The organism is Bacillus sp. BS3(2021), from assembly GCF_021043345.1.
Classification (GTDB): Bacteria; Bacillota; Bacilli; order Bacillales; family Bacillaceae; genus Bacillus; species Bacillus paralicheniformis.
Map to the genome: position 1 here is coordinate 172,361 of NZ_JAJNDM010000002.1, position 115,343 is coordinate 287,703.

Below are 115,343 nucleotides of genomic sequence, written 5' to 3' on the forward strand. Positions count from 1 at the left end.
CGCGCAAAACCCTTGCCGCAATATAACAATAATAAACAATGTAGATAAAAGACAGGCCCCAGCCAACCGGTTTTCCAAAAATACTCATCAGCGTTTCATAGGGAGAGGCGTCGGGATTCACCTGGTAGAAAAAGTGGTGCATCATAAACAAAGCCAGCCCTCCGACTGTTCCGAACAAGATCGCGATCCAGGCGTCCTGTTCGGCAGATTGTCCTGGAAAAATCAGCAGAGAGCTGCTGAGTTCAAACAGAACAATCAGCACGAACAACTGTGCAGCACTGATTTTTGCTTTCTCCATTTAAAGCCCTCCTCTCTCTTTCATTCAAGAACGCCCTTCGTGATGATTCAAAATGTTCGGGTTGTTCCTTAAACCTGTTCTCCGTACATATGCGTTAACCGTAATGTCGACATCTGTATGAGGAAAATACCGATTGCTCCATTCGCCCTCCATCTTTTTCCACACTTTTGGGTGGTTGCGATACACAACGTCACCGAATTGCAGAACATCCGTCTTGTTTCGCTTAACAACGTCAATGGTATTCTGCAATTCATTTTTCAGCTCCTTTGCCACCTTCCTTTCGATGTCGCTCAGCACTTTTGGATCATCCAGGTGAATCGGCACAGTGGTTTCGCCGATGTCCCCTTCCATGTCTACTTCAACCGAAATCGCCGGTTTGCCGTTTTTAAGATGTGATCTGATTTTTGTTTTTTGGCGGATGACATCAAATGTGACGGCGTCTTTTTCGTGATTCAATGTAGTTGTCAAATACGTTCTGCTGATTTTATTGCGCAGCCATAAAACGCCCCGCGCGGTTTTGCCTTCAAGCCAGTTGACGAGCTTGCCCTCTTTAATGACTGCCAGCCCGTCCGCTTCGACTATTGCCTCAGGAGATGTAGACTGCACGTTTTCCATCTTTTCACCCTTCTCCTTGTTTCCGGATACTTTAAAAGAAGTAATAATCGGGTGCTTTGCCTTCGATGTCAAGCACTTGATGACATCCTGCACGCTCGTCTTTATATGTTCTCCCAAATGCTCTTCAGTAAATTGCAGTGTTTTGTTTACTTTATTTGACGGGATCTTATCGATCGGCGTCAGCGTCCGGATGAATGTTTTCGCTTTTTGGCCGCGGGAAATAATAATCGTCGCCGTTGAACGAAAATCGGTGTCCCGGTCAAGAACATCAAGAATTTTAATCAAGCCTTCTTCCTTGGCGAGTTTTTCATCAACAACCACGAGGTTCGTGTGGGAGTAATAAATTTCCCTCGACATTTTCGCCGACGCGTGCCTGCTCATTTCCGTCAGATTATTGCCCGTCACAGAATAGCTTGAAACCGGCGGCCTGTCTCCTCCCTGTCCGCCTTGAAGGCCTCCTGTCACATTGATCGGATTGACGATCTGATAGCTTAATTCGTAATCTGTATTTTTACCTTTATCAATACCGATGGCGGTGATCAGCAGCAAATCTGTCAGCTCTCTTTTATCCCAGCATCCTTGAAGAAGAACAATGGCGGCCAGCAGGAGCACAATCTTAAGGCTTCGTTTCATTTGGATCACCATCTTCTTGTTTTGTCTTCATATCGCCTGATTCCGGCGGATTGGGTTTCTGGTATTCTCCTTGACGCACCTTATTGTCATTGCCGATCAGTTCAGGCCGCTTCTCATGTGTCCACCAAGGCAAACGAACGATGGAGTCGCCCCAGTTTTTCAGAATAAACGGCGCAAAAGGAGTCATATATGGAACACCGAACGAACGGAGGCTGCATAAATGGACAAACATGATGATCAGTCCAAGAATAATGCCGTAAAAACCCGTCGTCGCCGCGGCTAATATGAAGAAAAACCGAACCAGCCGGGCGGATATCGCCATGGCGAAGGAAGGTGTGGCAAAACTTGAAATCGCTGTGATCGCTACGACGATGACCATCGCCGGCGACACAATCCCCGCCTGAACAGCCGCCTGTCCAATGACGATGGCTCCCACAATCGAAACGGCAGAACCTATCGCTTTCGGAAGCCGGATGCCTGCCTCTCGCAAAATTTCAAACGAAATTTCCATGATCAGCGCTTCCACCACAGCCGGGAACGGCACGATTTCACGCTGCGCGGCAATTACGATCAAAAGCTCTGTCGGGATCATTTCCTGGTGAAACGTCGTCGCACCAACGTAGACGGCAGGTGCAATAAGCGAAATAAAAAAGATCAACACGCGTAAAAAGCGGATGAACGTCGCAATGTCAAAGCGTGAATAGTAATCCTCAACAGATTGAAAAAATTGAATAAAAACGGCAGGGACAAGCAGGACAAACGGTGTACCGTCAACAAAGATGGCGATTCTTCCTTCAAGCAGATTCCCTGCGACCATGTCCGGCCTTTCGGTATGATATATCGTTGGAAAGGTCGTAAACACAGCGTCTTCAATAAACTGTTCAATATACCCCGATTCAAGGATGCTGTCGATCTCAATGCCAGCCATCCTTTTTTTGACTTCTTTCACCGTTTTCGGGTCGCACACCCCGTTGATATACATGATCGCCACATCGGTTTTTGTGACGCTTCCCATCGTCATTTTTTCAACCCAAAGATTCGGGTTTTTAATGATTCGGCGCACCAAAGAAATATTCGTGTCGAGAGATTCGATAAATCCCTCACGTGAACCGCGGAATGCCTGCTGATTTTCAGGCTCCTTGATCGAACGCTTTTCCCCGCCTTTCGTGGTCGTAATAACCGCTGTTTCCGTTCCCTCGGCCAAAATGATCGTATCCCCTGCCATCAACGATTCAAGCATCTTGTCCAATCGCTTTTCTTTTTCGACACCGCCCAGCGCAACGGCATCACCTGCAATCGTCTCAAGAACATCCCGTCCGTACTCCTTTTTCGCTAATTCTTCAGAGCTCATGATCGATTCCAGCAAAAAGTCATGGATGGCTTTCTCATCTGTAATGCCGCCGACATAAACGACGGCCAATTCGATTTTCTCGTCAGCGCCCGTTTTTAATTTGCGGATGACGACATCTGCGCTGTTTCCGGTTATTTCTTTAATCACGCTCAGGTTTTCGGCAAGCAAGGGACGCACAAACCCGGATACATTTACGGTTTCCGGGTTTTTATCTCCGCTCATAAGAGATTCTTGTTTGTTATCCTTTTGATGACGACCTTTAAAAAAGAATGGCATGGCTGTCAGAATCCCCTTTTCGTTTTTCATATTTTTCCTTGCAAAAGCACATTTATACTATTCCCGGGGGAATAGTGCTTTATGAAAAGAGAAAAAATAACGGGGAACGGAGAGTGGTGAAAAGTTGAAACTGATCGGAATCGGGCTTTTATTATTTGTTTCCTTAGAGACTTTTGCTGTCATGCTTGATGTATTTCAAGGCATGACCTTGCAAAGAGCCGTAATAAACTCCCTGACGTTTGCCATCTTAGAGGTAGGCGAGTGGATCATGATCCTTTTATTTTTGTTTATCATTTTTCTCGAAGCCTCGGCGAACTTCCGCAAGAAGAAAAAAAGGACATAAAAGGCTCCCTATCAAAAGGGAGCTTAAACTTCAATATTTCCATGAACGGTATCTGTCTCGTGAGAATGGATCATACCTTTTACAACCGTATTGCCGATGATCAGCGTTTGCCTGGACGTATTGGTTTGAATTGCCGTCACTCTTGCAGCGGTATTGCTGCGGAGCGTGTTGTCGAGGATCGCCGAGTTCGACGATTGGTCGAGATAAATGAGGATAGCCGGCAAGGACTGCCTGCCGAGCGTGATCGTATTGCCAATAATCTCGTGTGTTCCGCGGGTGAGATACAGCGTGACAATCAGCGGTGAATCTTCGATGTCGTTTCCGATAATTTTTGTATGCTCATTTGTCGAGCAGTATATTGGAAAGTTTCTGAAGCGGGTGAAGGTGTTTTTCCGAATGACTGCAGAAGCCGTATTTGTGACGGATACGGCATATGACTCCGGCACCGTTTGAAAGCCGGCCGGCGAAATAAAGTTTCCTTCTATCACAGCATTTCCTTGCGATATCCAGATGCCTCTGGAGAATTGCTTGATGACGTTATCCTTTATTTGGACGTCATTGCCTGTACTCCTGACCGCAAGTACGACATTTGCGATCTGATTGCCGGAAAACGTTACATTGTCTGATTGCGTGATGCTGAGAGCGGTGCCGGACCTTTGCTCAGGCACGTCGTTTTCGATATTATTCCCTTCAATGAAGATTTGCGACGCTTGATAAGCAAGAATTCCGGCATTTACAAAATCACGGATTTGATTTCCCGTGGCAAAAACGCTTTTTCCGCGGATATCGATGCCTGTCGTAAAACCCGAAATCAAATTCCCCTTTATAACGGCATCGCTTCTTGCTTCCAAAGCCCCTACACCGAGGCCGTTAATTCCGATGCTCTGTCCGGTGGATTCGGGGTTTTTCTTGATGATATTGTTTGCAATCGTCGTACTCGTCCCGTATCCGTATGAAATGGTACCGTCTGCGATATTGCCTTCGATGATGACAGAAGTGCCGTTGAAATTGGAAATGGCATTGTTGACATTGCCCTTTAACACGTTGTTTCGGATGATGACATTAACGGGTTCTTCATAGACGATGTTTCCTTCACTGTAGCCTTCTATATCAATCCCAAAACGGGGAGCCGTGCCGTTGCCTGTCCCCGCATCTGCAATTTTGCATCCTTCAACAAGAACATTGTCGCACCCTGTGATCGACAAATTATTTCTTCTGGAGCGCCTGATTTCACAATTGGTTACCTTAATACGCTTTGACGGCTTATAGCCGTCTCCTCCGTTGCTGATAATGATTCCGTCTCCTGTAAAATCGGCTATTCTCACATGTTCAATAACGACATTTGACGCCCCTTCGATACAAATTCCGAATCCCCATTCATGGGTCGGTCTCGGCGCCGGTGTATATGTGTGTTCATCCCTTTCCCCAATGATGCTGCCTCCGGATATTTTCACATTGGATGTTCCGCCTATATAAAAAGCAACGTATCCCCATGAGCTGTTCGGTTTTACCTTGATGACGGTCTCCGCGTCCATCAAAATTTCAATATTGCCCGGAACATTGATGCCGGCTCCGCGAAACGGAGCACGCGGGTCGCTGTTTTTCGTCCCGTCAATCAGGTACGTGCCGTTCGGTATCCATACCGTGTTGTATCCCATCGACTTTGTCCATACCAAACATTCGTTGATCGCATTTGTGGAGTCTGTTTTGCCGTCGCCGACAGCACCGAACTTTGTCGCGTCAACCACTGTCATTCTCATTTCCTCAGGTTGCTGCTGCACGCTGTTTTCAGCCTCCTTTTGTAAAACGGTTTCCGATATATATATGCCAATCTAGTAAAATCCGCTTGTACATAAGATAGGTAAAATTTTATTAAAAAATCTTTTCATCTAATTTTTTTTCCAAAAGTTTTTACTATCCGCTTGTAAAGCGCTTCACAACTTGTTGCATTAGCGATCAAAAATTCAAATCGATTGAAGGTGTATTGACACGAACATTATATAAGAATATGATTTTTATAATAGACATAGAAAGAGAAGGAGTATTGCGAATGTCAAACCATCAAAAAGAAACTTTTCAAAACATTCCGCAAAAGGGGTTTTTTGGACATCCCCGCGGACTCTTCACTTTATTCTTCACTGAATTTTGGGAGCGTTTTTCATACTACGGTATGAGAGCCATCCTTATCTACTATTTGTATACAGAGGTGTCAAAAGGCGGCCTCGGGTTTGATCAAACCACAGCAAACTCGATTATGGCCGTATACGGTTCCCTCGTCTATATGTCCGGCATCATCGGAGGCTGGATAGCGGACAGGCTCCTCGGAACTGCAAACACCGTGTTTTACGGCGGCGTGCTCATTATGTTCGGACACATTCTTTTGTCATTCCCGGGAAGCGTCCCCGCGTTTTTCATCAGCATGTTCTTGATCATCATTGGGACAGGCCTTTTAAAACCAAACGTATCAAGCGTTGTCGGCGAGTTATACAGCCCTGAAGACACCCGCCGCGATTCAGGTTTCAGCATCTTTTATATGGGGATCAACCTTGGCGGATTTCTCGCGCCGATTATCGTCGGCACAGTCGGCCAGACATACAACTACCATCTCGGCTTCAGCCTTGCTGCCATCGGCATGCTGTTTGGGCTGCTGACCTATTTGGCGACACGGAAGAAAAACCTCGGACCGGCCGGAAGAACGGTACCGAATCCGCTGACACCCGCTGAAAGAAAAATGGTATTCGGACGGATTGGAATCGGTGTTTTGGTGATCGCTGCCATCTTTGGCTATTCCGTCTTTATGGGCTGGATGACAATTGAGCTGTTTACGATGATTGTCAGCTGTCTCGGTATTTTGATCCCGCTGATTTATTTCATCGTTATGTTTAAAAGCTCCAAAACGACGAGTGATGAACGTTCCCGTCTCACAGCTTACATTCCGCTGTTTGTCGCATCGATGATGTTTTGGGCGATTCAGGAACAAGGCGCCAATATTTTAGCCACCTATGCAGATAAACGCACTCATTTAGAATTTTTAGGTGTCCAATTGCACTCATCTTGGTTCCAGTCGCTGAATCCGTTGTTCATCGTTGTGCTTGCACCGGTTTTCGCATGGATTTGGATGAGGCTCGGCAACCGTCAGCCCTCAACGCCGACGAAATTTTCACTCGGCTTGATTTTAGCCGGACTTTCATTTGTCGTCATGATTTTCCCTGCTTATATCAACGGCACTGAATCGCTTGCCAATCCAATGTGGCTTGTGCTCAGCTTCCTGATCGTCGTTCTAGGGGAATTGTGCTTGTCTCCAGTCGGGCTATCCGCAACGTCAAAGCTGGCTCCTGCGGCATTCTCAGCGCAGACGATGAGCCTGTGGTTCCTGTCAAACGCTTCTGCACAGGCTATCAATGCACAGATCGTCAGATTTTACAGCGCTGATACAGAGATCGCCTACTTCGGAGTCATCGGCGGCGTATCCATCCTGCTCGGCATCATTTTGATGTTGCTGTCACCGAAAATTCAGAAATTTATGAAGGGTGTCAATTAAAAAGCAACAGGCGATACTCCTTTTCTGAAGGATTTGCTTCTTGTCCGGTGAATAACTGAATAACCAATCGGTGCAGGATGGGAGGATAAAATTTGGAGATCAAAAAGACGGCAAAGCCCGGGTTTGCCGGTGTTGGTTTTTCACAAACCGTTTCATTCGAAGAATCCCGGGTGAAAAAGCTCCACGGCGTCATTCAGCAGCTGAAAGACCGGCGCGGAGAAATAGTCGGTGTTCAAGAAGACAGCGGCATGTGGGCCATATCGGATCATCACGGCGAAGGGGAATTCACTTTTTATATATTAATGGAGACGGAGAACCTCCCTGAAACCCTTCCGGAAGGAATGATCAGCTATCAGGCGCCCGCTCTAACATATGCTCAGACAAGGCATCCGCAGCATGAGCGGCCTGAAGTGACTTATCAAAAAGTATATCAATGGATCAAAGATCAAGGTCTTCGTTTAAATTGTGACGCTTTTACACAATTGGAATTTTACCCGATGGATGGGGATTTAAACGAACTTGCGTTTGAGATATACATTCCGATTCATTGAGAGATAGCGATGTTAAAGGCAGCCCCCGGAAAAAATTCCGGGGGTTTTCTTTGGGTTTCGTACTCTAGAGTATCGGCGGTCTTTTTTAGCCATCACTTTTAACAAAAGTTTACATACCCTCAAATGATAATTTTCATTGGTTTGCTAGGATAAATGTTATGAAAAGGAGGTTAATATATGAACTTTTACAAAACGCTCGCTTTATCAACACTCGCAGCATCCTTATGGTCTCCCTCATGGAGCAGTCTCCCCCATAACGAAGCTGCGGCTCACAAAGAATTCACGGTGACTGCCGATGCAGAGACAGAGCCGGTGGATACCCCTGACGACGCGGCAGATGACCCGGCGATTTGGGTTCATCCGAAGCAGCCTGAAAAAAGCAGGCTCATCACCACAAACAAAAAGTCGGGCTTAATCGTCTATGATTTGAAGGGAAAACAGCTTGCAGCCTATCCGTTTGGCAAATTAAACAATGCCGACCTGCGCTACAATTTTCCGCTCGATGGCAAAAAAATTGATATTGCCGGGGCCTCAAACCGGTCAGACGGCAAAAACACGGTTGAAATTTACGCCTTTGACGGCGAAAAAAGCAAGCTGAAGAACATCGTCAATCCTCAAAAACCTATTCAAACCGATATCCAGGAGGTATATGGCTTCAGCCTGTATCACAGCCAGAAAACCGGCAAGTTCTACGCCTTGGTGACCGGAAAGAATGGAGAATTCGAGCAATATGAACTGTTTGACAACGGAAAAGGACAAGTCGAAGGCAAAAAGGTCCGCTCATTCAAAATGAGCTCTCAAACAGAAGGGCTTGCGGCAGATGATGAATACGGCAAAATGTACATCGCCGAAGAAGACGTTGCGATTTGGTCTTTCAGCGCCGAGCCGGACGGAGGAGATAAAGGAAAAATCGTCGATCGTGCCGACGGACCGCATCTAACCGCTGATATTGAAGGGCTGACGATTTACTACGGAGAAGACGGAGAAGGGTATTTGATCGCGTCCAGTCAGGGCGATAACCGCTATGCCATCTATGACCGGCGCGGAAAAAACGACTACGTCACCGCTTTTTCAATTGAGGACGGCAAAGAAACCGACGGGACAAGCGATACCGATGGAATCGACGTCATCGGCTTCGGCCTCGGCAAAACATATCCATACGGCATCTTTGTCGCCCAAGACGGCGAAAATACGGAAAATGGACAACCGGCCAATCAGAACTTCAAAATTGTCTCCTGGGAAAAAATCGCCGACGCGCTGGACGACAAACCTGATATTGATGATCAGGTCGATCCTCGAAAACTGAAAAACCGAGCCAAATAAGGACGGATCCGCGGGTATTTTCCGCGGATTTTTCACATCCCTTCATGTTAAGATAACAATTAATGGAGGGATGGTATTGCGTCTAAATCTTTATGCTGTAGTGTTTATCATGTTGGCTGTTTTATCAAATGTCGTGCTTCTCTGCGTTTTCGATCAAGGTGTGTTGGCGTATACTTCAGCTGTCATCTTCCTGCTCGCTGCTGCATTTTGCACGAAGCGTCGGCCTGAAGAATGAGGATTCCTAGGCTTTGCGGCTTCTCCGCAAAATGCTCGTTCCGTATGGAACCAGTTTGAGAGCGCCTTTTTTCCGGGTTCCTTTTAAGACGTCCGTATATGTTTCTTCCGGAAGCGAGACCGTGCGGTTTTCCGCTGTAAAATTCATCACGAAAATATAATCGTGGCGGCCGTCTGTGCGGAGCTGGGCGGTGACGCCTTTCGGAAGCTCTGTATCGAGCACTTTGGCAATCCCGCACTCTTCAATGAGCCTCGATATAAACGCCTCTTGGAACGCCGCCTCATTCCTTGAAGCGATATAGTAGGCCTTCCCGTCTCCGAACAAATTGACCGTCAGCGCGGGCCGGCCCGCGTAAAAATCTTCCCCGTACAGAGCGAGCGCTTCGGCTCCTTCTAAATGAATCAGGTCGCAAAGCTCGCTGGTTTCATAGCTCCCGCTTAACCCGAGCCGGTTATCTGCATCCATCACAATCGTATTTTTCTGTCCGTCATGAAGCGCATCGATCTCCTCAGACCAAATGCCGAGCGTTTTTCTTAAGCCTCCAGGAAACCCTCCCAAGAACACAAGATCATTCTCATTGACAATGCCCGACCAATAAGTGGCGACAAATGTACCCCCGTTTTGAACGAACTGTTCAATCCTTTCGGCGGTGCCTTCTTTCAGCATGTAGAGCATCGGGGCGACCAAAAGCTTATAGCGGGAGAAATCGGCCTCCATATGAATCACATCAACCGGTACACCTTCACGCCAAAACGGTTCATAAAACGATTTGGCTGTCCGTTCATAATGCATGCCGATATTGCGCGGACCTTGGGCGTCTTCCAAAGCCCAGCGATTCTCCCAGTCAAATATAATCGCGGCCTCGGGTTCGACTGTCGTTCCTGCGACATCCTCAAGTTTTTCGAGCTTTTCCCCAAGTTTTTTTACTTCCTGGAAAACGCGCGTATGCTCTGATCCCGCATGATCAACGACTGCCCCGTGAAACTTTTCGCTTGAGCCGCGGCTTTTCCGCCATTGAAAATACTGAACAGTGTCCGATCCGTGAGCGACTGCCTGTAATGATGACAATTCGTGCATACCGGGGCGCTTCAGCTTGCTGACGTCCTGCCAGTTCGTCATGCTCGGCGTACTTTCCATCAGCATGAACGGCCGGCCGCCTTTAAGAGACCGATTGATATCATGAACAAAAGCAATATCGGCTCCAAGCCGGCTGTCTTCCTGCCGGCTGTTGTGCCATGCCGGATAAGAATCCCACGAGATGACATCAAGCAAGTCGGCGAACTTCCAATAATTCAATCCGGCGTATGTTCCCATAAAATTCGTCGTCACGGGCAGGTCGGGGTTAAAAGAACGGACATGGGCAATTTCATGCCGGCAAAAATCAACCGTCTGATCCGTGACAAAACGCTTCCAGTCCAAATTCAAACCGTGAACAGCATCCTCGCCGTGCGGAGCCGGCGACTCGATCTCGTCCCAATCTGTATAGGTGTGGCTCCAAAACGATGTCCACCATGCATGGTTAAGGCGGTCCAGCGTTTTATATTTCGCGAGCAGCCACTCTCTGAACTTATCTTGGCAAAGTTCACAATGACACTCTCCGCCGTATTCATTGGAGATATGCCAGCCGATGACAGCCGGGTGATGCGCATAGCGCTCCGCAAGCCTTCCGTTTATAATCGCCGTTTTCCTGCGGTAGACAGGCGACGTATAGCAATGATTGTGCCGCTTTCCGTGAAGGTTTCTGATCCGGTTGCGCTCCGTTCTCAGCACCTCGGGATACTTTTTGGACATCCAAGCCGGTCTGGCACCGCTCGGTGTAGCCAAGAACGCATAAATTCCGTTTTCCTTGAAAGTATCAAGAACCTGATCGAGCCAATCAAATGTAAACCTTCCTTCTTCAGGCTCGAGCGAAACCCATGAGAAAATGCCGACAGACATCACATTGCAGCGGGACAGCTTCATCAGGCGGATATCTTCTTTTAAAACGTCCGGATATTTAAGCCATTGATCAGGGTTGTAATCGGCTCCATGCAATAGTCGGGGAACTTTCCGGCTGATCGGGGGATACGGTTTGACCATCGTAAAGTTTCATCCTCTCTTCCTCGTTTTCATATGACGCGGAGACAGACATTAAACGCTTACAAAAACAGGTTGTTAGATTATATACTCTGTTTTCTTCCCTCTTTCCTGCCTGGTGGATGAATTTTCCTGTACGATTGAATTTATCTTTCTTTATTTGTAAAATATAATCTATCATTAACATTTTTAACTTTATTTCCATACACTTGACTAAATCAACTATTTTATTATAATTGATTAAAGCAACGATTTATAGAAAGAGAGGTTTTGAGATGACAGAAATCAATCATTCTATCACATTAAAATTCAGAAAGTTCAATCGATTCTACACGAATGTGCTCGGTTTTCTGAATGAACATATTTATGACAGCCCTTTTTCATTGACGGAAACCCGGATATTATTCGAAATTCACAATACGGCCGATTGTACAGCCAAGCTGATTCAAGATACGCTCGGCCTGGACCGGGGCTATGTCAGCCGGATCCTGAAGCGGTTCGAAAAGGAAAATATGGTCTATAAAAAGAGAAGCGAGGAGGACAGCCGCAACCACTATATCTATTTAACAAGCTTCGGCGAATCCATTTATAAGAAGCTGGAGGCAAAAGCCAATCAGCAAATCGAATACATGCTGAAGCATATCGACGGCCCCCATCAGGAAAAGCTGACGGAGGCGATGAATACAATTGAATCCATATTGTCAGAACACCTGCCGCCCGAAAAATCGGACGTTTCCATAAGAGATTACTATATATCGGACGATATCAAACTAATGATCGAAAAACAACGTGCGTTTTATGCGGAGACACACGGCTGGGACGATTCATTTTTGGATTACCTTCACGAAACATTTGATGCCGATATCGAAAACATCTGGATCGCAGAGAGCGCCGGAAGGTTTGCGGGATGCGTCGGGCTCGTCAAACATCCCGGCAAAACCGTACAGCTCAGATGGTTTCTGGTCGATGCCGCTTTTCGGCATCAGGGAGTCGGCACGCGCCTTTTGAAGCATCTCATCGATTATTGTAAAGACAATCAATTTGAACGGATTTTTCTATGGACGGTAAGTACGATGGCTGAAGCGCGGCCTTTGTATGAAAAATTCGGATTCAGACTGACGGAAGTGAAAGACGAGACTTTATTATGGGGACAGCGGCTCCGGGAAGAACGCTGGGATGCCGAGTTAGGCTGACGAAATGGAGGATCTATGAAACGGAAAATACACTACGCCTGGATTATCGTTTTTGTGACGTTTTTGACGCTTTTGGCCGTTCAAGGAGTGCGCCTTTCTTTCGGGGCCTTTATTCAGCCTTGGGAAGAGGAATTTTCAATGGACAGGGGCACGATTTCGCTTATTTCCATGCTGAGCTTCATTGTCTACGGTGTATCCCAGCCGGTAATCGGCAGGCTTGTCGACCGGTTCGGGCCGCGGATCATTTTATCTCTCAGCACGCTTCTGGTCGGCTTGAGCATCTTTTTTACATATCTCGTGACTTCTCCGTGGCAACTGTTTATTTTGTACGGAATCATCGTTTCTCTCGGCGTCGGCGGTGCGTCGAATGTCGCATCGACCGTGATCGTGACCAACTGGTTCACTGAGAAGCGGGGGCTTGCATTCGGCATTATGGAAGCGGGATTCGGCGCGGGGCAGATGCTGCTTGTCCCTGGATCGCTCATGTTGATCCACTGGTTTAACTGGAAAGTGACCGTTATCGTTCTCGGATTGTTTTTAGCTGTTATCGTATTTCCGATCGTCATCTTGTTATTGCGGAATCATCCTTCGGAAAAGAATGTACAGCCGATCGGCGGCACTCAGGGCGGCGAGACAAAAGAAGAGCCGGACGCCCAGCCTAAAAAGATTCCATACAAAGCCGTTTTTCTCAAAAGGACGTTTTGGTTCCTCGTCTTGCCGTTTTTCATTTGCGGATTTACAACGACGGGGTTAATGGATACCCACCTTATCCCTTTTTCGCATGACCACGGGTTTTCAACCGAAGTAACAAGCGCCGCTGTCAGCCTGCTGGCCGGGTTTAACATCATCGGTATTTTGATTTCCGGCGTCGTCGCTGACCGCTGGAGCAGCCGAAAAATTTTGTGCTTTTTATATGCCGTAAGGGCGCTGTCACTTATCATTCTGTTGTCGAGCCACAACTCGGTCCTCCTGCTTTGCTTCGCGGTTTTGTTCGGTTTGGTCGACTTTGCGACCGTCGCCCCGACGCAAATGCTCGCAACCCAGTATTTCAGGCAGTACTCCGTCGGGTTCATTCTCGGCTGGCTGTTCCTCAGCCACCAGATCGGTTCGGCGCTCGGCGCTTATTTACCCGGCGTCTGGTACAGCCAAACAGGCAACTATAACCTGTCTTTCTACCTTTCAATCGTTATTTTGGCGGCAGCAAGCATTTTGAACATCCTTCTGCCGGAACCTAAAAAAATAAACCCCACACTGAATCAGGAAGGACGTTCAGTCCAGCAATAATGAAAAAACCTGTTTTTGATGTTCAAAAACAGGTTTTTCTTTATCAATTAAGAAGTTTTATTCTTATTGTAAATATCAAATGCAACGGCAATCAGAAGGACGAGGCCTTTAATTGCTTGCTGCCAGTCAATGCCCAGACCGAGCAGCGACATACCGTTGTTCATGACCCCCATGACAAGGCCGCCGATGATGGCCCCGCCGATCGTGCCGATTCCGCCGTAAGCTGAAGCACCGCCGATGAAGCAGGCCGCAATGGCGTCAAGTTCAAACAGGTTTCCTGCTTTCGGAGTGGCCGCGTTTAAACGGGCGGCAAAAATCAATCCGGAAAGAGCAGCTAAGACGCCCATATTGACGAAAACCATAAAGGTAAGCCGTTTTGTTTTGATTCCTGAAAGCTCGGCTGCTTTTTCATTGCCGCCGATTGCGTAGATTCTCCGCCCGATGACGGTTTTTTTCATAACGAATGTATACCCGGCGATTAAGATGAACAATGTGATCAAAATGAGAGGTATGCCTTCGTACGTCGCGAGAATGTAGGTAAAAAGGTTGATAATGGCGATGATAAAAAACACCTTAACTGCAAACAGACCTTTTCCCTGCAAGTCAAATTGGAATTTCTTCTGCATGTTTCTCTGCTGAAGCTGATACACGAGATAAAGAATCGACACTCCCGCTCCGGCGACAATCGTCGTCATATGGAGCGCGCCTCCGTTCAGCCAGTCCGGGATAAAGCCGGACGCCATTTTTTGAAAGGACACGGGAAATGGAGCGATCGATTTCCCCTCAAGCACGATCATCGTGAGTCCTCTGAACAATAGCATTCCCGCCAGCGTCACGATGAAGGCCGGAATCTTGACATAAGCGATCCAAAATCCCTGCCAGGCGCCGATTGCCGCTCCCAGAAGCAACGACAGAACGACCGCCGCAAACAGCGGCATATCGTTTTCGATGATCATCATCGCGGAGACGGCGCCGACAAAAGCGGCGACTGAACCGACTGATAAATCAATGTGTCCCGTAATGATGACGAGCATCATCCCGATGGCTAAAATGAGAATGTAGCTGTTTTGCAAAATCAGGTTCGTAATGTTCAGCGGCCTCAGCAAAATTCCGTCTGTCAGTATTTGAAACAGCAGCATAATAAACACGAGCGCAATGACCATACTGTATTTCCGGATGTTCTGCTTATACATGTCGCGAAACAGCTGAAAGTAACCGGGCTGAGCGCGGTCTTTATCCGTTTGCACCGGTGTCTGCATACGCCTCTCCCCCTCTCTTCATGCGGATGGTCATATATTTCATCAGCTTCTCCTGATCAGCTTCTTCTTTGGAAAATTCAGCAGTGATTTCCCCTTCACACATCGTATAGATTCTGTCGCACATCCCCAGCAGCTCGGGAAGCTCCGAAGAAATCATAATAACCGCTTTACCTGCTTCGGCAAGCTGATTGATGACGCCATAGATTTCGTATTTGGCGCCGACATCGATGCCGCGCGTCGGTTCATCCAAAATTAAAATGTCAGGCTCCGCAAAAATCCACTTGCTCAGCATGACCTTCTGCTGGTTGCCTCCGCTTAAATTTCCGGTCCGCTGGCCGATGTCGGGCGTCTTGATGTTCAATTTCCTGCGAAAATCCTCCGCTTCATGTTTTTCGCGGCGCTCGTCCATCACCAATCGGCTCGACACCTTCTCCAGTTTGGACAGCGTAATGTTTTCTTTAATGCTGTCATCCAGAATCAGACCGTTTCCTTTCCGGTCCTCCGTCACATAGACGATGCCGTTTTTAATGGCTTCTTCAGGGTGGCGGATGTAAAGCTCCCGCCCGTCTTTTTCGATTGTGCCGGAGATGTTTTTTCCGTATGATCTTCCAAAGATGCTCATCGCCAGCTCCGTCCTTCCGGAGCCCATCAAGCCGGCAATTCCTGCGATCTCGCCTATTTTGACGGAAAGGGCCGCCGTGTTTACCACTTTGCGGTCCTGTTGAAGAGGATGATGAACTGTCCAATCCTTCACTTCAAAGATGACGTCCCCGATCTTGGCGCTTCTGGCAGGATAGCGGTTTTGCAGCTCTCTGCCGACCATGCCTCTGATGATCCGGTTTTCGGTCAATTGCCCGCTTTGCACATCAAGCGTTTCGATCGTCTGTCCGTCTCGGAGCACGGTAATCGAATCTGCGACGTTCGTAACCTCATTTAATTTATGGGAAATCATAATTGAAGAGATCCCCTGTTTTTTCAGTTCGAGTAAGAGCCGCAGCAGATTCTCGCTGTCCGCTTCATTTAAAGCCGCAGTCGGTTCATCCAAAATCAAGAGCTGCACCTTTTTTGCCAGCGCTTTGGCGATTTCAACAAGCTGCTGCTTTCCGACGCCGATTTGGGAAACAAGCATATCCGGAGATTCATGAAGCCCGACTTTTTTCATTAACTCGAGCGTTTCCAGCTTCGTTTTTCGCCAATTGATGACGCCGCGGCTCGCCTGTTCATTGCCCAAAAAAAGGTTTTCCGCAATGGAAAGCTGGGGGACGAGCGCCAGCTCCTGGTGGATGATGACGATCCCCGCTTCCTCGCTTTGCTTAATATTTTTGAATTGGCATACTTCCCCTTTATACAAAATGTCGCCCGTATACGTACCGTACGGATATACACCGCTCAGCACCTTCATCAAAGTCGACTTGCCCGCTCCGTTTTCACCACAGAGGGCATGGATTTCGCCCGCTTTAACGCGGAGGTGGACATTGTCGAGCGCTTTGACGCCGGGAAACTCCTTCGTGATGCCTCTCATCTCCAAAATGCAATCGGACATCGGATCACTTCCCTAATTCCGATTCTTTATAGTAACCGCCGTCAACGAGCACTTTTTTATAGTTCTCTTTATCGACGACGACCGGCTCAAGCAAATAGGACGGAACGACCTTCTCTCCGTTGTCATACGTCTTTGTGTCATTGACTTCCGCTTTTTCGCCTTTTAAGACGGATGTCGCCATCTCAACGGCTTTTTTCGCCAGCTCTCTCGTATCTTTGAAAATGGTTGAGGTCTGCTCCCCTTTAATGATCGAGTTCACGGAAGCAAGCTCCGCATCCTGTCCCGTAATAACCGGCAGCGGCTTCTTGTCCGATCCGTAGCCCGCACCTTTTAAAGAGGAAATGATTCCGATGCTGATCCCGTCATACGGTGAAAGCACCGCATCAAGCTTCGCTTTTGTATAATGCGCGCTCAGCAAATTGTCCATCCGGGATTGCGCGGTTGCGCCGTCCCACCTGAGCGTCGCACCTTGCTCAAATGAAGTCTGGCCGCTCAATACCTTTAATTTGCCCGAATCGATATAAGGCTTCAAAACAGACATGGCGCCGTCAAAAAAGAAATGCGCGTTGTTGTCGTCCGGCGATCCTGCGAACAATTCGATGTTGAACGGCCCTTTTTTGTCTTTTAAGCCAAGCTTTTCTTCAATATATTTCCCTTGGAGTTCTCCGACTTTATGATTGTCAAATGTCGCATAATAGTCGACATGTTTGCTGTTCATAAGCAGCCGGTCATAGGAAATGACTTTAATATCCTGCTTATTTGCTTTTTCAAGGACGTCGGTCAGCGCTTCCCCGTCAATCGAAGCAATGACGAGGACATTGACGCCTTTTGTAATCATATTTTCGATTTGTGAGACTTGGTTTTCAACGACATCTTCCGCATACTGCAGATCCGTTTTATACCCGAGTTTTTCAAACTCTTTCACCATATATTTCCCGTCATACACCCAGCGTTCCGATGACTTTGTCGGCATTGAGATTCCGACGTAGCCTTTGTCTCCACCTCCGCTCGCCTGATTCCCCGAACAGGCGGAAACAATAAGACAGAAAAGCATTGCAGTGATCAACAGCCAGCATTTTTTCATGCTTGGTATCCCCCTTTTGATTTCTCCCATCATGAATCATGCCAACTGTACCATGTCTTTCGAAGGTCCGTCTTTTGAATTAATTAACTATTTTTATAAAAATCAGACTTTTTTAAAGCGCTTACATTACAATTTTCTCCCTGTTCGTTCAATTCCCGACATGCGTCGGTACTGATTGGGGGATACTCCCATCGTTTTTTTAAATACAGTGCTGAAATAGTGCTGTGTATCATACCCCGTTTGTTCGGCAATATCGTGAATCGAAAGAGGGGTTGTCTCTAACAGGTGAACCGCTTGGTCTATGCGCATCTCGGTCAAAAGCTGAACAAATGTCATGCCGAGCTCCTTCTTCATGATCCTGCTCAAATAGACGGGCGAGACTTGAAGCGCATCCGCCGTCTGTTTTAAAGAAAACTCCCTTTCAGTGAAATGCTTTTGCATATATTCTTTGGCCCTCGTGACAACCGGCGAGATATTAAATGCTTTCGAGACTTGCTGTCTGCAATACTGATAGCATTGCGCAGCTGAGCGGCCGTTTTCAGCAAGCTTCGCGAAGCAGACGGCGGCGCTTGCCTGCATTTCAGCTTCGATCATCTCTGCAAGCGCCTGCTGTTCAGCTTCTGTAACAGAGCGCCACAGGCAGGCGGCAATCAGGCGGTCTCCATCGAAAAAAACGGCTTTATCCGGCTCATCGATAAAGAAGCGTTCTACTTTTTCTTTCAGACTGTCAGCTTCAGACGGCTTGTTCCATACATGCCCGGCCGCGATGACACCGAGCGTCTCAGGATAGCGGGCCGGCAGACGCAGGCATTCGAGCTGCCGGTAAACGTCTTCTTCCACTGCCCGGCCTTCGATCCAACTTCTGAAAACATGCTCTTTCAGAAGGCCCAGGTTTTGTTGAATATGCTGCTCGGCAAGCTTTTGCTCGCTGAGCTTCTTTTTTTCAGCTGCCAGCGACAAGCTGATCTTTTCGAGCACTTGTTCCAGATGAGCGGGATCGACCGGCTTTAACAAATAATCATCGACATTCAGCCGGATTGCTTCTTGCGCGTATGCAAACTGATCGTAGCCCGTCACGATGACAAAGCGGCACTGCGGCAGGGCGCCGCGGAGCTTTTTCATCAGCGTGATTCCGTTGACGATCGGCATATTCAAGTCGACAATCAATAAGTCGATGCCGTGTTTGAGAGCGAGCTCAAATGCCTCCTCGCCATTCTCCGCTTCAGCCGACACCGACATTTGATAGCGCTCCCAAGAGACGGCATCCCGTATTCCTTCCCGAATCCACGGTTCATCATCGGCAATCAGTACGCGCCAACATTCACTCAAGGCTTGTTCCCCCTTTTGTTAAGATTGGGAGCCGTATTGTGACGGCGGTTCCGGCTCCTTTTCGGCTTTGAACCGTTAAACCGTACGGCTCGCCAAATGTAAGGGCGATCCGTTCATGGACGTTGATCATGCCGTAGCCCGCTGTATCATCCCTGTGTTTGAATTGATCGGTTATTTGCTTTAGCGTCTCTTCATCCATTCCGGCTCCGTCATCCTCGATTTTGATAATCAGCGAGCCGTCTTCCTCCATGCCTTTGATCGTAATATGACCCGGCCCCTTTTTTTCTTTAATTCCGTGATAAATCGCATTTTCGACAATCGGCTGAAGCACGAGCTTTAATATCAGGCGGTCGTCACAAAGTCCGGTCATTTCGATTGAGTAGTTTAATTTATCGCGGTATCGCGCTTTTTGGATTTTCAAATAGTTTTCAACATGTGCAAATTCATCAGACAGCGGAATGATATCTTTCCCTTTGCTCAAGGAGATGCGGAACAGCTTGGATAAAGCCTGCACGAGACCGCTGACCTCTACCGCTCCTTTCTTCCTCGCCATCCAATTGATTGTATCCAGCGTGTTGTAGAGAAAATGAGGGTTGATCTGCGCCTGCAGCGCCCTTAATTCGGCTTCTCTTTTTTGGCGCTCTTGTCTTTCTGTGACCGACATCAGCTCCCTGATTCTCATCATCAGGCGATTGAAGCTTTTTCCCAAAAGCCCGATTTCATCTTCCCTTTCCTCCTGATAAAATGTTGAAAAATTCCCGCTTTCCGCCGTTTTCATGACAGCATTCAGCTTCAAAATCGGCCGCGACATGGAATGGGACAAATAATAGGAAGCAGACATTCCGAGAAACGCCGCCGTCAGTAAAAACAAAAGCACATACAAGTGGATTTCCTTCACTTCGAATACGGGTTCACCCGCTTTAAAAACGCCGACCGTTGTCCAGTTCGTAAAGGAAGACGTCTCATAAATGAATTGATATTCCTCTCCCTTGATCCGCTTCGAAAAATATCCGGACCGATCTTGACTGAACCACTTTTTCGGCAGAAACAGCTTTGAGGTCTCCGGTGCATAAATATTGCCGCCATTTTCATCCATGATCATCAAATAACCCGTTTTCCCCAAGCGGATATTTTTTGTCGCTTCTGCGAGGACGCGCAGCTTCAAATCGATGAGCAAAACACCTTTCACACGCTGTGTCTCAGGATCGATAACAGCTCTGACGGCAGAAACGACCTCGTCTTCTCTGTAGTGCACATGGCTTCTGATATTCCGGTTGACAGGCTTTCCGATCATCTTGAAAATCCCTTCATTAGCTACAGCCGCCAGATACCACGGTTCTTTTGTCAAATCTGTCGGCGTCCGTTCATACATCTCATTGCTGATCATCTCACCCTTATCATTGACGACGAGAATGCCCGCGGCTTCGGAATATAAAGAAGTCAGGCCCTGCAAAAACGTCCTTCTCTTATAATCCGCCTCTCCATCCTCCTTTTCATGATTAAAAAATGCTTCCATTTCTTCATTCATTGATATTAAATATGTCAGGTTTTGCATGTGGCTGACATATACTTCAGCCGTCTTGTTCACTTCGCCGATCAGCTGCAGTGTTTGGTCGATCACCTGTTTTTCAATAATATTTTCAACGGCCCATCCCGATAAAATACCGAGGCCGATCGTCGGCAGCATGCTGATTAGTAAGAGAAGGCTGATCAGCTTATGACGGATCGGCGCATTGTTGATCAAACGTTTAATCATTCGCATAATAGGCTGCCACATTTTCTTTCGTTATGATCGTAATGCCTGTATCGATCGCTGCCGGAAGCGGGCGTTCATGCTTCAAATGGTGATTTGAGAAAAACAGCATGTGCAGCGACCAATAGCCCATTTGCCATGTGTCCTGACCCATTGTCGCGGAAATCGACCCGCTTTTGATGCCGTCCAGCGTTTTCTTGTCTTTATCAAAGCCGATAATACATACTTCCCTTTCAAGTCCCGCCGCCTTCACAGCCCGGGCCACACCGTTCGCTCCATTGGCTTCTGTCGTGAAAATCCCTTTAATGGATGGATTTTTTTCCAGAATCTTCGCTGCTTCTTTTTTCGACGTCAGCTCATCCCCTTTTCCGTCCAAAACCGCGGCGACCTTCATGTTCGGGTATTTTTGCTTGATCGTTTGTTCAAAGCCCTTCGTCCTTTCCTGGTGATTGTACTGCCGCGGCTGGGTAATGATTGCGGTTTCTCCCTTTCCATCTAAAAACTCGGCCATTCGCCTTGCGGCCTCAGCACCCGCTTTCATATTATTTGTGCCGACATATGTAGAGGCTTTGCTGAGCGGGGCGTCTGAATCGAATAAAACGAGCGGAATACCCTGCTCATGCGCCTTGTCAATGACAGGGTTTAAAGCTTTGGGATCTATTGCCGAAAGTGCGATCCCCGCCGGCTTTTTTGCAATGACCTGCTCAAGGACGGTCGTCTGCTCATGGACATCATAATGGGCCGCCCCCCGATACTCGACAGAGACGTTGAAAAGCTGCGCGGCATCCTCAAAGCCTTTCAGGCCGCTCTTCCAATATTCGATTCCCGATTGAAACGTGACCATCACATATTTTTCGGACAGACTTCCGGCCGCCGGCCTTTTGCTTGCTTCTGTAGATCCGGTTTTATCGCCCCGGGAGTAGTCGTAGACATACAGAAAAAACAAACAAAGCATCACGGCATAAACAACTAACAGCTTCTTCATCTTCATCCCCCTGTTGGTCAGAGGACAAGACAGCGTTTACAATCTATCATGAAGTATATATTTGGCCGCATATTTTTCTTAGAATCCAGCTGAGGCATCCTGACAGAAATTTCGCCCGTCCCCTTTTTCATCACAAACAGACAATTTCCCCCCTTGTTTATATGAAATATCTAATCTATTTGACATTTTGCCCGAAAAACCTTGTTTAGTGTTCGACAAGATCGCCTCTTTCTTAAAATTACCTTAAAGTTTGTGAAACAAAAAATAAATATCACAAAAAACACAGCCCTAGGAACCACGACTTTTGTCCTTGAAAGAAAATGGAGAAATGTGCAAAATCGCAGTCATAATAAGGAATCTCCTGCTCCACCGCTTGATTCGATCCTTTAATCACGGTACATTTTTCCTATTCAACTCATTTATACCATGTTGTAACATTAATAAGGTCCTTTAATGAACGGATCCCAACAGGTCATTTGAATCAAATTTTCCGGGAGGTGGCAGTAACATGATCTGGGAAAAAACAGTTTTATACGGGCTGCAAGGTACACTTCTCATCAAAAAACAACAGCTCGAACAACTGAAAAATTGCCAAACTGAATTAGAAGCAGATAAAAAGGAATTTGACGATTCAAAAGACAGCATCAAAAAGCCCGAACTGTCGCCGACAACATGGCAGGGCAGCCTTGCTGATTCTTTTAAAAATGTTAGAAGCGATATGAAAACGGCCTACAATGATATTTGCGGAAAACAGTTAAATGAAGTGTTTAAACAATTAAAAGAGAAAATCTCTTCCTTAAATGATGACATTGATTCACTAGGTAAGGATATCAGCTCATTAAAAACGAAAATTGAAAAGCTGGAAAAAGAAGAAAGAGAAGCCCGCCGATAAAGGAGTGATTACGATGGGTCAAGAAATCAAAGTCAAAACAGGCGAAGTCAAACAGGCGCTCTCGAAGCTGAAGCATTCAGCCCAAGCTGTAAAACCGAACGTGCCGACAGATATCAGCGGCAAAAACAACCTTGACGTCGTCAAAAAAATCGAAAGCATGAACAAAGATTTGAAAAGCCTGACAAAAGCATACGCTTCGGCTCTCGCTAAACAGATTGCGCAAACCGAACAGGCTGTCAACGCTATAAAAGACGCCGACAAAAAGCTGTCGTCATCGATCAAAGCCAAGTAGAAGGAAGGGACTACGCATTGAAAACTCTAGATGTTCAGGCTTTTCAAACCGGCCTAGACAAAACGCTGACCGAATTAAAAAACCAGACTGACGAGATTTCAAAAGTCAAACAAAGCGTCAAAGGTCTCACCTCCCTTGACGACGCCTTAAAAGGCGCGGGCGGTGAAGCGATCCGCTCGTTCTATGAAGAGTGCCATACCACTTTTCTTCTTTTTTATGAATCTTTTATTTCCGACTATAAAGGACTTTTAGAAAAGACGAAAAGCGCACTTCATTCCCTTGAACCGAACCAAAACGGCTTTATCTCGCAAAGCTTTCTTGAAAACGAACTCCATGACGGCGTCAGTCAAGCCGAATCGCTGACAGGCAGATTGACGTCAAAAGCCAATATGACTATTCTAACGGTCAAAAACATCGTCGACCTGCCCGACCTCGACGATTCAGCCGTCAACGAGAACGCCAAAAAAGCCCAAAGACAAATCAGCGAGACGCTTGAAAAGCTTCATACCTTTGACCGCGAACAGACAAATGCGCTAAAAGCGGCGAGGGATGACCTCGACACAATGAAGCAGTACATCCAGCAGCTGGAGAGGATGTATACGGGGCCGAAGATTGAAATCTCGGAATATAAAAGCGGTTCAATTTTAAAAAGTGAATTAAGCGACAGCGAAAATCTGGATGATTTTACAGACAGTCCAATGAAGAAAATGTTGGAAAAGGTTAATCAAAGCACCAATAATACAAGTGCTGAAAATACAGAAGAGGTCAAAGACAATTCAAATGCGCAAGATGAGGACATTTCATTCGATTTTGATAAAAGTGGACTTTTAGGATTTTATGGTACTGGAAATGTTCAAGGTTCTTTTGAAACAAATGAGAAAAAAATCAAAGCGAATTTTGGATTTAGTCTATTCGACACAAATAAAGCATTTAGAGACAAAGGGGAGCCTGAACACCAAAGTTCATTTAAGGCAATTGATCTGGAGTCAAAAGCTGCTTTTCCAAAAAATCAAAACATACCGAAATATCTTTTAGCTGGTCAAATGATTGGTGCTAGTGCAGAAGGTAATCTAGCAGACATGGAAATTGGACATGAAAAGTTTCCAGTTTCGTTTGAAGCTAAAGTCGGTCACGCTCAGTTAGATGCAAATGTATCTGAATATAGTGCCTCTTTAGGAGGAGAAGCAAGTGTAGCCGAAGCTGAATTAACCATCACCCCTTTAAATTGGTTAGGTTATGAGCCATTAAAAGAATGGTTTGGTATTGACATAGATCCCTATATTGGTGTAGGTGTATCTGTAGGTAGTGTAGGAATTGGAGGCAGCTTTGGCCTACAAAATGAAATTTATGCAGCAGATGGTGTTGGCGTGTCTTTCAAATTTGGTGCTAAACTAGATGATGAATAAGGAGGGTCTTGATGAATAAAGATTTTTTAGCTAAAAGAGTGAATTCAGCTATTATTGTTGCATCAATCTTTGGGCCGTTTGTATGGTTGTGTATGTTTTCAGCTTTAATTTGGATCACTATAGAAAACAAACTCCCATTTCAAGCCTTTATTGAATTTACAATATTGATCTCAACGTTTTTTTTGTTATTGCCAATATGTTTGCTTATTTACAGAAAAAAAGTTTTATTTAAAAAACATCCTCATCTCGTTAGACAAAAAAGTAATCGTTAGGAGCTTAACAGATGAAAAACATAAAAGAGTATTCCTGGTTACCGATCGGCAGCGTAGTCAAATTAAAAAAAGTGGAAAAACTAGTAATGATTTATGGTCGACACCAGATTCAATCTTCAAGTAAGGAAAGATTTGATTACGTTTCAGTGCCTTATCCGGAAGGAAATATAACCGAAGATTTCAATCTATTTTTCAATCAAAATATGATTGAAGAAGTTTTATTTAAAGGTTTTATTAATGACGAAGAGAAGATTATTCAAGAAAAGTTAAACGAGAAAAGAAAAGAGTCTTTAGACAATAATGAGGTGTAAACTTGTCTAAATTTTTAGAGAAGCGAAGAAATAAAGCTATCTTAATTATTTATTTTATTTTTATATTTTGCATTACTGTGTCTACTTTAGCGGTACCCGTTGAGTGGAAAGGGAAGTTATTTTTGTTTTGTTTTAATACTCTTTCAGCCACTGGGTTCACTTTTATTATTTACATTGTTATGAATAAAATAATGAAAGACTAGTTTAACAAACATCCCTTTCTCCAGGAATGCCTTTCATATAAAAATTAAAATCAAAAGTGGCTTTACATCTAGAAATCCCCGTCAATATTCAATAGCCGAAAAAAAGCTGAGATAACCTGCAATATCGTACAAATACCAGAGCCATATGGGAGCCACTGAAGTTGTATGTTCTTTTTGTTATCTTGTATTATCCCAAGAACCCAATTACGTTTTGTTCTGTTATAACTTTTTATGTATCACCGCGTCTTTATTAATTTACGTGATTGTGATTTTAAGTATGGCTACATTACCTTATCGTTTTCCAAAAATGATGATATTGATTCGTTAGGTAAAGATATCAGCGGCAAAAAACAACCTTGACGTCGTTAAAAAATCGAAAGCATGAACAAAAATTCGACTTAAATCTATCAAAAAATGGTTGGTTAAACAGGAGGGAGTATGACACCCGAAATTTTCGTCGAATATTCAGAGTACCTATTATGCGCTATTTTAGGTGCTCAATTTGGTTACGGGTTGCTATTGCTAATTCTCGGAAATCTAATAGTAAATAATTACGAACGTGGAACATTTGAAACGCCTTCAAATTTGTTCAAAAAAACTGTTAATTTTTATACAAGACTCTTTTTCGGTGCTAGTTATTTTGTATATAAACGGCTTTACAAATATAACTGGTTCCTGAGAAAACTATATTACGCCCTTTATCTTCTGGGAAGCGGAATTCTAAGTATCATCATCTTTTATATTTTATCTTTTATTCTCCACTTCATTTTCAGGGTTTAATTTTTTTACAAGGATGTGAAAACAATAAAACATCTCATCACATGTACATCTGAAGAACTAGCAATACTCGTCACGCTATGCGATTATCCGGATTTAGCCAAAAGTATTGCAGAGGCATCTTTAGGAAAAAATTAAGAAAAGAATGGGATGCAATTGCAGTCAGCCGCAACCATCAATCAGCTTATTTTAAAACAATACTGGAATGAAGAAAAAAGCGCAAAGGATGAAAATCCTCTAACTGAAGATGAAAAAGTTCATCGTCTCCTACGTAAATTCGGAATAAATGATCCGCTGTTCCAGTCTTGACAATCAAAACACTTTAATGCTTCACCATTTTGAAAATGAAACATGGCTTTTCCATATGATGACCGTGACATCATACATGAATTTGCGTATGCCGACGAGCAGGAAATCGCCGAGTTTATTAAAGACTATTATTACTTTTCAGCTCACGAAGAGCATGTCCCTTTAAAACTGCGCCTTTCAGATAAGTGCTTGATTGGTTGAGTAATAAAAACATGACAGAAAAGGTCCGGAAAAGAAAGTTCTTTTTCACCGGAGGAAGAACATAGCTTTAATCAACTGATAGCCGATCTTGAAGCTAACCAATGGCCGCTAAACAATAACAATATCTCACATATTTACATCCCAAGCTTAAACGATGGACCATTTTTGCAAAACATCGTCTTCTTTATTCCTTCTGCTCAAGGCGTCTGGGTTGCTCAATATGATGAACACAATGAAAAACCTGTACATATTTCATTAAAGACAATTGAACAATGGTATGAATTATTAAAAGGGCTGGAGTATACGGTATCGTTTAAAAATACATAATTATTGATTTCACAAATGAATAAATTTCAAAGCATCTCATTCGGGATGCTTTCTCTTAAGCTAATTTTCAAATTCGGAGCCCTGACAAATTTTATTTTATAGCTTTCATCAGCCGAAATACACGATCCGAATGGTCTGTTCTTTCACATCAATTGATAAAAGGCAGGTGAACACCTTGCTGAAATTAAAAGGAAATCCTAAATACAGGAATTTACCTTCCCGCATCATAACCCATTTAGCATCTAAAAGCTGTGATAAAGATGCTAAGTTAAACATGCTGTGGATGATTTTATTTACTGATTTAATGTGCGGCGTGCTGATCATAGCGATAGGGGAAACATTTTTCACGGCTATATCATTACCTTTTATGACGGGTATTAACATATGGACAGTCATTGTCCTGTTTTTAAAACAGAGTGATCGGAATGATTTGCATTTCACCATATATATGGGGGTAGCTGGCGCTGTATGTTCTTTTTGTTATTTTGTCTTATCACAAGAACTCGTTTACGTTTTGCTCGGTTATGACCTTGTATTTATCATCACGTCTTCATTTGTTTATGTTGTTGTGATTTTAAGTATGGTTCTACATTACCTTATCATTTTCCCAAACTATAAAAAAAAGACAGACAGTACGACTTTGGTAAACTGCTTGTGTTTATTTGGAATAGTCGCTTACATTGCGGCGTTTTTCTTCCTGCATTATTTTGAAGGCGGAGCTACCTATTTTATGAGTTATACCTTTTTGGCATTTACTTTCTTTTTTTCTTTTATGGGGGTTAAATTCATTCATAAATTCTTTTTTATCAAAGCCAATCAAGACTTGATCGATAGACGTTTTAAAAATGGAACATACAGCCCGCGACCGAAAATCATGACCACCGAACAGAGCAATCGCCGGAACACAAACATGATTGATTTACGAAAAAAAAACAGATCACAGCTAGCTACAATTGTATTCCTTTGCTTTTCAAGAGATAAGTATCGTTTGACCAAGAAAAAGGAGCTTTTTGATGAAAAACGAAAAAAATTTTCTATATAAAAAAATAAACGAAGCAATGATCATCTTCTCTATTTTATTTCCTGTAGGGGGTATCTTTTTAGTCATCATGACGATATGGGCGGTAGGAGCAAAAGCACCTTCAGAAATTCCCTTGTTTGTTTCAGTTATCAGCTTATTTTTTTTCGTTCCTCCACTCCTATTACATATCTACAGAAAAAAAGTCTGGCTGAAAAAATACATGCAGAATTATAAAAATTCAGAGGAATAAGCGGAGGAAATTAAGTTTTGCTGAAATTAAAAGAAACGGTTGCATACAAAGATTTACCTACCAATATTCAGTCTCATTTGACAGCTCCCATCAGCCGGGAAACGAAATGGGGAATGGCGTGTTTTATCGTGTTGATGCTGGATATTTTAAGCATATTACCTGTGCTGGTGAACAAAGTAGATTTTTTCATATTCGCCGCTGTTCCTGTTGCTATCCTGATCAATATATGGATGATCATCATGAATACCAAAAGCATGACCGGATATCATCATCACCTTCAATATGTTCGTTTTATGGGTGTATCATTCAGCGGGATGTCATATTGCCAGTTGATCACAGCGCAAAAAATGATGGTTTCTGCTATCGGTTTTCATGTACCGCTGATCAGTCTGTCCCTATTCATTTTTGCCGCCTTTATCTTCCTCGTCATCCGGTATTACCTGGTTGTTTTCCCTGAAAAAGGAACAAGGGAGACAGCAGCTCCAACAAGGATGCTCCTGGCAGCTGTTCCGGCAGGCGGTTTTGTAATAAGTCATGCCGTTTTGCGAGTTTCCGAGTCTGCCGTTTATTTGTTGATGAGTACCGTCTATCTGCTTATGGCTTGTTTATTTTCTATGATGGGGGTCAAATTCATCCACAAATATTTCTTCATCAAAGCGAATCAAGACATCATCAGACAGCATAGGATTTAAGGCACAAGGAGAGGTCATGTTTGAAAGGCAGAAATAAAATCATTCTCTCAGTTTATTCCCTACTTGCAGCAATCGTTATTTTGACCGGCCTTGTCAAACCTTCAATGAACTGGAAGGAAAAGCTTGCCGTCATCGGCTTTATGTTCGTTTCAATTTCTTTATTCGCCTTCATCACTTATGTGTTCATAAATAAGCCGAAGAAAGATCAAAGCGCGCCCCGATGCAACATCGTCGCGAAAATCTTTTGGAAGAAATACAGAAAACCGTTCACGCTCTCTTTCTACTTCGTCGGCATCCTGATTGTGGGAACATCCGTGTTTTTCATGCCCGAACTCTCACTCGCTTGGAAATCCGGCGTGTTTGCAATTTTGTTTGCCGTGATATCTGGCGGCTTTTTTACTGTTTATCAAGCGGCGAATCAAATGCTGAACCGGTCTTGTTTGGAAAGAATGCCTGACGAAGAATGAGAAGCTTTTTTTAGCAGAAAAAAAAACGCTGGAATCCGCCATTCATAAAGGAGTAATGATGTCACCAGAAACTTTTGTTGAATATACCGAATATTTCATCGCCGGTATGTTGGCCGCTCATTTCGCTTACAGTTTGGGTTTTTTAATCATTGCGAGTCACATGATCATTGAATATGAAAAAATGGTCTTTTTAAAACCTGAAAAATGGTCCCATAAAATCACAAATACATTCGTTTTTCTTCTTGTCGGCACCGGTTACTTTGTTTACAAACGGCTATTAAAATACAACTGGTTCCTGAGAAAACTGTATTTCGCCCTCTATCTTCTGGGCAGAGGCATTTTAAGCATCATCATCTTTTATATTTTTTCTTTTCTGATCCATCTCATTTTCAGCGTTTAAATCATTTACGATTGGAGAGATCCGAATGTCTAAATTTCTACAAAAACCAAGAAACAAAGCTATCTTATCCGTCTACCTGTTTTTCGTTTGCGGCTCCGTTCTCAGCTCTGTTCTGAATCCGGTGATGAGTCTGGGAGAAAAGCTGTTTATCCTCTGTTTTAATATTTTCTCGGCAACTTTATTCGCATTTCTCATTTATGTGCTGCTAAATAAACTGATGAAAGATGAAGACCGCAAACATCCGGCAGCCCCCGAAAAAAACGGGATTAATCAAGTAATTTGGAAAAAATACAAAAAGCCGCTGATCCTGTTTGTTTATTTTGGCGGCGTGTTTTCCGTCTGCGCTGTTATTCTTCCTATGTCGATATATACCGTTGCTGAAAAGCTCGTGATCCTTTCGATCGCGATTATTTTTATTACAATTGGCTGTATCTTGGCTTATAAAGTGACGAATAAGATGCTGCAGAAATAATTGAAAGGACCATGGTTCGCCATGGTCCTTTTCTTCAGTTCCTCAGCTCCTCCAGCGTCTCTTCCCACCGCCGCAAAACCGCCGCTTCATCCTTCAGCTCAATCTGAACGCCGGAGATGATATCGGCGTATTTTGCGATATCTTCCCGGGCCGCTTCGACGGTGCTGGCGAAGCGCGCTCTCGGGTGTTTGGCGTCTTTTAATTCGGGCAGTTTCTTTAAAGACAGCCGCACATAATGTGCTTTGCCTTTCCAGCAAGTGACGAAGAGCGCCCGGCCTGTTCTCGCGATGTTCGCGGTTGTCGTTGTGCCTTGCCAGAGAGCCAGGCGGATGTCGGTTTTGTTCAAGGCGAGGATTTCGCCGGCGCTGATCATCGCTGTGTGCGGCCAGCCTTCTTCTGTAACGGTCTGGAGCATCATTGCTTCGCGCCGCTTTCCGGCGAGTTTCTCTCCGTTTAACAGCTGAAATAATTCGTTTGATAGCTGAGCCATGCCGGATGCCTCCCTTTAGATTTTCCGATCTGGAACCGCTGGCACTTGTACGGCTGTTTCGACTTCAGAAGGGTCGATTTTAAAGGCCGGATTGTATTTTTCAGGATTTGTGATCGTCTCCGGCTCCGATGATCTCCAAGTGAAAAAGCAGTGCTGACATTGATAAACTTCCCAGGCTCCTTCAACGGGTGACTTGCTGACGGTTTCCGCTTTTTTTAATTCGCAGCGCGGACATGTATGCATGATGAAACACTCTCCTCTTTTATTGATTTAGCAAATTCATTAGTTTCGCTTCCCACTCTTTCGTTCCTATAGGGGAATCGAGCGGTTGTGAATAGTGTCCTCTTGTTTCCGGGGCCACAGGTGTTGTCGCGTCCAAGATCATTTTGTGGGTGATTCCCGCCGGTTCAGAACCCGGGTCAAGCGCCAGAACGGATAAATCCGGGATAATGACTGCATCGTGTTTTGGATGCATTTTCGTTGAAATGGCCCACATCACTTGCGGGAGATTAAACGGATCGACGTCTTCGTCAACGAGGATCACCATTTTGCAGTAGCCGAGGCCGTGCGGCGTCGTCAGCGCGCGCATACCGACAGCTTTGGCGAATCCGCCGTAGCGGCTTTTCGTTGAGACAATGGCGATCAAGCCGTGTGTATACATCGCGTTTACCGCGACAATTTCATTCGGATAGGCCTCTTTTAGCTGCTGGTAAAGCGGCACACATGTATTAATGCCGACCATGTAGTCAACCTCAGTCCAAGGCATGCCTAAATAGAGGTGTTCAAAAATCGGGTTGTTGCGGTGGCAGACGCGCTTGATTTTGATGATCGGCATGCTTCTTCCGCCTGAATAGTGGCCGGTAAACTCGCCGAACGGGCCTTCATACTCGCGTTCGCCCGCCAGGATCTCACCTTCGAGAACCACTTCCGCGCCCCATGGGATATCTAAGTTAGACAGTTTTGATTTGACGATTTTATAAGGTTCACCTTGCAAGGCCCCTGCCATTTCGTATTCTGATTGATCGTATAAGAGCGGTGTGGATGCCGCCGTTGCAATGACCGGTTCGCAGCCGAGCGCAATCGTGACAGGCAGGTTTTCGCCGCGCTCTTCAGCCTGACGCAGGTGGATTGCAATATCATGCTGCGGGACGGGCTGAATGCCGAGACGGTCTTTTCCTTTTACCTGCAGTCTGTACATGCCGACGTTTTGTTTGCCGAAGTGTTCCGGATCCTCGACATCTCTGGAAATGACGCATGCCTTGTCTAAATAAAAGCCACCGTCGCCCTGATTGATGCGGAAGAGCGGCAGAATGTCAAACAGGTTGATGTCTTCTGTGATGTCGTTTTCGTGAAACGGCGCTGTCTCCTCTCTTTGCACTTTTACAGGAAATTGATCATAGCGGCGTGCGAATTCAAAGAACTGTTCTTTGACCGGCGTGTCTTTCGGAAGGCCGAGCATTAACGCGTGGTTCGGCCAGGAGCCGATGACATTCAGGGCGATTTGGGCATTGTTATAGCCGTAAATGTTGTTGAATAAAAGAGCGGGTGATTTGTCTCCGAGGTTATTGGCGGCGCGTGCAGCGGCACCCAAATCGGGTTCCGGCTTCACCTCTTCCTGAACTTCAAGAAGCTGTCCTTCTTTTTTCAGCGTGTTTAAAAAATCTCTAAAATCTTGATAAGCCATTCTGTTATCCTCCTTATTTCTTCTGTTTCATTCCTTCCCAGCGCTTCGCTTCAGACAGATGGATTCCAAATTGGTCCAGCGTCCGGAATACGATATGGTCGACCATTTCGGTCAGATTTTGGGGATGATTATAAAAAGCCGGCATCGGCGGCAGAATCACCGCGCCCATTTTTGTCAGCTCAAGCATGTTTTCAAGATGAATCTGGTTCAGCGGCGTCTCCCTTGTTAACAGCACAAGCTTTTTCCGTTCCTTCAGCATGACGTCCGCCGAACGGGTCAACAGGTTATCCGCTATACCGGTGCGAATGCCCGCCAACGTCTTCATGCTGCACGGTGCGACAATCATTCCGTCCGTTTGAAAGGAACCGCTTGAAATGCGGGCCGCCTGGTCTTTGTGGGAATACGTAAAAGATGCGAGCTTTTCTACGTCTTTCATCGTATATCCCGTTTCGTGCAGAATCGTTGCCGCTGCCCACGGAGAGATGACTAGGTGTGTCTCTGCGTCGGTTTTCTTCAGCCACTCCAGCATCCGCACGCCAAATATCGCGCCGGTCGCGCCCGTAATTCCGACGATGATGTTCATATACGCCCCCCTTTCCCTCTTGGTGCTTCAGTTAAAATGATACGCCTCTATTTACCATATTGAAAATATCTGTTAAATCTATATATAATACTTTAAAGGTATAAAAAGGAGTGCCGAGAAAATGGATATTCGCCAGTTAAAGTACTTTGTTACGATCGCACAGGAAGGAAAGATTACAACGGCGGCGAAACGGCTTCATATCGCCCAGCCGCCCCTCTCCAGACAGTTGAAGCAGATGGAAGAGGAGCTCGGAGTCGTTTTATTTGACCGGAACAAAAAGAAAAACTTGACGCTGACCTATGAAGGAGAAGTGTTTTTGAAAAGAGCAAAAGAAATCCTGCACAAGCTTGAGGATTCCATCTTGGAGGTTCGGGAGCTGCGTGAAGAAGTCAACGGAACCCTTGCCGTCGGTTCAACGATTTACTGTGCGGCTCTATTGCTCTCAAAAGTCTCGAAGATCAGGGAAATGTACCCGAATTTAATGTTTAACATTTGGGAAGGTGAGCCTTCACGGCTGAGCGGGCTCTTGGAAAACCGGCAGATCGATGCGGCGGTCACGACAACGCCTTTCCACAGCAAAAATATCGAAGCAAAGAGCCTGCCGGAGGTCCCATGCAAGCTCGTTCTTCCGGGGAATCAGTCGTATGGCTTAAATGGGGAAGCCGGAATGAAAGAAATTGCCGGTCTGCCGCTGATTCTGCTCAGACCGTCGCACGGAAAAGGGATTTATGATGAGGTCGTCCATCACTTTCAATCATTGGACCTTGAGCCGAGGGTCGTCTGTGAGTGCCATGATTCTACAACGCTCCTCAGCCTTGTCACCTCGGGATTCGGAGCAACGATTCTGCCGCTGTCCATGCTGCCGGCGCATTTTGCGCGTCATGTTCAGACATTGGAGATTCAAGACAATCCGTTCATTCTGCAGCCGTCTGTCGTTTGGCGGGCCGGCAGTTTTCTGCCGAAGCCCGTAAGAGAGTTTTTGGCTTTATTTTGATAAAAAAAGAAAAGGCATCATACCGATGCCTTCTCCTTTTCATTGGTTACAGCAGCTTCTTCCCTAACAGCGATTCGATCAGTTCGACGGCCGCCTCACCGGTTTTATTTTTATGATCAAGTATCGGGTTGACTTCAACAAACTCGGCAGAAGTAATGATATCTGCGTCATAAAGCATTTCCATCGCCAAATGGCTTTCCCTGTAGCTGATGCCTCCGACGACAGGGGTGCCGACTCCCGGAGCGTCGCTCGGATCAAGACCGTCCAGATCGAGGCTCAGATGAATGCCGTCGCAATTTGCTGACAGATACTCGATCGTTTCCTCTATCACTTTCGTCATGCCGAGCCTGTCGATTTCGTGCATGGTGTAGACTTTCATGCCGGTTTCACGGATATATTTGCGCTCTCCTTCATCAAGCGAGCGCGCACCGATGATGACGACATGCTCCGGCTTGACTTTCGGCGTATAGCCGTGGAGGTTGACCAGCTTTTCGTGGCCGACACCGAGACTTACCGCCAGCGGCATACCGTGGATGTTGCCTGACGGCGATGTCTCCAGCGTATTTAAGTCGCCGTGTGCGTCATACCAAATCACGCCGAGCTGTTGATAATGCTTGGCTACCCCCGCCAATGTCCCGATGGCTATGCTGTGGTCTCCGCCCAACACGAGCGGGAAGCGGCGCTGCTCGATAACATTGTCGACGATATCGGCCAGCTTGCGGTTTCCTTCGAGTACGGAAACTAAATTTTTCAGCCCTTCGTCTCCTTTTGGCTGATCGCGATTGATCGGCACATCGCCCAGATCATCGATATCATAGCCAAGCTCGGTCAGACGTTCCACGATATGAGCGTAGCGAATCGCGCTCGGTCCCATATCCACACCGCGCCGCGCCTGTCCCAAGTCCATCGGCATTCCAATCAGAGAAACTTGCTTATTCATCAATAACCACCTCATCGTTTGTTTTGATAGATCAATGCTTCTTGTCGCTCAAGACCCTGGCGTTTTTTCACAAATACGTGATAAACAAAGTAGCAGGCCGACATGAACAAAATCCCGCAGTACAATGCCATCCTCTGCTCTGAATCAAAGGCAAGGCTCACAAGGACGGCGCTGTTTAAAATAAATCCCGTCAGCGGCAAATAAGGGTAAAGAGGCGTTTTAAATTTCAAGTCTTCAACCTTACCGCCTTCTTTAACATATCTTCTGCGAAATAGCAGCTGTGATACCGTAATCGTGATCCAGCCGACTTGTGCGCTTAAACCGGCTAGAGACAGAAGCCAGATGTAGAGCGTTTCCGCGGCAACTACGCTTGAGACGAGGGACAAACCCGCAAAACCGAGCGTGATCCACAGCGCATTCATCGGGATCCCTCTTTTATTGACCCGGCTTAAAGCCTGAGCGGCCATTCCTTCTTTCGCAAGGGAGTAAAGCATCCTCGTCGATGCGTACAAACCCGAATTCGCCACCGATAATAAAGCAATTAAAATAACAAAGTTCATCAGATCGGCGGCATACGGAATGCCAATTTGTTCAAATACGACAACGAACGGGCTTTCAACAACCCCCGCTTTTTCCCATGGAATCAACCCCGCCAGGACAAATACGGACAGGCCGAAAAACACGAGTGTCCGCCAGACCGTCTGTTTGATGGAGCGGGGCACCGTTTTTTCCGGATTTTCGCTTTCCCCCGCCGCGATCCCGATCAGCTCTGTCCCTTGAAAGGCAAAGTTGACGGTGATCATCGTGATAAAGATCGCGCCGAATCCGTTTGGAAAAATTCCGTCTCCAATCAGATTGGAAAAGAACGGTGCAGCCTGTCCGTCTTTCATATCGATAAATCCGAACATCGCGCCTCCGCCGAGGATAATAAACAGAAGGATGACGATAATTTTAATGCCGGACAGCCAAAATTCCGATTCCCCGAAGGCTTTCGCCGATAGCGCGTTAAGCGAAAAAAGCAGCAGACCGAAAATCAAACACCATATCCAGACGCCGACATCGGGAAACCACCTTTTCATCAGCTGCCCCGCCGACAGAAATTCCAAAGCAACCGTAACCGACCAGCCGAGCCAGTAGATCCAGCCGACGGCAAATCCTGTGGCAGGCCCGATAAATTTTGTCGCGTACGTCTGAAAAGAGCCTGAAACCGGCATTGCCACTGCGAGCTCCCCGAGGCAAAGCATCGTAAAATACATGATCATTCCGCCCGCTAAATAAGAAAGAATCGCGCCGATCGGCCCGGCTTCATTGATCGTATATCCTGTTCCAAGAAAAAAGCCGGTTCCGATGACGCCGCCAAGCGAGATCATAAACAAATGGCGTGATTTCATCGTTCTTTTCAGTGTATATTGTTCACGGTTTTCATGGTTCAAACCGCCTTCACCCCTTCCGTTTCCATTCTCCCTAATGTCATCTCCCCCTATGACATATAGACTATTTTTTAAATCTTCTGAACATTTTCCTGATATTTCAATTTTTGACAAACTTCGCACATGCGGCGAAAAAACGGGCTGAACAATCCCCTTATTGTTCAGCCGTCCGCTTTACTTCGACAAAACACGGGTAATCTTTTCAATCGCCCAATCCAAATCCTCATTTGAAATAACAAGAGGAGGCGCAAAGCGAATCACCGTTTCATGCGTTTCTTTGCAGAGCAGGCCTTCTTCTTTCAAACGCTCGCAATACGGACGCGCCGCCTCGGTCAGCTCAACCCCAATGAACAGCCCTCTGCCGCGCACTTCTTTGATTTTTGGATTATCGATTTGCGAGAGCTCCTCTTTAAAATATTCCCCGAGCTCCAGCGACCGTTCAGCGAGCCGCTCATCTTCCAACACTTCAAGGGCGGCGATCGATACGGCGCATGCAAGCGGGTTCCCTCCAAAAGTCGACCCGTGTGAGCCGGGATTAAACACGCCAAGCACATCCCTGTTTGCAGCAATACACGATATTGGGAACACGCCGCCTCCGAGCGCTTTTCCTAAAATGTACATGTCCGGTGTGACATCCTCCCAATCAGAGGCGAACATTTTGCCTGTTCGTGCAAGCCCTGACTGTATTTCGTCAGCGATAAACAAGACATTGCGTTCTTTACAGACTTCTGCAGCCTGTTTCAAAAAGCCTTCCGGCGGAATGACAATACCCGCTTCACCCTGAATCGGCTCAATTAAGAAAGCGGCCGTATTCGGTGTGATCGCCTGTTTCAGCGCCTCCAGATCCCCGTATGGAATCAGCTTGATGCCAGGAAGCATCGGCCCGAAACCACGTTTATACTCTTCTTCTGATGAAAGCGACACAGCCAGCATCGTCCGGCCGTGAAAATTGCCTACACATGCGATAATTTCAGCCTTATTGTCCGGAACGCCTTTTACATCATAAGCCCAGCGCCGGGCTGCTTTAATCGCGGACTCAACCGCTTCCGCTCCGGTGTTCATCGGCAGAACCATATCTTTCCCCGTTAATGAAGCGACCTTTTCATAGAAAGGACCAAGCTGGTCATTGTGAAAAGCTCTCGACGTCAAGGTGATTTTGTCGGCCTGATCTTTTAACGCCTGGATGATTTTCGGATGCCTGTGCCCTTGATTCACTGCGGAATAAGCGCTCAGCATATCCATGTATCGGTTGCCTTCCGGATCTTTCACCCACGCGCCTTCCGCTTCAGAAATCACGATCGGCAGAGGATGATAGTTATTCGCGCCAAAATGTGCGGTTTGCTTCATAATTTTCTCGGACTTTGATAGAACCGTCATTCTGATTCCTCCTTCTTATTTTTGGACATACATGCCAGATGTCGTATTTTGTTTCACACTATTTTATATGCAAGGATCGTGCCAATCTTAAAACCGCAAATTTTCAGAACATTGCCTGTATAATTCGCAAAAAATTTTGCGGTTTTTATTCAAAGGTGCAAAAATAAATGCATATTTTTTTGCACCCTTATCAAATCTTCACTTACAATGGAGAGACAGTTACGAACAAAGGGGGATGTCACTTGCTGAAGAATTATGATTTACTCAAGCTTATTTTTCAAAGAATTATAGATGAAATCGATATCGGCTTGCATGTCGTCGACGAAAACGGCACATCTGTTGTCTATAACAAAAAAATGAGCCAGATTGAAGGGATGGATGTCAACGATGTGCTCGGCAAAAACGTGCTGGACGTGTTTACCTTTGCCAGCCAATATGACAGCACTCTCCTGCAGGCGCTGCATCACGGGAAAACGAACAAAAACGTCAAGCAGACCTACTTCAATAACAAGGGCCAGGAAATTACGACCGTCAATCATACGTTTCCCATTATGGAAAACGGGAATACGAAAGGAGCGGTTGAGATTGCCAAAGATGTCACAAAGCTTGAACGGCTGATCAGAGAAAATATGAACAAAACAGAAAACACAAAGTATACGTTTGACAGTCTGATCGGCGTCAGCCCGGCGTTCAAGGAAGTCATTGAACATGCAAAGCGGGCGACCCGGACCTCTTCCTCCATTCTCATTGTCGGCGACACCGGAACCGGAAAAGAACTGTTCGCCCAAAGTATACATAACGGAAGCCAGCGGTCGACTGGCCCATTCATCTCACAAAACTGCGCAGCCCTCCCGGAAAGCCTCGTCGAAGGCCTTTTATTCGGCACGGCCAAAGGCGCATTCACGGGTGCCGTCGATCGCCCGGGTCTTTTCGAACAAGCAGACGGCGGCACACTTCTCCTTGACGAGATCAATTCTTTGGACTTCAGCTTGCAGGCAAAGCTTTTGCGCGCGATTCAAGAAAAAACGATCAGGCGGATCGGCGCTTCGAAGGATACTCCGATCGATGTCAGGATCATCGCGACGATGAACGAAGATCCAGTCGACGCGGTCAGCGGGCAAAGACTGCGAAAAGATTTGTATTACAGGCTGAGTGTCGTCACCTTGTTCATTCCTCCATTAAAAGATCGAAAGGAAGATATCATGCCGCTCACCCAGCATTTTATCGACAAATACAACGCATTGTTCCAAATGGAGGTCAAAGGTTTTGAAGAAGAGGTGCAGCGGTTTCTGCTTTCATACGATTGGCCGGGAAACGTCAGAGAACTTGAACATTTAATTGAAGGCGCCATGAATTTGATGTCTTACGAAGACAAACTCGAGCTGACGCACCTTCCATTGCAATACAGGACAAAACCAGCGGCAAAAAAGCAGCTGCCGCAGCAGGGCTATGATCTGTTCGCCCCGCTTCCTTCCGTCTCGGCAGCTCCTTTGAAGGAACAAATCGAGAATGCCGAAAAGTATTATATTCAAAAAACCGTTAAAAAATGCAATTACAATGTGTCCCAAGCGGCGCGGGTTCTGGGGATCAGCAGGCAGAGCCTGCAATACAGGCTTAAAAAATGGAAGATCCGTTTTGATCAGGAATCAGAATGATTATCACTAAAAACGAATTTCTTGACTCATACTAAAAAAGGTTTATGCTTTACTTTTGTAAGACCGTTAAGTACAATCATATCAACTAAATCCAATCAGAAAAGTGGGGAATAAAATGAAGAAAGCAATATTCGCTGTATTACTGACGCTGTTGATCACCGTGATGGCCGCATGCGGCGCGTCAGGGGACAATTCCAAGGATAAAAACGCAGCAGGCGACAGCCTCTGGTCTTCAATTAAAGATAAAGGCGTTTTGACCGTCGGTACTGAAGGAACGTACGAACCATTTACATTTCACGATAAAAAAACAGATCAATTAACAGGTTATGATGTCGAAGTGATGAAGGAAGTCGCCAAGCGCCTCAACCTGAAAGCTGAATTTAAAGAAACGCAGTGGGACAGCATGTTTGCCGGCCTCAACTCCAAGCGTTTTGACGTCGTTGCCAACCAAGTCGGGAAAAAAGACCGTGAAAATCAGTATGATTTTTCCGATTCATATACAACTTCCCAAGCCGTCGTTGTCACAAAAGCGGACAACAACGATATAAAAGCTGAAGGGGACGTCAAAGGGAAAAAAGCTGCACAATCTTTGACAAGCAACTATAATGACCTTGCGAAAAACGCCGGCGCTGAAATCGAAGGCGTGGAAGGAATGGCTCAAGCGTTTCAGTTGATTCAGCAGGGCCGTGTCGACCTCACCTTTAACGATAAACTGGCGGTGCTGAACTATTTGAAGACATCAGGAAACAAAAACCTGAAAGTCGCTTTTGAAACAGGCGAGCCGCAAACTACGCATTTTGCTTTCCGCAAAGGAAGCGGCGAGCTGGTTGACAAGTTCAACTCCGCGCTGAAAGACATGAAAGAGGATGGCACACTCGCGAAAATAGCGAAGAAATGGTTTGGCGAAGATGTTTCTAAATAATATACAAGCGGCGGCCATCGGCGCGGCGATCCCCTGGGATCTTGTGCGTGAATCATTTTGGCCGATCTTTTTAAGGGGAATCTATTACTCGATTCCCCTTGCCATTCTCTCTTTTATATTCGGTATGATCATCGCATTGATCACGGCGCTGGCGAGAATGTCCAAATCCCGCATTTTAAGAGCGGTTTTCGGCATTTATGTCTCAGCGATCCGCGGAACGCCGCTGCTCGTTCAGCTATTCATTATTTTTTACTTGTTTCCAGCATTTCAAATCACGATTGACCCGTTTCCGAGCGCGATCATTGCCTTTTCATTAAATGTCGGCGCATATGCTTCGGAAATCATCAGGGCTTCCATCCTTTCCGTTCCGAAAGGGCAGTGGGAAGCGGCTTATTCGATTGGAATGACTCAAAAAACGGCCCTTACCAGGGTCATCCTGCCGCAGGCTGTACGCGTGTCGATTCCGCCATTATCCAATACATTCATCAGCTTGGTTAAAGACACATCGCTTGCGTCACAAATTCTTGTTGCTGAATTATTCCGGAAAGCCCAGGAAATCGGGGCCAGCAATCTAGACCAAATTTTAATCATTTATATGGAAGCCGCATTCATCTATTGGATCATCTGCTTTGTTCTCGCGCTTGTTCAGCAGCAGATTGAACGGCGATTGGACCGGTATGTGGCCAGGTAAGGAGGGAAATAGACAATGCTTGCGATCAAAGGGCTGAATAAATCCTTCGGCGAAAACGAGATCTTAAAAAAAATCGACCTGAACATCGAAAAAGGAAAAGTGATCGCCATCTTAGGGCCTTCCGGTTCCGGCAAGACGACGCTGCTTCGCTGCCTGAACGCTTTGGAAATTCCGAACCGCGGCATTCTTTCTTTTGACGATTTTACCATCGATTTTTCCAAGAAAAATAAACCGGCTGACCTCCTTCGACTGCGGAGAAAGTCGGGAATGGTGTTTCAGGCCTATCACCTGTTCCCGCACCGCACCGTGCTTGAAAATGTGATGGAAGGGCCGGTAAAAGTGCAAAAGCGCAATAAAGAAGAAGTCAAAAAGGAAGCCGTTCAGCTTCTGCAAAAGGTCGGCCTAGAAGACAAAATGGACCTTTATCCATTCCAGCTTTCCGGGGGACAGCAGCAGCGCGTCGGGATCGCCCGCGCTCTGGCCATCAAGCCAGAACTGATGCTTTTTGACGAGCCCACATCGGCGCTTGACCCCGAGCTGGTCGGTGAAGTGCTGAAAGTCATGAAAGACCTTGCAAATGAGGGCTGGACGATGGTTGTCGTCACCCACGAAATCAAATTCGCGCAGGATGTCGCAGACGAAGTCGTCTTTATCGACGGCGGCGTCATCGTCGAACAGGGTCCGCCTGAACAAATTTTCTCAGCCCCTAAGGAAGAACGAACAAAACAGTTTTTAAACCGGATTTTGAATCCTGTATAAACATGACCCCCTGATCTGACAAGATCAGGGGGTTTGTCATTTTTTACGTTCAATCAAATCTCGAATTATTTTGCTAGAATGACGAAGTCCTGTGGATTAGACCGGATGAAAGAACTAATTCTTTTCAGACTGCCGGAAACGATCCCTTGAAACCGCTCGTATAACTCATTCATTGTATCAGCATTATGCCCATTAATTTCAATAACCTGCTTTGTATCTTCGAGTAGCTTCAACAGGTTTTCATCACCGAAATAGCGCAAAGCCCCGGTCACACCTGTCCAATATCCCGGTGCCTGCAATAAATAGGACACCCAGGAGTAAAACTCTTGGGCGGAGTCCTTTGCATGGTCATAGAAAACCCTAAACATGCACAGGGCCTGCTGACTCCTGTTCAAACTAGTAATCGCTTCTGATTTTGCCGCGGCATCCTTTCCACGAATACTTAGTAGGGTAGACTCAACACATACCCATCCGAGCCTCTCATCGCTTAATGTATCAAACTCCGCTTGTGTTATCGTTACTAATGTCATTATCCACATCCTTTCTTTTGACTTACACAAATGTTAATAAAAAATTCACTCTGCTCTTACGATAGATAAAGCAGTTTCTGTAACTTCCATTATAACAGTCATCAACTGATGATTTTCTGTTTGCTCTGCTGTTCCTTTTTGTTGTTGCTCCTGCTGCAGTTGCCCTAAGTAGTTCATACCTTGTGATATGGCTCCCCAGAATTGCATAGCCATAAGATTTACACTTCCTTGCCGTATCGAACCTTGTTGCATGCCTTGTTCAATGACCGAAGCGATGGGTTCAATAAATGCTTTTACCCATTCAAAAGGAGAAAGCTGTTCTTCGGTATACAGCAAATGAATGTCTAGACTGATTCTCATGTAAAAACGTGAAAGGGCTGGTTCCTTCAAAACCTGCATGCATACTAATCGTGCATACTCGCTTAATAATTCCAAAGGAGGCCTATCCTGCTGAAAGTGAGACACCGTCTTCTGCTTGGTCTGGGCCATTATATCCTCATACAATTCACGGAACAAGGTTTGCTTGTTCTTAAAATAGTGATACACCAACCCACGCGCCAGGCGAGCCTGTGCTGCAATGTCGCCAATTTCGGTAGCTGAGTACCCTTTTTCAGCATACACCAAGATGGCTGCTCGTAAAATTTCCTGTTTCCGCTGTCTTCGAATTTCTTCATTCTGTTCCTTTGTACGTGGTGACAAGAAAAAAACCTCTTTTCATTGACATTCATGTCAATCAACATTATAAAAGAATATCGAGAAACTGTCAACAAAAGGAAATACCATTGCGGTCTCTTGGGCGTTTAGTAGCTTCGGTAGTAAAAGGAATCAACTCGACCGTCACTGCTTCCGATTGATAAGTAAAACTCGCCCAACCGCGACGAAATTAAACTCTTTATTGTCAAGTCTCTGCTAGTAGAAAACCTCTACACCTTCCCTAGGAATCCGTTAAGAAGTTGAACGGTTCGAATAACGCTTGAATCAAAGATTTATTTATTCATTTTTTGCCGCCTCATTTATTCAAACTGAAAAAGGTTTGTCGACACAACAAAACAGCCTGATCTCTCTGGATCAGGCTGTTCTTTTTTATTCTGCGGCCAGTTTAAACTTGGATGCCGCTTGATTCAATTCTTCCGACAAAGCGGAGAGCTGCTGAATGGCCGATGCGATTTCCTGCATGCCGGCGCTTTGCTGCTCCGCTGCTGCCGCGACTTCCTCAGAACCTGCCGCCTGCTCTTCGGTAACGGCGGAAATCTGCTCCATCGCAGCCGAAATGTTTTGATACGATTTTTCGACTTTTAACAAAGACTGAAGCAACTGATCGGTCCGTTTGGCAAATTGAGAAATCCCCTTAAAAATTCCTGAAAAGTTCTCGTATGTGCCATTGATTAATATTTGCCCTTTGTCAACCGCTGCGTTTCCTTCCTGAATGCGTTCCATGACAAGCCGGCTGCTCTCCTGCGTGCCCGCCACAAGCTGGGAAACGGATAAAGCGGCATCTGCCGAGCGTTCAGAAAGCTTTCTGACTTCTCCCGCTACAACAGCAAAGCCCTGGCCTTCTTCACCGACCCGGGCGGCTTCAATTGAAGCATTGAGCGCCAGCAAATTCGTCTGTTCGGCAATAGAGGAAATCATTCCGATGACTTTTTCAATTTCTTCGGTATGGTTTTGCATCTCTGCTGCTGCTTGTTTGGACTCTTCCATCACGTTTTTAATCGTCTGGGTCTGCCGCAATGTTTCTTCGACAAGCTCCTGTCCGGTCTTGGAATCCTTGCTGACGCCTTCGGCAACGTTCTTCATCTCGTTCACTTCTTCTGTGACGTGTGTAAGCTGATGATCGATTTCGGCAGCCGATGTGTGGCAATCCGAAACGGACGAGACCACTTCGTTGATCCCCTCGCTCATGCTGTTCATCGATTCAGCCACCTGGGCCGCGCTTTCGCTCGATTCAGCCGATACATTTTTCAGCTGGAGACTCGTCTTGGATACCTCTTCAGAGGAAGCTGAAATTTGTCCAATCAATTGTTGTAAATTTTCGCTCATCCGCTTGAACGATTCGGCAAGCTTTCCGGCTTCATCACGGCTCTTGACAGAAATGTCGGCCGACAGATCGCCGTCGGCAATTTTTTCTGATGCCTTCATCAGCTGCCTGATCGGCTTCGCGATAAAAGAACCGAGAAAATAGGCCATGGCCATTCCGAGCAGCAAGACAAATGCTGCGATCGCAATTGTATACCACTTCGCTTTTGCAGCCGTCGCCGGAATCACGGAAGCATCAAGATCGATCCCCAAAATTCCCACCTTTTCGCCGGAGCTGTTCTCAAGCGGCTGAAAAATCGACTGGTGAATGCCGTATTCATCCTCATACACGTCGCTTACCGTCTCTTTGTTTGTCGTTAAGGCTTCTTTCATTTCAGGAGAAAAACTGTAATCCGTGCCGAAATCATCGGACGTATCCGACAGCACGAGAATCCGCTCCTTCCCGCCCTCATTGGAAAGGATATAGATATTTTCAAGATTGTTTTTCTTTTTCAGGCTGTCCACAGCCATTTTTGTCTGCTTGTAAAGCGGATTGTCCGCAGAATCGATTTCAAGCGGATTCCCGTCCAGACGTTTGATTTGGTTTTCAGCAAGATGAATATCGGTATAAAGACGGTTTTGGAACTGCTGTCTCAGCTGCTCTGACAAGTCTTTGCTGATATAAGTAAACACAGCTGAAAATGATGCGATCGTGATTAAAAGCACTAAGGCGACGCCAATCATAATTTTGACTGAAATGTGTTCTGTTAGCTTTTTCTTCAACGTTTTCATCGTCTATATCCCCTTTAATTTGTCATGAGAGATCCATGCTCCCGGCAGACTTCCTCAATATTTTCTTTTAAATAATCGATAATTCCCGGGACATGTTCAGGCATGGTATACGGAGAAATGACGAAAAATTTGCTGACGCAAAGCGGTATCTCAGTCCCTTCACAGGATTTCACAAGCAAGTGCTTTTTCGTATCGCCAAAAAACATCTTGTCCCTTTTTGTTCCGAGCTTTTCAAATAGTTTTTCAGTGAGTGCATTGTTTCTTTCCAGCTCTTGAATGGTGCATGCTCCCGAAATTTCGTCTTCAAATCTAGGGGCACCTTCAGGATAAATGCGAAACAGCGTAGACATGCCGAAGTTGTCCGGGTTCACAATATCGGCCTCCGGAATCTGCTGAGAAAGCTGTTCCCTAAAATGCAGGTTGACTTCAAGAAACTGTCCGAGCAGCTTTTGATAGCCTTCATAGCCAAATGCCATCAACGCGCTGTACATACTGATCGAACTGGCCATGCGCGAACATTCCAGCGTGTAGCCCGTATGGTAGTCCCCATAGCCGCGGTGGCCGACATACGGCGTCTCATCAGGATCCAGATCGATCCGTTTTAAGTCATTGCGATCTTTCACAAGAAACAGGCTCGTCACATAAGGCGTCTGTCCGAGCTTCTGAAAATCAAAACAAAGCGAATCGGCTGCGTGCAGATGCCTCATTTTTTCCTGAATCGGCTTGATCATGCTAAGAACACCGGGACTGAAGGATAAAGCGTTCTCATTCAGATCGTACTCATTAAAAAAGGCAAAAAATCCTCCCAGGGCGGAATCGGCGTGGATATGCGGAACCGGCAGCCCGAAGCTTTTCGCCGTTTCTTCAGCCGCACGGCGGACAGCGCTCACATCATCGATGCCGATCGCATCTGTCGTTCCTGTTGTAGCTACGATATAAACGGGAATCCCCCCGGCTTCGCAGACTTGTCTAAGCTTCGCCCGCAAATCTTCCGTATCCATGGAATGGTCGAGATTTGTTTTGACTTTAATTAAATGATCGCTCCCGAGTCCTGCGGCTTCCATTGACTTATACAAGCTGTAATGAGCCGCTTCAGAACAAAACGCGTAGAAATTGCCGGGAACCCCTTCTTTCAGCGATGACGGCGCCATTTTGGCAATCGCGATTCTGAGGCCGCTGTATACCGCACCTTGTCCTCCCCACGTCGTGTAGCCTCCGCTTGTTTCGGCATCATACCCCGCAAGCTTTGACATCATCGCCGTAACTTTCACTTCCGCCTCCGCTCCGGCTGGACCGTACACATCCCACAGGTTGTTCCCATTGACCATGAACGTCGTAAGCATGCCTAATATCCCCGGGATGCTCGCCATCGGCAGAATGTTTGTGAAAAAGTATTTGGTATGATACGGATGGCCGTGCAACAGCTTCAACAGCTCTTCGTTGACCTCTTTCATCGGCGCACCTTCGTTCGGAATCCGGCTCTCTGCGACCAGCTTTTCATAAAAGAAGCCCTCACGGTTCTTCTCGCCGCCAAGGTTGACCTGATCTGGATTTTTCAGCTCGTCCACTCCCTCGATCAGCTGTTCGATCAATGATAGGAATTCATGTCTTTTCGCTTCATTTCCGTCCTCGCTCGGAAACCATTTCTGTACATCCGGTGTATTGCGTTGCTGCATGATTTTCTCTCCTGCCTTGTCTTTAATATTTCGGAAAAAGTTTTCACTTGCCATATCGGTATAATATTCCTATATTTTTAGGCCTTCGCTCAAAAAGTTCATGAAATTGTTTAATCTTTTACATTTTCTTTTAAATAAAAAAACTTCTTAACGATATATTAAGAAGTTTTCGAAACATTTGAGCGCTATTTCCGTACAATAGAATGATAAATTCATATTGGAAAGGATTTCTTTAAAATGAAACAAGAAAATGAGAAAAAAACATTCAGTATGAGAATGCTGCTCAATATGGTCGGCCTATTCGTCTTTACCGGCATGATAGTCAGCGCATATACCCAGGCTTTTTACTTGGATGAACATCTCGAGATCTGCCGCTTTGTATACATGACGGCAAGAGAGTGGAAAGAATTTTTTTGTTTGTGTCCGGGACGGCCATCATCTATTTCGTTTTGGCAAATGTTCTTTCATTCAAGAAAAAACGCTGAAGAAAAGCTTAGTGCTTTCGTCTTCTCCATTCCTTCGTTTCCTCTTTAAAGGCAAGATACAGACAGACGATCAAGGCAATGATCAAAGCAATCCAAACGGGCATCGCCAGAAAAGGTGCATAGTTCAATATAAGCAACAGTGCGAGACAGGCTAAAACGGAAAGACAGATCAGCCTTACTAAAAAAATCAACGCCATTCCCCTCCTTTTTTCATAACATCTGCTGTTTTTTCCCTGCAAACTGCTGAACCGCAATGACAGCAAAGAGCCAGCCTACAAGAACGGACCAAGCGCTCGGTTCGCCCATTGGCTCTGTCGAATAGAACTGGCAGATGATGCTTCCTCGAAAGAAACAAAAGGGTCCAGGACCCTTATCAGACTCTGAATTTCTCCCCTCCACAATGGAAAATGTATCTCTACAGCTATCATACATCATTTTCATCAATTGGAATATAATCATAATTATGTAAATTGAAGAGCCGCATTCCGAAATCCGCATTTATCCGTTCTGAAGAATGTGATACAATGACAATCGATTGTTTTTTTGAAAAGAGGGGAATCCATTGAAGCGGGAACTTGTTTTGCGCTGGCTTTTTTATTTTGTCGGATTGATTGTTTTGTCTTTTGGGGTTTCTCTTACGATTGAAGGGAAAGTGCTCGGCATCGGTCCTTGGGATGCATTTCACTACGGGTTGTATATGCTTTTGGGCCTTACAGTCGGCCAATGGGCGATTATTGTCGGGGCGGTTATCGTAGGTTTAACGTCCTTATTTACAAAAGCATGGCCGAAAATCGGCGCCGTGCTTAATATGCTGTTAATCGGTATTTTTATAGATTTCTTTACTTATATTCTTCCAGACCCGGAAACGTATATTTCAAGCACTGTCGTATTCGTGATCGGCGTCATTTTTATCGGTTACGGAGTCGGCATTTATGTGTCGGCAGATCTTGGTGCGGGTCCGCGCGACTCCCTGATGCTTTTGATTTCCGAGAAAACGGGCTGGAACGTTCAGTGGGTCCGCAACGGAATGGAGCTGACGATTTTACTGATCGGCTGGCTGCTCGGCGGGCCGATCGGCATCGGCACTGTTTTAACCGCCATTTTAACAGGCCTGATTTTGCGGTTTTCTTTGCCTCAGTCCAAACAGCTTTTAAAAACAGCTATGACAGGAAGGCGCATCAGAGCTGCCAAGCCTGTACATATGTCGCTGAAAAAAAACGGATGAGCGTTTCATCCGTTTTTCTCGTTCAGATTATTTCTGTTTTACCACCGGTATCCAAATTTCGGTGATATGGTCTTGCGCCATAATATCCCCGTCCTCAGGATAGGCTTCAAATTGCGGCGCGTTCGCCAGTTCATAGCCCGTCGCCGGAAACCATTCTGAGAAGATTCTTTCCCATGTGGCTTGAACAGCCGGATTGACGGGACCGATGGCCTCAAATACGGCCCAAGTTGCGGCGGGAATCGATTTTCCGACACAGCCGGCAGGCGTATCGGCGGTTGTTTTTTCGACCCCGATGACATAATTGAACGTATCGGCTTGATCGTTAAAATCCATGCAGACGCCAAGGAAGCCGAGCGGGCCGATATCCGGCTTTAAAGAATCGGTAAAGCCGTTGTGATTTAATTCGTTCCAAAAAGCCGGAATGTCCTTTTTGTTTTGATCATCCTTCACCGTAACCTCCAACGCTTTGCCGATCACCTGAAACGGTTCTTTTTCAACAATCTTGTAATTCATATCCTCCACTCCCTTTATTTGAATATGAAAGGATAGACGCGGAAATGCCCTGAGCGTCCTGCCTTTTTCACGGGCCTGTGAAGGGCTGATACCGTGAAGGCGGCTGAATGCCTTTGAAAATGATTCCGGTGTGTTGTAGCCGTATTTAAAAGCAGCATCAACCACTTTTATATGTGAAGCAGCCAGCTCCTGCGCGGCGACTGTCAGCCTTCTTTTCCGAATGTAATCGGCAAGGGTAACACCCGTCAGCATGTAGAACATCCGCTGATAATGAAATTTCGAACAGTATGCGATTTGGGCGATTTCTTCGTGTTTCAGCGGCTGATCCAAATGCTTTTCAATATAATCGATGCTTTCAGCCAAACGATTCAGAATGTCCATTGTTTCCGCTCCTCTCATTTACAACGATACTTCATGCCAATCAGAAATTCCGGTCATTCCGTGCGTTGTTGTGACAGGAGCCGAACAGCCATTTGACGGCTTCCGGAAAACGCTTCGCAAACCTCTCAAGCCGATGTGAGCCTCCTTCATCAATGACAAACTTCAGTTCTTTTTCGAAGGCGGCGCTTTCGGTTAACAGGCTGAAGGCTTCCTTCGTCCTCGGTATCATCTCCTTCTGCAGATTATCCCTGTCTGCTCCTTCCATGCTTCCAACATCCATATAAATGCGCAGATGCTCATTTTCAAAGCGGTTATTCTTCATAAACTCGGTCATTCCTTCAAACCAGAAAGACCCTGACAAAGATCCGATTTTCCCAAATGTCTTAGATGCTAAATACGCCGTGTAAACCGAGATCAATCCGCCGAACGACTTTCCGATGATTCCTGTATGTTCACGGCTTGGATTTGTTCGGTAGCGCCCGTCGATATAGAGCTTGAGCCGATTGGCCAAAAAAGCGGCATATTCGTTGCCCTTCCCGCCGTACGCCCGTTTATTCGGCAGCAAATGCGGTTTGGGAAAAGGCGTGTATTCGCTTTCCCTGTCTTTCGGAGCCACTCCGACCAGCAGCAATTCCGGCACTTCCTGATTCGAAAACAGCTTTTCGATTGAGGGCAAACTGCCGCTGTGTGCCGGATCGAACAAATCGCCCAGATCGTGTACGTATAGGACGGGATAGCGGTTATTACTGCTTCCGTATGAAGGAGGAAGATAGATCAAAAGCTCCCTCCCGAAGTATGTATCTTTTATCAATGTTCCGTCTATCATGTTCATCACTCCATTCTGCACAGGTATCATGCCTATCTTTCCTGCTGCCTGTTTGCTAAAATGGAAGCAGAAAAAATATCATGTGAAGAGGTTGCATTTGATGAAGATTTACGCCGTTTATATGGATCAGCTGCCGGAAGCCGGCCAATTTAACCGAATGATGGCCATGGTGTCTGAAGAAAAGCGCAAAAAAGTGGGCAGATACAGATATCCCGAAGATGCCAGCAGGACGCTGATCGGGGAAGTGCTGGCGAGGCACATCATCAGTGAAACGTTTCATTTACCGAACGATCAGATCCGTTTTACGGAAGGAAGGTACGGCAAACCGGCTGCTGAAGGTCTGAACGACTTTCATTTCAACATTTCCCACTCCGGAAACTGGATCGTGTGCGGAGCTGGCACCAAGCCGATCGGAGTTGATGTCGAAAAAATCAAGCCGATCAATTTCGACATTGCCGAGCGGTTTTTTTCTCCTTCAGAGCACCATGATCTCATGGAAAAGGACGACTCAGAGCGCCTGTCGTATTTCTATCATTTGTGGACGATGAAAGAAAGCTTTATCAAACAGGCGGGAAAAGGCCTGTCTCTGCCGCTTGATTCCTTCTCCGTCAAACTGAACGAACAAGGACGCGCTTCGGTGGAAACTCCCCCAGGCTATCCGCCTTGCTATATCCAAGCCTATGAAATTGACCCAGGCTATAAAATGGCGGTGTGTTCCGCCGCACCTGAATTTCCAGACCGCATTGTGATGAAAAGCTGCGCTGAACTGTCAACGCTTTAAAAAGTTCCGCTCTAAAAATAAGCGGTTTCCACCGCTTGCCGCAAGCGGTCGATGCCGCGGCGGATGTCGTCTTCCTTTACATTGGACGTATTGATTTTTAATAGATTTCTTTTTGGAAAGGCCGACATATAATGAGCGTTTACCGGTTCGAGCAGGACGTTCCGTTTTTGTAAGCTTTTGATCAGACGGGACGCCGGGATCGTCCGGTCCAATTCGATGTGGGTGTGGATGGCCGGATGGCCGTGTGGATGGAATTCAAGCACATCCCCCAGTGACGCGGCACATTCTTTTAGCAGATCATGCAGAAGGCATGATCTTTTTTGATAGGAAGAACGGATCTTTTGCTTATGCTTTTCAAACATCCCGCTCTTCAAATAGATCTCCAAAGCGGCCTGAGACAGCATGGAACTGTCAATGTCGAGCAGCTGTTTGTACCGGTTGAACACATCTGTCAGAGAATCGGGCAGCACAGCGGCTCCGACCCGCAGACCCGGAAAAATAATCTTGGAGAAACTTTTCAAATAAATGACGTGTGAAGAAACGTCATAATAATGTAACGGGTCCGCCTTTTTATGATTCTCCAAATCTCCTAAAAAATCATCCTCGGCGATATAGACGTCATACTTTTCCGCCAGCTTGACGATGGCCATTTTTTCCCGTTCCGTATAGGAAGTCCCGAGCGGATTGTGGAATCTCGGCATCGTATAAAAGAATTTGATGTCTTCGGTTTGGAAAATTTGCTCCAGCTCGTCCATATCGATGCCCTCAGCGGTTCTCTCGATGCCGATTGCGGGTATGCCGTGAACTTCAAGGTATTGAATCAGTAAATGATAGCTCGGCTGTTCGATCAGAATTTTCCGCTTCCGGTTGGGAAAAGGCATTGAAGCGAGCAGAGCGAGGGCCTGCTGCACGCCTGATGTAATAAAAATGTGTTCCTCTTTCGCAAACACCTGGCCGTTGGCAAGCTCTTTTTGTATGGCCTCGATTAATGACGGAAGACCTTTCGGCGTCCCATAGATAAACAGATCGTTTTTGTATGTGTCAATGGCTTTATTGATGCAATGCTGAAAATCGATGTATGGAAAGACATCAGGATCAGGAGCAGATGCTGAGAAATCGATCACAGCCTTTCCCGGATTTGGTCGCTGATTCGTTTTTTTCACGACGTAATAGCCGCTTTTCGGCACTGAGTAGATGAGGTGCTGTCTCTCCAGCTCGCTAAACGCCCTGATGACCGTGCTTTTGCTTACTTTGAAGCGTACGGACAGCTCGCGGATGGACGGCAGCCTGTCCCCTTCCTGAAAGGATTTGTCTTCGATCATATCCTCCAATTCGTTCATCAGCGCTACATATTTGTGCATGTTCGTCTCCTTCGCCAATCTGTAACGGTACAGATTCCGTTTTTTTGTATTGTATCAGATTTCGCTTCCGTATAAGATGACAGAAGCCGGTAAAATATCTGTATTGCATGCATACTTTAACGGAGATGATCGACTTTGAACAAATCTGCTTATGCGGCAGCTTTGCTCTATGCTTTTATCATTGGGTTTTCTTTTTTCTTTGTCAAATTGGCTCTCACTGCAGCGAATCCGGTCGATATTCTGGCCCATCGCTTTACGGTCGCTTTTTTGGCCGCGCTTTTTCCCCTTCTGCTTGGATGGGTAAAGATTGGCATCAGCATGAAAGATGCGCTGAAGGTACTGCCTTTAGCTTTATTTTATCCTGTCATGTTTTTTGCTTTTCAAGTGTTTGGGCTCGTCTACACGTCTTCGTCTGAAGCCGGCATCATTCAAGCGGCGATCCCGATCTTTACGATGATATTCGCCGCTTATTTTTTAAATGAACGGTTTACGAAGCGGCAATTCTTTTTCACCGTCTTGTCAGCGGCGGGGGTGGCCTGCATCTTTATGATGAAAAGCGCAGGCACCGGAAGCTCCGATTTGAGAGGGGCGGCGCTGATTTTGCTTTCGGCGCTTTCATCGGCGGGCTACAGTGTGCTCGCGAGAAAGATGACACGCACCTTCAATTCGCTTGAATTAACATATGTGACCACTGGTGCGGGATTTCTCTTTTTCAACGGCATCGCCGGGATCAGTCACATGGCAGACGGCACGCTGAGCGGATTTTTTGCTCCCTTCACTGATCCGGTGTTTATTCTTTCGGTTTTGTATTTGGGCGTGTTGTCATCGTTTGCGACATCATTTTTATCTAATTATGCTCTCTCAAAAATAGAAGCTGCGAAAATCAGCATGTTTAATCATCTGGCGACACTGGTGACGATTTTGGCTGGGATCATATGGCTGGGAGAATCACTTGAATGGTTTCACTTCGCAGGAACGGGGATGATTATTGCCGGACTGATCGGAGCGACGATGGTCAGGCCGGAAAGTCGGCTGAAAAAAGGCTAAAAAACGGAAAATCGGCTGTTTCAACACACCGATTTTCCGTTTTTCTTTATATAGCCGGGCCGGCCTCCTTGCGGCTGGCCGCGGCAATCGTTTTGATCTTCGCGGCTACTTGTTCCGTTTTTGCTAAAAGATACATATGGCCGCCTTTGAAATAGTGGAAATCGATCGTACGCGCCCACTTTTTCCAGCCATGCGCATCCTTCATGCATTTCTCATCGCGATCTCCGTTCAGGATATGAACAGGCGACATGAGCGGCGTATGATCCGTATGGCAGAACGTCTCAAGCGCTCTGTAGTCCGCTCTGAATGACGGCAGGAAAAAGTTCATGACTTCCCTGTTATCTTTCAGTTGTTGGGGTATTCCGCCAAGCTGGATGAGATGGTCGAGAAATGCGTCATCATTTTTGTGAGACACTTTTTGCCGCTGAATATGAGGCGGCTGAATCGCTGAAATCACCGCAGCTGCCGGAAAGATGCCTTCTTGTTCAAGCTTTTGCGTCAACCTGTAAACAACCATCCCGCCCATGCTGTGGCCGAACAGTACGAATGGAGCGGAGAGCCTCGGCTTGAGCGCCGCTATATACAGATCGACGAGTTCTTCCAAATTGTCGACAAACGCCATTCGATTTGTTCCGTGTCCAGGCGGTTCGATGGCCAGTACTTCAAAATCTGCTTTTAAATGTTCATAAAGCGGTCTGAATGATGCCGAATATCCCCCGGCAAACGGGAAACAGATCAACTGCGTGCCGCTTGCCGGCGCTCCAAACTGCTTAATGATCTCGTTCATTTATCATGCCCCCCCCCCCCGATTACAGCGGCACGTTCGCCCAAAATCTGTCTGATCAAATCTGCATTGGTTTTGACAAAGACGTCCGCGAGCATTTCATCATGTCTTCCAACACCTTGATATTCATCATAAGAAGACTCCGTTCCTTCTTTCCACGTCGAAAGCCATTCCGGGAGCGGTTTCGCGTGCTCTGATTTGATCAAGTGAATCTCGCAGCTGACCGTTCCTTGATGGACAAGATTAACAAAGTAAGAATAATAGGCTGCCATCTTTTTGGCGATGCCATCGGCAACCGTCTTGATTTTCATATATTCATTGTCCTTGTTGGCTTCCATCAGAGCAGCTGTATCAGCTTCAATTGACCGCCCTTCTAAATCGCTGACACCGTTCTTCATATATGAATCGATCATCAGCAGCTTTTCGACTTTCCGCCCGTTCTTTTCGAGTGTTTGCGCCACTTCAAAGGCGAGTCCGCAGCCGGCCGAATAGCCGATTAATGTCAGCGGCCCTTCAGGCTGAAGGCCGGAGATGGCTTCTGCGTAGCGCACGGCGCGGTCATCGCTTTCTATAAAGTCAAACGCATGAATCTTGTATTCCGGCATTTGTTCGGCCAGTTTGCCGTACACGATGCCATAGCCGAGGACAGGCGGGAATGCGAACAAATGGCGGGTGCTTTCCTGATTGAAGACGGTTTTTTTCACGTCATCCGTATGTCCGCCCTGGTCGATATAAGCCGCGAGGCCCTCGATTGTGGGCATTTCAAACAACACATTCACCGGAACATCGATAGCGAGATCTTTCAGCATCCGGGAGGTGACAGCCATAGCTTTCAATGAATGTCCCCCGATTTCAAAAAAGTTCTCGTCTATTCCGATCTGCTGTCTACCGAGAACCTCAGACCAAATGATCGCAAGCTTTTCTTCCGTCATATTGCGAGGTGCACGGTGCTCTGTTGGATTCGGCCGGCCATCTGCTTCAGGAAGAAGGCGGCGGTTGACTTTTCCGTTTGCGGTGAGCGGCAGCTCTTCAAGCATGATATATGCATCCGGCACCATGTAAGCCGGGAGATTCCGAGCCAGTTGGCGGCGAACCTCCTCGTTCGAAACCACAGCTCCCCGCACCGGGACGACATAGGCGGTGAGCGCCGCATCCCCATTCCCGCTTTTCTTGGCGATTACAACGGCTTCCTTTACGCCTTGACAGCGCATCAGCTCCTCTTCGATTTCACCGAGCTCAATTCGGTGGCCGCGGATTTTCACTTGATCATCGATCCGGCCGATGAAGTCGATATTGCCGTCCGGCAGCCAGCGGGCCAGATCCCCTGTCCTGTACATCGTTTCACCGCTGTTGAACGGATGCGGCGCGAATTTTTCCGCAGTCAGTTCCGGCCTGTTTAAATAGCCGCGCGATACCCCTGTACCGCTCAGACACAATTCACCTACCGCTCCAATCGGTTGAAGCCGGTTATTTTCCGTCAGAATGTATGCATTGGTTTCGTTTATCGGCTTGCCGATCGGAATGGAAACCGCGCTGTCCTCAATGCGGTTGACCGGATAGAACGTCGCGAAGACGGTCGTTTCCGTCGGCCCGTATACATGAATGATCCTGTCCGGTCCCATGGCGGCAAATGCTTTCTTGACATGGCTGACAGATGAGCGCTCTCCGCCGAACAGAACTTTGCGAATCCCTTTCATCCACTCTGTTCCCGCATCGACCAGGAGGTTGAACAGCGCCGTTGTCACAAACATGACCGTGATGTTTTCCTTCTGAATCGTTTCTGTCAGCTTGCCGATATGGAGAATCGTCGCCTGATCGGCCACTACCAGCTTTGCTCCGTTTAAAAGCGCGCCGTACACATCAAATGTGAAGCCGTCAAACGCATAGTTTGAAAGGGACAGCAAGGTGTCTTTCTCGGAAAGGCTGATGTAGTTTGTCTCTTTTACAACTCTTGTAATATTGGCATGGGTCGTCAGATTGCCTTTCGGTTTTCCCGTTGTGCCTGACGTATACATGATATAAGCAAGGTCGTCCGGTTCGGCGGCAATTTCAAGGTTTCGCCCGCTTTCTGCAGACACCGCCGGATCGTCGATCAAGATCGTATTCTGATGAAAAGAAAGCGACGCCGCCTGTCCGGCAAGCTCTTCTTGTGTCAACATGCAAACAGCCCCGCTGTCCTCCAGCATATACTGAATCCGCGCTTCAGGATATTCCGGGTCAATCGGCAGATAGGCGCCCCCTGCTTTTAAGACGGCGAGTATTGCGATGACCATTTCCGGCGAACGGCGGAACAAAAGAGCGACAGGTTCGCCGCGGCCGACGTTCTTTTTGCGCAAAAGATGCGCGACCTTGTTCGCCTGTTCGTTCAATTCCCGATATGTCAGCGTCCGCCCGGCCGCTGATACCGCGGGTTGTTCCGGGAGCGCTTCAGCACATTGCTCAAACCGTTGCGGGATCGTCAGCCCAGTTTGCTTCCGTTGGACTCGACCGTTAAATTCATGGAGAAGGCGCTCTTTTTCCTTTTTGGATACGACACAAATGTCGTCAAGCGGCTGCTCCGGATTTCTGATGATCTCGCGAATAGCTGTCAATAGCTGTTCTTTTAGCTGCAAGATGAAAGATGGTTCGAAGACATTCCTGTTGTATGCGAGTTTCAGCAGCATTTCTTCACCCGGTGAAGCAAGCAAATTCAGATCATAATTCGATTTTTCGAAAACGGTGATATCATCCATTGTGAAGCCGAGATTTTTTTCTTCGTGCTGTTTGTTGGCTTCTTGCAGCGGATAATTTTCAAAAACGATAATGTGGTCGATCAAGTTCGGCGCTGCTATATGACTTTGGATATCATAGAGCGGCATATATTGATGCGGCTCAGCTTCAAGCGCCTGCTTCTGCAATTCAGCGACCAGCTCTGTAAAGGTCGTTTGCGCGCCAAAGGTTACCCGTTTCGGGACGACATTGATAAACAAACCGACCATGTGCTCGACACCTTGAATGTCAGCGGGGCGGCCTGACACAACTGTACCGAAGATCAGATCGCGGGATCGCTGATAGCGGCTGAGCAGCACCGACCACACCGCCTGAAGAGCCGTGCTCAACGTGGTATGATGCGCTTTTGCAAGCTGTGTGAACACTTCTGTATCTTCTTTTGGAAGTGTAAACAGCAGTTCTCCCGGCTGATTGCCGGCTTGCTCCGGTTTTTTCCGCTGTTCGCTGAATGTCGTCTGCCCTTCGAATCCGGCTAAATGATGTTCCCAGTAAGCCAGCGATCTTTGTTTGTCCTGACTTTCGAGCCATTTAATATAGTCTTTATAAGGTTTGACGGGCCCGAGGCTGTATAGCCTGTTTTCGCGGAGCGCGTTGTACACTTCAAACAGTTCCTGTACGACGATCCCGAAGCACCATCCGTCCAGAAGAATATGATGATAGCTCCACACCCATTCGTAACGGTCCTGTCCCTTTTTAAAAACCGCGGTTCTCATCGGAATGTCTTTTGAGAGGTTAAACCCTTTTTCTTTATCTTTTCGTTTATAATCTTCGATTCTCTCATTTTGTTCTGCTTCAGAAAGTCCTGATAGATCAATTTCTTCTGCCTGAAACGACCTTTCCTTTAAAACGACTTGAACCGGACGTTTCATTTTTTCATGAACGAAAACGGTTCGGAATATATCATACCTGCCGATGATGACATTCATGCTTTTTTCCAATATATCTTTTTGAAAAGAGCCTTTCACCTGCATGCTGATTTGTTCAATATAAAAGCCTTGTCCCGGATGCAGCAGCGTATGAAAAAGCATCCCTTCCTGCATCGGCGACAAATAGTATATGTCCTGGACATGTTCTTTTTTGAACTGGCTCAAAATCGTATCCCCCTTTCATAGGCTCGCCCGCTTAACAAGCGGGCAAGTCCTCGGTGTTTATTTCAAGTTTTCTTCAAGAACGTCAAACAGGTCGCCCATTTCTTCCATCTCAAGATCGCCGGCAGAAAAATCACTCGGTGTAAATTCGCGCTCCTCTTTAGCTGTACAATGGTCGATCAATGCCGTTAGGGAAGCTTTGAATCTGTCCATCAGCCCTTGTACGGTCTGTCTGTCATATTCCTCTGTATTGAATGAACATGACAAGATGAATTTTTCCTTGCTGATGATACCGCTGAAGCTCAGCGCATAGAGCGCTTCAGACCTTTCAGAAACCTGTCTGCCCATATCATAAGAAGAAGGTCCGAAGAAATCGGTCTGCACCTCCCTGTCGATCTGCCCCAGGTAGTTAAAGCTGATATCAGGCTTGATCGAGAAATCGGCACCGGCTTTTTTCCGGTCTGTTAAGTAGCGAAGGATGCCGTAGCCGATTCCTTTGTCAGGAATGCGCCGAAGGGTTTCTTTGACGTTTTTAATGGTCTCAGGCAATCCTGCCGCTGCTTCGCTTTTTAAAATAACCGGATATTGCGCGGTAAACCATCCCGCCGTTCTCGAAATATTCATCCCCAGAATGATTTCCTCCCTGCCGTGCCCTTCCATATTGATGCAAATATTGGAGCCGTTCGTCCATTCTCTGATTGTCAGGCTGAGGGCGGAAAGCAGGATGTCGTTGATATCCGTTCCATACGGCTCATGCACTTTCGTCAGCAGCAGACGCGTCTCCGCTTCGCTTAATTCAAACGTAACAGCAGAAGTGTTTTCCGCTTTTCTTTCTGCGGCAGCCCGATCTTTCGGCAGCTCGCAAATGCGCTCTTGTTCAAGTCTGCGCCAATAATCGGCCGTTTTAAGAAAGCGTTCGCTTTGTGCATATGCCTCAAGCTCTTTTGCCCAGTCTTTAAACGAATTGGTTTTGTCGGGGAAGACAATGTCATGCTGCTGTGCGGCTTGCGAATAGCCTGATGCAAAGTCTTCCAGCAGAATCCGCCATGACACGCCGTCGATCACCAAATGGTGAATGACGATCAGCAAATGGTCGCCTTCCGCAGTCTGATACTGTTCTGCCTTTACAAGCGGCCCGTTTTCGAGATCAAGGCTTGCCTGAAGACGGTTTGCCTGGGCGGCGATTTCCGTTTCAATGTCAGTGACATATCGAAGGTCAACCACTCGAAAGGCGAACGAACGGTCGCCCGGCCCGCGGTTATACTGAATGAGGCGGCCGTTTTTCTTTTGATACACCATGCGCAAGGCATCATGATGCTCTGTCAATGTCGCCAATGTCTGTTCAACGAGCTCCGGGTCAAACCCTGAAGGCGCGTGAAGCATAACCGACTGATTCCAGTGATGCTCGTTCGTAAATTTGCGTTCAAAGAACCAGCGCTGAATCGGCGTCAATGTGACTTCCCCTTCGACAGGTCCTTGATTGATCGGTTTAGCATCGGCCCATTCAATATACGAACTGATCTCTCCGATCGTCGGGTGCTGAAACAAGTCCTTCATCTCCAGCTTCCATCCGTGCTGCTGAAGCCGGCTTGCCATTTGAATTCCTTTGATCGAGTCCCCGCCGAGCGCGAAGAAATTGTCTGTGATCCCGATTCGGTCTATACCGAGAACCTCCTGCCAAATGTCCGCCAACAGCTGTTCCGTTTCTGTAAGCGGCGCTTTGTATTCGGCTGTCTGCGCTTCGACGTCAGGCTGAGGCAGCGCCCTTCGGTCGACTTTTCCGTTCGCCGTAACCGGAAGCTCTTTAAGCTGCACCCAGAATGACGGTACCATGTATTCCGGGAGCGTCTGCGCCAGCTTCCGGGCGAGGCTTTCTGTATCAAGCTGTTCATTCGCAACGACATAGCCGCACAGCGCTTTGTTGCCGCAGGCGTCTTCGATGTCGGTGACGACGGCTTCCTGCACTTCGGAGAGCCGCGCGAGCTGGACTTCGATTTCAGAAAGTTCGATCCGGAAGCCGCGGATTTTCACCTGCTGGTCGATTCGGCCGATGTACTCAAGCCGTCCGTCTTCCAGCCATTTGACCGCGTCCCCCGTCCGGTACATGCGCTCGCCCGGCACAAACGGGTCTTCCGTAAAACGCTTCGCCGTTTCCTCTGGCTTGTTCAGATAGCCGCGCGCAAGCCCGCGGCCGGCGATGCACAGCTCACCCGCGACACCAACGGGCTGGACTTCGTTGTTTTGTCCTAGCACATACGCCCGCGTATTGGCGATCGGCTTTCCGATTGAAAGCATTCCTTCATCAGGATCAATCGCCGCGCTCGTCGCGACGACCGTGTTTTCCGTCGGTCCATAGTTGTTGACGAGCGTGTAGGAGCGTTTTGCGATCCGTTTCAGCTTGTCTCCGCCCGTAAGCAGCACGCGCAGCGACTGGTTGTCCAGCTCCATGAACTGTTCGCACAACTGTGTCGGCAGGAACGTGATCGTTATTTTGTTCTCTTCAAAGTATTGATTTAAGCGCGTAATATCCATTCGGATCGCTTCATCAATGATGTGAAGCTCCGCTCCGGCGATCCAATACGGGAACATCTCCCAGACGGAAGCGTCAAAGCCGAAGCCGGCATATTTCGCGCTTTTGTCGTGTTCGGTGACCTTAAAGGCGTCATTATGCCAATAACACAAGTTTACGAGCGACCGGTGTTCGACCATGACGCCTTTCGGCTGGCCGGTCGTGCCCGATGTGTAGATCAAGTAGGCCAGGTTGTCAGACTGAGCTTGCGCGTTTGGATTCATGTCATCCTCTGGATAAAGCTCGCCGTCCAGAATGGAGCCTTCTCTATTCAAATCGATCACGTCTCCGGTAAATGTGTCTGGCACCGTTAATCCGCTTTGCGTCAAAAGCAGCTCTGCTCCGCTGTCTTTCAGCACGTATCCGATCCGCTCGGCCGGATAGCTAGGATCGATCGGCACATAGGCCGCTCCCGCTTTCAAAATTCCGAGCACGCCAGCGGCCATTTCAAGCGAAGGCTTGACCATGATCCCGATCCGCTGTTCAGGGCGGGCCCCTTTTTCGATCAGCAGCCGAGCCAGGCGGTTCGCCCGCGCGTTCAGCTCTTTGTATGTCCACTCCACGCCGTTGTACACCGCTGCCCCGCGGTCAGGCGTGCGGAGGACTTGCGCTTCGAACAGCTCATGGACCGTTTTGTCCTCCGGCACATCAAGCTTCGTCTCATTCCAATTTTGAACGATCCGCCGTTTTTCCGCTTCATCCAGAAGCGAAAGCTCTGAAAGGCGGGCATCCGGGTTTTCGGCAACCGCTTCGAGCAGGTTAAGCAAATATCCGCTCCAGCGTTCAATCGTTTGTTTCTGAAACAAATCTGTTGCATATTCGAACTGAAGGCCGATTTCATGATCTTTTTCAAAAGCCCCCAGTGTCAGGTCGAACTTGGCAGCAGCATGTGAAATCTCATACGGCTTGATTGTCAGACCGTCTAAATCGAGCGTCTCTTTATCAGGATCTTCCGTTGTCAGCATGACATTGAACAGCGGATTCCGGCTCATATCGCGCGGCAAATCAAGCTTGGCGATCAGCTCTTCAAACGGATAGTCCTGATGGTCGAGGGCTGCGAGGCTGTTGTTTTTGACCTCTTCCAAAAACTCGCTGAATGATGCTTGATCAGGTACATGGTTTTTCAGCGCCAACGAATTGACGAACATCCCCGGCATGTCTTTCAGATCAGCATTCGTTCTGCCCGCTGCCGCTGTACCGACGACAATATCCTTTTGGCCGGCAAGGCGGCTTAAAAACAGGTTAAAAACGGCGAGCATCACAATATTCAGCGTCGTGTTCGTTTCCGCCGTCAAACGGCGGATTTTAAGGGCGGCGTCTTTTGATGCTTTAAAGCGAACCCGGTCACCGGCAAAGCTTTGGACAGGAGGACGCGGAAAGTCGAGCGGAAGGCTGAGTTCCGGAACGCTTTCCTTAAACTGACGGAGCCAGAAATCTTCCTGTTTCCGAATGTTTTCTTGCTGGTCAGGTTCTTGCTGCCACACCGCATAATCCTTGTAGTGCAGCTTCGGCTCAGGGAGCGAAGCGCCTTTATAAAGCTGAGCGATTTCTTTGACGAAAAGGCTTCTGGAAACGCCGTCCGCAATAATATGATGTGTATCAATCAAAAGCAGATGGCGCGTAGAGCTGATGGAAAGCAGCTCGGCTCTGATCAGCGGAGCGGTGCTGAGATCAAACGGTCTAATAAAGCGGTTGATTTCCGCTTCTGCGTCCTCTTCACGAATATGAATAACCTTTAAGTCAATGTCCGCTTTTTCATGCACAATTTGAACGGTACGGCCATCGATTTCAATAAATGCGGTTCGCAATGATTCATGGCGGTTCACCAAGTCGGCGAACGCCCGTCTTAAACGATCCGTATCAAGCACGCCTTCCATCATGAGAACAGACGGCATGTTGTAGCCCGTTCCGTTCTTTTCAAAATGGTGGAGGGCATACATCCGTTGCTGAGCGGATGAAACCGGATACCAGTCGCGTTTTTCGGCAGGCTGAATCGCGCTTTGTTGTGACTGTCCTTCGGATGCTTCAATACTGCGGGCGAGCAAGCCGGCGGTCGGACAATCGAACAACGTTTTTAGCGGTACTTTTTTTCCGAGCCTGGATTGGATTTCCGCTGTCAGCATCATTCCTTTTAATGAATGTCCGCCAAGATCGAAGAAATTGTCGTCAAGTCCGACCTTCTGAACGCCAAGCACCTCTTCCCAAATGCCGCAGAGGGCTTTTTCAATTTCGGTTGACGGCGCTCTATACGAATCGCTTCGTCCGTTTAGACCTTGCGGCTCCGGGAGCGCGCGGCGGTCCACTTTTCCGTTTGCCGAAAGCGGCATTTTATCCACCGTTACGAAGTATGACGGGATCATGTACGACGGCAGCCGCTCGGAAAGACGCTCTCTCAGTTCGGAAACCGGCAGCTGTCGTTTCGCTTGAATATAAGCGCACAATTCGTCTAACCCCGAGTCAGTCGTAAAGGAAAGAACGATAGCCCGCTCTATATCATCAAGCCCGTTAAAGGCTTCTTCGATTTCTTTCAATTCGATTCTGTAGCCGCGGATTTTCACCTGATCATCCGTCCGCCCCAAAAATTCAATCTCTCCATTCGGAAGACGGCGGACGAGATCCCCTGTCCGGTACATGAATGTGCCCGGCGTGTAAGGATTTTCGACAAACTTCGCAGCCGTGAGTTCCCGGTTGTTCACATATCCTCTTGCAAGCCCGCTTCCCGTTATATACAGCTCGCCTGCTGCTCCGGCGGGAACAAGCCGGTGGGAGGCGTCCAATACCAGTGCTCCGGCGCCCGAAATCGGCCGTCCAATCGTCGGACGCTCGGCGAATTGTCCGATCATGTCCGGCTCGACCGGTTTAGCGATTGCTCCGATCGTCGTTTCCGTCGGACCGTAATGATTGATGAATCTGGTGTCCGGATAGCGGGAATGGAACCGCTCCACATCTTTCGGATTGATTTTTTCTCCCCCTAGTACAATCAGTCTCAATGACTGAAGCCCCTTTGTCAAAGCGAAGCTTTGCGGCTGAACGACCGTATGGAAAAGCGACGGCGTCAGCTTCATATATGTGATCCCTTGTTCACCGATATAATGAGTAAATGCCTCCGGTTCTGTATACGTTTCTTTCGGGACGATATGCAGCTCTCCTCCGGCAAGCAGCACCGGGAAAAAGCTCGTGTATCCGAGATCGAACGCATAGGAAGACAAAAGCATCGTTTTATCCGAAGCTGACAGGTGCGCCTCACTGATAAACCAGGAAACATAGTTTGCCAGATTCCGGTGTTCGAGCTGAACACCTTTCGGCCGGCCAGTCGTTCCGGATGTGTAGATGATGTACGCCAAACTCGCTCCGTCCGTAGTTGGATGCGGCCGTTTATTACTTGCCATCAGCGTGTCTTTTCTGACATCTATCAGTCTCCCGGTATACCAATCCGCAAGATCCACTTGATGGGAAGGTTCTGTTAAGAGCCAGCGGACTCCGCTGTCTTCCAGCATATATTGCACCCTGCTCGTCGGCATTTCCGGATCAATCGGCAAAAAAGCGCCTCCTGATTTCATTACACCGAGAATCGCTGCTGCGACCTCTGCAGAACGATTCAGCATAATGCCGACAACATCGTCTTTTCCGACGCCTTCACTGCGCAGCACATTTGCGATCTGATTTGCTTTTTCGTCGAGCACGCGGTATGTGAGGATCGTTTCCCCGCAGACAACGGCCGGCTGATCAGGCATTTCGTCCGCCTTTTCTTCAAACTGTACATGAAACGGCCGCTCCTCAAGGCGCTCCGCCTGGCTGCGCCTCGCTTCTTCGAGCAGAAGTGCGCGCTCTTTGACTGAAAGCAGTTCGATGTCCCTGAGCTTAATGCCGGGGTTTTCGCAGATTTTTTTAATCACATTTAAGAAGTGACCGCTCCAGCGCCTAATCGTTTCTTCTTTAAATAAGGATACGGCATAGTCAAAACTCAAACCGATTTCGCCATCATGCTCCACAGCCTCAAGCGACAGATCGAACTTCGCCGTGCGGTGGCGCACCGAGTAAGACGAAATCTGCAAATCTCCGAGTTTCAGCGTCGGGACCTCCATGTTCTGCATGTTGAAAAAGACGCTGAACAGCGGATTTCGGCTTGTATCCCGCGGCAATGGCAGTTTTTCAATCAGTTCTTCAAGCGGATAATCCTGCTTGGCAAAGCCTTGAAGACTTGTTTCTTTGACTTCCTGCAAAAACTGCTTAAACGTTTTTTCTCCTTCGGGACGATTGCGGAGCGCCAGCGTATTGACAAACATGCCCGGAATGTTGTGCAAATCCGGATGGGTTCTGCCTGCCACGGGCGATCCGACGATCAAATCATCCTGTGACGCATACTTGGAAAGCAGGATATTAAATGCAGCCAACAGGAACATATAAAGTGTCGCATCAGCTTCAGAAAGCAGCTTTTGAATGTCTGCCGTCAGTTTTTGATCGATTCCGAAGACGACACGGTCACCTTCAAAGCTGCGTTTTGACGGCCGTGGAAAATCGTACGGCAGATCGAGAACAGGCAGCTCGCCTTTAAAAACGTCAAGCCAATACTGTTCTTGTTCTTTCAATTTCTCCTGATGCTCCGGTCCGTTTTGCCACACAGCGAAATCTTTATAGTGGAGCTTAGGGGCAGGCGCCTCTTCTCCGTGGTAGAAGCCGGCCAGGTCGCGAATCAGTATGCCGGTGGAGCTTCCGTCCGTAATAATATGGTGCATATCGATCATCAGCAGATGGCGTTTTTCTTCAAGCTTCACGAGCTCCGCCCGGACGAGCGGCGCCTTATTCAGCTCAAACGGCTGGATAAATTCTCTGATCGCCGCTTCGGCTTCCGCTTCTTCCGCCACTGATTCCGTCAGGTGAAAAACCGCGTCTTGATGGATGCTTTGAACGATTTCTCCATCGATTAATTCGAACGATGTCCGCAATGTTTCATGGCGGCCGATCAAGGCCCGAAACGCGGCTTCCAAACGCTCCTTATCTAATTCGCCTTCCAAAAGCAGAACCGCCGGCACATTGTAGCTCGTGCTTGCTTCTTCGAGCTGATTGAGGATGTACATGCGCCGTTGGGCGGACGAAACCGGGTAATTCGGACGGGATGGTGCCGGCGTAATCGAAGCGGTTTCCTCTTTTGTTTCTCCTTGAAGAAATTCGGCCAGCTCTCTGATCGTCGGTTTTTCAAATAATACTTTGATCGGCACCTCTTTTTGGAGCTGCTCTTGTATTTTGGCAGTCAGCATCATCGCCTTCAGCGAGTGTCCGCCGATGGAAAAAAAGTTGTCATCGATTCCCGGCTGCTTGATGCCGAGAATCTCTTCCCAGATTGCCGCCAGAATTTCTTCCGTTTCATTTTTGGGCGCTTCGAATCTAGCAGTCTCTTCAGCGATAGCAGCCGGAAGCTGACGTTTGTCAACCTTTCCGTTGGCTGTCAGCGGCATGCTGTCGAGTTCGATCAAATGGGCCGGAATCATATACTCCGGAAGCGACCGGGACAGCTCTGTCCGTAGCTGCGCGGCCGGCCTCGTGCCAACGGCAGTGTAATAGGCGCAAATCTCATTTTCTCCGGCGTTGTTTTCCCGAATGACAGCGGCCGCTTCTGAAATCCCCTCAAGGCGGGCTAAAGCCGCTTCAACCTCGCCTAATTCGATCCGGAAGCCGCGAACCTTCACTTGATGATCAATCCGGCCGAGGAATTCGATATTCCCGTCGGGAAGCCATTTTGCCAAGTCGCCCGTACGGTACATCCGCTTCCCTTCGGCAAAAGGATCGCCGACAAACTTTTCATCTGTCAACTCAGGCTGATTCAAGTAGCCGCGCGCCACCCCGTCTCCGCCGACACACAGTTCACCGGGCACGCCGATCGGCTGAAGCGAGCCGTGTTCATCAACGATATAGGCGGTTGAATTTCCGATCGGCTTTCCAATCGGGATCGTCCTCCCATATGCTTGATCGATCAAAAAACAGGTCGAAAATGTCGTATTTTCGGTAGGCCCGTATCCGTTCCAAAGCGACAGTTCCGGTGATTCGCGTTTGACTCTGTTGACGATTCCCGGAACAAGGGCATCTCCGCCGATAATCAGATCGTTCAAGGTTGCAAACATTCCCGGATCCTGCTGAGCAAGCTGATTGAAAAGAGGCGAAGTCAGCCACATTGTTGTGATTCCGGTTTCCTTCAGAAACATGTTGAACCTTTTTCCATCAAGGAGCGTCTCTTTCGGGACGGGATAAAGGGTTCCTCCGTTTAGCAGTGCGCCGAATACTTCAAATGTACTGGCATCAAAGCTGACAGCCCCTGTCTGCGCCATCTTCACGCCGCTCTTCAGCGGGATGTAGCCCGCATTTTTGACAAGGCGGACGATATTGCGGTGTTCGACCATAACGCCCTTCGGCCTGCCCGTCGATCCGGATGTATAAATGTAATAGGCAAGATCTTCGGGCTTGTTGACATGTTCAAGGTTGGCGGCATCTTCTTTTTCTTCATCCATCGCATTTACGGCGAGCACCTCATACCCTTCCAGCGAAATCTGCGTACTGTCTTTTGTAAGGACGATCTTTGACCCGCTGTCTTCGAGCAAAAAGCGAATCCGCTCTTCAGGATATCCGGGATCGATCGGCACGTACACGCCGCCTGCTTTCAGCACCGCCAGCATGCTGACGGCTGCTTCAAGCGACCGCTCCATCATAATGGCGGCGGCATTTCCGTGCATCAAGCCTTTAGCTTTCAGTCTTCTCGCGAGCTGATTGGCTTTCTCATTCAGCCTGCGGTAAGTCAGGCTTCTTCCGTCAGCGGCAACAGCCGTTTTGTCAGGAGACGCTTTAACCTGTTCTTCAAACAGCTCCGGGATCGTCTTTTCTCTTGGATAATCGGATTTTGTTTGATTAAAAGCGAGCAGCGTTTGTTGCTCCTGTTTTGATAACATGGCGGCGCTGGCTGCTTTTGACTCGGGATTTGCAATCGCCTCTTCTGCAAGTCTCGTTAAATGCCCGGCGGCCTGCTCAATGAAAGCCGCATCAAAAGCCGCACCGTTGTATTTCAATTTGATCGTCCACTCAGCTCCCGGATAAACGATCAAATTAAAGTCGTAATTCGTTTGTTCAAAAGCTCCGGCAGCCTTGATGGAAAAGCCGAGCCTCTCATGAATCGTTCCGTTTTCAAGCTCCTTATCAAGCGGATAGTTCTCAAACGCGACAAGGTGGCTGATCAAGCGGCCGTCCAATGCCGATTGCTTTTGAATCTCATAGAGCGGTAGATAGTCGTACCGCTCCGCGTCAATCGCATGCTGCTGTGCTTGTTTGAATAGCTCGGCAAACGATACGTTTTGATCGACCTTTAAACGGACAGGGATCGTGTTGATGAACAGCCCTGCCATATGCTCGATTCCGTCAATTTCCGACGGGCGCCCGGACACAACCGTGCCGAACACCACATCATCGGTTCTGTTATATTTGGCAAGAACCGCTCCCCAAATCGCCTGAAAAAGGTTGGGAGCTGTGACATGATAGCGGTTTGCCGCCTGTTGAAGGGCATCCACCATATTCTTGTCCCAAACAAACGTAAACTCCTCGTTCCGGTACGATTCTGAATCCGGCCGCGGTTTGCCGCCGGGAATGACGCTCGGACTTTCTAAACCCGAAAGGCGGTGTTCCCAGTAGGATGCCGCTTCACCCTTATCCTGCCGGCCGAGCCATTTAATATAGTCCGCATACGGTTTTCCCTGATCAAGCGGAACCGTCCGGTTTGCTCGAAACGCTTCATAGTTTTGAAAAAGGCGTTTCATTAATATCCCCATGCTCCAGCCGTCCATCACGATATGATGGTTGCTCCAGACGAGAAGGTACTTATTCCGGTCAAGCCGAAAGACCGCCGTTTTAAACAGCATGTCTTTCGCCAAATTAAACCCGGCAGCCTGTACCTCTTGTTTATACCGGTCAATGCGGTTTGTTCGCCTTTCCTCATCCAAGTCCGCAAGATCCTCAAATTCCACTATTGCCTGCCGTTCAGCCAGGACAACCTGGCGCGGTTTTTGCAATTGCTGGTGAACAAAAACCGTTCTGAGAATATCGTATGAACGCACGAGCTGATTCACGCTTTTTTCAAAGATCCCCAAATCAAATTCCCCGTCTATGAATAGCTCCAACTGTGTGAAGTAAGAGGAAGATTCCGGATCAAGCATTGCGTGGTACAGCATCCCTTCCTGCATCGGTGTCAAAGGATACACCTTTTGAATCTTTTGTTTCCCCATAAGGCACCTCGTTTTTTTGTTAGAAAATCTCCATTAATTTATCTAATTCTTCAAGCGTGAGTTCGTCATCTCCAAGATCGCTCGGGGTCAGTTCGCCCCCATCCCGCTCTAAGCAATGATCGATCAATTGCAGCAAATAAGTTTTAAAGCTTGCGGCGACAGCGGCGACGGTGCTTTCTTTATATTCGAGTGAATGATAAGCGATTGACATTGTCAAAATGCCGTCTTCGATATAGCCGACGATGTCCAGCGCATTCGGTTTTTCCGTTTCCGGGCTGAGCGGGTCGCCGGACGGCAAGATGGATCTCGTGAACAGACCCGAATCCGCCATCTCTGTAAACTGGCCCAAATAGTTGAAGCTGATATCATGCTTGATCGGCTTCGCCTTTTTGCCTTCTTCGGTCAAATAACGATAAATGCCATAGCCGATTCCTTTATTCGGAATGTGGCGCAATTCTTCTTTGATCTGTTTGATTTGATAGCCGATATCCCCTGAATGGCGCATTTGAATCAGCGCCGGGAACTGGCTTGTAAACCAGCCGACCGTCCGGGAAATATTCAAGCCGTCTATGATGTCCTCCCTGCCGTGTCCCTCTAAGCAGATGATAAAGTCTTCCTGCCCCGTCCACTCTTTCAGCGCCAAGCCCAACGCCGTAAGCAAAATGTCGTTCATTTCCGTGTTATATGCTTCATGAACTTTTGTCATCAACTGTTCCGTTTCTTCTTTTGAGAGGGAAAACTCAGCCGTTTTCGTATGGCGCATCCGCTCGTCCTCTGCTTCATCGTCTTTCGGGAGCGCTGCCGTCTCCGCCTGTTCGATTTCCTGCCAATAGCCGATTTCTTTTGCGAAAGCTTTTGACCCTGCATATTCTTCCAGGCGAGCCGCATATTCAGCAAAAGAGTGCGTCTTGTCTTGAAGAATAATCGGCTCCCCTTTTTCAGCCTGGGCGTACCCGGCGGCGAAATCCTCAAGGAGGATTCTCCATGAGATTCCGTCCACAACGAGATGATGAATAACAATGAGAAGATGATCGCCTTGATCCGTTTTAAAGATCGCCGCTTTCAAAAGCGGGCCATCGGTTAAATCGATACTGCTTTGAATCCGGTTTGATGCCTTCAACACGGCAGCTTCAAGTTCAGCGCCCGATACATTGAAGCGGATGACTTCAGGGCGAACCGCTGTTTCTTCCAGCCCTCTGTTGTACTGAACAATCCCGTCTCCATTTCGTTGATAAACCATGCGAAGTGCGTCATGATGTTCGATCAGCTTGCTTAAAGCCTTGCCTGCCGTTTCCGGGTCGAATCCCGTTAAAGCGTGAAGCATGACCGACTGATTCCAGTGATGCTCGTTCGTAAATCGGCGCTCGAAGAACCAGCGCTGAATCGGCGTCAATGTGACTTCCCCTTCGACAGGGTTCTGATCGATCGGCTGATCGTCAGCCGCTTGAACATAAGCACTCAGCTCTCCGATCGTCGGGTGCTGAAACAAGTCCTTCATCTCCAGCTTCCATCCGTGCTGCTGAAGCCGGCTTGCCATTTGAATTCCTTTGATCGAGTCCCCGCCGAGCGCGAAGAAATTGTCTGTGATCCCGATTCGGTCTATACCGAGAACCTCCTGCCAAATGTCCGCCAACAGCTGTTCCGTTTCTGTAAGCGGCGCTTTGTATTCGGCTGTCTGCGCTTCGACGTCAGGCTGAGGCAGCGCCCTTCGGTCGACTTTTCCGTTCGCCGTAACCGGAAGCTCTTTAAGCTGCACCCAGAATGACGGTACCATGTATTCCGGGAGCGTCTGCGCCAGCTTCCGGGCGAGGCTTTCTGTATCAAGCTGTTCATTCGCAACGACATAGCCGCACAGCGCTTTGTTGCCGCAGGCGTCTTCGATGTCGGTGACGACGGCTTCCTGCACTTCGGAGAGCCGCGCGAGCTGGACTTCGATTTCAGAAAGTTCGATCCGGAAGCCGCGGATTTTCACCTGCTGGTCGATTCGGCCGATGTACTCAAGCCGTCCGTCTTCCAGCCATTTGACCGCGTCCCCCGTCCGGTACATGCGCTCGCCCGGCACAAACGGGTCTTCCGTAAAACGCTTCGCCGTTTCCTCTGGCTTGTTCAGATAGCCGCGCGCAAGCCCGCGGCCGGCGATGCACAGCTCACCCGCGACACCAACGGGCTGGACTTCGTTGTTTTGTCCTAGCACATACGCCCGCGTATTGGCGATCGGCTTTCCGATTGAAAGCATTCCTTCATCAGGATCAATCGCCGTGCTCGTCGCGACGACCGTGTTTTCCGTCGGTCCATAGTTGTTGACGAGCTTGTAGGAGCGTTTTGCGATCCGTTTCAGCTTGTCTCCGCCCGTAAGCAGCACGCGCAGCGACTGGTTATCCAGCTCCATGAACTGTTCGCACAACTGTGTCGGCAGGAACGTGATCGTTATTTTATTCTCTTCAAAGTATTGATTTAAGCGCGTAATATCCATCCGGATCGCTTCATCAATGATGTGAAGCTCCGCTCCGGCGATCCAGTACGGGAACATCTCCCAAACGGAAGCGTCAAAGCCGAAGCCGGCATATTTCGCGCTTTTGTCCTGTTCGGTGACCTTAAAGGCGTCATTATGCCAATAACACAAATTCACGAGAGACTGGTGTTCGACCATGACGCCTTTCGGCTGGCCGGTCGTGCCCGATGTGTAGATCAAGTAGGCCAGGTTGTCAGACTGTGTACCTGCCTGTGGGTTCACCTCATCGTCTTTTGTGATTTCTTCGCTCAGCATCGAATCGAGAAGAAGTGTTTCACCGCTGAATTCTTCAGGTGCGGCTAAGTTTGTTTGCGTCAGAAGCAGCTCTGCGCCACTGTCTTTCAGCACGTATCTGATCCGTTCAGCCGGATAGCTAGGATCGATCGGCACATAGGCCGCTCCCGCTTTCAAAATCGCGAGCACGCCAGCGGCCATTTCAAGCGAAGGCTTGACCATGATCCCGATCCGCTGTTCAGGACGGGCTCCTTTTTCGATCAGCAGCCGGGCCAGACGGTTCGCCCGTGCGTTCAGCTCTTTATACGTCCACTTCACGCCGTTGTACACCGCTGCCCCACGGTCAGGCGTGCGGAGAACTTGCGCTTCGAACAGCTCATGGATCGTTTTGTCCTGCGGCACAGCCAGTCTCGTCTCATTCCAATTTTGGACGATTCGCCGTTTTTCTGCTTCATCCAGAAACGAAAGCTCTGAAAGGCGGGCATCCGGATTTTCGGCAACCGCTTCGAGCAGATTGACCCAGTACCCGCGCCAGCGCTCGATCGATTCATGCTTAAAGAGAGCTGTATTGTATTCCATTTCAAAAACGAGAAGTCCGTCCTCTTCCGCCGCTGTCAGCGTCAGGTCAAACTTCGCGGTCTGATGGGCAAAATCATACGGCTTGAGTGTGATCCCTTCCATTGACAAGTCCTTCAAATCGGCATTTCGCATTGAAAAGACGGCATCAAACAATGGGTTTCGGCTCATGTCGCGCTGGATGTTCAGCTTCTCGATGAGTTCTTCAAACGGGTAATCTTGATGCTCAAACGCGCCGAGCGTCGTTTCTTTCACTTCCTCAAGGAATGCAGAAAACGGCTTGTCTCCTTCAGGACGCGTTCTTATTGCAAGCGTATTGACAAACATGCCGATGATCCGGCTCAAATCAGTATGCGGCCGCCCGGCAGCCGGAGAGCCGACAATGACCTCGCTCTGTCCGCTCAGTTTGGATAAAAGCGCGCTGTATGAGGCAGCGAGCACCATGTATAAAGTGCTGTCCGTTTCCTTGGCCAGTTTTCTCAGCTGCTGGACAAGCTCCGGTTTCAGCGCAAAGCTGAGACGGCTTCCTTCAAACGTTTGAATAGAAGGACGCGGATAGTCTGCCGGAAGCGTCAAAACAGGCAGCTCGCCGGCCAGCTCCTTGAGCCAGTATTCCTCCTGCACTTTGTGCCGTTCTGTCAGCAGATGCTGCTGCCATACAGAAAAGTCTTTATACTGAATCCTCAGCGGTTCAAGCGCCTCTCCCGCATAAAGCTTTGTCATTTCATCGATCAGGACGCTGACAGAAGCGCCGTCTGAAATGATATGATGCATATCCACAAGCAAAAGATGTTTTTCTCCCGTGAAACGTATGATGCTCATTCTAAATAACGGGGCTTTTGTTAAATCAAACGGCCTGATGAATTCTTTAATCAGCTTTTCCGCTTCTTGTTCATCTGCATCGATGACATCAATGGTCAATTCCGCAGCTTCCCAAATCCGCTGAACAGGTTCGCCGCCCTTGATTTCAAATGTCGTGCGGAATGCTTCATGGCGCTTGATCAGCATTTGCGCGGCAGACTCGAGGCGCTTCAAATCAAGCTTCCCTTCAAGCTGGAGAACGGCCGGCATGTGATAGCTTTTCTCAGCGCCTTCGATCTGCTGTAGGACGTACAGCCGTTTTTGCGCCGAAGATACGGGGTACGTTTCCTGATCCGGCGCCGCTTCAATATAAACGGCTGATTTTTTCTCAGTTTTTTCCGCAGCCTGCGCCAGGGTTTCGATTGTCGGCGCCTGGAACAAATCTTTCAGCTGCAGATCAACATTCATCTCTTGCTGGATACGGGCAATGAGCGTCATTCCGATTAAAGAGTGTCCGCCAAGTTCAAAGAAATTGTCATGCACACCGATTTTCGGTACATTGAGCACCTCCTGCCAAAGATCGGCAAGCTGTGCTTCTGTTCGGCTCCTTGGCGCCGTATATTCCTTTTGCGCGGCCTGCGTGACATCCGGCTCAGGCAGCGCCCTTCTGTCGACCTTTCCATTGCCTGTGAGCGGAAGCTCCTGCAGCTGCATAAACACGGACGGGATCATGTAGCCCGGCAGACCTTCTGCCGCATATCGGCGAAGCTCTTCACTAGAAAGCTCCTGATCGGCCGTAAAGTAAGCACAGATCATTTGATCTCTCTTCCCGGTGTCAACAGCAAGAACAGCGGCTTCCTGAACCATTTCATGTGTGAGGAGATGGTGCTCGATTTCGCCCAGCTCGATCCTCTGTCCGCGAATTTTGACCTGATGATCAATCCGTCCGATAAATTCGAGACATCCGTCGGCAAGCCATCTCGCCATATCGCCCGTCCGGTAAATCTTCTCACCGGTTTTGAACGGATGTTCCGTAAACTTTTCAGCCGTCAGTTCCGGGCGGTTAAAATAGCCGCGGACAAGGCCGTCTCCGCCGACGCACAATTCTCCCGCAACCCCTGCCGGCTGTACATTGCCGAATGAATCAAGAATCAGAACCTCCGTATTGCTGACAGGCTTTCCGATCGGTATAGCCTGGGCATCGTCCGGCACTTCGTTGACTGGATAATAGGTTGTAAAGACAGTGCTCTCAGACGGGCCGTACATATGAAGCAGCCGTCCTTTGCCAACTGTGTTCAGAGCTCTTCTGACATGATCGACAGATGCACGTTCGCCGCCGAACAGAACCCTGCGGAGTCCCTTCAAACTGTCCGGCCGCATGTCTGTCAGCAGATTGAATAATGCGGTCGTGATCATTAAGACGGTAACCTTTTCTTTTTCAAGTACATGTGCGAGCCGGCTCATATCAAGAATTGTGTCTTTTGGAGCTATCACCAGCTTGGCGCCGTTCAGCAATGAACCGAACACATCAAACATAAAGGCATCAAACACGTAATTTGAAATTGAAAGAACGATATCGGATGTCATCACATCCAAGTAATTTGTGTTTTTTACCGTACGCAATATATTCCGGTGAGAAACCATATTGCCCTTAGGCGTCCCAGTCGTTCCGGATGTATACGTTAGATTGGCCATTGCTTCCGGTGAAATCGGAAGGCGCAAATCAGACGCATCTCCCAGATAAAGGTGTTCATCCTCAAGAAATAGAATGTCGCCGCCAAATTCAGCCGCCTCAGCGAGCGGCTTCATCGCCTTTTGCGTTAAAAGAACCGCCGCTCCGCTGTCCTCGAAGAAATGTTGCACACGTTTTTCAGGATGATCCGGATCGATCGGCACATAAGCAGCGCCGGCTTTCAGCACAGCGAGAATGCCGATGACCATTTCAGCCGACCTGGCGGTGAGAATGGCTGCCGTCGTGCCGGGCTGCACACCTCTTTCGCGGAGGCGCCTCGCCAATTGGTTCGCTTTCCGATTGAGCTCACCGTATGACCATACTTTGTCTTCAAATTGCAGGGCGGGATGTCCGCCTCTTTCCGCCGCCTGTTCCTCAAATAGCTGAACGATCGTTTTCTCCCGCGGATAATCGCTTGCCGCGGGGTTGAACGCGACGAGCTGACGATTCGTTTCCTCTTCTGTCAAAAGGCTGTACTCGCCGATTCTGCGCAGCGGATCAGCCGTCATGCCCTCCAGAAGGTGCAAATATGCTTTCAGCATCCTTTCTGCCGTATCTTTTTTAAACAGCTTCGTACTGTAATCCAAATCGAGAATCAATTCTCCCTGCTCTTCTTTCGCCTGCAGCGTCAGGTCGAACTTTGCAATATTGAAGTTCGTTTCATAAATCGAGAGGTGCAAATCGCCGAGCATCGGAATGTCTTCCCATGCATTTTGCAAAATAAACATCGTGTCAAAGACGGGATGACGGCTTAAATCGCGCGATGCACCAACCTTTTCCGCAAGCCGCTCAAACGGATAATCCTGATGCTCAAAAGCGTCGATTACCGTTTTCTTTACATCATGCAGGAAGTCTCTGAACGTTCTGCCCGACTCCACTTTTGAACGGATCGCCAGCGTATTGACAAACATGCCGATGATTCCTTCCAGATCGGAATGTCTGCGGCCGGCCGCCGGCGTTCCGACGATCACATCTTCCTGCCCGGAGTACTTTGCTAGCAGCATGTTGTATGCGGCCAGCATGACCATATACAATGTCGCGCCGTTTTGCTCTGCCAGCACGGCTAATTTTTCTTTCATGTCTTTTGGCAGGACTGCGGATACCCTGTCTCCTTCAAAGCTTTGAACAGACGGCCTCGGCTCATCCGTTATCAGCTGCAGTACGGGAAGCTCGCCGGCGAACACGCTTTGCCAATAAGCCTCTTCTTTTTGAAAACCTTCTTGTGCCTGCGTCCTTTGCCAGAAAGCATAATCTTTGTAATGCAAATTCGGCTCCGGCAGTTCTTCCCCTCTATACAGTGCGGCCAGCTCATTCAATATGATCGAAATCGACACGCCGTCAGACACAAGATGATGCATATCGAACAACAGCACATGTCTGCCGTCTGCGAGACGGACGAGACCGGCTCTCATCAGCGGAGCTTTGGCGAGATCAAAGCGGCGGACAAAAGATTTTGCCATTTGTTCGATCGGCTTCCCATCTGCTTCAACCTTCTCAATCTTGAACTGAACCCTTTGATGAATATTCTGTCTCGGCTCGCCATCGACAACTGTAAACGAAGTCCGCAGCGCCTCATGCCTGTCAATCAGTTTTTGAAAAGCAGCTTCAATGCGCTGAACATCGAGGGTGCCCTCAAGCATCGCCGCGGCCGGCATATTGTAGCCGACTCCGGCATCCTCCAGCTGGCTGACGATATAAATTCGCTGCTGCGCCAATGAGAGAGGATAATCGTCACTTTCCGGCGCCGGTTCAATTACCGTGTATCCGTCTTTCTCCGCTTCAGAAACAAAGCCGCTTAACGCCGCCACTGTCGGTTTTTCGAACAGGACTTGCAACGGAACCTCGACACCGAAAGCTTTATGAATTTTTGCCAGCATGGCCATCGCTTTGAGAGAATGGCCGCCCAGTTCAAAAAACTGGTCGTGGATTCCGACTTGTTCAGTTCCGAGCACTTCCTGCCATATACCCACCATTTTTTCTTCATATTCATTTCTCGGTGCCGCATACTCTGCAGTCCCGCTGACAGAGACTTCATGGCGAAGCAGCGCTTTCCGGTCGACTTTGCCGCTTCCCGTCAGCGGTATTTCATCAAGCTCGACAAAGTGGGAAGGTATCATATAGTCAGGCAGATGCTTGGATAAATGCTCCCTCAGCCCCTGAAGGTCAATTTCCCCGCTTTGTTTTGGCACGACATAAGCGCAAACCTCAAGGCTGCCGCCGGTTTCGGGCCGCGCGAGGACAACTGCTTTTCCGACAGCAGGGGCTCCTTGCAGCACCGACTCTATCTCGCCAAGCTCGATCCGGTAGCCGCGGATTTTCACTTGATCGTCTTTTCGGCCGATGAAATCAACCGTACCGTCGGGAAGCCAACGTACTGCATCCCCTGTTCGATACATGAAACCTCCGGGGACAAACGGGTCTTCCAAGAACTTGTCTGCGGTCATGTCAGGTAAGTTCAAATAGCCTCGGCCGACTCCGTCTCCTGCAATATACAATTCCCCTTCGACACCATCAGGAAGGAGTGCACCGTTTTCATCCAAAATATAAAAACGGTTGTTTCCAATCGGTCTGCCGATCGGGACATAGGCCGTATCGCCTTGAAGATCTGCGTGGTTTGTCATCGTAAAAGAAGAAGCATCCACACAAGTTTCAGTCGGGCCGTAAACATTCGTAACAGCAGGCACGGATTCAGCTGTTTCTGCAAATAATTGAAGCAGCCTTTCCGTTGCGACCCTTGATAATGCCTCTCCTCCAACAAGCATATGCCTCAGTTTGACACCTGAAAGATCATCGGCAGCAGACAAAAGCTGCAAATGAGCCGGCGTACCGTCTGTCACATCGATTTGATGGCGGCGGTAATAATCCGATAAAGCGCGTCCGTCGGAAACCGTCTTTTTCGGTACGATGTACAACGTTTGGCCAAGCAATAGAGACGTAAAAATCTGCTGAACGGAAGCGTCAAAATGAAACGGAGCCAGAAGTGCCAGCTTCAAATCATCCTGATCATATGCACCAACGGCCTGCTGAAGCCCTCTTACAAGGTGGTGGACCTGCCTGTGTTCAATCATGACGCCTTTTGGACGGCCCGTTGTCCCGGAAGTATAAATGATATATGCAAGGTGCCCGGCGCCTGCCTCTGAAGACGGGTGACCGTTTTCCAGCGATTCAGAAAGCGCTTCGCTGAACCGCACAGTTTCGGCCGTTTCAAAAGTCAGCCCGCTGTCTGTGATAACCACTTTGACCTTTGAATCCTCCAGCATAAAGCGAATTCTTTCTTCCGGAAATCCGGGATCGATCGGTACATAAGCTCCGCCGGCTTTCAAAACGCCCAGCATCGCCGTAATAACCCGCTCTGACCGCTCCATCACTATCGCAGCCGGAGCGTCAGGCCCGATGCCTCTTCTTCGAAGCGCCCTTGCCAGACGATTCGATTGTTCATTCAGCTCACGGTACGAAAGTTTTTGTCCTTCATATACAACGGCGGTTTTTTCGGGATGATCGGCTGCTTTTTGTTCGAATAAACCATGCAGGGTCATGTTCTTGTCATATGCGATGGTTTGGCTTGATGCACGCTTTAACAGCCGCTCTTTTTCAAATGCGGGAACAATCTCCAGTTCAGCGATTGTTTTTTGCGGAAACAACAAGGCATCTTCAAGCAGCGTCATCAGCCGTTCATATAAAACGGCCATTTCTTCACAGGTGAAAAGCTCCTCCCTGTAATCAAAATCAATCGCAAGCGTCCCGGTATCCCATCTCTCTTTCACGTGAATGGAAATATCGTTTACTTCACTGCCGCTGAAAATCGGCTCAGTAAGAAATGACAACGTTTCTTTCCTCTGCCATTGCATAACTTGATATTCCAGTGAGACGGCGAACAATTTGCTGACATGCGGCTGTCTTTCCCGCAAATCATTAATCAGCAGATTGTACGGATACTTTTGATGCCGAATGATCTTCAGCTGATCTTTCATTCTTTCCTGCACAAATGCACTAAAGTCCTGGTGTACATCAATGGAGGCTTTCATTGGAATCGTCGATACGAACATCCCGAGCATCTGTTTTTCTTTTGCATTTGTCCGGTTACCCATAAATGTTCCGAGAACGACGTCTTTTTGTCCGGTTATCCGGTGCATATAAATGTGCAAAATGGATAAGAACAGGGAGAGTACACTTATGTTGTGTTCCTTACAATACGTTTGAATTTTTTTATACAGGGCAGGGGAAATCTCTTTTGAAAAGCGGGCTGCATCCAATTGGCTCTGATACGTGTCGCTCGCCTTTAACGATACGGGCTCCGGAATCACTTCATATTGTGCGTTCCAATATGCTTTATCCTTCTGGAACCGCTTCGAATTTTCATACTCCAATTCACTCTGAATATGTTCCGTAAATAATGACTGAACAGGTTCGAGGCCGGTTTCCCCTTTAGCAAGCTTCAAATAAATGTCTGTAATGCGGTTGCCCAAGATCGTCATCGAAATACCGTCGGAAATGATATGATGAACTTTTGCAAAAAACCAGCTTTCTTCCTCACTAATGCGAACGACGGCAAATTTAAACAGCGGACTTTCATACAAAGGCAGGGGTCGACGCGCCTCAGCTTGTCCCCATTTAAGAACGCCGTCCGCTCCTCCGATTTCTGAAGCGTCGAAATATTCAATCCGGAAAGGTTCGTCTTCCGCTATATATTGCTTCGGCTCATCCCCTCCTTCAAACAACAGTCTGAATCGCATGGTTTCATTTGTACGGACAAACTGGCGAATGGCTTCAGTCAATAACCCGGAATCGATTCCGGAGGCAGATTTTAATTTTCCAAAGCCGCTCAAATTTGAAACACTTGTGCCGGGATAGAACTTTTCAGTGTACCAAATTCTCCTTTGAGCATGTGTCAGCGGGTAACATGTGTTTCCCATTTTTTATTCCTCCTTTATCTTTTGCTATGTATGACGATGCGAACAGCCAAGCCGCAATGCAATGTTGCGGTATTGCGATGAGCGAAAAACGCTGTCACAGATTTGTCATTTCCAATAAAACATTATTTTGGAAATAAAAAAGAAAAGAGTCCACCCGAATAAAAACGGGCGAACTCCCTGTTTATTCGGCAACCTGTCAACCGTAGCACCGTCAGTACCTTAGGCCATGGCTTTGCGTCCCTGCGTTTCCGCAGGTTTGCCTTTATCTGCTTTTATTGCTATAAATTCATTTTCTGCTCACAGTTCACTTTAAATGAAAATTTTGTTTTTTTCACCGAAAAATAGGTGAAAAGTTTCATGCGGGATGCCGAATGTTATCCATGAATGTTAATGCGTGATACCGAAATTGACAAAAAAATATGCGGGAAAACGAAAAAAACCGCTTAATTCCGCAAAAAATTCTAAATCCTAGATAAAGAATATATTAAAATATTAAAAAAACAGCCTTAACTTCATGAATAAATCATGAAAATCCGTTAAGGCTTAGGCGTTTTCTTTTACAATGTTTATTCAAATAAAACGTTTCTTTTACCCAGCCGTTTAAACTGACGAGAAAAAACAAACAGCTTGCGAAAACATTGAAGCAGAACGGAAAATCACTGAACTGTCTCCTCCTAAACGGTATCTTGAAATACTTTCGGTGTTCCATACAAAAAAGCAGGCTGAGTTTCGCCTGCTACACGGTTTTTGAAAGCCCGATCGTCCGCTCGATGATGATCAGCGCGATCACTGAAACTGTGATAAAAATAACCGAAATCGCATTAACACTCGGATCAAACGTCTGGTCAATATAGCTGAACGTGCGAACCGGTACAGGCGTGACAGCAGGTGAAGAAACAAACAGACTGATTGATACTTCCCCGAATGACGTCACAGCGGCAAAAACGGCTCCCGCAATGATTCCCGGTTTAATGAGCGGCAAGGTAACATGAAAAAAGGTATACCATGGACCTGCGCCAAGATTCATGGATGCCAGTTCAAGCTTCGGATCCACGTTCGCCATGCTTACCCCGACCGTCCGTAAGACATACGGAAGGCTGATCAGCATATGCCCGGCAGCCAGCCCGGCAAATGTGCCGTTTACCCCAAGCATTGTCAATAAATAGAGAAATGACACGCCTAATGCGATTTGAGGAATCATCAACGGCGATAAAATAAAAGCCTGAATCCCCTGTTTTCCAGGAAAGTTCAGCCGCGCCAATGCATAGGCTGCAACTGTTCCGAGGATCACCGCAAGAGGCGTTACAACGAGAAGCAGCATACCGCTGACCCAAATCGATTCCATCCAGCCGCTGCTGCTGAAAACTCCGGCAAACCAGCGCAGCGAGACGCCGGATGGCGGGAACTTCGGATATTCGTCCGGGCTGAAAGCCGACAGTATAATCACAAATACAGGCAGCGCCAAAAAAAGGTATACCAATAAACCCGCCGCCCAAACGCACACATCAATCCACTTTCCCCCAGACAGACGGCGCAATCGTCTACCCATTTATTCTCGCCTCCCAACGCTTTTGGAAAAAGCCAAGGATTCCAATAACCACGCTGACAACGGCTAATAAAGTAATCGACATAGCTGCTGCAAGAGGAAGATGAAAGACTTGCATGACCTGCTGATAGATTGATAACGGCAGCAGCGGCTGCATCCTTCCGCCGACGAGAAGAGGCGTAATATAGCTTCCGGCCGAAAGCGAAAACACGATCATTGCTCCTGTCAGCAATCCTGGAACCGTCATCGGCAAGGTCACGAAAAAAAATGTCCGCAGCCTCCCCGCTCCAAGGCTCATCGAAGCAAATTTAAGATCCGGTTTCATTTCGCTTAAAGAACCGGCAAGCGGCAGCACAGCAAACGGCAGCATAACCTGGACATATGCGATGATGACGGCGTTCATATTCCATAAAAGCGGCAGGGGCTTTTCAATCAGCTTCAAGCTGATAAGCGCCTCATTGACGATCCCGTTTTGCGAAAGCAGCACAATCCAGGAAAACGTCCGAATGACAACACTGGTCAGTAAAGGAGAAACAAGCAATATATAAAACAAAGCCCGCAGCCTGCCGGTCGGCGCCTTAACGAGTAAATATGCTGCCGGATACGCCATCACAAGGCATAATACAGTGGTCTTCAACGCCGTCCAAAGCGTTATACCGATTGTTTTCAAATAAATGTCCGAAGAGAACACTTCGACATATTGAGAAAAACTGTACGTATCGAGCGTATTCATCATAGCGTCCACGTCTCTGAAACTTAATAACAGCAGCAGAACAAGCGGCAACACGAGAAAAACGCCGAGAAATAAAAGGACGGGAACAAGCAAAACCCAATAAAACCGTTTTTGTTCAAGAGCACCCATCTGCATCCTCCTTTACATCGAGCGGAACAAAATCGTCCGGATCCAAAGAAAGATACACTTGATCCCCCGCCTTCGGCAATCTTGGAAATTGAGGATCGGGCGCCTGAATGATCCATTCTCCTTTGAAAACAGCGGCTTTCAGCCTGAGAGCATGCCCGGCATAACTGACTTCCGTTATCGTTGCAGGCATTTCAATCAGCCTGTTCTTCTGCTTCTCGAAAGAGACTGAGATTCTCTCGGGCCGCACCATGAACAATACAGAGGATTTTTTTAAGAGATTCCGGCTGATTTCAAAAGTCAGCGGAACACCTTCATATATTTCAAAATCGACCGCTTCATAGCCATAAACGCCTGATGAAGGCTGTATCTCCGACGCACGCGCTTTCAGCAAATTGACCTGTCCGATAAATTCGGCGACAAATTGATTAGCAGGCGTGCGGTACACGTCCAACGGAGTGCCGAGCTGCTGAAGCCTGCCGCAGCCGAGGATTCCAATTCTGTCAGATAAGCTTAAAGCCTCCTCCTGATCGTGCGTCACTAAAATCGTTGTAATGCCGACGCGCTTTTGGATGCTGCGCAGCTCCGTCTGCATTTCTTTTCGAAGTTTCGCATCCAAGTTGCTCAGCGGCTCGTCTAGCAGTAGCACAGACGGCTGAATCGCCAATGCCCGGGCAATCGCCACCCGCTGCTGCTGGCCCCCGCTCAGCTGACGGGGCATGCGATTAGCAAACGCTTCAAGCCTGACAAGAGCGAGGCTTTCCATCACCCGTTCTTCAATCTTGCGGCGGGGCCATTTTCGAACTTTCAATCCGTATGCAACATTGTCAAATACGCTGAGATGCGGGAATAAAGCATAATCCTGAAAAACCATTCCAATATGTCGGTCGTATGGCGGCAAATCAGTTACATCTCTTCCTCCTAAATATACAAACCCTGACGTCGGTTCAAGGAACCCGGCAATGATATGAAGGAGCGTTGACTTTCCGCAGCCGCTCGGACCGAGGAGAGAGAAAAATTCCCCTTCTTTGACTTCAAGCTGTACGTCTTCCAATGCGATGGTGTTTCCGAAATGCCGGCTGACATGCTGAATCTGAATTGCGCTCATGTTTGTCACCTATTTTCCGCCAAGTACTTGATTCCAGCGATTTGTCCAATCGCCTAGATCTTTTGCCGCGACTTCATAGTCAACCCATTTTAAATTCCTGTAATAGTCCTCCCCTACTTTAATCTTTCCTTTTAATTTATCGCTGTATTTCACTTTTTTATTGGCCATGCCGTAAAATGTTCTATCGGCAAAATCTCCTTGCACTTTTGGACTGAGCAGGTGATTTAACAGCTTGTATGCGTTATCCTGATTAGGGCTTCCTTTCATCAAAGCCCAGCTTGCAACTGCTGCGACGGCACCTTCCTCGGGATATGCAAATCCCAGGTCAATACCGGCGTCCTGCAAAGAAAAAGCGCGTCCGTCCCAAAACGGGACAACCCATGCATCCCCGCGTTCCAAAAGTGTTTGTATCGAGCCCGGATTATCGGGATAGGCTGTTATGTTGTTCTTTAAATCCGCCAAACTGTTGAACGCTTTATCCACGTCTTTCCCATTTGACTCCAGGCCGCCCTGGGCATTGATTAATCCTACAAAAAACTGAAGTCCCGCCGAATAAGCCGGCGATGATATGGCCACATGACCTTTATAACTGCTGTTCCAAAGATCCGTCCAGCGTTTAGGCTCCTGCGGTACAAGGTCCTTTCGGTAGACAATTCCGAGCTGCCCCATACTGAAACCGGCCGCATACTGCTTTCCATCATCAGTGAAGCGTTTCTGAACGGAATGATACAGATCGCGGATATTCGGAACCTTTTCCTGATCGATTGGCGCCAGTAACCCCGCCGACTGTGCCCTGTGAATCGTATCCGGCTGCAGGATTAAGAGATCATACGGAGCATTTCTGCCATTTGCAGCTTTGAGCTTTGTAAACCATTCAGAGTCTGTCCCTGCAACGACTTTGACCTTCAGCCCTGTTTCTTTTTCAAAAGATTCAAGGCTAGGCTTAATATGTTTTTCCCAATCGCCTCCATAGACGCCGATAACGACTGTATCTGATTGTTTGCTTTCCTGACTACCGTTTCCGCCGCAGCCCGAAAGAAGGAGCACCGCTACAAGAGACAGAATAAATAAAGCAGAAATTTTACTTTTCATTGTCATCTCACCATTCCCGTGTTATTTTTGCCAGCCAGTTTTTCCACAGCGGCCGCAACATCGCCTTTGCTGATCGGACCGTTATGCTCTTTTGAAAAATAACGGTGGACTAGATGTTTAACATGTGATCTTTGATGAGCCGGAAGCTGTCGCAGAATCCGGGCCAATGTGCTGCTGGCTTCCTCTGTCCAGCACCGTTCGTATTCTTCTCTAGCAAGCCCGAAATCCCAATGTTTCGGAGGTTCGCCTGCTTTCTTTTTTCTGATTTCAGCTGTTTCTTCCAGATCAATAATGAATGAGCCTGCATCGTTTTCTTTTACAGCCGCGCCGTATTGATGGTATGCCGCTTCCGGGCTCAGCAAGCCCGATTCAACTTCCCTCAAAATCGATTCAGCTTCCCGGCTGTATGGATCTCCCCAGCCTCCGCCGCCAGGCGAATGAATGCTGATAACATCCCCTTTGTTGAGCTTTAGAACGTCGATCTTCGAAATCGTTTTCTCCTGAGGCTGCTCCGGATAAAGACGCACCCGTCCGAGCGCTCCTGCCGTTCCCCCGGCGAGCCCCCACGGATGAAATCGCATTCTCTCCATCCCTCTTGCGGTCACAATTGATTCTGGCGCCGTCGCTTCAAACTCCAGCCCGATTGCATGGCCGCCCCTGTGAAAACCGGCTCCGGCGGTATCTTTAATCAGCTCATAGCGGCGGACATGGATGTCAATGTGCTGTTCAAGGCTTTCAATCGGCGTATTTTTCAAAAATCCGGATGCATGGTCAATACCGTCTGCTCCGTCCATGTCATGCTGGCCGCCTCCTCCGCCTCCCATCGGTTCGACCACAGACATCTTCCGGCCGCCCTTTGATTCGTCGGGAACCGACAGTACGACAATCGCTGACTGACCGGCGCCTGCTGCAGGCACAGCTTTCGGAAGCGCCTTGGCCAAAGCGCCCAGTACGGCATTATAAAGTCTCATCGTAATCGAATGACGAATTCCGACGGCCGCTGGATATTCCGGATGAACCAGTGTACCTTTCGGAGCGATGACTTTGATCGGCCTTGTCAGTCCCCCGTTAACCGGAATATACGGGTCTTCACTTATGATAAAGTTGATCAGGCCCTGAAATAGAAATGAATGTTTGCTTCCATTAGAGACAAGGTTAAATGCGGTTTTCACCTGGGGATCACAGTCTGAAAAGTCCAATGTGATTTCCCCTCCCGAGACGTTTGCCGTAACAGCCAAGCGGATCGGAACGTCAGAAATCATATCGTCATCAAGATAATCTGAAAAACTGTATGTGCCTTCCGGAATCCCGCTGATAACCCGGCCGGCTCTCATAGCTGCTTGTTCGAGCAAATCATACATTCCTTGTTGGACCGCTTCTTTTCCAAACTTGCCGACCATCTCTGTCAATCGGTTCTCCGCCGTATTGACCGCGGCCACCATCGCATGAATATCCCCTTCATTTAAGTCGGGAACCCTGCTGTTTGCCCGCAGCACATTCAATATATCGCGATTTTCTCTTCCCGCTTTGTAAATTCTCACCGGCGGTATCCTCAGGCCTTCCTGATGGATGTCTGTCGCTGTCGGCGAAATGCTTGCCGGAACAAGGCCGCCGACATCGCTGCAATGGACAAAACACCACGCGTAACTGATGACCTCGCCCTCCATGAAAATCGGCTTCACTACATGTATATCAGGCAAGTGGGTCGCTAATCCGTCCGTTGTATAGGGATCATTTGTGAGGATAATGTCTCCCGGTTCAAATGGGCCGCTTTCTTCGATGATCCGTTTTAATGAAAGGCCTAAAAAAATCGTGACGCCGACCGTTTTCGGATAAACGAAAAACTCCCCTTCCGGCGTCGCAAGCGCAGTAGCGAAATCAGCTGACTCTTTTACAAATGTGGTAAAGGACGTCCGTTCAATAACGTGTCCCATTCCCGCGGCTATCGCGTTAAAGTAGCTTCTCATCATTTCCAGCCGGGCAGGATCTGTGCGCATGGTCAGCTCTCCTTCCGTTCAATGATCAAATTTCCGGCATGATCAGTTTTTCCGCTCCAATTTGGCAAAATCAGCGTCGTTGTATCATCTTGCTCAACAATGGCCGGCCCATTTATTCTCTGACCGCACCTTAAATCTGAACGTTGGTATACAGCGGTTTGATATGTACCGCCTTTTATGATGATCTTTCTTTGGCTGACCGGTTCAGCCTCGGGCAGCTCACTTCGGCCTCCTTTTCCGCCTGGCGGCTTCGGTGTCTTGCCTATGATGCGGACGCGTATATTCATCAACTCAATGCTTGCTTTCTCATCGCTGTGTCCATATTGCTTTTCATGTAAGAGGTGAAAGGAGTCCGCGATTTCACTCGTGCTTTTGCCTTCCAGGCATTCCGGTGAAACAAGGAGCTCAATTTCGTATGCCTGACCTTTATAACGGGCATCAAGCAAGTAAAGAAGAGAGGTTTCCGGCAGCATCTCCGCCTGCTGTTTCCGCAGCCATGTTTCCGCTTGCTCTTGCAGCCTTACAAACTCCGCTTTTAACTCGGCCGTTTTTATTTGTTCAAGCAGCACCTGTCTTGAACATACAGCATCATAAATAAAATCCGCCGTCAGTGCGCCCAAAGCGGACAAGGTTCCCGGATGCGGCGGGATCAGCACATTTTTGGCCTGAATTTCCTCAGCTAAAAAATTAGCAGTGACCGGTCCTGCGCCTCCAAAGGCCATGAGGCTGAATTCACGCGGGTCAAACCCGTTTTGCTCCATAACATTGCTTAGTTCCGTGTACATATTGGCAAGCGCAACCTGAATCATCTGATCCGCGGCCTGCTCCACATCTGTGCCTAAATATTCGGCAACCGGGAGGAGCGCTTTTTCGGATCTTTCCCGGTACAGTTTCATATTTCCTGATGCAAACCGGTTTGGATTTAAATAATGACATATAAGAAACGCATCTGTAAGTGCGGCCTTTGTTCCTTTTCCGTAACAAGCCGGCCCCGGATCAGATCCAACTGACTCCGGTCCTACTTTCAAGAGACCGCCGCTGTCAATCCATGCCACCGACCCTCCGCCAGCACCGATCGAATACATCGCTACAGACGGAATCGTAATCGGAAATCCAGAGATTTGATTTGACTGTGTAAAAGTCGGCTCCCCTTCTTCAACAATCGAAATATCCGCGCTAGTTCCTCCGACATCAAATGTGATGATATTCGCCTCTCCGGCGGTTTCCGCCGTTCTGATGGCACCGATGACCCCTGCTGCCGGTCCGGAAAAAAGCGTTTTGACAGGTGCCTCGGCAGCCGATTCAATGTCCATCAGTCCTCCGTTAGACTGGGTGATAAACGGCTGCGCTGAAATTCCTTCCAGGGCAAGCCTCTCTTTCAGCGTTCGAAAGTAGTGATGGACATTCGGTTTGATGTATAGGTTTGCGACGGCCATAACCGTCCGTTCGTATTCCCTCATTTGCGGCCAAAGCTCCGCAGACGTTGCAACCTCAAGCTCAGGTGCTATTTGTCTGATCCGTTCTGCAGCCTGGCGTTCATGAAGCGGATTCCGATAGCTGTGCAAAAAAGAAACAACGATTCCTTTTAATCCTTTTCTTAAAACTTGTCCAACCGCCTCATCGATCTCTTCCTTATGGAGCGGCAGCTTTTCAGAGCCGTCATAAAGCATTCTTTCTTGAATGGGAAACACGTTTTTCCGGGGAATAAGGGGCTCCGGCATTCTCGATCTAAAATCGTACGGTATCGGAAGCCGGAGGCGTTGAAGCGAAAGAATATCACGGAAACCTTCGGTTACGAATAAAGCAATATCAGCCCCTTTGCGTTGTAATAATGTGTTCAAACCGATTGTCATGCCGTGTACGAAGTGATGAATTTCTGAAGGGTGAACACCCTGGGTCTTCAAGAGAGCCAAACCGTTGATGATCCCTTGGGCCGGATCTTCGGGAACGGTCGGCGTTTTAACTGCGGTCATGCTCCCGTCCGCCTGGTTTAACAATGTAAGATCGGTAAAAGTTCCTCCAATATCAATTCCAAGCCGATAACCTTCTTCATTCACTCCCGATCCCCCCCTTTTAAAAATATCCTTTTTTAAAAATATTTTACTATTATACTAATCAAGCATGAGAAAGTAGTCAATTATGTTTAATTACAATATTCCGAGTCTTTTTTATTTAATATTTAATTTTAAGATACCATATCATCACATTTTCAATTGTGTTGTTCACAGTATTTCACATTTTTAGTTGTCTGCTTTTCTTCAGTCCGACGACACAACTCCGCCATAAAAGGGACTAATTAACTATTAAATCAAAAGTCTCCTATCACGACAAAAAGCCTAAAGAGCTTACAAATTTGATCACAAAGATTCATTTTCATGGATATTCAGGATTTATTGCCCAATCCCCTGTGACAAAGTGGTACACTCTGTACTATATAAGTCGCAGGAAGGGCAGATTTCCAATGAAAGTCTACGAAGCGGAAACCCTATTATCAGCTATGAAGCAAAGATCTGATGAATATAAAAACTTGAGAGAACAGCTCGTCAGCTTAAAACAATCGTTAAACAGCGTCGCAGAACTTGATGAGTTCCAAGGAAAAGGCGCTGATGCCATTAAAGCGTTTTACAGAGACCAATCAGGGATCGTAGACGGCTGGCTGGATTTAGCTGATATGCAGATTCAGTTTCTGAATGGTGTATCTGCTGCGGCCGAAAATGCCGGACTTTCAGAGGACACATTCGTTGATGTTCAATTTCTTGAACAGGAGCTTGCAAATGTCCACATTCACTCTCAAAACATGGTCTCTGCACAGCAACAAGAACTGTCGAATATTTTAGGACAGATTGATGATTTAATATCGCTACAGCCATTCTCTTCCGATGAAATCAAACAGCAGCTCGATGCTGCAAACCAAAACAGAAAAGACACGATTAAAGCTGTCGAGGATCTTGACGGGCTGCTCAAAAGAGAATACTCGGCCTCTGAGCAAATTCAGCAAATGATCCAGTCCGACTACTCCGCCTTGATCGACGCAACAGGAAAAGGGAAAAATGCATCTCCGCTAAACTACAATTCACATATCTATCAAAACAGCGAAGTCTACAAACTGAAACAGCGTATGCATCAAGAGGCTAGAAGCTACATCGCAAATAAACAAAAACAGTATGAAACAAAAAAAGCCGAAAAAGCAGAGGAACTTTAGGCTTTCAAATTGTTTAAAACCCCGTTTTCACAACGGGGTTTTTTGTTCATCTTGTCAAAACGTCTCCGTCTTAACCGATATGTATATACTGGTGAAACAAAAGGGGGAATGCAGTAAAAGAGAAAACGATTTAAATTGAAAATGGGGACAAAAATTAATCTTCTCGCGTTGACAAAATCCCAAAACGACTTTTAGTTTTGGGATTTTGTCATCCTTTCAGCGTGACCCGCATCCCTTACAGTCTAGGAAGGCCGAGCATCGGAGAAGACTTTCACAGGATATAATGACGCGGTATTCAGGCAGGACGCCTCAGAACGTCAGCCTCCCGATCCTCCTTCTATTCGTCAGACCGACTTAGCAGGCCTGACAACGACTGCGAGGGTTTGTCGACACGCTGGGCTGTCGTTAAAACGGCTGCTTCATCTTTTTCGCCGTACAGGAAGTCAAGTCGCCGATAATATCTTCTGCACGCTCATACGGCTGATCAATTTGCAACATCTTCCTCAGAACGGATGTAAACCCGGACGATAGGCAGAGTTCTTCTTCCCAGCTTTTTTCTTCCTCGCCGGACGGAGTAAACTCGGAGTACAGGAGAAACAATGCGAAATGTCCCAGCGCATAAAAGTCACTTTTGACGGAAACAGCACGCATCAGCCTTTTTTCCGGGTGCCGGTCATCAACACGTTCTCTTTCAGTCAGATGGCATGCCAGTCCGAAATCTATAATGCGGATCGTTCCTCCGCTCACAATCAAATTGGGAATTCTCAAATCGCGGTGAATAATCCCTCTCCTGTGAAGAAATGAAACGCTGTGAAGCACTTCCTTCAATATGCTGATCGTTTGCTGTTCATCAAAGACATGTCCATCATAAAAGAGCAAATCTTCAAAGGTTTTTCCTTCGATATATTCCATTACGATAAACCGCTCGCCGGCCGCTTGAAGCACCTCATATATACGGGGCGCGGCAGGCAGATCCAATTCCCGCAAAATTTCAGCCTCGCGGTTGAAAGACCTCCGGCCGGCTGATGTCCATGCTTTTGTCTTTCTCTGCTGCTTGATGACGCGGAAACCGGCTCTCCCAAGTTCTTCGGCAAGATATGTGATACCGTAGCTGCCCATCCCGAGCACACGGTTGATTCGATATCTCCCCTCCAAGACGGTTCCTTTTTTGAGCGGGCGGTCAAACAGCCATCTCATCAATGTTTTCACGCGATTTAGCTGCTGCCGAAAAATTTCTTATGCTTTCTTTTGTAATGGTGATGACCGTACCCTTTTCTTTTATAATCGCTGCTGCTGTATTTTTTGTATGATTTCCGTCCGTAGTCACTGCTGCTGTATCGTCGGTTTTTACCGTTTTGAAGTGCCTTCAATAGCTTACGAAGCAACTCAGTCAGCTCCTTTTCTGTCTTGTATTTCATATCATTCGCGCAGGAAAGCTTGATAAAGGGGGCTCGAAAGTTTTTCTTCCATATGAGAAATTTAAATTTTGAACCTCTAAAACCTTCTAAACGAACCGGCAAAATTTTAAAAAAAGGCGATATGATAGACTAAAATTCAGCTTTTCAGGAGGAAAAACCTATTAATCTCCCCTTTATTTCTCAAATCATTTTTACGATAATAAAGTTGTATTTACTTCCGGCCCGCTGCGGCTGAGTGATTCAACTTATAAGAAAGCAGGACAACACGAATGGACAAAATTAAATCTTTGCTGATCACCTTGCTCGCCGTCGCCGTCGTGATCATCGGCATTATATCCGGCGATTTTTTCACTTCAGAACACCAGCCTTCAGGCCGGCAAAACGGCTCAGACTATGATGAAGTGCTGATTTTCCCGTCGGACCGCTATCCTGAAACAGGCGCGCACATTCGAAAGGCCATCAAGAAAGGGCATTCTAAAATCTGTACGATCGACAGGGACGGAGCCGACGAACGCCGAAAGGAATCGTTAAAAGATGTTCCTTCCAAATCGGGCTATGACCGCGACGAGTGGCCGATGGCCATGTGCGAAGAAGGCGGAACAGGTGCTTCCGTCGAGTATATCAGTCCTTCTGATAACCGTGGAGCAGGATCTTGGGTGGGCAATCAGGTAAGCGATTATCCGGACGGCACGAAAATACTTTTCAAGATTAAATAACACTGGAGGTACGTTCTTTGATCAAAAAGTGGGAAGCAGAAGAAATGACGATGTCATACCATCAGTTTACCGTTTATCAAAAAGGCGGAAAGCCGCCCGTTATGGATTGGACAGACGAGGATATTAAAAGAGGCTACACAGCGGGAGAACACGCGGTCTCGTTTGAAGCTCTCGATAATACGGCATCATTAGTAGAAGTTCGTTTGAATGTCCAGGAACAGGTTCCCTCCTTTAACAGGCGCGTCACCGTTTCTTTCGACGTGCTTCATGGCGGGGTCGAAATTGCAAGCGTCCTATCCAAGAAATTGTCATGCGACATCCCGCAAGGCGTCTATCAGCTGACATGCTATACGATTATGCCTGATCAAAGCAGCACTGCGAAGATCACCTATATTCTCGATTTTAAACAGGCCTGATCAAAGAATAAAGGCGCCGGTGTCACCGGCGCCCTTCTCCTAAAGCTCTTCCCCGTTTGTCTGAATGACATTTTGGTACCAGTAAAAGCTGTCTTTTTTAATCCTCTTCAAGTCCTTTACATTCTCTTCATCACGATTAATATAAACGAAACCGTATCTCTTCTGGTAGCCGTTCAGCCAGCTCAATAAATCTGTAAAAGACCAGCTGCAGTAGCCGATTAAATCGACTCCGTCGTTTAAAGCCTGTCTGCACTGTTCAAGATGCGCACGCAAGTAGGCAATTCTGTAATCATCATGAATTGTGCCGTCATTTTCAACCTTATCGAATTCCCCAAGCCCGTTTTCCGTTATGAAAAGCGGAAGCCCATAGCGGCTGGAAATCCTGCGAAGCCCGATTCTTAGACCGATCGGGTCAATGGCCCAATCCCAATTCGATGTCTCAAGATGAGGATTCCTCTTTGTTTTGTATAAACCGGGCATACCTGTTTCCTGGTTGCTGCCCTTTTGGCCGGTCGTATTCATCTTTCCTTCCGCTACTCCGTCTAGAGGATTCATTTCATATGTGATGGTTTGATAATAATTCACACCGACGAAATCAGGTTTTCCTTTTGCTAAAAGCTCCATATCCCCCTCCTCAATTGTCGGCGCCCAGCCTTTTTCCTTCAGATATTTCAAAGGAATGCCCGGATATGTTCCCCGGCAATACACATCAAGCCACCAATAATTTGTAAATTCCTCAGCATTTTCGAAAGCGAGGATATCATCCGGACGGCTGGAGAGCGGATATGCAGGCGAATAAGCAAAACTCGGTCCGATTTTTCCATCGGGAACATACCGGCGAAAAGAATCGATTGCCTTTGCATTCGCCAGAAATGCAATATGGTTAGCCTCATAGAAGCGTTTCCTGTCCTTCACACCCGGAGGATGCATCGCTGTGATAAAGGCATGATTAAAATTGTAATTTTGCTCGTTAAGGGACACCCAATATTTGACCCTGTCCCCATACCGCTTATAGAGCGTAACGCAATACGTATTGAAATCCTCTATAATCCTTCTGGATTCAAAGCCGCCGTATTCATCCATTAAAGCCTGGGGAAGATCCCAATGATAAAGCGTCAAAACGGGTTCAATATCATGAGCAAGGAGCTCATTAATCAAGTCATCGTAAAATCTCAAGCCCGCTTCATTGACTTCTCCCCTGCCTTGGGGAAAAATCCTCGGCCAGCTGACTGAAAAACGGTATGCTTTTAACCCCATCTCGGCCATTAAAGCAACATCTTCTTTAAAACGGTGGTAATGGTCGACCGCAATGTCTCCATTGCTTCCTTTAAACGTTTTGCCGGGAATCTTTGTGAACACATCCCAAACCGAGAGGCCTTTGCCGTCTTCCTTCCAGGCCCCTTCGATCTGATAGGCTGCTGAAGCTGATCCCCATAGGAAATGGTTTGGAAATGGGCGTAATTGCTGATGAATCATATGGCTCAACTCCTGTTTCGTATTTTGATCCGGATGCACTTTATCATATCCTATGAAACGCGTTTCAGATCAAACATCATCTAAAAACAGCTCCGCCAGAAGCTTTTCCCGGTGCTGAAGAAAATACTTGGTTAAGGTGTAATGATCCGTATCCTCATAGTTCACTTCAGTGATTTGTTCACCATCAAAACTGAAGATGTCGGCTTCCGGATACCCTAATAAAATGGGGGAGTGAGAGGCGATAATAAACTGAGCTTGGTTTGATTTCGTCAAATCATGAAGAATTTTCAAAAATGCCAGCTGTCTTGCCGGGGATAAAGCAGCTTCAGGCTCATCGAGAAGATAGATTCCCTTCTCTTTAAAACGATGTTTGAAAAGCGATAAAAAAGATTCACCGTGTGATTGCTCGTGAAGAGATCTGCCTCCGTAGCCTCGAAAACCGGTGATGTCTACTTCATCAATATGAGTGGCAAAATGATAAAAAGATTCGGCGCGCAGAAAAAAGCCGTTTGTTACTTTAGGAAGCCATGACAATCTGATATAGTCTCCCAAATCCGAACCGGAACCGTACACTTCATATGTATTATTTCTTCCCCCGCCAGCCGTGTTAAATTCGCATTTATCTGCGATTGCTTCAAGCAGCGTCGATTTGCCTGATCCGTTTTCCCCCACAAAAAATGTTACGTTTTTTTGAAACGTCAGTTCTTTTAAATGTTGAATAGCAGGAATTGAAAATGGATATTTTGCATAAGAAGGAACTTTTTCCCGAAGTAAAGTCAGCTTTTTTAAAAACATGCGAGCACCCCCTGCTTTGCTTTTACTCAACTGTATCACGTTTTCTTAGAGGATAACGAAAAAAGAGGTTTGCGCCTGAGCACAAACCTCTTGACTTAAATCGAAAATACTTCTTTTAAATGGGCGTCCAAATCAGCTAAATATTGATCTACTTGCGGATTGCTGATGACATCATGAACAGAGAATGTTTTTAAAGGCTTCATGCCGACGAATTCCTGCATTTTGTGCAAATGAAAGAGCGCTTCATCAAGGCTTTTACCTTCGAAGAATGTCCCCTCTTTGGAGAATACATCCTTGGGCGCGTTCCATGTGGTTGAAAACATATACTTTTTGTCTGTAAACAGCCCGCCTCTGCCGTAGTCTTCAGACCCTTGATAAAAAAGCCCGTACTCATAAATTTCATCAATATATTTTTTAAATAAAGCAGGAACACTGAACCAGTAAACAGGCGTCTGATAAATAACAGCATCAGCCCACTTGAATTTCTCGTGCTCCTCAGGGATTTGATATCCGTCTGCCACCACTGTTTTTTTCACTTCATATTTTTCACCCAGCTTGTCCGCCAACGCTGTAAAAATAGTGTGATTAAGCTGTCCTCTTGCATGGGGATAGGCTTCATGTCCGTTGATGATTAAAATATTTTTCATCTTTTCTTATCCTCCTTGTGTTTCAATTTACCAATATCTTTATGATTCCATCTTTCACCTTAAAAAGTAAAGCAGGTTGCACTATCAATTATTTTATTTTTTCCCAATACTAATTATCTTATTGCCTAATCCCTACTTCAGTGCTATGGTTTACTTGACTAAAGGAATAGGAGGATTTTTTAAGTGAATAAATTGCATACGTATAAGCGCATTACATTGTTGATAACGGTGTTAGCGCTCGCTCTTATAACAGCTGCATGCAGCACTACTCAAAATAAGGCTGAAAATCAAAAAACAGCCTGGGATGAGATAAAGGAAAAAGGGAAGATCGTTGTGGCGACTTCGGGAACCCTTTATCCTACTTCATATCATGACACTGATTCCGGCAAAGACAAGCTGACCGGCTACGAAGTGGAAGTCATCCGTGAAGCGGCTAAACGGCTCGACCTGGATGTCGAATTTAAAGAAATGGGCTTTGACGGCATGCTGACGGCGGTGGGGAGCGGACAAGTGGACGCTGCTGCCAACGATATTACAATGACCGACGACCGCAAAGAAAAGTTTTTGTTCTCTACGCCTTATAAATATTCATTCGGAACGGCTATCGTCCGCAAAAAAGATCTATCAGGCATCCACACGCTTGAAGATTTAAAGGGAAAGAAAGCCGCTGGCGCAGCTACGACAGTTTACATGGATATCGCGCGCCAATACGGAGCTGAGGAAGTCATTTACGACAACGCAACAAATGACCAATTTTTAAAGGATGTAGCGAATGGAAGAACCGATGTCATCTTAAACGACTACTACCTTCAAAAACTCGCGCTCGCCGCAATGCCTGATCTGGATTTGACTATTCATCCCGATCTTAAATACTATCCGCATCAGCAAGGCATGATCATGAAAAAAGGAAACGCAGAACTAAAAAAACAATTCGACAAAACGATTGACGAAATGCTGAAGGACGGCACAATCAAAAAGATTTCGAAAAAGTTTTTCGGCGGTGCCGATGTTTCGAAAAAGCAGGATATCGACTTTGTCGATGTCGATGTGAATAAATAGAGGGATGTCAATTGGGCTCTATTCAATGGGAGTATATTTTTAATGCAGAATTGGCTGCGAAATCGTTTCCTTATGTGATGCAAGGCATATGGAATACGCTTTTTATTTCATTTGCGAGCATGTTTGCCGGTTTAATTCTCGGTTTTTTCATCGCGCTTGGGCGCATGTCGGAGATCTCTTTGCTTCGTTGGCCGGCAAGAATCTATATTTCGTTTATGAGAGGCGTTCCGATCCTTGTCATTCTATTTATTCTTTATTTTGGTTTTCCTTATATCGGAATCCAATTTACGGCTTTGACTGCTGCCTTAATCGGCTTCAGCATGAACAGCGCCGCATACATTGCCGAGATTATCCGCTCGGCCCTGTCGTCCGTTGACAGAGGGCAGTGGGACGCTGCAAAATCGATCGGCTTTTCCTACTGGCAGACGATGTGCCACGTGATTGTCCCTCAATCGGTTAGAATTGCACTCCCGCCTCTTGCAAACGTAATGCTTGATCTCGTTAAAGCGTCTTCCCTCGCCGCCATGATCACCGTGCCTGAATTGTTTCAACAGGCAAAAATCGTAGGCGGACGGGAGTTCGACTATATGACGATGTATATTTTAGTTGCCTTGATTTACTGGGCCGTTTGCTCGGCGATCGCTTTGCTCCAGGATTTCCTGGAGAAGCGGACAGAGGTTTATATCAAAAAATAGCAAGAAGCTGCCGGGTGCTCCGGCGGCTTTCCATACTGTGAAACGGAGGCGGTATTATCCATATCCTCAGATCGACTTATTTTCACGCAGATCACCTTTATACGATCGACAGAAACAAATTAAGCTATCAAACCGATCCATCAGGCCATTTCCAAGCATCATACGTCTGCTGCAACCATACGAATGCCGAAGACCGCATCCATATATCCGTTTTCTTTGAAGGAAATGACCGGCCCTCGCAAACCTTTCCATCCATCGTTCCCGCTCATTCGTCCAAGGAAATCAAAATCAGGTTCCAGCATGTTCCTGCGGGCAGACACATCGTTTATATCATCACCCAGTCCTTCATGTTCGACCCAAAGGCTGAGCACGATTGCAAATGGAATCGGGATGCCGACGATGTAGCACCCTACTATTTTGAATTGATTTCACATGCCCCGCATTCTGACCGGCTCTCGACTCATCCTGCTTGCATTGAACCTGTTAACTGTCAAATGAACAGCGGCAGCCCATCTCAAACAAGATTGATTTACTTGTCTGACAAAGCAGGAAACCCGGTTGAAAAAAACGGCCGAGAAGATCTGTATATCTCTTTGGTCAACCAGGAAGCGCATCGTTTAAAGGGCTGTTTATATTGCTTTGAAAACGGGGAATATCAAAAGTTCATGGTCAGTCAATCTAAAGCTCAAGCATTCTCCTATGAACTCGCTCCTGAAACCGTCCAGACTTATCCGATAAACTTAAAAATACTCGGGAGCCATTATTTCCGATTTCTGTCGACATCCATCCCGCCCGAGGGGCCATACAGAGACGTTCCTTTTCCGGCGAGGATGATTTATTACTCCAAGCTTTATACGTGACAGTCTCATACAGGGGGGGTATGCCGCTCCCTGATCGTTTCAGCCGCTTGTGCGGCAGCACAAGCGGCTTCTTATTCCATTCCCCTTCACCCGAATATCGCATGGATGAGAGCCTTTTGCAGCATTAAACACCCGCCCCATCCGCATACTCCAAACACAACAGAAATGACAACCGGAAATGATGCTTTTAAACTCAAAACCACGATCAAAAGGAGAACCGCCGTGGCGGGAAACCCCCATAGCACGCCTTTCGCGAATTGGCTTAAATGCTTTAAAGATTCCCCTTGTACACTAAGCCAAAATAAACTCAGCAGACTGACAAGAGGCAATGCCGCAATCATTCCACCCATTTCAGGCGATTTTCGTGCAATTTCGGTTATAATGGCGATCAATATTGCAGAAACCCCGATTTTCACTATTAAAAACATGATTTTGCCTCCCGGCTCAACAAGGAAAATGCTGTTTTAATCATTTCGACTTCTTCTTCATTTAATTGCTCCAACACCTTTTGCAGTTTTTTCGGATGAAGTCTCGTATGCCGTTTCACTGCTTCTTCACCTTCAGGCGTTAACGTGACGTAGACTTTGCGTTCATCGCTGCTGTCCCGGTTTTTCTGTACAAGTCCTTTTTGTATCAGTCTTTTCACATGTTCTGATGCCGTATTATGAGAGACATCCAATAATTTTGCTAAATGACCAATGGTCACCAAGCGGTTTTTTTCGATATGCTGAAGCATTCGAACCGCGTGGTGAGACAAATGATCATCATGCTTTGTGTGCAGATGGTAGTAAATATCCGTCCAGTCCTGATTCATCATTTCTATGATTTTCTCCGTATTCACTTTCATCACCCTCTCTAATTATATCTTATAATACGATATATTCTTAAATCAAGACATAAAAAAACCCGGCTTCACCGGGTGTTCACTTTTATTCATTTCAGGTGCTTTCTCAAAAACGCCAGCTTTTCGGTTTGGAACGGCGGGATGTATTCGTGTCCAAAATAGCGGTACACTTTTATTTCTTTATCCGTTTTCAAGTGATTGTAAGCCGCAAAGACGGTGGATGGCGGTGTGATGGTGTCAACCAGTCCGATCGACATGAGAACGGGCGCTTTGACCGCTTGAGCAAGGTTCATGATATCAAAATAAGACAGGGTCCGCATGGCCGCCTGTTCAATATTCGGGCTGGTGTTTCTTCTGAAAAAGGAGTTGATTTCGAGATAAGGCTGGTCGATCGCTATATCGATCGCTCGTTGAAAATTGCTTAAATAAGGGTATTCGGACACGGCTGCTTTTGGAATATCGGACAGCGCCGAAACCGCGACAGCCAGCCCGCCTCCTTGGCTTGCCCCGATCACTCCGATCCGCTTTTCATCGACTTCAGCAAAACCGCTGACCACTTCGACTGCTCGTACGGCATCTAAATAGACCCCTCTGTAGTAATATGTTTTCGGATCGAGGATTCCTTTTGTCATCCAGCCGGGTACATGTCCGTGTTGAGAGGTCTCTGTATCTTCACTGCTGCTCTGCCCGCGGACCAGCATACCGAATGCCGCATAACCGTGAAGAGCCCAATTGACAATATCATGAATGTCTCCGTCATAGCTGGCGTTATAGCCGTGATATTTGACGATCGCAGGATGCGGCCCTTGGCGGTCGGGTACTGCATACCAGCCTTTGATTCGCGCTCCCCCGGTGCTTCTGTATGTAAGCCAGTAGACTTTTACCCCGTCAGCCGGATATTCATGCGGTTCAAGCTCAGGCTCCGCTTTTATATTTGACAATTCCTCCAATGAACCCTTCCAGAACTCTTCAAAATCAGCCGGTGCCGTCCGTTCCGGTTTATACTGGTAAAGCTGTTCTAGCGGCATATCATAAGGCTGCTGCATCTTGTCTTTCCCCTCTTCTTTTCATTTTTTGAATATTCTTATCATAACATTCCCCTTCAAGGCTGTGTATGGATTTTATATGTATTGATTCTGTCACTTCTGCTCCTCCCATTATCTGACCCCGCCGCACAAAACCGCTTTTTCAATTTATGTTATAATGCTAGATTGAAACTAAAAATATGCATTTGCGCGGAGGTTTTTTTGTGGCTTCACAATCCTTTCTGCAGCTGAACTCAATATTTATCAGTATATTAATAGAAGCGATTCCGTTCGTTTTGATCGGGGTTTTTATATCAGGTTTGATTCAAATGTTTGTGACGGAGGAGATGATGGCGAAAATCATCCCGCAAAACCGATTTCTCGCCGTTTTGTCAGGGACATTTGCCGGGGTATTGTTTCCGGCTTGCGAGTGCGGCATCGTTCCGATTGCCCGCAGGCTGCTTTTAAAGGGCGTACCGCTTCACGCAGCGGTCGCCTTCATGCTGACGGCCCCGATCATCAATCCGATTGTGTTATTCTCGACATTCATCGCTTTCGGGAACAAATGGGATGTTGTGTTCTATCGCGGCGGGTTGGCGATTGCGGTGTCTCTCATTGCCGGGCTGATCATCTCTTATCAATTTAAAGGGAATCAGCTGATCGAGAACGGGACACGCGGCCATCACCACCATGCCCATGTGAACCAGTCTTTCCTGCAAAAGCTCGGCGGGACGCTCCGCCATGCAGTTGACGAGTTTTTCTCAGTCGGAAAATATTTGATCATCGGCGCATTTGTCGCAGCGGCAATGCAGACGTATATTAAAACATCTACCCTTTTGGCGATCGGGCAGAATGATGTATCTTCCTCCCTTGTTATGATGGGGCTGTCATTTGTGCTGTCCCTTTGTTCAGAGGTCGACGCTTTTATTGCTTCTTCTTTCAGCAGCACGTTTTCACTCGGCTCACTTATCGCCTTTCTTGTATTCGGGGCGATGGTGGACATCAAAAATCTGCTGATGATGCTCGGCATCTTTAAAAAACGCTTTGTGTTTGTCTTAATCGCCTACATCGCCGTTATTGTCTTAGCCGGATCACTGTTGGTAAAGGGGTGAGAACATGTTTCGCACATTCATTTTAATGTTGTTTACGTTTTTCTTTTTTCATCTTCATGCATCCGGCAATCTGACAAAATATATTAATATGAAATATGCTTACCTTTCATACATCGCTATTTTTCTTCTGGCCATTTTGACAGCGGTGCAATTCTACATTTATATGAAAGGCTCAGACGAAAAAGGATGTGACCGCGACTGCGGATGCGGCCATGATCACGATCATGAAAAAGATAAGCCTTTTCAGAAAAGGATGTTCATTTATTTCGTGTTCATCTTCCCTTTATGCACCGGACTTTTTCTGCCGGCAGCGACGCTTGATTCCAATATCGTCAAGTCGAAGGGCTTCTCGTTCAAAGCGATCGAACAGCCGGAGCATTATGCCCAAACCCAGTACCTGCGCCCTGATACAAGCATCTACTACGGCGAGGAAGGGTACGATGAATTGATGAATAAAGCGCTGAAAAATTATAAAGGAAAACAGCATATTTCATTAAAAGACGATGATTTTTTGAAGGGCATGGAAACGATCTATCAATATCCGGGAGAATTCCTTGACCGAACGATCGAATTCGACGGTTTTGCCTTTAAAGGGGAAGCGATCAATGATAAACAGCTGTTTGTTCTCCGCTTCGGAATCATTCATTGCATCGCCGACTCGGGAGTCTACGGTATGCTGGTCGAATTCCCTGAACATACGAATATTAAAGACGATCAGTGGCTCCATGTAAAAGGAACGCTGTCTTCCGAATACTATCAGCCTTTCAAATCTACGATTCCTGTGATGAAGGTGAAGGATTGGTCTCCTATAAAAGAGCCGAAAGATCCTTACGTTTATCGGACATATTAAAAGCCGGCACTTCATGCACCGGCTTTTCTTTTTCTGTTTACGATTTGTAGCCTGCTTTCTTCATCAGCATTAAATCGATAAACAATTGACATCTAGTATTAAAATCATTGAGATCGATCGATGTCATTTCCAATATTTGTTTGATACGGTAGTTGAGCGTGTTTTGGTGGATAAACAGCTGTTCTGCGGATGGCTTGACCTTGCAGTTGTTGACGAGATAAATTTCAAGCGTTCTCAAAAATTCGGTGTGGCTTTCTTTATCTTTTTCTTTCAGCAGCTGAAGGTCCGGGTTTAAATATTGCAGATGATCGTTTTTTGCGGCGATTTGATCAAGATACCTGAAAAGCCCGAGCTTTTGGTATTCATAGGGAATGTGTTCCTGGCTTCCCGTGATTTCCGCTGCTTTCGTCACTTGGAGCGCCTCTCTGTAGCTTCTGCCAAGGGACAGCGGGCTGCTGTACTCATTGCCGACCCCGATTAAAATAAGAGGCAGCATTTGCGAGCGCAAATGGGTCAACAGACGGTTGATCAGTTCTGAGGCCGCAGCCAGCGCGGAACGCTTGCGCGACACACTGCCGACAATGATGGCGATATTCGAATGATCCTCCAATACGTGACTGATATTATCTTTCAGGTTTAAATAAGACCGAATCGTTTCCTTCAGATCCTCGAGCAGTTCATCCTCCCCGTCAACGACTTGAAGCACCATGACGGTAAACACGGCCGGCAGGACAACGCTCGCCTTATCGGCGGCGGCTTTCAGCTCTTTTTCCGTTTGAAACTGATCGTTAATTGCCTTTTTGTAAAGCTCTTCCGCCTGTTCTTCTTTTTCTTGTTTGAGGCGTTTTTTCTTATAAATGATCTTCCCGACATGAAAGGATGCTTTGTATAAGAAATCAAGCTCTTCATCAGACAGGTCGTCTTCAATCTCCTGCACCCAGATATAGCCCATAATTTCGTCTTTATACTTGGCGCTGACGACAACCCGCTGGTTTAACCCGATTTCTTCAATCTGTTTTACCCTAAAAGGAGTCGGAATCGTTTTCAATTGATCAATAATGCCTTCTTCGACGAACTTTTCAAAGATCGGCAGCGGACATTTTTTGGAGAAAATCGTTTGCTGGTTTGCTGCATCAAAATGGTTAATATAATAGGAGTTATAAGCTAATAAGAAAAAATCTGCGCTTTCCAGTATGACCGGCTTTTTCAGCTCGCCGCTGATAAAGTCAATGATCTCATTAATGTTTGAAAGAGAAACAACTTGTTCTAATAGCTCTTCCATATCCTTTCTCCTACTCGTTTTTAACTTAATCATACTTCTCCTTTACACTCTTGTATAGACTTATATGCGACTTTTAAAAAAATGGGATCAATCCCCTGTTAGAAGGCGGGAGAAGGCCTATAAAAAGAGAGACGGAGAATGGTTCCCCATCTCCATCATCGTTGCAGTGTTTGTTTGTATTGCTCGAATTCATCAAGCACCTGCTGCTCCGGTTTTGATGTCAATAGACTGACGACAAACACAAACAGCAAGCTGGCGGCAAAGCCCGGAATCATTTCATAAAGAACATCGGAAAGTCCGGCTTCCGCCCAAATGATAACGGTAACTGCTCCGGCAACCATTCCGGCAAGCGCCCCCCATTTTGTCATCCTCTTCCAAAACAAACTTAAGATGATCACTGGGCCGAACGACGCGCCGAAACCCGCCCAAGCATAGCTGACAAGACCGAGAATCGTATTGTTTTTTGTCCAGGCGAGACAGAGTCCGACAATGGAAACCGCCAAAACCGAAAGACGTCCGAAAAAGACGAGTTCTTTGTCAGATGCAGAGCGTTTAAATAGCGTTTTGTATAAATCTTCAGTTAGAGAACTTGATGTAACTAGCAGCTGGGAGGAAATTGTACTCATAACCGCTGCTAAAATCGCCGAGATTAAAAAGCCTGTGATCAGAGGGTGAAACAGAATGTTCCCCAATTGAATGAAGATCGTTTCCGGATCATCCAAGTGAAGCCCGTTCTTCGAGTAATACGCAATACCGAGCAATCCGGTCAGCAGTGCGCCCGCACTTGAAAAGATCATCCAACCCATGCCGATCCGGCGCGCTTTCTTCGTTTCCTTGACAGAGGATATCGCCATAAAGCGCACGATAATGTGAGGCTGTCCAAAGTAGCCGAGGCCCCATGCAAACAAGGAGATGATGCCGAGGACACTCGTTCCTTTAAAAATATTGAGGAGGTTAGGATCGATCGACTGGATTTCGCTGAAGGCTTCTATCGGTCCCCCCGTCTGAATGAACGTAACAACCGGAACAAGAACTAACGCGACAACCATAATGATACCCTGGACAAAGTCCGTCCAGCTGACGGCCAAAAACCCGCCGAAAAGCGTGTAGGCCACGACGACACCCGAAATGATCCACAGCCCTGTATGATATTCCAAATGAAACATGCTGTTAAATAAAACGCCGCCGGAAACCATTCCTGATGATACATAAAACGTAAAAAAGGTAATAATAACGACTCCGGAAAATATCCGCAGGATCTTTGATTTGTCATGAAAGCGGTTTTCTAAAAATGCAGGGATGGTAATCGAATTGCCTGCTACCTCGGTGTATGACCTTAAGCGCGGCGCCACAAAAATCCAGTTTGCCCATGCGCCGAGCACTAGGCCGATGACAATCCATGAACCGCTCAGGCCTGTTGCAAACATGGCGCCCGGCAGCCCCATCAAAAGCCAGCCGCTCATGTCTGATGCGCCGGCGCTGAGCGCCGTGACAGCAGGCCCGAGCGTCCGTCCGCCAAGCATATAGTCTGAGAGATTTGCTGTCCGTTTGTAAGCGTAATACCCAATATAAAGCATCCCTACCATGTAAATTACGATGGAAATGATCAATTGTGCGTTCTGAATAAGAATCTCCCCCCAAGATGCCGTTTATCTAAATTTTTAGACTAATTTCTCTTTTTTTGAAGGCAGCCTATGAAAGGCTGCCTTCGTCCCCTGTTTAATCCCTTTTCTTACACCTTAAAACGTTTCACTGATCGTTTTCGCCTGCATATGAAGCGCAAGATAATCAGGTCCGCCCGCTTTAGAATCGGTTCCCGACATTTTGAAACCGCCAAACGGATGGTAGCCGACGATCGCCCCTGTACAGTTGCGGTTGAAATACAGATTTCCGACATGGAATTCTTGTTTTGCTCTGTTGATATGGTCGCGGTTTTTAGTAATGACCGCGCCTGTCAGGCCGTATTCGGTGTTGTTGGCAACTTCCAGCGCCTCATCAAAGCTGCTGACTTTTGAGAAAGCAACAACAGGTCCGAAAATTTCTTCCTGCATTAACCGGGCTTTCGGATCCAGATCGGCAAAGATCGTCGGATCGATGAAGTAGCCTTTTGAATCATCGCCTTTTCCTCCGCTGACTAAACGGCCTTCTTCTTTTCCGATTTCGATATAGTCCATGATTTTATTATACGATGCCTGGTCGATGACAGGTCCCATATAAACGTCCGCACTGTCAGGCTCTCCGACTTTCTTGGACTCCGTAATCTCGATTACACGCTTCAATACTTCGTCATATACCTTTTCATGCACGACAGCCCGTGAACCTGCTGAACATTTTTGGCCTGCAAAGCCGAAGGCAGATGTGAAAATTGATTGTGCAGCCAATTCAATGTCACAATCCTCATCAACGACGACCGTATCTTTTCCGCCCATTTCAGCAATCACTTGTTTTAAGTGTGTCTGACCAGGCTGAACCTTCGCTGCACGCTCAAAAATGCGCGTTCCGACTTCCCTTGAACCTGTAAACGTAATGATGCTTGTTTTCGGATGATCCACCAGGTAATCCCCGACTTCAGCTCCGCTTCCAGGGACGAAGTTGACTACTCCTTTTGGAAGTCCGCTTTCTTCAAGCACTTCAACGAACTTGGCAGCAATAACAGGCGCTGCGCTTGCGGGCTTCAGAACAACCGTGTTTCCTGTCACGATCGGCGCAACCGTCGTTCCAGCCATGATCGCGAACAGGAAGTTCCAAGGCGGAATAACAACCGTTACACCAGTCGGTGTGTACACATATTGATTTCGTTCGCCTTCACGGCTGTTAACCGGCTTTCCTTTCGCAAGCTCAATCATTTGCCGCGCATAGTATTCCATAAAATCGATCGCTTCTGCCGTATCCGCATCCGCTTCATTCCAAGGTTTACCTGCTTCTTTGACTAGAAGCGCAGAAAACTCATGCTTTTTGCGGCGCACATTGGCAGCCGCGCGGAATAAAACAGCCGCTCTTTCTTCAGGATCTGTGTATCTCCAAGTTTCAAACGCTTTCGCAGCCGCCTGAATGGCCTTTTCCGCATGATCCTGAGTAGCCTTGGATACCGTGCCTACAACTTCTTCTTTGTTTGCAGGATTGATCGATACGATCTTGTCTTCCGTTTCATACCTTTCTCCATCGATAACAAGAGGATAGGACTGACCCAGCCATTCGTTATTTACCGTTTCCAGAGCTTTTTCGAATGCCTTCCGGTTTTCTTCGATCCCGAAATTTGTAAATGGTTCGTGTTTGTAAGGTGTTGTCATGCTAATCTCCCCTTTTTATCGTTTTATTTCTTCGTCATGCCTTTAAACGCAAAAGCGATGTTGGCAGGCCGTTCGGCAAGCCGTCTCATAAAGTATCCGTACCAGTCGTCTCCGTAAGGAAGATACACACGCATATTGTAGCCTTCCTTCACCAGTTCCAGCTGAGTTTTGCTGCGCATCCCGTACAGCATTTGAAATTCGAAGCGGTCTTTGCCGATTTGATGCTCTTTCGCAATTTCTTTGGTGTAATCAATCATCTTGTCGTCATGAGTTGCGATGGCTGTGTAATGGCCGCTCAGCAGCTGCTTTTTAATGAGCTTTTTGTAATTCTCATCCACATCTTTTTTGTCAGGAAACGCCACTTGTGGCGATTCTTTATAAGCTCCCTTCACAAGACGGAAAAACGGATTATACGGATTAAGCTCCTCCAAATCCTGTTCGGTCCGGTACAAGTAAGCTTGCAGGACCGTGCTGACATACTCGTATTTCTGCCTGAACTCCTTAAAGAGGTCAAGCGTCTTTTGGCAGCGCACTTCATCTTCCATATCGATTGTGACCATCACTTTGTGCTGTTCGGCACATTCCAGAATGCTGGTCATATTATCCCTGACAAGGTCAAGGTCAATATCGAGCCCCAGTGACGTCATCTTTAATGAAACATGTGAATTAAGCTGTTCCTGAGCAATCAGCTGAATGGCCCGAATGCATTCCTGCGTGCGTTCCCTTGCGACTTCCCTGCTGTCTACAAATTCGCCCAAATGATCAACTGTGACAGTCAATCCTTGTTCGTTCAGCCCCTTAATAATCGGAATTGAAGCTTCAAAATCTTTTCCTCCGATAATTTTTCCGGTCGCGACGGAACTCCCCCAATTTCTCGCCAGGCGATTCAGGATGCTGCTTTTAGATAAGAATAGGAAAAAGTCTCTTGTTATCACTTCCATTATCACACCCCGCCATCTCATGAAATATTTCTTTATATTCTTAATTTTATAAGAGCAAAGGGTCGATTCACAATATTTCGAAAAAACAAAAAAGCTGACGATTTTTGTGGTTTTTCCACAATGTTTTACATCTGCTGGGATTTTTTCAGAAACTTTCTTCCTAAAACTTGGATGGTATACGACAATAGAATCAGGAAGAAACTTCGGTAAAGAACAGGATGCGTTTTCGGCGAACCCGTTTTTGCGAATGCCCTTTCTGCCGTTCCGCGCCGCTTTATTTGAAAACGCTTTCTGTTATACTCAACCATTTCCCTATGAATGCAAAGAAAAAACCCTTTAAGAATACTTAAAGGGAATACTATGTTATGCCCACACCTCGTCTAGCGTTTCTCTAAACAGCCGGTCAAGCTCCTGCGTCAGATCTTCATGATCTGTTTTATATGCTTTGGCAACCGTCTGAAGCCGCTCCAATTCACGATCAATAAATGCGTGGAGGATAGGGTTTTGAGGTTCAAGATTGAACTCCTCCCCTTTCTTTTTCCTCTCAAGCAGCTGTTGGATTTCCGTTTTCAGCGGTCCATCTTCCGTAAGTTCGTTAAGCAAAACCTGAAATTCAATCGGAGGAACCGTCCGGCGGCTTTCAATCCACTGACAAGCCAGAATTGGGCGGAGCACATAAAAATATTTTTTGATTTTCACTTCTTCCCGCTGCAGATAGTGGCGAAAATTCCCTGATGCCATATTGAGATAATGGTACATGCAGGAGACTGGAGAAAAGGCGCGGCTTTTCAGCTGCCTCATGTTTTCCGCCAGCGAATAGGCTTCATAATAAACCGTTCCCGAGGAAAGCCATTCGAGAAGCGGAGGGTTTGATTTCCTAAACAATCTTAACGCTTTTGTCAGCTCCCAACCGCTGATATCGAGAGAATCGTCAATCGGCAGTTCAATCACATCGCGCTTTGCATCAATTGACAGATACCAATCTTTTTGATGGACATAAATAAATCTGACATCGTAATCACTGTCCTGTGAGGGAAAGCCCCAGGCTCTGCTGCCCGATTCAACCGCATAGAGGATTTTAACACCGTATGTCGCTTCAATGTTTTTCAGTTCTTCTTGAATTCGCTGTTTCATAATAAGTGCACCGCCAGTTTATCGTTTCTATTATTTACATTATAGTGTCCGCTCAGGCAATAAGCGACTTTTTTGCGGTCGCAGAGCCAGAAAAGATCTTATCCAGAGAAGTGGCTGCCGTGTATCTTTGGCCTGCCCGTTTTTATGGCGGCGGGACGCCAAACGGTCAAACAAGACCGAAAGAGCCAATGATCAGACAAATCATTGGCTCAATATATTGACACAGCGATAGAAACAGCTTAATTAAACGTTTGTTTAAGATCAGCTAAGCCCCAGCATCTCCACAATGTAGTCGGCCGTTTCCTCGGCAGACCGGTGATCTGTTTCGACTTTCAAGTTGTGGAATGCATACATGCTCTTTCTCTCATTAAACAGCTGTTTCATTTCTTCGATTGAGCGGTTATGAAGAACCGGCCTGTTCTCAATCAAGAGATCCATCCGCTGCTTCCAACTCTCCCATGTTAAATCAAGAAAGATGACAAAGCAGTGTTCGAGACACTTCTTTCTGATGTCCTCCTGTTGGAAAGCGCCTCCCCCTAAAGATACGATGCTGCCCATTGTATGTTCGCACATCTGAAAAATATATTCTTTTTCAGTCTGTCTGAAAAACGCTTCCCCTTTTTGTTTAAACATCTCCGGAATAGTCATTTGAAAGTCATTTTCAATCTGCTGGTCGATATCGATAAAGTCGCGGTCTAATTTCTTTGACAGAAGCTGACCAATGGTTGTTTTCCCGACGCCCATAAACCCGATCAGCACGATATTCTTATCTCTCATTGCGGCATTCATTTCCAGCTTCTACTCCTCCTTGCATAAAGGAATCAAATATCTTAATTATATGGCAAATCCAGCTTGAATGATATAGGGTGCCTGTTAATAAAAAAAGAGGCTGAAGTCAGCCTCTTTTTTGCTATTTCCACCAGTCGTCAAACATTGAAGCAGGGACTTGGCGTTTGTGCTCGGATGCCTTATAGCGTTTTTCGATCGCCTCGGCCACCTCGCTGGAGACGGCTTTTCCTTCAAGGTAGTCGTCGATGTTATCATACGTCAGGCCGAGCTCTGTTTCATCGGATTGCTGAGGTTTTTCATCAAGCAAATCGGCGGTCGGAGACTTCGTATAAAGCCGCTCCGGCGCTCCCAGTTCTTCCAGCAGGCTTCTGCCCTGGCGCTTTGTCAATCCTGTTAGCGGCAAAAGGTCTGCCCCTCCGTCTCCGTATTTTGTGAAGAATCCGGTAACAGCTTCTGCAGCATGGTCTGTTCCGATCACCAGCAGCTGATTTTGACCCCCGATCGCATATTGGGCAATCATCCGGACTCTTGCTTTTACATTGCCTTTGTGAAAATCGGCAAGCGCCTCTCCCGTGACTGACTGATATTGATCAGCAAATGAGCCTACAGTTGAAGCAATGTCAAAAGCAAAAGACTTGTCAGGCTGGATAAATTTGAGTGCCAGCTGGGCGTCATCTTCATCCTGCTGAACGCCGTAAGGCAAGCGGACCGCAATAAATTCCGCCTGAACGCCTTCTTCTCTCAATTCTTCAACAGCCAGCTGGGCAAGCCTGCCCGCCAATGTGGAGTCCTGTCCTCCGCTGATGCCTAAAACAAAACCTTTGGCACCCGTTTTTTTCAAATAGCTTTTTAAAAAACTGACCCTTTTTTCAATTTCCTGTTTCGGTTCGATAGAAGGCTTTACATTCAGTTCCTGCATGATTTTTTCTTGTAAAGTCATCCGTCATTCCTCCTTTTGACTGAATGAACCGTAATGATTATGTCTTTAACTATAGCATATGTTTTATTTCAAAGTGAATATTGAGGTGCGCAGAGAGCCTTTCCTCCCTCTTTTCTTCGTGAATAAAAAAGGCTCCCCATGGCAAAATAACAAGAAGATTTAGAGGGGTTGAAACGATGAAACGACAAGCGAAAAAAGGAGATTTAAAATGGTGGCAGCTCTCCATGATCGGAGTCGGCTGCACAATTGGAACGGGGTTTTTTCTCGGTTCAAGCATCGCGATTAAGAAAAGCGGCTTTTCCGTATTAGCCGCCTTTCTTCTTGCTGCCCTTGGCACTTTTCTCGTCTTTCAGCAGCTGGCGAAATTAACGGCGGATCATCCTGTTGAAGGGTCTTTTTGTTCTTATGCCAGGGAAGCCTTCGGCAATTGGGCGGGGTTTAGCAATGGCTGGGTCTACTGGTCATCGGAAATGCTGATTATCGGGAGTCAGTTGACAGCGATCTCCCTGTTTACACGCCATTGGTTTAACCAGGTTCCGCTGTGGGTTTTCGCCTCCATTTATGCGATTCTCGGGCTGATCGTCATTTTCACAGGGCGCAGCAGTTTTGAAAAAACGGAAAACATACTGGCCGTGTTGAAAACGGCGGCCATTTTAATGTTTATCATCATCGCTGTCTTGGCATTGTGCGGGCTGTTGCCAGGAAAAACGCCTGACGCGCAGTTCCCTGACCGGGTTCACGAATTGTTCCCTTTCGGCTTTATGGGATTATGGACGGGGTTGATTTACACATTTTACGCCTATGGAGGAATAGAAGTCATGGGTCTGATGGCGATTCACTTAAAAGACCCGAAAGATTCATCAAAATCAGGGAGCCTGATGCTCATAACCCTTGCTGTGATTTACGTCGCATCGATCGGGCTGGCCATGCTCCTAGTCCCCCACGGGGCATTTACCGAACAGAACAGCCCGTTTATTACGTCATTAAAAGACTTTCATCTCGATTTGATCATGGATATTTTCAACGGCATTTTCATTATCGCCGGTTTTTCAACGCTGACCGCTTCCCTGTTCGCTGTCACCACACTGATGGGAACAATGGCGAAAAATGGAGATGCACCGGCCTGCTTTGCGAAAAAAGAAAAGGCGAAAGTATCGTGGCCGGCACTCGGCCTGACGGTGCTTGTTCTCGCTGCTTCCATCGTTCTGTCACTGCTTTTGCCGAAGCAGCTTTATGAACATATGACAACGGCCGCCAGCTTAATGCTGCTCTATAACTGGATGTTTATCCTGCTTTCCAGCAAAAAGCTCACAAAGCCAAAAATGAAAGGGAATGTCCAGATTATCACAGCGCTTGTCCTGATTTTATTTGCCGTTTCAGGTACGTTATTTGAAAAAAACAGCAGACCCGGCTTTTTTGTGAGCCTTCTGTTTCTTGCCGTTATTGCTGTTGTGACAATGCTGATGAAAAAAAGGTGGGCCCATCAGGAACAGAAAAACGGGCAGGCATAATCAGCCTCCCGCCTTCAGCAGTTCGAGCATCCCCTGATAGCCGAAGTAACATCCGAAAACAATTAGACTGATGCCCGCGAGCCAAGTCGTTGCCTGGATCATCCGCGGGCTTAAAAATGTTCTGAATGTCCCCGCAAGAAAAGACATGGCCAAGTCCCACAAAAAAAGTCCGATTAAAATGCCTGAACTGCATATTAGCAGCTGGTATGATTCGTACGTCTCTACCGTTTTCGCCAAAATGCTTCCGTAAATGCCGAGCCAGAACATGATGCTCAGCGGGTTTGAAAGGGAGATCACCAGCCCCGAAAAGAAGGATTTGCGGTATGAACCTTTCTCTCCCGCACCTCTCATCAGCGATACTTCCTTCGCCTTGACCAGGCTCTCGATCCCCGTATAGGTCAAAACAAAAAAACCAAACAGCCATAAAAATGTTTTTAAAAATGGCGCTGTCAAAAATTGAGCGACTCCAAAATAGATCAAAGCCATATATAAGACATCCGCCGTCACAGCGCCAAGACCAAACAGCCAGGCATGAAAGAAGCCACCTTTCATCCCCCTGTCGATCTGCGCCGCATTCACAGGGCCGACAGGTGCAGCCAAAGACAAGCCCAAAAACACATAACTCAGGAAGATGTTTATCATATCTCGTCCTCCTTCCGCGGATAACTTGTACAATGTATTCAAAAAGAGGACATGATAGAACAAACAGATTAAAAAGCCTTTTCCCATTGCGGGAAAAGGCTCTTCTTTATATGCCAAGCTTTGAAAGTGCAAATGTCCAAATGCAAATGATGAAAAGCAGGATCAAGCTATATTTAACGGTTTGGCTGAAAAGCTTTGATTCCTGCCCTGTCTCTTGGACCGCGGCTGTTGCAATCGCAATCGACTGCGGTGAGATCAGCTTGGCCATCACGCCTCCCGCGGTATTGGCGGCAAGCAGCAACGCTGAGCTTGTCCCGATTTGCGCTCCGGTGACAGCTTGCAGGTGGCCGAATAATGCATTGTTGCTGACGACTGAACCTGTGATAAACACGCCGATCCAGCCCAATACGGGACTGACGAACGGAAAAATATCCCCTGCTTTGGCAAGCGCCAGTCCGATGGTTGAACTCAATCCGGCATAATTGGCCAGGTTTGCAAAACCCATCACAAAGCAAATGGTCAGAACAGGAAGCCACAGTTCCTTGACCGTCTCTTTCAGGCTGGAAAGTCCTCCGCGGAAACTAATGTTTCGGCTCAGCACAATCGTGAAGATCACGGCGATCAGTATCGCCGTACCCGTCGCTGAAATGAAGTCAAGCTTCATCACGGCATCAAGCGGTGCCGGTTCCGGAGCTATTGGCGGCGTTTTCAGCACTTCCCGGTGAAGAAAAGGCATGTTGAATAAAATCGTCGATTGTTTCAGCCATCCGCCTTCCTGAAAAAGTCCTTTAAAACCGGGCAGGCTCCACACCGCAATGACAGCGGTCAAGATATAAAACGGAGACCAGGCTTTCATAATGTCTGCTGCATGATATTTTTCAGCGGGTTCATGTTCATTCCCGGTTTCTCTGTATATGTGACGCGGCTGCCACTTTTTCAAAAACAGCGCCAGCGCTCCCATACTGATTAAAGCGGCCAAAATGTCCGCAAGTTCCGGCCCCAATCCAATCATCGTTAAAGTCTGCACCGCCGTATAGCTTCCGCTTAATACAAGGAGAGCCGGCAGCGTTTCCCTTATTCCTTTAAACCCGTCCAGTATGAAAACGAGCAGGAACGGGACAAAGAAAGTGATGAACGGCAGCATCAAAGCGAGCGTTCTGGAAAGCTCAACTGGTGTCAAGCCTCCCATCTGTGCTCCTGTGATTACCGGAATTCCGATCGCTCCAAAGGCCCCGGATGCCGCATTCGCAATTAAACATAGAGATGCCGCTTTTAAAGGTTTAAAACCAAGCTCGACAAGAAGAACGGCGCTGATCGCAATCGGCACGCCGAAGCCTGCCGCGCCTTCCAAAAAGGCATTAAAACTGAACCCGATCAGCAATAACTGAAGCCGCTGGTCAGACGAAATCCCGGCAATGCTCGCTCTGATCACTTTAAACTTTCCGGTTTTGACAGAAATTTTGTAAAGCCATACAGCCATCAGGACAATATATCCGATCGGCCAAAGACCGTTTGCAATTCCAAGTAAAACGGCTGAGACAGCTTTCGCAGCCGGCATGTGAAAAAAGAAAACCGCTACAATAAAGCTGACCGCCAGCGTCAAAAATGACGCGATGATTCCTTTCATCTTCAGCACGGTCAATGCAAGGAGAAAGAAAAGAATCGGCAGAATGGCGGCAAAAGCGCTGATAAACAGATTCCCAAACGGATCGTATATCTGCTGCCACATTTTCATCATCTCGCAATCTTCATGGTGTTAGTATCTTCATGATGTTCAGTTATGCCTGCAGTTCAAAATGCGGTTTTAAAATTGCTTTTAACACACCTGCGCTATGCTTGAATTGCTGTTTTTCCTTTTCATTCAGGTCGAGCTCAACAATTTCCCTCGCTCCGCATCGGCCGACAACCGCCGGAACTCCGATATAAACATCATTTTCCCCAAATTCGCCTTCAAGATGTGCGCTCACGGTTAAAATCGCTTCTTCATTGCGGTAAATCGCTTTCGTGATACGCGCGAGGCTCATGGCAACTCCGTAGTATGTCGCACCTTTTTTCTCGATAATGTGGTAAGCGGCGTTTTTGACATTGTCAAACAGTTCATCAAGATCTTCTGCTTTGTATTTCTCATTTCTTTTCAGCAAGTCGCTGACGGGAACTCCGCCAATATTCGCGTGGCTCCAGACAGGCAGCTCCGTATCTCCATGTTCACCAATGATGTAGCCGTGCGCATTGTGGGCAGCGACACCGAAATACTCGCTGAGCAAGTAACGGAAACGGGCTGTATCAAGTGTTGTACCGCTTCCGATCACGCGTTCTTTCGGAAGTCCGCTGAATTTCCAAGTCGCGTAAGTCAAGATGTCGACCGGGTTTGTAGCGACAAGGAAGATGCCGTCAAAACCGCTGGCCATGACTTCTCCGATAATTCCTTTGAAAATTCTCAGGTTTTTTTCGACAAGATCCAGACGGGTTTCCCCCGGCTTTTGGTTTGCTCCGGCGCATACGCAGACAATGTCGGCGTCTTTGCAGTCCTCATATGTGCCGTACCATGTTTTCACAGGATGCGGGGCAAATGCTTTACCGTGGTTTAAATCCATGACATCGCCCATTGCTTTGTCTTTATTTAAATCAATGATCACAAGTTCGTCTGTGATACCTTGGTTAATTAACGTAAATGCATAACTGCTTCCAACAAAACCCGCACCGATCAAAACTGTACGGTTGACTTTTTGGTTTCTCATGACTCATCATTCCTTTGCCGTTTGTTTTAAAATCTAAGCTGTTTGTGAAACTCTTCACATTCATATTGTGCAATACTTCACATATTTTTTCAAGTGATATACATTTTTATTTATGTCTATTTTGTGTCTCTACATACTTCTTCCTTAAATTTGTACATTTTTTGGTAAAAATATGCCTTACAGCTAAAGAAAAATTGGTAAACGTGCTGCAAAAGACTGCTTTATCTGCAAGTGCATCAGGCCCATTCCAATCTAAGTTTCCCCTTTTCAACAGTCATAACACCTCAAATCTTCAGCAACATTCAATCATCGCCGGGTATAATGCCGTCCAAATTAACATTTTAAATATTCAATCTTTTAGTTTGTTAGTAAAGCTGACAAAAATACTGCCAACCCTATTCTATTTTGTCATGATAAATTCTAGAATCTATCGGATGGGGAGTGTTGCAATTGAAATTGGCGGATTTGAGGAAGAGCGGACACGCGCCTTCCTTGTTGTCATCTTTTTTATATTTCGATGTCAGCTTTATGATTTGGGTGTTGCTGGGGGCGCTTGGTGTTTATATTACGGCTGATTTTGATTTATCTCCATCACAGGTCGGATTGATTGTCGCCATACCTACTTTGGCCGGATCGTTTTTCCGGATTGTGCTCGGCATTTTAACCGACCGTTTCGGACCGAAAAAAACGGCTATTGGCGGAATGCTGGTGACGATGATTCCGCTGATATGGGGGTGGCAGTTCGGTTCATCGGTCGCCGAGCTGTATATCATCGGAATTTTACTCGGTGTGGCAGGCGCAAGCTTTTCCGCATCCCTGCCAATGGCGAGCCGCTGGTATCCGCCGCACTTGCAAGGCCTTGCCATGGGGATCGCCGGAGCGGGAAACAGCGGAACACTGCTCGCTACACTATTCGGCCCTCGCCTGGCGGAGCAAGTGGGCTGGAACGGCGTCATGGGATTGGCGCTGATTCCTCTGATACTCGTGTTATTCAGCTA

Annotated in this window: 93 protein-coding genes and 1 riboswitch (2 of these 94 running past the window's edge); of the genes, 38 read left to right on the plus strand and 55 right to left on the minus strand. The window is 47.1% G+C overall.

All coding sequences use genetic code 11. The features are described 5' to 3' along the window. The 3 genes in view from LQ247_RS06185 to LQ247_RS06195 are tightly spaced (at most 24 nt apart) and all read right to left on the minus strand, a layout consistent with a single transcriptional unit that may run on beyond the window. Positions 1–298, minus strand: partial view of a GerAB/ArcD/ProY family transporter gene (locus LQ247_RS06185; RefSeq protein ID WP_101561625.1) — the 5' end (the start) only. It extends 809 nt beyond the left edge of the window; 298 of the gene's 1,107 nt are visible here — the first part of the coding sequence; it begins with the start codon at positions 296–298; its stop codon lies off the left edge, out of view. Between the two features lie 24 nt (positions 299–322). Next, positions 323–1,546, minus strand: a complete 1,224-nt coding sequence (locus LQ247_RS06190; protein ID WP_231005735.1) for a Ger(x)C family spore germination protein — start codon at positions 1,544–1,546, stop codon at positions 323–325. Then, positions 1,530–3,173, minus strand: a complete 1,644-nt coding sequence (locus LQ247_RS06195) for a spore germination protein (protein WP_186439804.1) — start codon at positions 3,171–3,173, stop codon at positions 1,530–1,532. The genes LQ247_RS06190 and LQ247_RS06195 overlap by 17 nt, the downstream gene beginning before the upstream one ends. A gap of 124 nt (positions 3,174–3,297) precedes the next feature. Between LQ247_RS06195 and LQ247_RS06200 the strand changes: the two genes are divergently transcribed. Continuing rightward, positions 3,298–3,516 carry a hypothetical protein gene (locus LQ247_RS06200; protein ID WP_026580535.1) on the plus strand — a complete coding sequence of 73 codons (219 nt, stop codon included), beginning with the start codon at positions 3,298–3,300 and terminating at the stop codon, positions 3,514–3,516. Between the two features lie 23 nt (positions 3,517–3,539). Here LQ247_RS06200 and LQ247_RS06205 read toward each other — a convergent pair whose 3' ends face one another. Further along, on the minus strand, positions 3,540–5,276 hold the full coding sequence (locus tag LQ247_RS06205; protein ID WP_231005852.1) for a right-handed parallel beta-helix repeat-containing protein: 1,737 nt from the start codon (positions 5,274–5,276) through the stop codon (positions 3,540–3,542). A 290-nt stretch (positions 5,277–5,566) separates the two neighbouring features. On the opposite strand from LQ247_RS06205, the gene LQ247_RS06210 reads away from it, so the two are divergent. The 4 genes from LQ247_RS06210 (at position 5,567) to LQ247_RS06225 (ending at position 9,166) form a co-directional block, all read left to right on the plus strand. Beyond that, positions 5,567–7,057 carry a peptide MFS transporter gene (locus tag LQ247_RS06210; RefSeq protein ID WP_231005736.1) on the plus strand — a complete coding sequence of 497 codons (1,491 nt, stop codon included), beginning with the start codon at positions 5,567–5,569 and terminating at the stop codon, positions 7,055–7,057. 92 nt (positions 7,058–7,149) lie between these two features. After that, positions 7,150–7,608: a GyrI-like domain-containing protein gene (locus LQ247_RS06215; protein ID WP_231005737.1), complete on the plus strand. Its 459-nt coding sequence runs from the start codon at positions 7,150–7,152 to the stop codon at positions 7,606–7,608. 177 nt (positions 7,609–7,785) lie between these two features. Continuing rightward, positions 7,786–8,931, plus strand: a complete 1,146-nt coding sequence (locus LQ247_RS06220; RefSeq protein WP_101561629.1) for a phytase — start codon at positions 7,786–7,788, stop codon at positions 8,929–8,931. Positions 8,932–9,007: 76 nt separating this feature from the next. Continuing rightward, positions 9,008–9,166 (plus strand): hypothetical protein, encoded by a 159-nt coding sequence (locus tag LQ247_RS06225; RefSeq protein ID WP_165389270.1) that lies wholly within the window; start codon positions 9,008–9,010, stop codon positions 9,164–9,166. Between the two features lie 6 nt (positions 9,167–9,172). On the opposite strand, the gene LQ247_RS06230 is transcribed toward LQ247_RS06225, so the two are convergent. Next, entirely contained in the window at positions 9,173–11,245 is a 2,073-nt protein-coding gene (locus LQ247_RS06230; protein WP_020450153.1) for a beta-galactosidase, read from the minus strand. A gap of 272 nt (positions 11,246–11,517) precedes the next feature. On the opposite strand from LQ247_RS06230, the gene LQ247_RS06235 reads away from it, so the two are divergent. Next, positions 11,518–12,435 carry a bifunctional helix-turn-helix transcriptional regulator/GNAT family N-acetyltransferase gene (locus tag LQ247_RS06235; RefSeq protein WP_020450152.1) on the plus strand — a complete coding sequence of 306 codons (918 nt, stop codon included), beginning with the start codon at positions 11,518–11,520 and terminating at the stop codon, positions 12,433–12,435. A 15-nt stretch (positions 12,436–12,450) separates the two neighbouring features. Then, positions 12,451–13,719, plus strand: coding sequence for an MFS transporter (locus tag LQ247_RS06240; RefSeq protein WP_231005738.1), 1,269 nt, complete (start codon positions 12,451–12,453; stop codon positions 13,717–13,719). 47 nt (positions 13,720–13,766) lie between these two features. On the opposite strand, the gene mmsB is transcribed toward LQ247_RS06240, so the two are convergent. From mmsB to LQ247_RS06270, 6 genes are all read right to left on the minus strand, one after another. Continuing rightward, positions 13,767–14,978: a multiple monosaccharide ABC transporter permease gene (gene mmsB / locus LQ247_RS06245; protein WP_020450150.1), complete on the minus strand. Its 1,212-nt coding sequence runs from the start codon at positions 14,976–14,978 to the stop codon at positions 13,767–13,769. Next, on the minus strand, positions 14,953–16,521 hold the full coding sequence (gene mmsA / locus LQ247_RS06250; protein ID WP_231005739.1) for a multiple monosaccharide ABC transporter ATP-binding protein: 1,569 nt from the start codon (positions 16,519–16,521) through the stop codon (positions 14,953–14,955). Before mmsA ends, mmsB begins: the two co-directional genes overlap by 26 nt. A 4-nt stretch (positions 16,522–16,525) precedes the next feature. Beyond that, a complete protein-coding gene (gene chvE, locus LQ247_RS06255; protein ID WP_025809534.1) occupies positions 16,526–17,605 on the minus strand; it encodes a multiple monosaccharide ABC transporter substrate-binding protein in 1,080 nt (359 codons plus the stop codon). Between the two features lie 126 nt (positions 17,606–17,731). Then, the gene (locus LQ247_RS06260; protein ID WP_231005740.1) at positions 17,732–18,934 is read right to left on the minus strand and encodes a response regulator transcription factor; all 1,203 of its coding nucleotides are present in this window, start codon (positions 18,932–18,934) and stop codon (positions 17,732–17,734) included. After that, positions 18,927–20,690, minus strand: coding sequence for a cache domain-containing sensor histidine kinase (locus LQ247_RS06265; RefSeq protein WP_305148330.1), 1,764 nt, complete (start codon positions 20,688–20,690; stop codon positions 18,927–18,929). Before LQ247_RS06265 ends, LQ247_RS06260 begins: the two co-directional genes overlap by 8 nt. Further along, positions 20,683–21,672 (minus strand): substrate-binding domain-containing protein, encoded by a 990-nt coding sequence (locus LQ247_RS06270; protein ID WP_039073192.1) that lies wholly within the window; start codon positions 21,670–21,672, stop codon positions 20,683–20,685. Before LQ247_RS06270 ends, LQ247_RS06265 begins: the two co-directional genes overlap by 8 nt. 508 nt (positions 21,673–22,180) lie before the next feature. Between LQ247_RS06270 and LQ247_RS06275 the strand changes: the two genes are divergently transcribed. The 13 genes from LQ247_RS06275 (at position 22,181) to LQ247_RS06335 (ending at position 29,964) form a co-directional block, all read left to right on the plus strand. Then, positions 22,181–22,564, plus strand: coding sequence for a YwqH-like family protein (locus LQ247_RS06275; protein WP_003178893.1), 384 nt, complete (start codon positions 22,181–22,183; stop codon positions 22,562–22,564). Positions 22,565–22,577: 13 nt separating this feature from the next. Continuing rightward, positions 22,578–22,856: a YwqI/YxiC family protein gene (locus LQ247_RS06280; RefSeq protein ID WP_020450144.1), complete on the plus strand. Its 279-nt coding sequence runs from the start codon at positions 22,578–22,580 to the stop codon at positions 22,854–22,856. Between the two features lie 17 nt (positions 22,857–22,873). Beyond that, a complete protein-coding gene (locus tag LQ247_RS06285) occupies positions 22,874–24,262 on the plus strand; it encodes a ribonuclease YeeF family protein (RefSeq protein WP_231005741.1) in 1,389 nt (462 codons plus the stop codon). A gap of 11 nt (positions 24,263–24,273) precedes the next feature. Beyond that, positions 24,274–24,534, plus strand: a complete 261-nt coding sequence (locus LQ247_RS06290) for a hypothetical protein (RefSeq protein WP_020450142.1) — start codon at positions 24,274–24,276, stop codon at positions 24,532–24,534. Positions 24,535–24,545: 11 nt separating this feature from the next. Then, positions 24,546–24,845 carry a DUF4176 domain-containing protein gene (locus LQ247_RS06295; RefSeq protein ID WP_020450141.1) on the plus strand — a complete coding sequence of 100 codons (300 nt, stop codon included), beginning with the start codon at positions 24,546–24,548 and terminating at the stop codon, positions 24,843–24,845. A gap of 1,331 nt (positions 24,846–26,176) precedes the next feature. Continuing rightward, positions 26,177–26,335, plus strand: coding sequence for a hypothetical protein (locus tag LQ247_RS06300; protein ID WP_023855650.1), 159 nt, complete (start codon positions 26,177–26,179; stop codon positions 26,333–26,335). A 165-nt stretch (positions 26,336–26,500) separates the two neighbouring features. Further along, positions 26,501–26,662: a hypothetical protein gene (locus LQ247_RS06305; RefSeq protein ID WP_023855651.1), complete on the plus strand. Its 162-nt coding sequence runs from the start codon at positions 26,501–26,503 to the stop codon at positions 26,660–26,662. A gap of 175 nt (positions 26,663–26,837) precedes the next feature. Beyond that, on the plus strand, positions 26,838–27,704 hold the full coding sequence (locus LQ247_RS06310) for a hypothetical protein (RefSeq protein ID WP_231005742.1): 867 nt from the start codon (positions 26,838–26,840) through the stop codon (positions 27,702–27,704). After that, complete coding sequence (locus tag LQ247_RS06315; protein ID WP_075213072.1) at positions 27,676–27,933, plus strand: hypothetical protein; 258 nt, start codon at positions 27,676–27,678, stop codon at positions 27,931–27,933. Before LQ247_RS06310 ends, LQ247_RS06315 begins: the two co-directional genes overlap by 29 nt. Before the next feature lie 17 nt (positions 27,934–27,950). Beyond that, on the plus strand, positions 27,951–28,625 hold the full coding sequence (locus LQ247_RS06320) for a hypothetical protein (protein ID WP_231005744.1): 675 nt from the start codon (positions 27,951–27,953) through the stop codon (positions 28,623–28,625). Positions 28,626–28,645: 20 nt separating this feature from the next. Further along, entirely contained in the window at positions 28,646–29,092 is a 447-nt protein-coding gene (locus LQ247_RS06325; protein ID WP_231005746.1) for a hypothetical protein, read from the plus strand. 55 nt (positions 29,093–29,147) lie between these two features. After that, the gene (locus LQ247_RS06330) at positions 29,148–29,492 is read left to right on the plus strand and encodes a hypothetical protein (RefSeq protein WP_224066812.1); all 345 of its coding nucleotides are present in this window, start codon (positions 29,148–29,150) and stop codon (positions 29,490–29,492) included. 25 nt (positions 29,493–29,517) lie between these two features. Then, positions 29,518–29,964: a hypothetical protein gene (locus LQ247_RS06335; RefSeq protein WP_231005748.1), complete on the plus strand. Its 447-nt coding sequence runs from the start codon at positions 29,518–29,520 to the stop codon at positions 29,962–29,964. A gap of 34 nt (positions 29,965–29,998) precedes the next feature. On the opposite strand, the gene LQ247_RS06340 is transcribed toward LQ247_RS06335, so the two are convergent. Genes LQ247_RS06340 through LQ247_RS06355 form a run of 4 tightly spaced genes read right to left on the minus strand, consistent with a single transcriptional unit; the run spans position 29,999 to position 32,721 of the window. Then, a complete protein-coding gene (locus tag LQ247_RS06340; protein ID WP_231005750.1) occupies positions 29,999–30,454 on the minus strand; it encodes a pyridoxamine 5'-phosphate oxidase family protein in 456 nt (151 codons plus the stop codon). Positions 30,455–30,469: 15 nt separating this feature from the next. Next, entirely contained in the window at positions 30,470–30,697 is a 228-nt protein-coding gene (locus tag LQ247_RS06345) for a non-oxidative hydroxyarylic acid decarboxylases subunit D (protein WP_020450130.1), read from the minus strand. A 19-nt stretch (positions 30,698–30,716) separates the two neighbouring features. Beyond that, on the minus strand, positions 30,717–32,138 hold the full coding sequence (locus tag LQ247_RS06350) for a non-oxidative hydroxyarylic acid decarboxylases subunit C (protein ID WP_023855656.1): 1,422 nt from the start codon (positions 32,136–32,138) through the stop codon (positions 30,717–30,719). A 13-nt stretch (positions 32,139–32,151) separates the two neighbouring features. Next, positions 32,152–32,721, minus strand: coding sequence for a non-oxidative hydroxyarylic acid decarboxylases subunit B (locus LQ247_RS06355; RefSeq protein WP_231005752.1), 570 nt, complete (start codon positions 32,719–32,721; stop codon positions 32,152–32,154). A 121-nt stretch (positions 32,722–32,842) separates the two neighbouring features. On the opposite strand from LQ247_RS06355, the gene LQ247_RS06360 reads away from it, so the two are divergent. Then, positions 32,843–33,715 carry a LysR family transcriptional regulator gene (locus LQ247_RS06360; protein WP_231005753.1) on the plus strand — a complete coding sequence of 291 codons (873 nt, stop codon included), beginning with the start codon at positions 32,843–32,845 and terminating at the stop codon, positions 33,713–33,715. Positions 33,716–33,761: 46 nt separating this feature from the next. Here LQ247_RS06360 and rocF read toward each other — a convergent pair whose 3' ends face one another. From rocF to LQ247_RS06375, 3 genes are all read right to left on the minus strand, one after another. Further along, positions 33,762–34,655: an arginase gene (gene rocF, locus LQ247_RS06365; RefSeq protein WP_020450126.1), complete on the minus strand. Its 894-nt coding sequence runs from the start codon at positions 34,653–34,655 to the stop codon at positions 33,762–33,764. Between the two features lie 11 nt (positions 34,656–34,666). Then, positions 34,667–36,046 (minus strand): amino acid permease, encoded by a 1,380-nt coding sequence (locus LQ247_RS06370; RefSeq protein WP_231005853.1) that lies wholly within the window; start codon positions 36,044–36,046, stop codon positions 34,667–34,669. A 213-nt stretch (positions 36,047–36,259) separates the two neighbouring features. Next, a complete protein-coding gene (locus LQ247_RS06375) occupies positions 36,260–37,462 on the minus strand; it encodes an ornithine--oxo-acid transaminase (protein WP_231005754.1) in 1,203 nt (400 codons plus the stop codon). Between the two features lie 242 nt (positions 37,463–37,704). Here LQ247_RS06375 and LQ247_RS06380 point away from each other — a divergent pair, with 242 nt between their 5' ends. The 4 genes from LQ247_RS06380 to LQ247_RS06395 all read left to right on the plus strand — a co-directional run bounded on the left by LQ247_RS06380 (position 37,705) and on the right by LQ247_RS06395 (position 41,489). Then, complete coding sequence (locus LQ247_RS06380) at positions 37,705–39,117, plus strand: sigma-54 interaction domain-containing protein (RefSeq protein WP_023855659.1); 1,413 nt, start codon at positions 37,705–37,707, stop codon at positions 39,115–39,117. 115 nt (positions 39,118–39,232) lie between these two features. Further along, on the plus strand, positions 39,233–40,039 hold the full coding sequence (gene tcyA, locus LQ247_RS06385) for a cystine ABC transporter substrate-binding lipoprotein TcyA (RefSeq protein ID WP_231005755.1): 807 nt from the start codon (positions 39,233–39,235) through the stop codon (positions 40,037–40,039). Further along, positions 40,026–40,730 carry an amino acid ABC transporter permease gene (locus tag LQ247_RS06390; RefSeq protein WP_020450121.1) on the plus strand — a complete coding sequence of 235 codons (705 nt, stop codon included), beginning with the start codon at positions 40,026–40,028 and terminating at the stop codon, positions 40,728–40,730. The genes tcyA and LQ247_RS06390 overlap by 14 nt, the downstream gene beginning before the upstream one ends. 15 nt (positions 40,731–40,745) lie before the next feature. After that, a complete protein-coding gene (locus tag LQ247_RS06395) occupies positions 40,746–41,489 on the plus strand; it encodes an amino acid ABC transporter ATP-binding protein (RefSeq protein WP_003178866.1) in 744 nt (247 codons plus the stop codon). Between the two features lie 65 nt (positions 41,490–41,554). Here LQ247_RS06395 and LQ247_RS06400 read toward each other — a convergent pair whose 3' ends face one another. From LQ247_RS06400 to LQ247_RS06420, 5 genes are all read right to left on the minus strand, one after another. Then, the gene (locus tag LQ247_RS06400; RefSeq protein WP_035337254.1) at positions 41,555–42,019 is read right to left on the minus strand and encodes a hypothetical protein; all 465 of its coding nucleotides are present in this window, start codon (positions 42,017–42,019) and stop codon (positions 41,555–41,557) included. 45 nt (positions 42,020–42,064) lie between these two features. Beyond that, the gene (locus tag LQ247_RS06405; RefSeq protein ID WP_035337257.1) at positions 42,065–42,718 is read right to left on the minus strand and encodes a TetR/AcrR family transcriptional regulator; all 654 of its coding nucleotides are present in this window, start codon (positions 42,716–42,718) and stop codon (positions 42,065–42,067) included. A gap of 384 nt (positions 42,719–43,102) precedes the next feature. Beyond that, entirely contained in the window at positions 43,103–44,827 is a 1,725-nt protein-coding gene (locus LQ247_RS06410) for a methyl-accepting chemotaxis protein (protein WP_026580520.1), read from the minus strand. A gap of 14 nt (positions 44,828–44,841) precedes the next feature. Then, a complete protein-coding gene (locus tag LQ247_RS06415; RefSeq protein WP_231005756.1) occupies positions 44,842–46,503 on the minus strand; it encodes a pyridoxal phosphate-dependent decarboxylase family protein in 1,662 nt (553 codons plus the stop codon). Positions 46,504–46,996: 493 nt separating this feature from the next. Then, positions 46,997–47,185, minus strand: coding sequence for a hypothetical protein (locus LQ247_RS06420; RefSeq protein ID WP_020450116.1), 189 nt, complete (start codon positions 47,183–47,185; stop codon positions 46,997–46,999). A gap of 365 nt (positions 47,186–47,550) precedes the next feature. On the opposite strand from LQ247_RS06420, the gene LQ247_RS06425 reads away from it, so the two are divergent. After that, on the plus strand, positions 47,551–48,213 hold the full coding sequence (locus LQ247_RS06425; protein ID WP_020450114.1) for a YczE/YyaS/YitT family protein: 663 nt from the start codon (positions 47,551–47,553) through the stop codon (positions 48,211–48,213). A gap of 27 nt (positions 48,214–48,240) precedes the next feature. Here LQ247_RS06425 and LQ247_RS06430 read toward each other — a convergent pair whose 3' ends face one another. Beyond that, positions 48,241–49,107 carry an AraC family transcriptional regulator gene (locus LQ247_RS06430; protein ID WP_059231297.1) on the minus strand — a complete coding sequence of 289 codons (867 nt, stop codon included), beginning with the start codon at positions 49,105–49,107 and terminating at the stop codon, positions 48,241–48,243. 40 nt (positions 49,108–49,147) lie between these two features. Continuing rightward, positions 49,148–49,963 (minus strand): alpha/beta hydrolase, encoded by an 816-nt coding sequence (locus tag LQ247_RS06435; protein ID WP_425332683.1) that lies wholly within the window; start codon positions 49,961–49,963, stop codon positions 49,148–49,150. A 70-nt stretch (positions 49,964–50,033) separates the two neighbouring features. Here LQ247_RS06435 and LQ247_RS06440 point away from each other — a divergent pair, with 70 nt between their 5' ends. Then, a complete protein-coding gene (locus tag LQ247_RS06440) occupies positions 50,034–50,714 on the plus strand; it encodes a 4'-phosphopantetheinyl transferase family protein (protein WP_020450111.1) in 681 nt (226 codons plus the stop codon). Positions 50,715–50,725: 11 nt separating this feature from the next. Here LQ247_RS06440 and LQ247_RS06445 read toward each other — a convergent pair whose 3' ends face one another. After that, positions 50,726–52,075 carry an aminotransferase-like domain-containing protein gene (locus tag LQ247_RS06445; protein ID WP_020450110.1) on the minus strand — a complete coding sequence of 450 codons (1,350 nt, stop codon included), beginning with the start codon at positions 52,073–52,075 and terminating at the stop codon, positions 50,726–50,728. 135 nt (positions 52,076–52,210) lie between these two features. Between LQ247_RS06445 and LQ247_RS06450 the strand changes: the two genes are divergently transcribed. Next, positions 52,211–53,122, plus strand: a complete 912-nt coding sequence (locus tag LQ247_RS06450) for a DMT family transporter (RefSeq protein ID WP_020450109.1) — start codon at positions 52,211–52,213, stop codon at positions 53,120–53,122. 46 nt (positions 53,123–53,168) lie between these two features. On the opposite strand, the gene licTE is transcribed toward LQ247_RS06450, so the two are convergent. The 10 genes from licTE to LQ247_RS06500 all read right to left on the minus strand — a co-directional run bounded on the left by licTE (position 53,169) and on the right by LQ247_RS06500 (position 88,020). Then, entirely contained in the window at positions 53,169–53,909 is a 741-nt protein-coding gene (licTE, locus tag LQ247_RS06455) for a lichenysin biosynthesis thioesterase LicTE (protein ID WP_231005758.1), read from the minus strand. Continuing rightward, on the minus strand, positions 53,906–57,766 hold the full coding sequence (gene licC, locus LQ247_RS06460) for a lichenysin non-ribosomal peptide synthetase LicC (protein ID WP_231005759.1): 3,861 nt from the start codon (positions 57,764–57,766) through the stop codon (positions 53,906–53,908). Before licC ends, licTE begins: the two co-directional genes overlap by 4 nt. 57 nt (positions 57,767–57,823) lie before the next feature. Then, complete coding sequence (gene licB, locus LQ247_RS06465; protein WP_231005761.1) at positions 57,824–68,593, minus strand: lichenysin non-ribosomal peptide synthetase LicB; 10,770 nt, start codon at positions 68,591–68,593, stop codon at positions 57,824–57,826. A 19-nt stretch (positions 68,594–68,612) separates the two neighbouring features. Then, positions 68,613–79,361 carry a lichenysin non-ribosomal peptide synthetase LicA gene (gene licA / locus LQ247_RS06470; protein ID WP_231005763.1) on the minus strand — a complete coding sequence of 3,583 codons (10,749 nt, stop codon included), beginning with the start codon at positions 79,359–79,361 and terminating at the stop codon, positions 68,613–68,615. Positions 79,362–79,545: 184 nt separating this feature from the next. Then, a riboswitch (cyclic di-GMP riboswitch) is annotated at positions 79,546–79,632 on the minus strand. A gap of 465 nt (positions 79,633–80,097) precedes the next feature. After that, positions 80,098–80,910 carry an ABC transporter permease gene (locus tag LQ247_RS06475; protein WP_101561643.1) on the minus strand — a complete coding sequence of 271 codons (813 nt, stop codon included), beginning with the start codon at positions 80,908–80,910 and terminating at the stop codon, positions 80,098–80,100. Next, on the minus strand, positions 80,903–81,769 hold the full coding sequence (locus tag LQ247_RS06480) for an ABC transporter permease (RefSeq protein WP_025810784.1): 867 nt from the start codon (positions 81,767–81,769) through the stop codon (positions 80,903–80,905). The genes LQ247_RS06475 and LQ247_RS06480 overlap by 8 nt, the downstream gene beginning before the upstream one ends. Beyond that, positions 81,756–82,874 (minus strand): ABC transporter ATP-binding protein, encoded by a 1,119-nt coding sequence (locus tag LQ247_RS06485; protein ID WP_195258593.1) that lies wholly within the window; start codon positions 82,872–82,874, stop codon positions 81,756–81,758. Before LQ247_RS06485 ends, LQ247_RS06480 begins: the two co-directional genes overlap by 14 nt. 9 nt (positions 82,875–82,883) lie before the next feature. Continuing rightward, the gene (locus LQ247_RS06490; RefSeq protein WP_425332684.1) at positions 82,884–83,972 is read right to left on the minus strand and encodes an ABC transporter substrate-binding protein; all 1,089 of its coding nucleotides are present in this window, start codon (positions 83,970–83,972) and stop codon (positions 82,884–82,886) included. Then, the gene (locus LQ247_RS06495) at positions 83,969–85,963 is read right to left on the minus strand and encodes a hydantoinase B/oxoprolinase family protein (protein WP_231005765.1); all 1,995 of its coding nucleotides are present in this window, start codon (positions 85,961–85,963) and stop codon (positions 83,969–83,971) included. The genes LQ247_RS06490 and LQ247_RS06495 overlap by 4 nt, the downstream gene beginning before the upstream one ends. A 2-nt stretch (positions 85,964–85,965) precedes the next feature. Next, a complete protein-coding gene (locus LQ247_RS06500; protein WP_075212963.1) occupies positions 85,966–88,020 on the minus strand; it encodes a hydantoinase/oxoprolinase family protein in 2,055 nt (684 codons plus the stop codon). 404 nt (positions 88,021–88,424) lie between these two features. Here LQ247_RS06500 and LQ247_RS06505 point away from each other — a divergent pair, with 404 nt between their 5' ends. Continuing rightward, a complete protein-coding gene (locus tag LQ247_RS06505; protein ID WP_075212964.1) occupies positions 88,425–89,165 on the plus strand; it encodes a ribonuclease YeeF family protein in 741 nt (246 codons plus the stop codon). 405 nt (positions 89,166–89,570) lie between these two features. Here the strand turns inward: LQ247_RS06505 and LQ247_RS06510 are convergent, their stop codons facing one another. Together LQ247_RS06510 and LQ247_RS06515 are read right to left on the minus strand one after the other, a co-directional pair. Further along, positions 89,571–90,374 (minus strand): serine/threonine protein kinase, encoded by an 804-nt coding sequence (locus LQ247_RS06510; protein WP_095292852.1) that lies wholly within the window; start codon positions 90,372–90,374, stop codon positions 89,571–89,573. 5 nt (positions 90,375–90,379) lie between these two features. After that, positions 90,380–90,550: a hypothetical protein gene (locus LQ247_RS06515; RefSeq protein ID WP_023855671.1), complete on the minus strand. Its 171-nt coding sequence runs from the start codon at positions 90,548–90,550 to the stop codon at positions 90,380–90,382. A gap of 302 nt (positions 90,551–90,852) precedes the next feature. On the opposite strand from LQ247_RS06515, the gene LQ247_RS06520 reads away from it, so the two are divergent. After that, positions 90,853–91,299 carry a NucA/NucB deoxyribonuclease domain-containing protein gene (locus tag LQ247_RS06520; protein WP_020450096.1) on the plus strand — a complete coding sequence of 149 codons (447 nt, stop codon included), beginning with the start codon at positions 90,853–90,855 and terminating at the stop codon, positions 91,297–91,299. A gap of 17 nt (positions 91,300–91,316) precedes the next feature. Continuing rightward, positions 91,317–91,715: a competence protein ComJ gene (locus LQ247_RS06525; RefSeq protein WP_023855672.1), complete on the plus strand. Its 399-nt coding sequence runs from the start codon at positions 91,317–91,319 to the stop codon at positions 91,713–91,715. A gap of 39 nt (positions 91,716–91,754) precedes the next feature. Here the strand turns inward: LQ247_RS06525 and LQ247_RS06530 are convergent, their stop codons facing one another. From LQ247_RS06530 to LQ247_RS06540, 3 genes are all read right to left on the minus strand, one after another. Beyond that, complete coding sequence (locus LQ247_RS06530; RefSeq protein WP_020450094.1) at positions 91,755–93,191, minus strand: glycoside hydrolase family 1 protein; 1,437 nt, start codon at positions 93,189–93,191, stop codon at positions 91,755–91,757. Positions 93,192–93,260: 69 nt separating this feature from the next. Then, positions 93,261–93,986, minus strand: a complete 726-nt coding sequence (locus tag LQ247_RS06535; protein WP_020450093.1) for an AAA family ATPase — start codon at positions 93,984–93,986, stop codon at positions 93,261–93,263. Between the two features lie 95 nt (positions 93,987–94,081). Then, positions 94,082–94,633, minus strand: a complete 552-nt coding sequence (locus LQ247_RS06540; protein WP_035337275.1) for an NAD(P)H-dependent oxidoreductase — start codon at positions 94,631–94,633, stop codon at positions 94,082–94,084. Positions 94,634–94,816: 183 nt separating this feature from the next. Here LQ247_RS06540 and LQ247_RS06545 point away from each other — a divergent pair, with 183 nt between their 5' ends. After that, the gene (locus tag LQ247_RS06545) at positions 94,817–95,692 is read left to right on the plus strand and encodes a transporter substrate-binding domain-containing protein (RefSeq protein WP_026580508.1); all 876 of its coding nucleotides are present in this window, start codon (positions 94,817–94,819) and stop codon (positions 95,690–95,692) included. Between the two features lie 11 nt (positions 95,693–95,703). After that, positions 95,704–96,387, plus strand: a complete 684-nt coding sequence (locus LQ247_RS06550; protein ID WP_020450090.1) for an amino acid ABC transporter permease — start codon at positions 95,704–95,706, stop codon at positions 96,385–96,387. A 158-nt stretch (positions 96,388–96,545) separates the two neighbouring features. Here the strand turns inward: LQ247_RS06550 and LQ247_RS06555 are convergent, their stop codons facing one another. Beyond that, on the minus strand, positions 96,546–96,689 hold the full coding sequence (locus LQ247_RS06555; RefSeq protein WP_167511151.1) for a hypothetical protein: 144 nt from the start codon (positions 96,687–96,689) through the stop codon (positions 96,546–96,548). Between the two features lie 231 nt (positions 96,690–96,920). Here LQ247_RS06555 and LQ247_RS06560 point away from each other — a divergent pair, with 231 nt between their 5' ends. Further along, a complete protein-coding gene (locus LQ247_RS06560) occupies positions 96,921–97,247 on the plus strand; it encodes a hypothetical protein (RefSeq protein WP_223254833.1) in 327 nt (108 codons plus the stop codon). 86 nt (positions 97,248–97,333) lie between these two features. Here the strand turns inward: LQ247_RS06560 and LQ247_RS06565 are convergent, their stop codons facing one another. From LQ247_RS06565 to LQ247_RS06575, 3 genes are all read right to left on the minus strand, one after another. Next, on the minus strand, positions 97,334–97,675 hold the full coding sequence (locus LQ247_RS06565) for a DUF3147 family protein (RefSeq protein WP_020450088.1): 342 nt from the start codon (positions 97,673–97,675) through the stop codon (positions 97,334–97,336). After that, positions 97,666–98,094: a MarR family winged helix-turn-helix transcriptional regulator gene (locus LQ247_RS06570; RefSeq protein ID WP_043054046.1), complete on the minus strand. Its 429-nt coding sequence runs from the start codon at positions 98,092–98,094 to the stop codon at positions 97,666–97,668. Before LQ247_RS06570 ends, LQ247_RS06565 begins: the two co-directional genes overlap by 10 nt. A gap of 86 nt (positions 98,095–98,180) precedes the next feature. Continuing rightward, on the minus strand, positions 98,181–99,137 hold the full coding sequence (locus LQ247_RS06575; protein WP_035337279.1) for an acetylxylan esterase: 957 nt from the start codon (positions 99,135–99,137) through the stop codon (positions 98,181–98,183). A 179-nt stretch (positions 99,138–99,316) separates the two neighbouring features. Here LQ247_RS06575 and LQ247_RS06580 point away from each other — a divergent pair, with 179 nt between their 5' ends. Both LQ247_RS06580 and LQ247_RS06585 read left to right on the plus strand, forming a co-directional pair. Next, on the plus strand, positions 99,317–100,228 hold the full coding sequence (locus LQ247_RS06580) for a permease (RefSeq protein ID WP_050820827.1): 912 nt from the start codon (positions 99,317–99,319) through the stop codon (positions 100,226–100,228). 4 nt (positions 100,229–100,232) lie between these two features. Further along, positions 100,233–101,078 (plus strand): TIGR03943 family putative permease subunit, encoded by an 846-nt coding sequence (locus LQ247_RS06585; protein ID WP_231005766.1) that lies wholly within the window; start codon positions 100,233–100,235, stop codon positions 101,076–101,078. Positions 101,079–101,115: 37 nt separating this feature from the next. On the opposite strand, the gene LQ247_RS06590 is transcribed toward LQ247_RS06585, so the two are convergent. From LQ247_RS06590 to nadE, 7 genes are all read right to left on the minus strand, one after another. Next, a complete protein-coding gene (locus LQ247_RS06590; RefSeq protein ID WP_043054043.1) occupies positions 101,116–102,360 on the minus strand; it encodes a PucR family transcriptional regulator in 1,245 nt (414 codons plus the stop codon). Between the two features lie 155 nt (positions 102,361–102,515). After that, positions 102,516–103,970: a sodium/proline symporter PutP gene (gene putP / locus LQ247_RS06595; RefSeq protein ID WP_025810791.1), complete on the minus strand. Its 1,455-nt coding sequence runs from the start codon at positions 103,968–103,970 to the stop codon at positions 102,516–102,518. A 129-nt stretch (positions 103,971–104,099) separates the two neighbouring features. Continuing rightward, positions 104,100–105,650 carry an L-glutamate gamma-semialdehyde dehydrogenase gene (gene pruA, locus LQ247_RS06600; protein WP_023855681.1) on the minus strand — a complete coding sequence of 517 codons (1,551 nt, stop codon included), beginning with the start codon at positions 105,648–105,650 and terminating at the stop codon, positions 104,100–104,102. 23 nt (positions 105,651–105,673) lie between these two features. Next, a complete protein-coding gene (locus LQ247_RS06605; protein WP_173401204.1) occupies positions 105,674–106,585 on the minus strand; it encodes a proline dehydrogenase family protein in 912 nt (303 codons plus the stop codon). A 369-nt stretch (positions 106,586–106,954) separates the two neighbouring features. After that, on the minus strand, positions 106,955–107,725 hold the full coding sequence (locus LQ247_RS06610; RefSeq protein WP_020450079.1) for a nucleotidyltransferase domain-containing protein: 771 nt from the start codon (positions 107,723–107,725) through the stop codon (positions 106,955–106,957). A 261-nt stretch (positions 107,726–107,986) separates the two neighbouring features. After that, positions 107,987–108,514, minus strand: a complete 528-nt coding sequence (locus LQ247_RS06615) for a shikimate kinase (RefSeq protein WP_020450078.1) — start codon at positions 108,512–108,514, stop codon at positions 107,987–107,989. A 121-nt stretch (positions 108,515–108,635) separates the two neighbouring features. Then, a complete protein-coding gene (gene nadE, locus LQ247_RS06620) occupies positions 108,636–109,454 on the minus strand; it encodes an ammonia-dependent NAD(+) synthetase (protein WP_026580498.1) in 819 nt (272 codons plus the stop codon). A 176-nt stretch (positions 109,455–109,630) separates the two neighbouring features. On the opposite strand from nadE, the gene LQ247_RS06625 reads away from it, so the two are divergent. Next, on the plus strand, positions 109,631–110,965 hold the full coding sequence (locus LQ247_RS06625; protein WP_231005767.1) for an amino acid permease: 1,335 nt from the start codon (positions 109,631–109,633) through the stop codon (positions 110,963–110,965). On the opposite strand, the gene LQ247_RS06630 is transcribed toward LQ247_RS06625, so the two are convergent. The 3 genes from LQ247_RS06630 to LQ247_RS06640 all read right to left on the minus strand — a co-directional run bounded on the left by LQ247_RS06630 (position 110,966) and on the right by LQ247_RS06640 (position 114,345). Further along, entirely contained in the window at positions 110,966–111,604 is a 639-nt protein-coding gene (locus LQ247_RS06630) for a LysE family translocator (protein WP_025810792.1), read from the minus strand. Positions 111,605–111,713: 109 nt separating this feature from the next. Then, positions 111,714–113,336 (minus strand): L-lactate permease, encoded by a 1,623-nt coding sequence (locus tag LQ247_RS06635; RefSeq protein WP_025810793.1) that lies wholly within the window; start codon positions 113,334–113,336, stop codon positions 111,714–111,716. Positions 113,337–113,385: 49 nt separating this feature from the next. Next, the gene (locus tag LQ247_RS06640; RefSeq protein WP_020450073.1) at positions 113,386–114,345 is read right to left on the minus strand and encodes an L-lactate dehydrogenase; all 960 of its coding nucleotides are present in this window, start codon (positions 114,343–114,345) and stop codon (positions 113,386–113,388) included. A 450-nt stretch (positions 114,346–114,795) separates the two neighbouring features. On the opposite strand from LQ247_RS06640, the gene LQ247_RS06645 reads away from it, so the two are divergent. After that, positions 114,796–115,343, plus strand: partial view of a nitrate/nitrite transporter gene (locus tag LQ247_RS06645; RefSeq protein ID WP_023857806.1) — the 5' end (the start) only. The gene runs 658 nt beyond the window's last position; the window shows 548 of its 1,206 coding nt (coding positions 1–548); its start codon is at positions 114,796–114,798; its stop codon lies off the right edge, out of view.

Bases quoted from the DNA above. Each gene is read 5' to 3' on its own strand.
- LQ247_RS06585 (WP_231005766.1), top strand. From the start codon at position 100,233: ATGTTTCGCACATTCATTTTAATGTTGTTTACGTTTTTCTTTTTTCAT.
- LQ247_RS06635 (WP_025810793.1), bottom strand. From the start codon at position 113,336: ATGTGGCAGCAGATATACGATCCGTTTGGGAATCTGTTTATCAGCGCT.
- LQ247_RS06430 (WP_059231297.1), bottom strand. From the start codon at position 49,107: ATGGACATTCTGAATCGTTTGGCTGAAAGCATCGATTATATTGAAAAG.
- LQ247_RS06375 (WP_231005754.1), bottom strand. From the start codon at position 37,462: ATGACGGTTCTATCAAAGTCCGAGAAAATTATGAAGCAAACCGCACAT.
- LQ247_RS06420 (WP_020450116.1), bottom strand. From the start codon at position 47,185: ATGGCGTTGATTTTTTTAGTAAGGCTGATCTGTCTTTCCGTTTTAGCC.
- LQ247_RS06555 (WP_167511151.1), bottom strand. From the start codon at position 96,689: ATGCTGGAACCTGATTTTGATTTCCTTGGACGAATGAGCGGGAACGAT.
- LQ247_RS06540 (WP_035337275.1), bottom strand. From the start codon at position 94,633: ATGAAAAATATTTTAATCATCAACGGACATGAAGCCTATCCCCATGCA.
- LQ247_RS06235 (WP_020450152.1), top strand. From the start codon at position 11,518: ATGACAGAAATCAATCATTCTATCACATTAAAATTCAGAAAGTTCAAT.
- LQ247_RS06370 (WP_231005853.1), bottom strand. From the start codon at position 36,046: ATGAAATCACGCCATTTGTTTATGATCTCGCTTGGCGGCGTCATCGGA.
- mmsB (WP_020450150.1), bottom strand. From the start codon at position 14,978: ATGCAGACACCGGTGCAAACGGATAAAGACCGCGCTCAGCCCGGTTAC.
- LQ247_RS06190 (WP_231005735.1), bottom strand. From the start codon at position 1,546: ATGAAACGAAGCCTTAAGATTGTGCTCCTGCTGGCCGCCATTGTTCTT.
- LQ247_RS06270 (WP_039073192.1), bottom strand. From the start codon at position 21,672: ATGAAGAAGCTGTTAGTTGTTTATGCCGTGATGCTTTGTTTGTTTTTT.
- LQ247_RS06335 (WP_231005748.1), top strand. From the start codon at position 29,518: ATGTCTAAATTTCTACAAAAACCAAGAAACAAAGCTATCTTATCCGTC.
- LQ247_RS06350 (WP_023855656.1), bottom strand. From the start codon at position 32,138: ATGGCTTATCAAGATTTTAGAGATTTTTTAAACACGCTGAAAAAAGAA.
- rocF (WP_020450126.1), bottom strand. From the start codon at position 34,655: ATGAATAAGCAAGTTTCTCTGATTGGAATGCCGATGGACTTGGGACAG.
- LQ247_RS06640 (WP_020450073.1), bottom strand. From the start codon at position 114,345: ATGAGAAACCAAAAAGTCAACCGTACAGTTTTGATCGGTGCGGGTTTT.
- LQ247_RS06580 (WP_050820827.1), top strand. From the start codon at position 99,317: ATGCATTTGCGCGGAGGTTTTTTTGTGGCTTCACAATCCTTTCTGCAG.
- LQ247_RS06395 (WP_003178866.1), top strand. From the start codon at position 40,746: ATGCTTGCGATCAAAGGGCTGAATAAATCCTTCGGCGAAAACGAGATC.
- LQ247_RS06210 (WP_231005736.1), top strand. From the start codon at position 5,567: ATGTCAAACCATCAAAAAGAAACTTTTCAAAACATTCCGCAAAAGGGG.
- LQ247_RS06490 (WP_425332684.1), bottom strand. From the start codon at position 83,972: ATGACAATGAAAAGTAAAATTTCTGCTTTATTTATTCTGTCTCTTGTA.
- LQ247_RS06485 (WP_195258593.1), bottom strand. From the start codon at position 82,874: ATGAGCGCAATTCAGATTCAGCATGTCAGCCGGCATTTCGGAAACACC.
- LQ247_RS06530 (WP_020450094.1), bottom strand. From the start codon at position 93,191: ATGATTCATCAGCAATTACGCCCATTTCCAAACCATTTCCTATGGGGA.
- LQ247_RS06195 (WP_186439804.1), bottom strand. From the start codon at position 3,173: ATGCCATTCTTTTTTAAAGGTCGTCATCAAAAGGATAACAAACAAGAA.
- licTE (WP_231005758.1), bottom strand. From the start codon at position 53,909: ATGAACGAGATCATTAAGCAGTTTGGAGCGCCGGCAAGCGGCACGCAG.
- mmsA (WP_231005739.1), bottom strand. From the start codon at position 16,521: ATGTCCGATTGCATTTTGGAGATGAGAGGCATCACGAAGGAGTTTCCC.
- LQ247_RS06265 (WP_305148330.1), bottom strand. From the start codon at position 20,690: ATGATTAAACGTTTGATCAACAATGCGCCGATCCGTCATAAGCTGATC.
- LQ247_RS06520 (WP_020450096.1), top strand. From the start codon at position 90,853: ATGGACAAAATTAAATCTTTGCTGATCACCTTGCTCGCCGTCGCCGTC.
- LQ247_RS06330 (WP_224066812.1), top strand. From the start codon at position 29,148: ATGATGTCACCAGAAACTTTTGTTGAATATACCGAATATTTCATCGCC.
- LQ247_RS06275 (WP_003178893.1), top strand. From the start codon at position 22,181: ATGATCTGGGAAAAAACAGTTTTATACGGGCTGCAAGGTACACTTCTC.
- pruA (WP_023855681.1), bottom strand. From the start codon at position 105,650: ATGACAACACCTTACAAACACGAACCATTTACAAATTTCGGGATCGAA.
- LQ247_RS06220 (WP_101561629.1), top strand. From the start codon at position 7,786: ATGAACTTTTACAAAACGCTCGCTTTATCAACACTCGCAGCATCCTTA.
- LQ247_RS06295 (WP_020450141.1), top strand. From the start codon at position 24,546: ATGAAAAACATAAAAGAGTATTCCTGGTTACCGATCGGCAGCGTAGTC.
- LQ247_RS06505 (WP_075212964.1), top strand. From the start codon at position 88,425: ATGAAAGTCTACGAAGCGGAAACCCTATTATCAGCTATGAAGCAAAGA.
- LQ247_RS06290 (WP_020450142.1), top strand. From the start codon at position 24,274: ATGAATAAAGATTTTTTAGCTAAAAGAGTGAATTCAGCTATTATTGTT.
- LQ247_RS06345 (WP_020450130.1), bottom strand. From the start codon at position 30,697: ATGCATACATGTCCGCGCTGCGAATTAAAAAAAGCGGAAACCGTCAGC.
- LQ247_RS06390 (WP_020450121.1), top strand. From the start codon at position 40,026: ATGTTTCTAAATAATATACAAGCGGCGGCCATCGGCGCGGCGATCCCC.
- LQ247_RS06415 (WP_231005756.1), bottom strand. From the start codon at position 46,503: ATGCAGCAACGCAATACACCGGATGTACAGAAATGGTTTCCGAGCGAG.
- tcyA (WP_231005755.1), top strand. From the start codon at position 39,233: ATGAAGAAAGCAATATTCGCTGTATTACTGACGCTGTTGATCACCGTG.
- LQ247_RS06615 (WP_020450078.1), bottom strand. From the start codon at position 108,514: ATGAATGCCGCAATGAGAGATAAGAATATCGTGCTGATCGGGTTTATG.
- LQ247_RS06230 (WP_020450153.1), bottom strand. From the start codon at position 11,245: ATGGTCAAACCGTATCCCCCGATCAGCCGGAAAGTTCCCCGACTATTG.
- licB (WP_231005761.1), bottom strand. From the start codon at position 68,593: ATGGGGAAACAAAAGATTCAAAAGGTGTATCCTTTGACACCGATGCAG.
- LQ247_RS06360 (WP_231005753.1), top strand. From the start codon at position 32,843: ATGGATATTCGCCAGTTAAAGTACTTTGTTACGATCGCACAGGAAGGA.
- LQ247_RS06280 (WP_020450144.1), top strand. From the start codon at position 22,578: ATGGGTCAAGAAATCAAAGTCAAAACAGGCGAAGTCAAACAGGCGCTC.
- LQ247_RS06300 (WP_023855650.1), top strand. From the start codon at position 26,177: ATGGCTTTTCCATATGATGACCGTGACATCATACATGAATTTGCGTAT.
- chvE (WP_025809534.1), bottom strand. From the start codon at position 17,605: ATGAAAAAATGCTGGCTGTTGATCACTGCAATGCTTTTCTGTCTTATT.
- LQ247_RS06565 (WP_020450088.1), bottom strand. From the start codon at position 97,675: ATGTTTTTAATAGTGAAAATCGGGGTTTCTGCAATATTGATCGCCATT.
- LQ247_RS06475 (WP_101561643.1), bottom strand. From the start codon at position 80,910: ATGGGTAGACGATTGCGCCGTCTGTCTGGGGGAAAGTGGATTGATGTG.
- LQ247_RS06610 (WP_020450079.1), bottom strand. From the start codon at position 107,725: ATGAAACAGCGAATTCAAGAAGAACTGAAAAACATTGAAGCGACATAC.
- LQ247_RS06315 (WP_075213072.1), top strand. From the start codon at position 27,676: ATGAAAAACGAAAAAAATTTTCTATATAAAAAAATAAACGAAGCAATG.
- LQ247_RS06445 (WP_020450110.1), bottom strand. From the start codon at position 52,075: ATGCACAAATATGTAGCGCTGATGAACGAATTGGAGGATATGATCGAA.
- nadE (WP_026580498.1), bottom strand. From the start codon at position 109,454: ATGACTTTACAAGAAAAAATCATGCAGGAACTGAATGTAAAGCCTTCT.
- LQ247_RS06575 (WP_035337279.1), bottom strand. From the start codon at position 99,137: ATGCAGCAGCCTTATGATATGCCGCTAGAACAGCTTTACCAGTATAAA.
- LQ247_RS06440 (WP_020450111.1), top strand. From the start codon at position 50,034: ATGAAGATTTACGCCGTTTATATGGATCAGCTGCCGGAAGCCGGCCAA.
- LQ247_RS06480 (WP_025810784.1), bottom strand. From the start codon at position 81,769: ATGGGTGCTCTTGAACAAAAACGGTTTTATTGGGTTTTGCTTGTTCCC.
- LQ247_RS06355 (WP_231005752.1), bottom strand. From the start codon at position 32,721: ATGAACATCATCGTCGGAATTACGGGCGCGACCGGCGCGATATTTGGC.
- licA (WP_231005763.1), bottom strand. From the start codon at position 79,361: ATGGGAAACACATGTTACCCGCTGACACATGCTCAAAGGAGAATTTGG.
- LQ247_RS06340 (WP_231005750.1), bottom strand. From the start codon at position 30,454: ATGGCTCAGCTATCAAACGAATTATTTCAGCTGTTAAACGGAGAGAAA.
- LQ247_RS06435 (WP_425332683.1), bottom strand. From the start codon at position 49,963: ATGATACCTGTGCAGAATGGAGTGATGAACATGATAGACGGAACATTG.
- LQ247_RS06570 (WP_043054046.1), bottom strand. From the start codon at position 98,094: ATGAAAGTGAATACGGAGAAAATCATAGAAATGATGAATCAGGACTGG.
- LQ247_RS06410 (WP_026580520.1), bottom strand. From the start codon at position 44,827: ATGAAAACGTTGAAGAAAAAGCTAACAGAACACATTTCAGTCAAAATT.
- LQ247_RS06495 (WP_231005765.1), bottom strand. From the start codon at position 85,963: ATGCGCACAGATCCTGCCCGGCTGGAAATGATGAGAAGCTACTTTAAC.
- LQ247_RS06590 (WP_043054043.1), bottom strand. From the start codon at position 102,360: ATGGAAGAGCTATTAGAACAAGTTGTTTCTCTTTCAAACATTAATGAG.
- LQ247_RS06535 (WP_020450093.1), bottom strand. From the start codon at position 93,986: ATGTTTTTAAAAAAGCTGACTTTACTTCGGGAAAAAGTTCCTTCTTAT.
- LQ247_RS06625 (WP_231005767.1), top strand. From the start codon at position 109,631: ATGAAACGACAAGCGAAAAAAGGAGATTTAAAATGGTGGCAGCTCTCC.
- LQ247_RS06205 (WP_231005852.1), bottom strand. From the start codon at position 5,276: ATGAGAATGACAGTGGTTGACGCGACAAAGTTCGGTGCTGTCGGCGAC.
- LQ247_RS06400 (WP_035337254.1), bottom strand. From the start codon at position 42,019: ATGACATTAGTAACGATAACACAAGCGGAGTTTGATACATTAAGCGAT.
- LQ247_RS06240 (WP_231005738.1), top strand. From the start codon at position 12,451: ATGAAACGGAAAATACACTACGCCTGGATTATCGTTTTTGTGACGTTT.